The sequence below is a fragment of the Micromonospora lutea genome (genome assembly GCF_016863535.1).
Taxonomy (GTDB): Bacteria; Actinomycetota; Actinomycetes; order Mycobacteriales; family Micromonosporaceae; genus Micromonospora; species Micromonospora lutea.
The window spans coordinates 56,699-172,041 of the sequence record NZ_BOPB01000009.1; the positions used below are offsets into that span (position 1 = coordinate 56,699).

Consider the following 115,343-nt stretch of genomic DNA (forward strand, 5'->3'; position numbering starts at 1 on the left):
CGGTGATCCGAGCGGACTCCGTGGTGTCGAAGTCCAGCTGTCGGTACGACAGGTTGTCACACCCGACCAGGACGATGAGGGCGGCGGTCGCGGCGATCGCCATGCCGGTTCGGCGTGCGGTGCTCCCTCGCGGCGCGGCGTTGTGGCGCTTGGCGGTGGGCCGATCTGCGGCGGTCGGCCGGGGGACGGCGATGGTCCGGTGCGAAGCCATGCCGAGCACGCTACGGCCGGCGCCACCGGGTGCGCATCCGGGTTCGCCGGCACGGCGACCCCGAGCGGACCCTGAATTCCGACCCGGGGTCGGACCTGATTTCCGGGCGGAGGGGAGAATGGCGCGATGGCCGGGTACCGCCGACAGCTCTACCGCGATGACGCGGTGGTGCTGCGTGTGCAGAAACTCGGCGAGTCGGATCGCATCATCACCTTGCTCACCCGGCGGCACGGCCGGCTTCGCGCGGTCGCCCGGGGGATACGCCGGACCACGTCGAAGTTCGGCGCCCGTCTGGAGCCCTTCGGGCACGTCGACCTGCAACTGGCCGGCGACCCCAAGGGGGAGTTGGGCAGCTCGCTGCACACCGTGAGCCAGGTCGAGGGAATCGACCTCTACGGCAAGCGGTTTCTCGGTGACTATCCCCGGTACACCGCCGCCAGCGCGATCGCCGAGACCGCCGAGCGCCTCACCCCGGTCGAGCGGGAGCCGTCGCTGCGGTTGTTCCAGCTCACCCTGGGTGCGCTGCGCGCTCTCGCCGAGGGCGAGCACGCCACCACGCTGGTGCTCGACGCGTACCTGCTGCGCGGGATGGCGCTGGCGGGCTGGGCACCGGCGTTGACCGCCTGCGCGGTCTGCGGCACCCCCGGCCGACACCGAGCCTTCTCGGTGCCGGCCGGCGGCGCGGTCTGCCCGGACTGCCGGCCACCGGGGGCCGCGCACCCGGCCCCGGCCACCATCGATCTCATGTCGGCGCTGACCGTCGGTGACTGGCGGATCGCCGATGCCACCGAACATGGGGTACGCCGGGAATGCAGCGGCCTGGTCGCGGCGCACCTGCAATGGCACCTGGAACGCGCGTTACGCTCGCTGCCGCTGGTCGACCGGGGTGGTGTGCCGTCGGCATCCGGCGCGGGGCGACCGGCGGGTGACGTCGGCCTGGTGGCCCCGGCTGGTGCAGCGCTGCCGCCCGACCGGGCGTCACAGGACGTGGACAGGGAGAGTAACGAGTGATCCGATCGTCCAGGGCCGGCCGGCGTGAGCCGGTGCCGCCGACCCCACACCCGTCGGGAGCCCGACCGCCGGAGCTGCCGCCGGGGGCGGTACCCCGCCATGTCGCCGTGGTGATGGACGGCAACGGCCGATGGGCCAAGGAGCGCGGGCTGCCCCGCACCAAGGGCCACGAGGCGGGGGAGTTCTCGCTGTTCGACACCGTCGAGGGCGCCATCGAGCTGGGCATCCCCTACCTGTCGGCGTACGCCTTCTCGACGGAGAACTGGCGGCGTTCGCCGGAGGAGGTGCGGTTCCTGATGGGCTTCAACCGGGACGTCATCCGCCGCCGCCGGGACCAGCTGGTCGACCTCGGGGTGCGGGTGGTCTGGTCTGGTCGGGCCGGGCGGCTGTGGAAGAGCGTGATCAGCGAGTTGCAGACCGCCGAGGAGATGTCCCGCGGCAACTCGACGCTGACCCTGCAGTTCTGCGTCAACTACGGCGGGCAGGCGGAGATCGCCGACGCGGCCGCCGCGATCGCCCGGGACGTGGCTGCCGGTCGGCTCGACCCGGCCAAGGTCACCGAGAAGACGGTCGGGCGGTACCTCTACCACCCCGAGGTGCCCGAGGTGGATCTGTTCCTGCGGCCCTCCGGCGAGCAGCGGACGTCGAACTTCCTGCTCTGGCAGAGCGCCTACGCTGAGCTGATCTTCCTGGACACGCTCTGGCCCGACTTCGACCGCCGCCACCTGTGGTACGCCTGCGAGTTGTACGCCCAGCGCGACCGCCGGTTCGGCGGCGCGTTACCCAATCCGGTGGCACCGACCACCTGAACGCTTAGCGGACCGCAAGGGTGGGTATCACCGCTGGCAGCAGCCACTGACGGAGGTGAACTCATATGCTTCGCAAGCGCATCGGGCAGTGGGCGGTGATGGCCATCGCGGTGCCGGTCGCCGCCGCCGGGGCCCGGAAACTGAGCCACACGTTGGAGTCTCGGCGCGGCTCCAACCGGGCCACTCGTCTGCTCAACAAGGGCGCCGATCTGCTCCGCCCACAGCACGCCAAGCGCCGCCGCTTCTTCTGACGCGGCCGGTCGCCTGGGTCTACGGCATCTCGCGGTATCCGAGCTCGGATACCGCGAGATGCCGTAGACCACGATCCTTCGGCTGACTCAGGCCTCGACCTCGGCGCGGTCCGGCGTGGCCCACAGCGTGTGGAACGAGCCGTCCCGGTCGACCCGGCGGTAGGTGTGCGCGCCGAAGTTGTCGCGCAGTCCCTGGATCAGTGCGGCCGGTAGCCGCTCCGCACGCAGCGCGTCGAAGTACGCCAGTGACGAGGCGAACGCCGGGGCCGGCACACCCGCCCGGGCTGCCTCGGCCACCACCCGTCGCCAGCTCGGCACGCCGTCGCGCACGGTGTCGGCGAACCACGGTGCCACCAGCAGGGTGGGCAGCTCCGGCTGCTCGTCGTACGCCTGCTTGATGTGATCCAGGAACCGGGCCCGGATGATGCAGCCGCCACGCCAGATGGTCGCGGTGCCACCCAGGTCGATGTTCCAGTCGTACTCGGCGCTGCCGGCACGGATCTGGTCGAAGCCCTGCGCGTACGCGACGATCTTCGAGGCCAGCAGCGCCCGGCGGACATCCTCGATGAAGGCCTCGCGGTCACTGACCTGCCACTTCTCGCCGGCCTCGGGGAAGGCCCGCAGCGCGGCCTCGCGCTGACCGACGTGGCCCGACAGCGACCGGGCGAAGGTGGCCTCGGCGATGCCGGTGATCGGGATGCCCAGGTCGAGAGCGATCTGGACGGTCCACCGGCCGGTGCCCTTCTGCTCGGCCCGGTCCTGCACCACGTCCACGAACGCCCGCCCGGTGGCGGCGTCGGTGTGCGCCAGCACGTCGGCGGTGATCTCGATCAGGAAGGACTCCAGCTCGCCGGCGTTCCACTCCCGGAAGATCTGCGCGATCTCCGCCGGTTCCGCGCCGAGCCCCGCCCGCAGCAGGTCGTACGCCTCGGCGATGAGCTGCATGTCGGCGTACTCGATGCCATTGTGGACCATCTTCACGAAGTGCCCGGCGCCGTCCGGCCCGATGTGCCGGCAGCACGGCTCACCCTCGACCTGCGCGGCGATCTTCTCGAAGATCGGGCCGAGCTTCTGGTACGACTCGACCGAGCCGCCCGGCATGATGCTCGGCCCGAGCAGCGCGCCTTCCTCGCCGCCGGAGACACCCGTGCCGACGAAGTGCAGCCCGTGGCCGCGCAGCGTCTCCTCCCGACGGCGGGTGTCGGCGAAGTGCGCGTTGCCGCAGTCGATGATGATGTCGCCCTCTTCCAGCAGCGGCACCAACTCGTCGATCACCGCGTCGGTGGGACCGCCCGCCTTGACCATGATGATCACTGCGCGGGGGCGCTCCAGCGCGGCGACGAAGTCCGCCAGGGACTCCGTCGGGACGAAGGTCCCCTCGTCGCCGTGCTCCGCCACCAGCGACCGGGTCCGCTCCGGCGAGCGGTTGTGCAACGCCACGGTGAACCCGTTGCGGGCCAGGTTCCGGGCCAGGTTGCGGCCCATCACCGCCAGTCCTGTCACACCGATCTGCGCCGTAGCCCGATCCGCCATCCTCGTCGCCACCTTCCGCCGTCTACCTGTAGTGGTGCGACGGTATCGCGGCCCCGGGTCGTCGTGCGCCGTCCCCCCACCGCTGGTCATCAGGTGGTCGCGTAGCGCATGACGCGTAATTCGGATGCGTCCCCGTCTCCGGGCCGATAGCGTGCGGACATGCGCTACTGACGCCCCTTTTTCCGAGCCGGGTCCGCCGCCGTCGAGCCGCGACCCGTGTGCTTCCGGGCGTCCGCGTGTGTCCACCCGCCGTCGGCGGTGGTGTCTTCCGTGGTCGGTCCCGGGCAGCAGTCCCATCCGTTCCCGACCGCCCAGGTGGCGGTCCCCACGACCCGGTCGACCGTCCACCGTCTGCTGGTCGTCGGCCGAGCGAGGAGGCACAGATGCCCGCCAAGCGCAGTTCCCGAAAGTCCCGTCCCGACCGTCACTCCGCCGAACTCGCCGCCGTCACACCGGCGAACCTGGACGAGGTCGCGATCGCGCCGATGTCCGTCCTGCCGGCCGTGCCGCCGACGGCACCGAAGGCGGGTCCGCCGGCCACCGGAGCCTCCGGCGTGGGACGCGGCCAGCGGACCGGCCAGGTCCGCCGCTACGCCTTCCGGCGTAGCTGACGGTCCGCGCGCAGGGCCGGATGCGGCGTGGGTACGCCCCACCCCGCCCGGCCCTGCGCCGTGCTGGAGCGGGTGGCCCCGGCCCGAGGGCCGTCAGCCGATCAGGGGACGGAAGGTGCCGAGGGCCACGCTGACGGCCAGCGCCGCACCGGCGGTCGCCGTCGCGCCGACGATCAGCAGCCAGTCGGCCACGCCGAACCGCTGCCGGCGGGCGAAGGTGCGTGGCACGTCGCTGTCGAAGCCCCGGGCGTCCATCGCCACGGCGAGCCGGGTGCCCCGCCGGATCGCACCGACCAGCAGCGTGAACGCTGTCGAGACGAACAATCGCAGTCGGGCCACCGGGCTGCGTCCCGCCTCGACCCCGCGGGCCCGCCGGGCCATCGTGATCATCTGCCACTCCTGGCCGAGCAGAGGCACCAACCGGAACGCGGCCAGCGCGCCGATGGCGAACCGGGCGGGTGCCTTCGCGTTCTGTACCAGCGCGTCGGCCAGGTCGGTCGGGTCGGTGGTGGCGAAGACGATCACCCCGGGCAGGGCCACCGCGAACAACCGCAGCACCAGGCCGAGCGCGGTGACCAGCACACCGGAGGTCACCACCACCGGCCCCGCGTCGAGCAGCACCCGTCCGGACCGGTCGGCGGCGAAGAGCACCAGGGTGACCAGGATGCCGCCGGCCGCGGCCAGCAGCGGCCAGGCCCGGCGGACCAGCAGGCCGGGGTGCACCCCGAACAGCGGCAGCACCGCCAGCTCCACGGCGATCGCGATGGCCGGCGCCACCGGGTCCAACGTGGCCATCAGCGGGAACGCGAACAGCATCGCGGCGGCCAGTTTGGCTACCGGGTTGCGCCGGGCCAGCGGCGCGTCCGGCGCAGCGATCGGCTCCAGAGTGATCATCGCTGCTCCGGGCCGGCTTCGGGCGGGGCGAGGGTCAGCGTGCGGTCGGCCAGCGCGGCCACGAACTCGGCGTCGTGGGTGACCGTGACCAGGCCGTGGCCGGCGTCGCGCAGGTCGCCGAGGAGGTCCACCAGTTCCCGCCAGGTGCGCCGGTCCTGGCCGAAGGTGGGTTCGTCGCAGATCAGCAGGCGGGGCGCGGTGGCCAGGGCAGTCGCCACGCTCAGCCGCCGTGCCTCGCCGCCGGAGAGGGTGTACGGGTTGGCGGCGGCGAGCCGGTCCAGCCGCAATCGGCTCAACAGGTCCGTCACGCGGTCGTGGACCGCCGACTCGGACGCCCCGGTCCGCCTCGGGCCCAGGGCCAGTTCGTCGAAGACGGTGCCGGTGACGAACTGGTGCTCGGGATTCTGGAACACCGAGCCGATCCGGCGGGTCAACGCCGGTGCCCGCCACCGGTGCGGTGCGCTACGCGAGTCGGCCCCGGCCAGTTCCGCGCTCGCCGCCAGCCGCCCGGTGGCCGGCTTGAGCAGCCCACCGAGCAGCAGTGCCAGGGTGGACTTCCCGGCACCGTTCGGTCCGAGCACGGCGAGCGCCTCTCCGGCGCGTACGGTCAGGTCGGTGGGGGCCAGCCGGGGCGGCTGGCCGAGGCGTTCGGCGGTGAGCAGCACCTCGCCGGGCGGGCCGGCGGCGCGGCGTGACGGAATTTCCCGGCCGGGCACCCAGACCCCCTCGGCGGCGAGGGCGTCGCCGTGGGCGGCGAAGACCGCGTCCGGCGGGCCGTCGGCGCGGACGCCACCGCCGGGTTCGAGGACCACCACCCGGTCGACCAGGGGCAGCGCCTCGGCGACCCGGTGCTCGACCAGGATCAACGTGGTGTCGGCGTCGACCGCTCGGGCCAGCGCCGCGCGGATCAGGGCGGCGCCCGCCGGATCGAGGTTGGCGGTGGGTTCGTCCAGCAGCAGCAGGTCGGGACGCAGCGCCAGCACGCCGGCCAGGGCGAGGCGCTGCTGCTCGCCGCCGGAGAGTGCCGCCGTGGGCCGGTCCCGGTGGTACGGGAAGCCGACGCGGTGCAGCGCCTCGTCCACCCGGTGCCAGATCTGTTCGGCCGGCACGCCCCGGTTCTCCAGGCCGAACGCCACGTCGTCGCCGCTGCGGGCCATGACGAGCTGGGACTGCGGATCCTGGAAGACGATGCCGACCCGGTCCCGCGCCTCGGCGGCCGGTCGGCCGTCGATCTCGATCGTGCCCTCGGGTTCCCCGGAGTCCTCGGGCAGCAGCCCGGCCAGCGCGGCCAGCAGCGTGCTCTTGCCGGCGCCGGAGGGCCCGAGCAGCAGCACCCGCTCGCCGTGGTCCACCCGCAGGTCGACCCCGCGTACCGCCCACGCCCGCCGTCCCGCGTGCCGCCAGCCGAATCCCCGCAGCCGCACCCCGCCGCCCATCCCACCCTCCTCTCCGCGCTCACTGGCCCGTGACCCGCAGGTCGGCGGTCGGTGACCACCGACCTGCGGGTGGGGTCAGACGAGCGTGCGTTCGCGACCGGCGGGGAAGCGGTCGAGGACGCCGGTGCGGGCCAGGGCGCGGGTCAGGGCATACGCGCCGGCACCGGCGACCACCGTGGCGCTGACGATGGTGAGCAGGGCGTAGGGGAGCCGGTAGGTGGCGATGTCGCGTCCGGCGTTCCAGTAGACGAAGTCGAAGACGGCTGCGCTCAGACCGGTCAGCGCACCGGCCAGCAGGGCGGCCGGCAGCCGGTACGAGCGGTACCGGAGGGCGGCGAAGGCCAGTTCGGCGCCGACGCCCTGCATCAGACCCTGAAGCAGGACGATGCCGCCCCACTGGCTGCCGAGCAGGGCCGAGATGATCGCCGCCAGCAGTTCGCAGTACAGCGAGGCACCGGGCTTACGGATGACCAGGCCGCCGAGGACGGCCGGCACCAGCCAGACGCCGTAGATCAGGGTCTGTGCCGGCGGGAAGAAGCTGAAGGCGCTGTCGGTGGCGCTCCACACCAGGCCCCAGGCCCAGAAGATGACGCCGAAGGCTACGGCGATGACCGAGGCCACCACGATGTCGATGGTGCGCCAACGATTGCTGTCGGTGGTCTTCATGATGATCGCTCCCAGTCCAGATGCGAACCAGGCAAGACGCACGCCCCGGCCGGCGACGCCGATCGGTGGCGGGCTGGAGGTGGACCGAACTCCCTGCGCTGGCATTACCCAGATCAGGTACGGAGGGTCTGCGGGCGGACCCGCACTCTCAGCGCTGTGCGCTCCCCTGTCGGAGGTGTTGTCTGTCCTGCCGACGCTAACACCCCCGAAGATCCACTGGCAACGTGATCTCCGCAGGTCACGGCCGGATGCTCGCCTCCCACGATCGGTGAGATCCATCGACGTCGTACCGGTCGGACGGTAACCTCAGTCCGCCGATCCGACACGGCCGAAGGACGACGGGTGAGCACAGACACTGACCGGGCCGCGCCGGCTGACGAACCCGAGGGCCGGTCCGCTGGCGGCGGCGTCGACACCCGGGAACGCGCGTCGGAGCCTGCCGTTGGTGAACCGCCCCGGCGCTGGCTCGGCGACCGGATCGGCTCGGTGGAGGTCCTGGCGGCCCTGCTGATCATCCTGATCATCTTCCGGGATCCGATCGCCGCCGCCCTGGACGATCCCCGCCTGCAGACCTGGACCACCGTTTTTGTCTCGATCATGGTGCAGGCGGTGCCGTTCCTGGTCTTCGGAGTGCTGCTCTCCGCCGTGATCGCGGTCTTCGTACCCCGGTCGTTCTGGGCGAGGGCGTTGCCCCGGCACCCGGCGTTGGCGGTGCCGGCGGCCAGCGCCGCCGGGGTGGTGCTGCCCGGCTGCGAGTGCGGCTCGGTACCGATCGCCGGGTCGCTGATCCGGCGGGGCGTCACTCCCGCCGCCGCACTGGCGTTCCTGCTCGCCGCCCCGGCGGTCAACCCGATCGTGCTCACCGCCACCGCGGTCGCCTTTCCCGACAACCCGGAGATGGTGCTCGCCCGGGGCGTCGCGAGCCTCGCCGTCGCCATGATCATGGGTTGGCTCTGGCTGCGGCTCGGGCGTACCGAATGGATCAGGATGCCGCGCCGGCCGGAGCTGGACGACGCGTCCCGAGGCCGGGCCTTCTGGGCCGCGGTCCGCCACGACGTGACCCACGCCGGTGGTTTCCTGGTGCTCGGCGCGATGGCCGCCGCCAGCATCAACGTGCTGGTGCCGGAGCGGTGGTTGCAGACCCTCGCCGACAACGCGTGGCTGTCGATCCTGGCGTTGGCGCTACTCGCCGTACTGCTGTCGCTCTGCTCGGAGGCCGACGCCTTCGTCGCGGCCTCGCTGTCCCAGTTCTCCCTCACGTCCCGACTGGTCTTCCTGGTGGTGGGGCCGATGGTCGATCTCAAGCTCATCTCGATGCAGGCCGGTGTGTTCGGCCGCCGGTTCGCCTTCCGGTTCGCGCCGACCACCTTCGCGGTGGCCCTGCTGATCGCCGTCGGCGCCGGGGCGGTGCTGCTGTGAACCGGCAGGCGCAGGCGGTGGTCCTGTTGCTGCTCGGTGGTGCGGTGATCCGGGCCAGCGTCACCGACCTCTACCTGCGGTACGTCAAGGAGGGACTACGTCCCTTCCTGATCGCCGCAGGCCTGCTGCTGGTCGCCGCTGCGATCATGACGCTCTGGTACGAGCTACGCCCGGCGGCTCCCCGCGCGCTGGCCCCGGTCGGCGGCCCTGGCACCGGCCACGACGACCACGGGCAGGCCCACCACGAGCCTCGGGTCGGGTGGCTGCTCATCCTGCCGGTGCTCGGCCTGCTGCTGGTCGCCCCGCCGGCCCTCGGCTCGTACGCGGCGGGCCAGGCCGGCACCGCGCTGGGCAGCCAGCAGCAGTCGGACTACCCGCCGCTGCCCGAGGGTGACCCGGTGCAGGTGAGCGTCCTGGACTACGCCTCCCGGGCGCTGTTCGACCGGGGTGCGTCGATCGGCGATCGGCGGGTGCAGCTCACCGGTTTCATCGCCACCGGCGCAGACCGCGAGCCGATCCTGGCCCGGATGGTGCTGTCCTGCTGCGCCGCCGACGGCCGCCCGGTCAAGCTCGGATTGACCGGTGACGTGCCGGCCGGGCTGCCCGACGACACCTGGGTGGAGGTGACCGGCCGCTACAGCGACCGGCTCGGCCGGGACCCGGTCAACGACGCCGAGATCCCCTACCTGGAGGTCGAGTCCTGGCGGCAGGTGCCGGCCCCCAAACGCCCGTACGACTAGGCTGCCGGGATGCGTATCGATGCCCGGGGGCTGCGGTTCGACGTCGCCAGCGGCGGCCCGGAGCAGGGTGAACCGGTGCTGCTGCTGCACGGCTTCCCACAGCACTCGGGTGAGTGGGACAACGTTCTGCCGACTCTGCACGTCGCGGGGCTGCGCAGCTACGCGCTGAACCAGCGGGGCTACTCTCCACAGGCCCGGCCCACCGAGGTCGAGGCGTACCGGCTGGGTGAACTGGTCGCCGACGCGGCGGCGGTGCTGGACGCCCTCGGGGTGCCCGCCGCGCACGTGGTCGGGCACGACTGGGGCGCGGTGGTCGGGTGGGCGCTGGCCGCCACCCACCCGGACCGGGTACGCACCCTGACCGCGGTCTCCGTGCCGCACCCCGCCGCGATGGCCCACGCGCTGGCGCACGACCCGCAGCAGAAGGCGCGCTCGGCGTACATGCTGCTGTTCCGGCAGCCTGGGGTGGCGGAGAAAACTCTGCTGGCGTTGAATGCTGCCGGGTTGCGCCGCCTGCTGCGCGGAGTCGGCGACGCTGCCCGGGTGTCCGCGTACGCCGATCCGATGCGTGAGCCGGGCGCGCTGACCGCCGCGTTGAACTGGTACCGCGCGATGTCGAAGGCGGACCTGGCGGCGATCGGTCCGGTGACGGTGCCGACCACGTTCGTCTGGAGCGACGGTGACGTCGCCATCGGCCGGGTCGCCGCGCAGGCGTGTGCCGCACACGTGACCGGGGACTTCCGATTCGTCGAGCTGCCCGGGGTCACCCACTGGATTCCGGACCAGACACCGACGCCGCTGGCCGAGGCGATCCTGACCCGGGTCCGCCCGTCGACCTGACCGGCTGTCGGACGTCGACTCCGAGCGGGTTTCGGGCCGTACCCGGTGGGGCATCAGCGTTGCCGCCGGTGGCAACGGCCGGCGGAACCCCCGGAGGTCTGCGGTGTCCAAGGAAACCGAGAAGCAACGGTGGCAGCGCAACTTCGCCGACCTGCTACAGGAACTGCGCGTCGCGCAGACCGGCGTGCAGATCCTCTTCGCCTTCCTGTTGACCCTGCCGTTCAGCGCCGGCTTCGACGACACCACCCCGTTCCAGCGGGACGTCTACGTCGTCGCGCTGCTGGCCGCAGCCGGCGCCACCGCGATGATCATCTCTCCGGTGGCCTTCCACCGCGCGCTGTTCCGACAGGGACGTAAGCCGGAGCTGGTGCGCTTCGCCCACCGGATGGCCAGCGGCGGCCTCGCCTTCATGCTGATCGCGATGGTGAGTTCGGTGCTGCTGATCACCGACTTCGTGCTGCCCCGACTGATCGCCTTCCTGCTCAGCGCCGTCACCGGCCTGTGGTTCCTGACCTTCTGGATGTTCCTGCCGTTCGCCCGGCGCAACTGGGGTGAGGACGACATCGACGACGACGAGGATCCGAGCGCGCTGACTGAGAGCTGAGCCGAGCCCGGCTGCGGATATCCGTGGCTACCTTTGGGTAACGAACACGGGTAGCCTGCTGAACAGGCGGAACAGTCCGACTGTCCGGATCGAGCCCGGGGGTTTGCCGTGGCCATCGCCGAGAACCACAATCCGTCAGCCACCGACAGCCGTACCGCCGACACCTCCTCGGAGCCGGCGGGTCAACCGTCCGAGCCGGACGCCACCGGCCAGGTGTCCGAGAAGCAGGCGCGTCAGGTCGCCGAGGCGGCCCGGCAGACCACCTGGGACCGGCCCAGCTTCGGCAAGGAACTCTTCCTGGGCCGGCTGCGGCTCGACCTGATCGATCCGTGGCCGCGCCCGGATCCGGAGGAACACGCTCGCGCCGAGGAGTTCCTCGGCCGACTCCGCGACTACGTCTCCTCCGAGGTGGACGGTGCGGCGATCGAACGCGACGCGCGCATCCCCGACGAGGTGTTCCAGGGGTTGGCCCGGCTGGGCGCCTTCGGAATGAAGATCGGCCGGGAGTACGGCGGGCTGGGCCTGAGCAACCTGCACTACTGCCGGGCGTTGATGCTTGTCGGTTCGGTCAGCCCGGCGATCGGTGCGCTGTTGTCGGCACACCAGTCGATCGGCGTGCCACAGCCGTTGAAGATGTTCGGCAGTGAGGAACAGAAGCGTCGCTTCCTGCCCCGGCTGGCGGCTGGCGAGGTGTCGGCGTTCCTGCTCACCGAGCCGGACGTCGGCTCCGACCCGGCTCGCCTGGCCACCACCGCCGAGCCGACACCCGACGGCACCGGCTACCGGATCAACGGCGTCAAGCTGTGGGCCACCAACGGCACCGTGGCGAGCCAGCTCGTGGTGATGGCCCGGGTGCCGAAGGGTGAGGGGCGTCGTGGCGGCATCACCGCCTTCGTGGTCGACGGCGACGCCGAGGGCATCACGGTGGAGCGGCGTAACGCCTTCGTCGGCCTGCGTGGCCTGGAGAACAGCCTCACCCGCTTCCACGACGTCTTCGTTCCCAGGGAGAACGTCATCGGTGGCGAGGGCAAGGGGCTGCGGATCGCCCTGAGCACGCTGACCACGGGCCGGTTGTCGCTGCCGGCGATGTGCGTCGGCGCGGGCAAGTGGGCGTTGAACGTGGCCCGGGAGTGGTCGGCGGAGCGGGTCCAGTGGGGCCGGCGGGTGGGTGAGCACGAGGCGGTCGCCCAGAAGCTCTCCTTCATCGCCGCGACCACGTACGGCATGGAGACCATGCTCGACCTGTGTTGCCTGCTCGCCGACGACGACCGCAACGACATCCGGATCGAGGCGGCGCTGGTGAAGCTCTACGCCAGCGAGATGGCGTGGCGTGTCGCCGACGAGCTGGTCCAGATCCGCGGCGGCCGGGGGTACGAGACGGCCGACTCGCTCGCCACCCGGGGTGAACGCCCGGCCGCGGTCGAGCAGATGCTGCGTGACCTGCGGATCAACCGGATCTTCGAGGGCTCTACGGAGATCATGCATCTGCTCATCGCCCGCGAGGCGGTGGACGCGCACCTGTCGGTGGCGGGCGACATCATCGACCCGGACGCCGGGCTCGCCCGCAAGGCGAAGGCCGGCGCGCGGGCGGGCGCGTTCTACGCGCGGTGGCTGCCGACCCTCGCGGTCGGCAAGGGACAGCAGCCCACCGGGTACGGCGAGTTCGGTCCGCTCGCCGGGCACCTGCGTCAGGTCGAACGCGCCAGCCGGAAGCTGGCCCGGTCCACCTTCTACGCGATGTCCCGCTGGCAGGGTCGGATGGAACGCAAGCAGGCCTTCCTCGGCCGGGTGGTGGACATCGGCGCGGAGCTGTTCGCAATGAGCGCGGTCTGCGTACGCGCGCACGCCGAGCGCGACATCCACCCGGAGAACGTCGAGCTGGCCGACCTGTTCTGCCGGCAGGCCCGGGTCCGGGTCGACGCGTTGTTCACCGCCCTGTGGGAGAACACCGACTCGATCGACGTGACGGCCGCCAAACGGATCCTCGCCGGCCGCTACGCCGCCCTGGAGGACGGCGTCATCACCCCGCCCACCGATCTGCCGTGGGTGGCCCCCTGGACCCCTGGCCCCTCCACCGTCACCTCCGACGCCCGCCGTCGCCTTCCCCCACCCCCTACCCCACCCCGTTGATCATGAGGTTGTTGCGCTCGACACCGGCGGGGCGCGACAACAACCTCATGATCAACACGGTCGGGTGGGAGGGGGGAGGGGGGTGGGTCAGGGGGTTTGGGGGGTGCGGAGGCCGAGGCGGCGGAGTTCGAGGGCGGCGAGGGCGTCGACGGTGGCCTCGTCGCCCTGACGCCACGCCTCGGCGACGTCGGGAGCGATCCGGGTGAGTTCACGGAGCGGCTGGCTGGCCAGGGCACGCAGGGCCAGCAGGTCCCGGCCGGCGGGCGCGGTGGCCAGCGTCGCCGCCGATCCCGCCCGGCGCATCCAGCGAATCCGCAACGGGAGCCAGCCGAACACCACCAGCGAGAGCGGCACGATCAGTAGCCCGACAGCCAGTGCGAGTGCCAACTGATCGACCAGTTCCTGCTGGTCGCGGCCGGCCTCGGCCAACGAACGGGCAGCATCGGCCGCCCGCCCGAACGGGGCGGTCAGCTCGTCGCCGACCAGTGGCACCCGGCCGACCTTGCCGCCGGCCTCGGCCAGGTTGTCGGCCAGCCCACCACCCGCCCCCTCCAGCTTCTGCCCGGGTACGGCCAGCTTCTGCACCAGGTCGTGCACCCACAGCGCGCCCCGGATCGTCGCGTACACCCAGGCGATGACGAGCAGGTCGGTGAGCAGCTGTCGCAGCGCGGTCGGGAAACGATCAGCGTAGATCTTCACGCCGGACAGCCTGCCACGGGCACTGCCGCCCGGCACTCCGACGGCCGCCCCGCAGAACTCGCCGATCGTGCACTCGCCGTCACCGATGCGCTGGCTCTGGCGGCACCTGTCTCGACGGTAGAGGCAGGTCAATAGCGGTGAAGCGGGGTCAGCGGGCGCAGGTCGGGCAGGTGCCGAAGATCTCCAGGGTGTGGCTGACGTCGGTGAAGCCGTGCTGCGCGGCGACCCGGTCGGCCCAGGTTTCCACCGTCGGGCCGGCGACCTCGACGGTACGGCCGCAGGCACGGCAGACCAGATGATGGTGGTGTCCCTCGCTGCACCGGCGGTACAGGTGCTCGCCGCCCGGTGGGCGCATCACGTCGATCTCGCCCGCGTCGGCCAGGCCCTGCAACGTCCGGTAGACCGTGGTCAACCCGACCCGCTCGCCACGATCGCGCAGCATCGCGTGCAGTTCCTGGGCGCTGTGGAAACCTTCCAGTTCGGCGAGCAGCGCGCTCACCGCCGTCCGCTGACGGGTGTTGCGAACGACCGTACCGCCCTCGCTCATGACGACACTCCGCTACGCTCGCTCATGATCCCTCCCCGGCGTGGCTGACCGCGTCGGCCACGATGTGCGCGACGTGCTCGTCGACCAGGGTGTACGCGATCTCCCGCCCCCTCCGGGAGCCACGGACCACGCCCGCCCCACGGAGCACCCGCAGGTGCTGGGAGACCAGCGGCTGGGCCACGCCGAGCTTGTCCACCAGCTCGTGCACGCAGTGCTCCCCATCGGCCAGCTCACTGACGATGGCCAACCGGATCGGTGCCGAGAGGGCGCGCAGCAACTCGCTGGCGCCCTCGTACGCGTCATAGCTGGATCCGCTGGTCACCCTGCAACGGTAACCAATACCGTTGCGCAGCCCGGGTCAGGCCCCGTCCAGCACCACCTCGGGTGGTTCGGCAACCGGCGCGGGCTGAGGTCGGGTCCGGCGGATCCGACGCCAGCCGACGGCCAGCAGGGTGATCACCACGAACGAGGCGATCGCGACCACCACCACCGAGGCGCCGGGCGCGGTGTCGGCGAGCGCCGCCATCCAGATGCCCGCCCCACCGGCGAACAGGCCCAGTGCCATCGCCGCCGCCATCGTGCTGCGGAACCCTCGGGTGACCTGCTGCGCGGTGGCCACCGGGACGACCATCAACGCGCTGATCAGCAGTACGCCGACCGCGCGCATGGCGATCGTGACCGTGATCGCCGTGGTGATCGCGAGCAACACGTTGAGCGCGCGTACCGGCAGGCCGGAGACCCGGGCGTACTCCTCGTCGTGACTGATCGCGAAGAGCGCGGGCCGCAGTCCGATCATCGCGAGCAGCACGGCCGTGCCGAGTACCGCGATGGTGACCACATCCGTGCGGGACGCCGTGCTCAACGCGCCGAACAGGTACGCGTTGAGGTTGGCGCTGGTGCTGTCGGAGAGCCCCACCAGCACCACCCCGCCGGCGATGCCGCCGTAGAAGAGCAGCGCGAGAGCCAGGTCACCGGAGGTACGGCCGCGTTCGCGGATCAACTCGATGACGATCGCGCCGATGGTGGCCGCGATCACCGCCATGATCACGGGGGAGGTCTGGAAGAGCAGGCCGGCACCGACCCCGGTCAACGCGACGTGCCCGATGCCGTCCCCGATCAGCGCCAGCCGCCGTTGCACCAGGTAGATGCCGAGCGCGGGTGCGGTCAGGCCGATGATCAGAGCGCTGACCAGCGCCAGCTGCATGTACTCGTACTGAAAGAGGCTCATGGCGCGCTCCACAGCCCGGCGGGCTCCTCGGGGCCGTGCGGATGGACGTGGTCGTGGTCCGGCGCCGCGTGGTGCCCGGCCGGCTCCGGCACCGGACCGTCGTGCACCACGAACCCCTGGTGTACGACGATCGCCCGATTGATCAGCGGGCGCAGCGGACCCAGTTCGTGGGCGACGAGCAGGACGGTGCCCCCGCCGGCGGTGAAGTCACGCAGCGCACCGGCGAACGCCTCCTGGCTGACCGCGTCCACGCCGGCCGTCGGCTCGTCGAGGATCAGCACCTCGGGTCGCCCGGCCAGCGCCCGGGCGATCAGGGTGCGCTGCTGCTGCCCACCGGAGAGGGTGGTGACCGGGTCCTTGGCCCGGTCGGCCAGCCCGACGGCGCGCAACGCCTCGGCGACGGCCTCCCGGTCGGCGCGCCCGGGTGGGCGCAGGATTCCCCGGCGGGCCAGCCGCCCGGCGGCGACCACCTCGGCGACGGTCGCCGGCACCCCACTGCCGGCGCCGAGGCGCTGCGGGACGTATCCGACGCGGTGCCATTGTCGGAACCGGCGGATCGGTCGGTCGAAGAGGGCCACGGTGCCGGCGCTCAGCGGGACCAGTCCGAGAATGGCGCGGATCAGGGTGGACTTGCCGGAGCCGTTGGCGCCGAGGACCGCGACCACCTCACCGGCGGCCACGGTCAGCGAGACGTCACGGAGCACGGGACGGCCGTCGTAGCCGACCACCCCGTTCGTGACGGTGATGACGTCAGGTGTCACGAGCAGCTCAACGCCGTCCGCAGGGTCTGCAGATTGGTACGCATCACCGAAAAGTAGTCCCCGTCGCCCTCGGCTGACAGGCCCTCAAGGGGATCCAGCACCGCGGTCCGAGCACCGACCTCACGGGCGATGGTCTCGGCCACCTTCGGGCTGACCAGCGTCTCGAAGAAGATGGTGGTGGCCTGGTGTTCCCGGGCCTCCTCGGCCACCGCCGCCAGCCGCTGCGGGGACGGCTCGTCCTCCGGGGTCAGCCCGGTGATGCCGATCTGCTCCAGCTGGTACTTGCGCGTCAGGTAACCGAACGCGGTGTGGCTGACCACGATCTCCCGGCGTTGGCAGGTCTGCAGCCCTTCGGTGAACTCCGCGTCGAGCCGTTCCAGCTCGGTACGCAGGGTGGTGGCCCGCTGGGTGTACTCGCCGGCCCGGTCCGGGTCGATCGTGCCGAGCCGCTCGGCGAGCTTGTCGCCGATGGTGGCCAACCGGCTCGGGTCGAGCCAGACGTGCGGGTCCTTGACACCGCCGGACGCCTCCTCGGCGTGGCCGTGCCCGTCCTCCTCGCCGTCGTGGCTGTGACCACCGGCGGTCACGTCCTGCAGGGGTTCCACGGTCGCCACGTCGAAGGCGCGGTCACCAGCGTTCCGTTCGACCGCCTCGTCCACGGCGGGCTGGAAACCGTGCAGGAAGAGGACCAGCTCCGCCTCGTTGATCTGGCCGACCTGACGCGGATTCAGCTCCAGGTCGTGCGGCTCGGCGCCGGGGCGGGCCAGGTTCGTCACCGCCACCGCGTCGCCGCCGATCCGTTCGGCCAGAAACTGCAACGGGTAGAAGCCAGCCACCACGTCGACCCGCTGCGGGTCGGTGCCGGCGCTGCCGTCGCTCGAACAGGCGGTGACGCCGGTCAGAGCGAGCAGGGCAGCCGTGGCGGTGGCCAGGGCGCGCGGGGCGGGGCGGAAGGTCATAACCTCGACTCTCCGCGACAACGACAATGATTGTCAAAACCGCATGCTTGCATGTTCAGAGCAGCTTCACCAGGCCGACGGTGACCAGCAGGGTCAGCACGATCAGCCGGATCGCCCGGGTCTGCGGGGTCTGTACCGACCAGGTGGTCACCAGCAGGGCGGTCAACGCTCCGGCCAGCGACAGCGTCAACAGACCGCCGATCATGCCCGGGGCGAAGAACGCGACCAGCGCGAGAAGAAGGGTGACCAGGAACACCGTCGTCGGGTTGGTCCGGGCCAGTCGGCGGGCGAGGCCAGGCTGCGTACGCTGCATCCCACAGACTCTACGAGGAGGAGGACCCGGTGCTGGTGACCAACCGGTTCGTGGTCGACGAAGACGTCGCGGAGGCGTTCACCGCCCGGGCCCACGCGGCCCTCGCCGCGCTCGCTGCCCGGCCCGGCTACCAGCGCGGACAGTTGGTCCGGGCGCTCGACGATCCCCGTCACTGGTGCCTGGTCACCGAATGGGAGTCGGTGGGCACCTACCGCCGGGCCCTCGGCGGCTTCGACGTGAAGATCACTGCGGTGCCGCTGCTCGCCGAGAGCGTCGACGAGCCGTCCGCGTACGAGGCGTTGGCGACCGCCGCGCCGGGTGGGGACGTGGTCACGGTCGCCAGCGACCGGGCTGCGGGTCCTTACCGCTGAGTCGCCTGGCATTACGCTGGCTCCTATGACCGCTCCCGGACCGGCAGCCCCACCACCAGATCCCTCGCTGCCCGGTCAGCAGGGACCTCAGGTCCCCGGCGCAAGCGCCATGCCGCCGGCCGTATCCGGGCCGCCGCTCCACCCCGGCCCCGGCCCCGCGCCCGCAGGCCAGCTGCCGTCCGGTCCGACTCCGGGTGCGGAGCAGGGCGTACCGGTGCCGCCGACCGGGCCCGGAGCGGCGCCACCGTTCGCGGCGCCGCCGACCGAGGGTGGACGCTCACGGCTCTGGCTCGGTCTCGGCGCGGGCGCGCTGGCCCTGCTGCTCTGTTGCGGTGGCGGGGGCACTGCGGTGGTCGGTCTGCTGGTCAGTGGCGTGCAGGCGATCGAGGAGCAGGGCCGTACGGTCTCCGCCGACTACTACCGGGCGCTCTCCAACGGTGACTACGGCCAGGCCTACGACCAGCTCTGCGAGGACGCCCGGCGGCGCGAATCCCGACAGGAGTTCGAGCGCCGCTCTGCCGCCGAGCCGCAGATCTCCTCCTACCGGGTCGGCGACGTGGACACCACCACGCTCACCGTGCCGGTGGAGGTGACCTACAGCGGCGGCGGCCAGGAGCGCCAGCAGGTCGTGCTCGCACAGGATCCGCAGACCGGTGGCATGGAGGTCTGCGGAGTCAACTGACCGGCCGCAGGTAATGTGCTGGGTTCGAGACCGTACCGGTCATACCGTGGTCCCGAGCCGTACCCGCCGACCCGTCACGTCCCCGCCGACCGCCAGTCGGCGTAGGAGGAAAAATGCCAGCCGACCGTATCGACGCCGTCGTCAGCCTCGCCAAGCGCCGAGGCTTCGTCTTCCCCTCCAGTGAAATCTACGGGGGCACCCGGTCGGCGTGGGACTACGGCCCGCTCGGCGTGGAGCTCAAGGAGAACGTCCGCCGGCAGTGGTGGAAGACCATGGTCCAGCAGCGCGACGACGTGGTGGGCCTGGACTCCGCGGTGATCCTCGCCCGGGACGTGTGGACCGCCTCGGGGCACCTGGAGGCCTTCGTCGACCCGCTGACCGAGTGCCAGTCCTGCCACAAGCGGTTCCGCGCCGACCATCTCGAGGAGGCGTACGAGGCCAAGCACGGCCGCCCGCCGACCTCGCTGGCCGAGCTGAACTGCCCCAACTGCGGCAACAAGGGGACCTTCACCGAGCCACGGATGTTCAACGGCCTGATGAAGACCTACCTCGGCCCGGTGGAGAGCGACGAGGGTCTGCACTACCTGCGGCCGGAGACCGCCCAGGGCATCTTCGTCAACTACCGCAACGTGGAGACGGTCGCCCGCAAGAAGCCGCCGTTCGGTATCGCGCAGACCGGTAAGTCGTTCCGTAACGAGATCACCCCGGGCAACTTCATCTTCCGTACGCGTGAGTTCGAGCAGATGGAGATGGAGTTCTTCGTCGAGCCGGGCACCGATGAGCAGTGGCACGAGTACTGGCTCGCCGAGCGTTGGAACTGGTACCTCGACCTCGGCCTCTCCGAGAACAACCTGCGCTTCTACGAACACCCCAAGGAGAAGCTCTCCCACTACTCGAAGCGCACCGTCGACATTGAGTACCGGTTCCAGTTCGGCGGCACCGAGTTCGCCGAGTTGGAGGGCATCGCCAACCGCACCGACTTCGACCTGTCCACGCACAGCAAGCACTCCGGCGTCGACCTGTCGTACTTCGACCAGACCAAGCAGGAGCGGTGGATCCCGTACGTGATCGAGCCGGCCGCCGGCCTCACCCGGGCGGTGCTGGCCTTCCTGCTCGAGGCGTACGACGAGGACGAGGCGCCGAACACCAAGGGCGGTGTCGACAAGCGCACCGTGATGCGCTTCGACCCGCGACTGGCCCCGGTCAAGGTGGCGGTGCTGCCGTTGTCGCGTAACGAGGCGCTCTCACCGAAGGCGAAGCAGCTCGCCGCCGACCTGCGCAAGCGCTGGGTGGTCGAGTTCGACGACTCGCAGGCGATCGGTCGCCGTTACCGCCGGCAGGACGAGATCGGCACCCCGTTCTGCGTCACCGTCGACTTCGACACGCTGGACGACAACGCGGTGACGGTGCGGAACCGGGACACGATGACCCAGGAGAGGATCGGCCTGGACCAGGTCGAGCGCTACCTGATCGACCACCTCCCCGGCTGCTGAGCCGGCTGGAGAGAATCTCTCCACCGCCGGCAAGGGGATGTTCGCGTCCCCTTGCCGTGGCGCATCGGAGGTCTAAGCTGGTCCGGCAGTGGACGGTGGGCGGAAGGGCGCATAGGAATGGTCGAGCTCGGACGCTCCGGTGATCTTCCGCTGCTGCCGAGTCAGGCCTGGTTCATGCATCAGATGCTCCCGCACATGCTGAACCCGAACAACTGGAACCTGAGCCAGGTCGTGCAGCTGCCTGCAGCTGCCGACAGCGACCTGGCCCAGGCTGCCGTGGCTGCGGTCTGGCGCGAGCAGCAGGCGCTGCGACTTACGTTCCGGCAGGACGCTCAGGGCTGGCGCCAGCGCGTCGGGGACGTTGAGACGCCCGTACCATTCCATGTCGTCGACTTCTCCGGACTTGACCCGGGTCACTATCAGGAAGCCGGCGAGATCCTCTTCGACCAGGCGCAGTACAGCCTGAACATCGAGGCCGGTCCACTGGTTCGGTTCGTGTATGTGCGGCTGGCCAACGGGCTCCCACCGCGATTGCTGGTCGCGGTTCATCATCTCGTCTGTGACGGTCTGTCGCTGTGGATACTGACGTCCGAGATCGAGAGAGCTGTCGATCGGCTGCTGGCTTCGCGGCCACTGGGGTCCGGTAGGGCGGCCCCCTATGTGGACTGTGTGCGGGCGCTCGAGGAGTACGTCGCCTCGGAGGCGTTGCACGCCGAGATCGACCACTGGTCGACGCTGGGGCAGCAGGCCGTGGGCCGGCCGTTCGGCGAACCGCATCCGCACAACGGTCTTTTTAAGCAGTGGGCGACCATACTGGTACGCGCCGAGCACGCGCCGGCCAGGGTCATCGCGCGTGACTGGCCAGGACGGTCGTTGGTGCCGCTGGAGCTGGTCTCGCTGGCGCTGGTCGTGGACGTGATGACCGAGTTGGTCGACGGTCCGATCTGGGTCGAGGTGATCGGGCGTGGGCGAGACCTGACTCGTGGGCGGACCGGCGAACTGGTGTTTCCGCACCGTGTGCGGCGGACCGTCGGTTGGTTCTCCACCGCGGGTCTGGTGCTGTTGCCGCCGCGCGGGGAACTCGACCCGGAAGCGTTCGTCCGCCGGGTCGGCGACCAGCTCGACGCCGCACCCAACAAGGGGATGGGATTGAACCTGTTGCGGTGGTTGGCACCGCCTGGTGGACACTCCACCGTTGTCGATCGGATCGGCGCCTCGTCGGCGTTCGTGTTCAACTACCTCGGCTCCGTCGACAGCAGTCGGGCCGAGACGCTCAAGAAGGGTGTCTCGCTGCCGCTCCTGCCGAAAAACCGCGATCCTCTCCTGCCCCCCGCGCCGATACACGTGCGGGTCGTCGCGGCAGACGACGAGCTGCTCTTCTTCATCGACTACGACCCGGGACGCCAGGCACCGTCCGACATCGCGGGTGTCGTGACATTACTGGAGACGGCTTGTAAGCGTTATGCCCAGATTTGATGGGTAGTGCCCTTGGTTCAGGGATCTGGACTGGTCGTCTAGGCGGGGCCCGATAGACCTGCGACGGTGTACCCGTCGGCCTGGGCACGGTACAGCTCGGCGTAGACGCCGTCGCGTCGGACGAGCTCCGCATGGCTGCCGCACTCGACGACGCGTCCGGCGTCCAACACGATGATCTGGTCAGCCAAGCGCATGGTGGAGAATCGGTGCGACACCAGCAGGATGATCCGGCCATCGCGCCGGTCGGCCGCCAACCCCTCCTCGATGATCTGCGTGAACAGCTCGTGCTCCGCCACGGGGTCGAGTGTTGCGGTCGGCTCGTCCACGACGGTCAGCGACGCGTCGGGGCGCATCATCGCTCGGCCGAGGGCCAGCCGTTGCCACTGCCCGGTGGAGGGCTCGACGCCGCCGAACGCCGGCCCCAACTGAGTCGCCAGCCCATCCGGTAGGGCGGCCACCGTGGGCCCGGCACCGGCGCGGGCGATCGCCTGGCTGAGCCGCGTCGGGTCGTGGAGGTGGCGCACGTTTCCCACACCGATCGTCTCGCCGGCAAGCAGTTGGAATCTGGCGAAGTCCTGGAAGACGGCGGTGACGCGGGCGCGCCAGGCTGCCGGATCCAACTCGGCCAGCGGTGTCCCGTCGACGGTGACGGTGCCGGCCGGCACCTCGTACATGCCCGTGAGGATCTTGACCAGTGTCGTCTTGCCGGCACCGTTGACCCCGACCACGCCCACCACCGTGCCGGATCTCAGCTCCAGGCTGACGTCGCGCAGCACGTCGACCTCGGTGCCCGGATACCGGAACGACACGTTCTCCAGCTTGATGCCCCGCTCGATCCGGGCAGGCGGGGCTGCCCCGGTCCGTTGCTGGTCACGGGCGTAGTCACGCAGCCAGCAGTAATGGTCGACCACGTGACCGGCCGCCGCCAGGGAGCCGACCTCGCCGACCACCCGGTTGAGCTGCCGGTGAAGTTCGGCCGCGAGGACGAGCACCATCATCACCGCGCCGAGGCTGGCTTCGCCGTTGGTGACCTTGGCGGACAACACCCAGAGGATGCCTACGAAACCGGCACCGTAGAAGCACCATCCGAGGATCTCCCAGAGCGCCGCGCGTAGCGACGCCACGGACTCCCTACGGATCCCCTCCTGGCACAGCGCGGACGCACGCTGGTCGATGACATCACCCGCGCCGGTGATCGCCAACTCCTTGCCGGCCTCGGGCGTGGTGCACATGTCGTGCAGCAGCCACTCGCGTCGGCTCAACTCGGCGCAGTCGTCCCACATCCTCCGCAGGATCCGGTTGGAACGTTGGGTCATCAGCAACGGTGGAACGGCGAACAACGTGAGAGCGCCGAGCAGGGGATCCACGCTGGCGAGCAGCGTCACGCTCGCCGCGAGGCTGGCCAGCGCGAAGAAGGTGCCGGCGTACTGCCAGCACAACGCCGCGAGCGTCCAGGTGCCCCGGTGCAGGCGGTCCAGCGCGTCGAGGTAGCGAGGTTGCTCCAGGTGGGCCACGGTCGGTATCGACGCGTCCAGGTGGAGGATCTCCTGGCTGATCGCGATGTTCACCCTGTCCATCAGGTACAGCAGCATGTTTTCCCGCATGCGGTTGCCGGTGACCGACACAGCGAAGGCGACCGCGCCGAGCGCGACCGCGCCGAGTACGCCAGCGAGTCGTCCCGCCACTGCGGTGTCGACCAGCCACCGCTGACTGAGCGCCGTCGCGATGACGAGGCCGGCCTCGGCGGCCATCAGCAGCGCGATCGCCACCACCGTTCTCCGGTCCGCACGCAGCGAGAGCCGCAGCGTGTGCCCCAGCACCTGCCACTGGCGTCGCATCAGTGCCTGCCTACGGACTGTGGCTGCGCCGCCGGAGTGTCGGTGAAGCGGGAGCCCTGGAGCAGGAACATCCGTCGGTACTCCCCGTCGGTAGCCATCAGCTCGTCATGGCTGCCCTGCTCGGCGATGCGCCCGGCGCGTAGCAGGACGATGCGGTCGGCCGAGCGCACCGTGGAGAGCCGATGCGAGATCAGCACGACCGTCGCCGTGCTCACCGAGGAGACGACGTGCTGGTAGAAGGCCGTTTCGGCGCGGACATCCAGGTGTGCGGTCGGCTCGTCCAGGACGAGGATGCGCCGACCGTTCCGTACCGCGAAGAGGGCCCGCGCGATCGCGATGCGCTGCCACTCGCCACCGGACAGCTCCGTGCCCTCCGAACCGGCGCGCCACAGCGACGTGTCCAGCCCCTCCGGAAGCCGGCCGACGAAGTCCGCGCCTGCGGCTTGCAACGCCTGCTCGACACCGGCCCGATCGGCGACCGCCTCGGGGGCGGCGAGCGCGACGTTGTCAGCGATCGACGCAGGGTACCGGAGGAAATCCTGAAAGACCGTCGCGAGGCTGCGCCGCCAATCGGCCAGGTCGAGATCGCGGAGATCGTGGCCGTCCACGGTGATCCGCCCCGCAGTGGGCTGGTAGAGGCCGGCGAGGAGCTTGATCAGGGTGGTCTTGCCGACACCGTTCGGTCCCACCAGCGCCACCCGCTCGCCGGCGGAGAGAGTCAGGCACAGATCGTCGAGGACTGGGCGCCCGTCGCGGTAGGCGAAGTGCACATGCTCGAAACGGACCTCCGGCACGCCCTGCGGCGCGACCGGCGTCGCCGGGGGAGGCAGCCGGTCGCTCACCGTGGCGTGACCGTGGCGGAGCATGAGGCGGTCGAGCGCGGAAACCGCGCCGAGACCGTACTCGATGTCGAACGCCTCGAAACCGAGGAAGCCGATCGCCAGCACCGCCCACCCGGCCACGATCATTGTCACCATGCGGCCGGCGTCGATCCGGCCGTCGAGGACGGCGCTCGCCGGTATCCACAGGGCCAGCCCGGCGCTCCCCGCGAGCAGGAAGATGGTCAGCTTCTGGTGGCGCAGCACCCGCCACAGGGCGCGCCAGGTCGGAGCTGCCGCGTGGTAAGCGAGAGCCTGACGCCGCCGCGTTACCCAGTGGGCCAGTCCGAAGAGCTTGACCTCTTTGGCCTCCTGACCCACCGTGAGTCGGGTCAGATATCCGAGGCGGCGTTCGTTGTGCGCCTGCGCGTCCTTCACCGCGACCAGGGCGATCCACTGTCGGCGTACCCGTGCCCTCACGAAGACCGACACCGTGAGTAGCGCCACGGCCAGCGGTACCGAAAAGGTGGCCACCACAACTGCGGCCGCGACCGCACCGAGGAACTTGAACAGCAGCGTCACCTGACCGACCGCCGCGGTGCCCACCGACCGGGTGCGGCCCACGCCCTTTCCGGGATCGGCAGCCCGCCGGGCATCGTCCTGGAACGTCTCCGACTCGAGATGACCGATCTGTTCCGGCGTACGGGCCAACTGCCGCACCCGCTGCCGGGTCCAGCCATCGATACGGCGGATCACGACCCCGGTGATGACAGCGCGCAGAGCGGAGGTCACGTTTATCGCGAACATGCAGCTGCCGAGGAGCAGAATGGCCATCCGCAGGCGGCTACCGTCGGGGTCGTCGCCGATGACGGTGACCAGGTGGCCGGTGACCCACGCGTTGATGGCCGGCAGCAACGCCTCGACCGTGTACGCCGTCAGCATGCCGACGACGAGCCATCGGCGCGCGACGGTCAGTTGGCGGAGCAGGCGGATCCGGCCGCGCGTGACCTCAAGGAGTGACCGCGACATCGTGTTCCTTCGAACTGGCGTCGCTCACGACGTGCCTGACCTGCGCGGTGTAGCGCTTGTGGACGCCCGGAAGCGGAAGCCGCCGCCGGGCTTGGCGAAGGTCCGCAGCGTCGGCGCGGATCGCATCGATCAGTTCGGTGAGCTGGCGCGCGGCGTCGTCGGCACGCGGATCGTCCACCCGCGCAAGTGTCGCCGACCGCAGCACGGCGACGGTCAGACGGTCGAAGTGCGTGCCCAGGGAGCAGGACAGCGGCGCCACCCTCGACGTCGGCTGGGCCAACGCGGGCGCCAGTAGCTCGTCGATGGCGGAGACAAGCTGCGCCCGGCGGACGTTGTACGCGTCGATGTCGCGTTTGAGTCTGCCGAGGCGGTGATCGTCGGGCGTGCCACGGGCGGCGTCCTCAAGATCCCACAAGGTCTGGTTCACCTGCTGTAGCCGGGCTACGACCGGATCGACGTCGGCGGGAATCGCGAGCCCGTCGGCGCGCAGTCGGCTCAGCAGGGTTGTGGCCGGATCGTCGGTCGGGTTTCCCGCTGTGGTGGGTGGCCGGTCGGGTCGGGGCGAATGACCGGCCACCAGCCGGCTCGGCATCGTCACGTGGGTCGGCTGGCCCTCGTGGGTGCCCAGGTGAACGCCCTTCTCGGCGATGCGGGTCAGGATCGAGCCGATCGACCGGTTCGGGTGCCACTCGGGGCCGCTCAACACGCCCCAGGCGATCATCGCGCGGATCAGGACCGGGTCGACCGGGACCCACAGGTCGTCGACCCGGATCTCAGCCCAGGAGTGCTCGACCGCGAACGGTGGCGCGACGATGAGCCCGAACGAGCGGCGCGCCCCGAGGCCCGCCGCCCGTGCCCGTAGCGCGAGGAGCTTCGCCACGCCGGCGCAGTCGGCGAGCTTGCTCTCCTGGATGAAGCCGACGTCGTGGCGCAGGTCGGAGGGGAGCATGACGAAGTCGAAGTCCCGGGTCTCGTCGAGAACCTCGACAGCCGCGGCGGGCAACGCGGGCCAACTGCCGTTGACCGTGGTGCGGATCGACTCACGCAGACCGGGGCCGTCCGCGTGGACGACCCGCTCGACGAGCCGGCCGCCCGGGACGGCGAGCACGTATCGGCAGGTCGGACCGTGGGTCGGCGTGGGGCACCGGAGCTGGTACTCGATCTCGTAGCAGGCCGATCCGGCGGCGTCGACCTGGCGCAGTGCGGCGGGCCAGAAGCGGCGCGCGGCTACGGCCAGCGGGCCCCGGTTGAGGTGCAGGGCGATGTTGGCCAGGTCGTGGCTGTCGTACCAGTCCTGCCCGTCGCGCCGCTCGATCGGCAGTCCGGTCTCCGCCAACAGGTCGAGGAGCCCGGGCCGCAGCCGGAAGCGTTCGTACGCCGACTGGGTGTCCTCGACGAATCGGCGGGACGTGACCGGGATGCGGCGCAGCTTTCCGACGAGATCCCGGGCCTGTAGCGCCAACTCATCCCCGGGCTTGTTCTCCTGCGCCACTGATCGGCCTCCCCTAAGCATGGCTCAGATGTTCGCGAGGTACTCCTCGACCACCTCCAGCGTCGGCAACGGCGAGCCGTTGGCGAGGATCTTCGTCTGTGCGTACCTCGTCAGCTCCCGCACGGTGCTGATCGGCAGCGCGTCCTCGATGGACATCGGCTCGATGGCCAGTAGGTCCTCCAGTGCGAAGGCAAGCTCGATGAGCCGCAGCGAGTTGTAGCCGAGGTTGCCGACCAGCATGTCGTCGAGGCCCGCTCGATGAACCGGCTGTGGGGCGATCGCGCCTGCAACGCGGGTGATGATGTCGGTCAACCGCGCCAGGTCCACCCCGGTGTCGGCTGCCCCCGGGCGAACACCTTCGGTCATGCTCACCATCCCAGAGTGTCGCCGCGTACCGACTCGTGCATCGTCAACGGCCGAGCCCATGTTTCCGGGGTTGATCGACTTGTGTCAACCCAGGTCGCGGCTTGCCGACCCGGGGTAGCCGTTCCTAAGCTGTTCCGGATCGTCCATGATCTAGGGGGTTCCGGTGCCGCAGTTACTCTCCGCGATCCCGGTACTGGCGGCGCGCGATGTCGCGGCGAACACGGCCTTCTGGGTCAACGTCATGGGTTTCACCCTCACGTTCAGCGTCGACGGGTTTGCCGGCGTGGCGCGCGACGACATCAAGCTCTATATCGGGCAGGTCGACGACCAGCGCATTGCCGACAACACCCAGGCGTGGCTGATCGCGGCGGACATCGATGCCCTCTTCGAGGAGCTGTCGGTGGTGCTGTCCACCGACTACGAGGACGCGAGCCAGCCCGCGATGACCGCCATCACCGACCGGCCGTGGGGCCGCGAGTTCGCCGTACGCGACCAGGCGGGCAACTGCGTGCACATTGTGGCCGGACCGGGGGAGTAGGTGCGGCCCCACGTCGCATCGGACCGGGTATCCCCCCGGTGGAGCCCCGAGTTCGAGCAGACGTTGCGTGAACACCTGCCGGACCTGGACGAGGGCGTCGAACTGGCCGACGACGACGCGCTGTTCGATCTCGGCCTGGACTCCTTCGGTACGGTCGACCTGATGGTGACGCTTGAGGGACGGTTGGGCGTGAGCATCCCCGACGACAAGCTCACCGCCGAGACGTTCGCCACCGTCGGCTCGCTCTGGGGTGTGCTGGGGCCACTTCTCCACGGTGCGCCATCCGCCGTGCCACCGGACTAGCCCTCGACACGACCGGGAGCGATTTGATGCCGCGTCAGGGAGCGTACGACAACGGCCTGGACTGCTTTGCGGACACCTACACCGTCCTGCTGCGTGACCTCGGTGTCGACGCGCGGGTGCTGGGCGACGAATGGGGGTATCGCTACCTGCCCGCCGGGCCCGCCACCGACCTGCCGTTCACCCGCTTCCAGACACGGCAGTACACCTATCCGGACTCCGTCCGGCGCTGGTACGGCATCGAGGAGCGCTGCGTCACGCACACGGACCCGGTGGCTCAGTGGGACGCCGTGCGGGACGGGCTGAGTCGTGGGCGGGCCGTCGGCATCAACGTCGACACGTTCCACTACCGGCCGTCGCTGTTCTACCAACGTATCCATCATCTGCACCGGGTGGTGGTGCAGGACTGGAACGCCGATCGGGTGTACGTCTGTGACGACCTGCCGGGCAACCCGTTTCAGGGATGGATCCAGATCGACGAGCTCAACGCCGCGGTGGGCAGCGCCGAACTGGCCGAGGGCTTCGCGTGGGCCGGTGGCGCGTGCTGCACCATCGAACTGTGCGCCCCGACCGAGGTGCGTCCGCCGACGACCGGGTCGCTGCGCGCCGCGCTCGACGGAAACGTGCGCGAGTACCTGACGGGAAGCGACGGGTCGGAGCAACCCACCGGCGAACACGCGGTGCGCCGTTTCCTGGCCGACATCCGCGCATTCGCCGAGACCGAGCCGCAGCTCGGTGACGCGCTGGTGGTCCAGGGAGTCACGTTCTTCGGCACGATGGCCAAGCAACGCCGCCAGAACGCGCTCTTCGTCGAGATGGTCGGTGACCGCCTGGACGTCGACCTTGGTGAGATCGGGGAGGGGTTCCGAGAGACCTCATACCGGTTGGACAAGCTGCGGGCGGTCTTCTTCTACGGCGTCTCCGCCAAGCGGCCGACCAGGAAGTTCCTGACGAAACTCGCCGACTCGCTGGAGGAGACCTTCGCGGCGGAGCGTGCGGACGTCCTCCGCCTGGCCGCGCTCGTCAACTGACCAGAGCGTCGGCCAGGACGCGACGGTCGATCTTGCCGTTGCTGTTCAGCGGGAGCCGCTCCAGCCACTCGATACGTCGAGGGATCATGAATGGCGGTAGTTGCTCGCGCAGTGCCTGGCGCAGCTCCCGGGCGTTGCACCTGGTGCCGGTGTAGAACGCACACAGGGTGCGTTTGTCAGGACTGACCAGGGCGACCGCCTCCTCGACGGAGGCGTGCCGACGCAGCGCGAACTCGATCTCGCCGAGTTCGATCCGGCAGCCGTTGAGCTTGACCTGGCGATCCATCCGTCCCAGATGGACAAGGGTCCCTGACTCGTGCCGTACCCGGTCGCCGGTGCGGTACCAGTGTCGCGCCGTGAGGGGGGTGGCGCCGTCGTAGGGCACGGCCGATGTGCCGTCGTACGAGGTGAAGGCTCCCGCGTCGCGGCGCGGATCAAGGTAGCCAGGGAAGCGCTGCACACCTCGTACGCACAACTCACCGTCATCGGTCGGGGCACCGTCGTCGTCGAGCAGCACGTGGTCGAGGAAGGGGTACACCTGCCCGATCGGCACCGTGCCGTTGCTGGTGGCCGGCCAGTCGGCAGGATCCGCCGGCAGGCGGTACTCGGTGCAGGCCACTGTGAGTTCCGTCGGGCCGTACACGTTGTCGATGGTGCTGGCGGGTGCGGCCAGCCGCCACAGCCGCGCCTGGTCGTAGGTGAACTGTTCGCCGATGAACAGCGACCAACGCAACCCGGGCATTGCGTCCGCAGACAGGCCACGCATGCCGTGTGCCAGGCTGATGACGCTGGGCACGGAGAACCAGTGGGTGATGGCCCGGTCCCGCACATAGCGGGCGGGGGAGACCAACTCGTTGCCGGTCGGAACGACGAGCGTGGCACCCGCGCCCCAGGCCACGAAGAGGTCGAACACCGACGGGTCGAACGTCAGGTCGAAGGTCTGGGACAGGCGGTCGCCCGGCCCGACCTCATAGCGCGCGATGTTGTGCCTGATGTAGGCGTGTGCGCTGCGGTGACTGATCGGTACACCCTTGGGCACGCCGGTCGACCCCGAGGTGAACAAGATGTACGCCACAGCGTCGGGGGCGGCGAACCGGTCCGTGACCGGCTGTCCGACTGCCGACGACGGCCGGAGGGTCCTCGTCCCCTGCCCGCGCAGTCGATCTTCGACCGGGTCGAGCACCGTGTCGTCGAGCAGGACCGTGTCGCTGCCGGCGGCGGTCACCATCAGGGCGGTGCGATCGGCCGGATACGTGGGATGCAGCGGTACCACCGGCGCGCCGCACCGCAGCGCGGCGAGGTAGCCGGCGTAGGCCAGCGAGGTACGGCTGGCGCAGAGGCCGACCGGGGAGCCTGCGTGCCCGGCGGCCACCAGACCCACCGCGATGCGACCAGCGAGGTCCCACAGTTCCCGGTAGGTCAGCACGGTCCCGCCGAGGTCCAATGCCGGTTGATCCGGGTGGTCACGCACCGTACGCGCGACCATCTCCCCGAGCGTGGTCACGTGCCTCCTCCCGTGCCGGCCAAGGTCAGCGTCATCATAGGCACCACCTCAGTTGTCTGCGTCGATCGACTACGAGCGGGCGAGAGCTGAGCATCAGCGCAGCGCATAGGCCGACTGGAGAATCGTCACACTGGACAGCAGGTGCAGCATCCGGTCCTCCACCTCGGTTGGCGCGGTCGTACCCGACTCGATCCGGGCCAGGAACGCACGGACGGCCCGCAGGTCGAAGAACGGGTTGTCGGCCAGCGCGCCATCGTCGACCCGCTGGCGCAGCACCGCCGCCAACCGGGTCGCGCCTGCACCGGGAGGCGCGTAGAACGGTCGCTTCGGCGCCCGGAACACCTCGTCGGTGAGATACCCACGCATCGCCTCGCGCAGCACCCGCTTCGTGTCGCCACGCAGCAGTTCGGCTGGCGGGAGGGCGCGTGCCACCTCGAACAGGTGATGGTCGAGCAGGGGCAGGCGTACCTCCACGGCGCGTGCCATGTCCAGCCGTTCCGCCGCGAGTATGTAATTGCAGAACCAGGTCCGTAGGAACAGATACAGCGACTGGTGCGCCGGCGAGCGCCCGTCGAGTTGCCCGTGGGCGCCATCGATGAGCGCGCCGAGGCTGTCCCGGCCGGCGAAACGTGCGGCGAAGTCGGGGCGCAGCAGCGCGGCGACCGGGAGCGCGGTGTGCATGGCGCGGTTGATCAGCCAGCCGGGCACGAAGCCGAGCCGCGACAGCGTGCCGGTCAGTGTGGCGGAAACGGGCCCGGCGGCGAGGCTGCGATAGGCGCGCCGCGCCCTCACCAGCGCCTCCGGCGATGCGCTCAGTCGCAGGTCGGCCCGGAGGTGGTCGTACCCGGCGAAGAGCTCGTCGCCGCCTTCGCCGGAGAGCGCCACCCGCAACCCCGCCTCGTGGATCGCGGTGCTCTGCGCCAGCCGTGCCGTGCCGTGCCCGTTCTCCTGGAGCATCTCCCCGGCGGTGACGGCCGCCACGGTCGCTGCCGTGAAGACTTTGTCCGGCACCGCGATCTCGTGATGGTGGGTGCCCAGCGCTGCCGCGGTGCGTGCGGCCGTCGCGCCCTCGTCGCGGGGATCGAGTGGGAACCGGATCGTGAAGGTGCGCAGCGGGATCTGGGCGGCCGCCACGCCAACGACGCTTGACGAGTCGAGTCCGCCGCTGAGGTGAGCGCCGACGGGAACGTCGGCGACGAGGCGCAACCGCACGGCCTCCTCGACCGCGTCCCGGACCGCCTCGTGGGCGTCCTCCGTCGCGTGACCCGTCGACCATTCGGGAAAGTTCGGCTCCCAGTACTGGCTGACCCGTAAGGAGCCTCGCTCGACGCGGAGCATCGCACCCGGAGGAAGCTGGTGAATGCCGGCGAAAAGGCTGCGGTCGGGGCCGAAGCAGGCGTGCAGGTAGTCGTGAAAGGACTCCTCGTCCCAACGTCGGACGGCACCCGCCGCGAACAGCGCCTTGACCTCCGACGCGAGCACCAGGCGCCCGTCGATCCAGGTGTAGAAGAGCGGCTTTACGCCGAACCGGTCGCGGACCGCGGTCAGACGCTGTCGAATCTCATCCCAGAGCACCAGGGCGAACTCGCCGCGCAGGGCGGTGACGAAGCGGTCCGGATCCTCCTCGTAGAGGTGCGCGGCTATCTCGCTGTCGGACTCGGTGGCCAGGTGGTGGCCGCGCCTGGCCAGGTCGCGCCGCACCTGTCGATACCCGTAGAACTCGCCGTTGACGACGGCGCGGACGCTCCCGTCGGTGTTGCGTACGGGTTGGTCGCCGTTGGCGATGCCGACCACCGCGAGCCTGGACTGTGCCAGGCCGACCTCGCCCGTCGCGGACACCCAACGGGCGACGGAGTCCGGGCCGCGGTGGCGCAGGACCTCGATGGGTCCCAGGTCTGCCGGGGCCAGGCCGGCGTCCGGCGACCAGATCGCGACGATGCCGCACACGGTCCCGCCTAGCCGGTCGGCGGACGGGTGGCGGCCAGCAACCGCTCCACCTCGTCGTCGGTGAGCGACTCGACGGCACGCAGCGCGTCCAGCCGCGCGTCGTCCGGTGGGGCCTGGGCGAGGCGTTGGTAGTCCACCTTGCCGTTCGGCGTCAGCGGTAGCGCCGTCACGATGTACAGGCGGCTCGGCAGGCAGTGGTCGGGGAGTTGCCGCGCGAGGTGGTCTCGGAGCGCGCGCTGCTCAACGGTGGTGCCGGGTCGGACAACGGCGTACGCGACGAGCCGGACCCGCCCGGTGTGGTGCTGACCGCAGACGGCGGCGTCGTGCACGCCTGGCGCCGTACGCAGCACCGCCGCCACCTCGTCCGGCTCCACGCGATGACCTCTGATCTTCAGCTGTCGGTCGATTCGGCCGTGGTAGCGCAGCACACCGAGTCGATCGCGGCTCGCGAGGTCACCCGTCCGGTACCATCGACCGCCGTCCACGCCCGGGGCAGGACGGAACCGGTCGGCGGTGAGTCCCGGCCGCCCGAGATAGCCGCGGCCGACGCCGGTCCCGCCCACCGCCAACTCGCCGCGTACGCCGACCTCGGCCGGGACACCGTCGGCCTTGGTCAGGACATTGTCGACCAGCACCTCGGCCGTCGCGTACGGCACGGGGTGACCGATAGGCACCGCCTCGGGATCGCCTCCGCCTACCGGGTGGACACAGCAGCCCACTGTTGTTTCGGTCGGACCGTACTCGTTGACCGCCTCCGCGGCCCAGCCGTCGGCGAGCCAGCGCCGCACCTGCCGGAGGTGCAGCGCCTCGCCGCCGATCACCAGCATGTCGACGGCCGGCGGCCGGTCCCGTTCGACGCTCCACCACGACCCGAGCACGTCCAGGTGCGACGGGGTCAGCTTCAACATCGACCAGGAACGGGCCGCCAGGAGGGCGGCCAGCGCGGCGGTGCCATCGCCGGCGACGAGCCGCACGGTACCGCCGCGCAGCGACGGCGCGAACAGGCCCGTGACGGTGAGGTCGAAGGCGGGCGAGGTGGCCACCAGGGCAGCACCGCCGGCCCGGTAGCGCTCGGCCGCCCAGTCGAGGTAGGCGACGAGTGCGCGGTGCGGGATCGCCACGCCCTTGGGCGTGCCGGTGGAGCCGGAGGTGTAGATGACGTAGGCGAGGTTCTCTGGGTGAAGCGCGGGCAGTGCGAGCCGTGGCGTACCCGGTGCCGGGCGGGTGTGCACCGCCAGCCTGGGAACGGCGACGTCCGTCAGCGGGGGACCCTCGCCGGCGTCGAGCACCAGGCGTGCGCCGCTGTCCGCAACGATTGCCCGCTGCCGCGCCACCGGATCGGTCGGGTCGACCGGCACGAAAGCGGCCCCGGTGTAGAGCACCGCCCAGAGCGCGAGCAGCAGGTCGCAGCGGCGTCCGACGCGTACGGCGACCGTGCGTTCGGGCCCGGCACCGGCCGCGAGCAGGACCTGCGCGAGGGCGTCGGCGCGGCGATGTAGTTCTCGGTAGCTCAACGCGTCGGTGCCGTCGTCGACCGCTATCGCGTCGGGGTGGGCGCGGGCGCTCGCGATGAGCCGCGCGCGAAGAGCTGCATCGTGTGGTGCGCGCTCCACCGGATGGTCCCTGTCGGCATGGCGTGATGCGATGATCATCGACGTTAACACACCTATCGTGGGAGAGAGATATGTGGATCTTCGCGATCAGCCCGCGGAGTAGCGACCCACGCACCGCGTGGTCGCAGATCGACACCACGATCCGGTTAGCCGACCGGTACGGGTTCACGGGCGTTCTGGCGCACACGGGCAACGACGCCCTCTTCGATCCGTGGCTGGTCGGGCAGCACGCGTTGGACAGCACGCCCCGGCTGGAGCCACTGGTGGCGGTGAACCCCGTGTACCACCATCCGTTCGCGGTAGCCCAGTGGATCGCGGCGCTCACCCACCGGTATCAGCGACGGGTCTTCCTGAACTTCGTCACCGGCACCGCCACACCCGACCGGGTGGCGTTGGGCGACGATCTCGACCACGACCGGCGCTACGACCGGCTACGCGAGTACGCACAGATCGTGCTGGCGCTGGTCGACGGCGCGGCACCGCTGACCGTCACCGGCGACTTCTACCAGTTGCGCGGCGCGCGGTTGCGCCTGCCCACCCCGCCTGGGCTGCGTCCCGTGCCCTTCATCGCGGGGCAGTCGCCGGCTGCTGCCCAGTGCTCCAGGGCGATCGAGGCGGTCAGCGTCGGGATGTGGCGCCCGCAGCCGCCGGACCGGGGGGAGTCGAAGGGGGCGTACGCCGGGTTGATCGTGCGGGAGAGCGACGCGGACGCCTGGCGGGTGGCCCGGGAACGCTACCCCGCGGATCCGGATCTGGCGGCGGCCGGCGCGGCCGCGCTTCGCTACACCGACGCGACCTGGCGGCATCAGGCGTTCGCCGAGGCGGAGGAGCCGAACGAGCGGCCGACGTGGTTCTGGCGCGAGCCGATGCGTAGCATGCGCGCCGACTGCCCGTACCTGGTGGGCGGGGTGGAGACGCTCGCGCCAGTGCTGGCCGCCCACCAGAGCGCCGGCTTCGCGAGCCTCATCCTCGACCTGGCGCCACACGACGACGACTTCCGATGGGCCGAACGACTTCTCACCCGCGCCCGCGAGTTGGCCGGGCCGCCTGGGTAGTGGCCACGGCTCGGACGGTCAGCTCGGGGTCGGCGGCGATGGCAGCCTCGGTGAAGGCGCAGTCTCGTAGCTGGCCCCGGGTGAACAGGCGCGTCTGGTCGGTGAAATACGGCGACGCCGGATCGGCTGACTGGCCGAACGTGAGCAGCGCCCGCGCCGTGGGGCCCCGAGTGCCGAACGAGACCACCATCAGGTAACTCGTGCCGGTGTTCACCACGTACCCGTCGGCCGTCAGATCGGTGTCCGCCGACGGTGGGCCGGCGTCGACAACCGGCTCCAGCGAGCTTCCCGGCCGAGCGGTATGCCCGACGACGTTGGCGATGCCGACCTGCTCGTGGGAGCCCGGCACGGGGATCCTGGTCGTGCCCTTCAGCGTGTATTGGACGTCGCCGAGGCTCACGTCGAGCGCCAACGAGTTGGCGGACAGCCGGAGCATGGCGGCACCGAGGCCGGTGAGCAGCGGTGTGATATCGGCCGGCGCGCCACTCGGCGTGGTCGTCGGCCGCCGCGAGTCGAAATCCACGCTGAACAGCGCGCCGGCGCGGGTCAATGCGTCAGGGTGGGCCAGCAGCACGGACCGGATCGTCTCCCGCCACAGGACCGCGCCGCTGCTGCCGACGTCGAATTGACCGTCCCAGCGCCGCAGCACTGCGCAACCCGGGCGCAGGTCGACGCTGCTACCACCGACCCGGATCGGTTGGTCGCCGCGGGCGCGGCAGCCCCGGGTCACGGCGTCGCGTAGCAGGACGGCGGTCAGGGCGTCGTTGGACAGCACCGCCTCGCCCAGGCCGGACAGGTCGAGACCGCTGGCGGCTCGATCGTTCAGGAGCCGGAAGTTCTCCCTGGAACGTGCGCTCAGCGGCGTGCCTTCCGTGCCCTGCAACGGCGAGTAGCCGGTGAGCGGCTGATGCGCGTTGACCATCCAGTGGCTGTCGTTGGCGTTCAGCACGTAGTCCCGCCGCAGCAGTTGCGGCTGTCGGCTGAACGGGACCAGCCCGGGAACGCGGGCCCCGGGCTCGGCCACCCACGCGTTCGCACCCACGCTGCCATCGAGCACGCCGTATGGGCTGTGCCGCCACTGCCCGGCGGTGGCGGCGGAGAGGTTCGGGGTGGCCGAGGCGTCGGCGTACCAGGCGTTGCCCTTGTCGTCGGTGGCAAGCGTGTTGACCCAGGGAATCGACTGGTCGCGTGCGATGGCGTCGCGGACACCGGCCACGTCGGTGGCGAGCGCGATGCCGAGCCACTGCTGGGTGAGCCCCCCGGTGTCGATGTTCGCGTCCCGGTAGGTGATCGCCCGGAGCGTGCTCCAGCGCAGCGACGCGTCGCTGCTGGAGAGGTCGAGCACGGGACCGTACCGGGTGGACCAGAGCGTCCGGGTCACCGGTTCGGGCTGTCCCGACCCCCAGTCCACCGAGATGGTCACCTCTTTCGCGGTCATCTCCTCCGGTTGGCCGTCGACCAGGTACGTGGTGGGTCGACCGGGCACCAGGTCGACGGAGTACAACGTGTACCGCGATCCCGAAGCGACGGTGTGCGTCCAGGCCACGTGATCGTTGAAGCCGATCTGGACGCCGGGGATTCCGCCCAGCGCGGCGCCGTACACGTTGAGCACACCGGGAACCGTGAGGTGTACCTCCCAGAAGCGCAGTTCACCCTGCCAGGGGAAGTGCGGGTTGGCCAGCAGCATGCCGTGGCCGGAGCGGGTCCGCTCGGCACCGAGTGCCCAGCCGTTGCTCCCGACGCCGCCTGGTTCCTCGGGCAGCCTGGCGAGCCCGGCGGGCATGATCCGGGCCGGATTCCGGCGGGCGGACGTCAATGGGCCGGCCGATATCGCGCCTGGCGGCTGAGCCAGTGCGATGGGCGCGAGGAGTTGTTGCCCGCTCGCCGAGAGCGCGACGTCGCGTTGGTACGCGAGGAGGTCGACCACCGTGACGTGGGGCAGCCAGTCCTGGCCGGCACACCAGCCGGGCACCCCGGCGGCGCCGTGCTCGTCGAGATAGGCGTTGTAGCCGGCCGCGTATCCGCTGAGCAGGTCGTGGACCGGTGGCGACAGTTCGGTGACCTGGGCTTCGGCCCGTTCGCGCAGGCCGAGTCCGAGGTAAGCGAGGTCAGTGGCGAGGTGGACCCGGTCGGGCCCGGGGCCGAACCACCGGGACCGTTGACTGCGGATCTTGATGATCTGGTCGGCGAGGTCGCAGAACCGATCCTCGGCGTACGCCCAGCCCTGGCCGAACCCGGCGCCGCCGAGATCCGCGGCGAGCACATGGGGGACGCCGAAGCTGGTCCGGCGGATGACCGCCTGGTAGGTGTCGCCCTGCACCGTGACGGTCGTCGACGATCCCGGCGTCGCGACCAGGACCGCGGCGGAGATGGTCAGCACGGCCGCGATGGCGATGCGCCGGCTGGGACGCCGGGTCGCCACCGGGGTGCGCCGGTCAGACATCGGCGGAGTCCCATCGAAGGGTGATGCCGTGATCCTCACTGATCAGCCGTTGCCACATCGCCCTACGCTGGGGTTTTCCGCTTGTCGTCCGGGAGATCCAGCCGGTGTCCACGGTTACCACCCGCACCCGCGCCGCGTCCGCCTTGGCCCGCGCGGCCGTACCGATGGCCCCGGCCTCCGCTCCGAGGTCGCCTTCGATCACGATGACCGCCGTGACGTCGCCGTCCCACTCGCCGACCAGTGCGACCGTACGGCCCGGTGCCGGTGACAACGCCACGGCGGCCCGTTCGACGTCCTCCGCGAACAGCCAGCGGCCGAGGATCTTCGTGGCGTCGCCGAACCGACCGACCACGTAGAGCTCACCGTCGTGGAGGAAGCCGGCATCGCCCGTGCGGATCGGGTCGTGGAAGGAGGTCAGGACGCCATCCACGATGTAGCCATCGGCCAGTGCGTCGCCCCCGACGGTGATCTCGCCCAGCATGTCGACACCCAGCGGCCTGCCGTCGTCGTCGACGATGCCCAGCCGTACGCCGGACAGCGGCCCGCCGCAGGCCGTGAGTGTCATCGACCGGGGGGAGGACGGGTCCACCGGTTGAACGCGCTGGCCGGGGCGGAGCGAGTCCACGTCGACGGTGAGGCTGCGCGGGCCGCCGTGACGGGCGCCGGTCACGGCGAGGGTGGCTTCGGCGAGGCCGTACGCGGGCAGGAGCGCGTCCGGCCGGAAACCAGCCGGGGCGAGCAGTTCACCGAAGGCGCGCAGGGCGGCGTTGTCGACCCGTTCGGCACCGACGATGAGGGTCCGCCACCCGCTGAAGTCCAAACCACGGAGTTGGGCGGGCCGGACCCGGCGCAGCACGTGTGACAATCCGAACGGCGGGGTGGCCGCGGTCGTGCCGTGCGTGGAGAACGCCTGCAGCCACCGCAAGGGTGACCGGACGAACTGCTCCGGCCGCATCAGCAGCACGTCGGCCCGGTAGGCCATCGGGAACAGGAGGCAACCGACGAGACCCATGTCATGGTGCAGCGGCAACCACGAGGCATACGCATCGGCCTCGGTGAACGACATCCAGTCCCGCAACATGGTCACCTGGGCGTCGAGGGCCGACATCGAGATCCGTACGCCGCGCGGCGTGCCGGTGGAGCCCGAGCTGAACTGGACCATGGCGTTCCGGGGCGCCAGGATCGGGTCGGTGAGTGGGGTGTCCCCGTCGGTGACGTCGGCGAGCAGGGTGACGCCCGCGGCCGTTGCGGCCGGTTCGAACGTCGACGCGAGGTCGGCCGTCGTGACCAGGGTCTGTCCGCCGGTCGCCCGTACCAGCGTCACGAACCGGTCCAGGTAGCCGCCGTCACCGCTGGAGCGTCCCGGCGGTGCCAGCGCGGACGGCGACGCGCCGAGGAGCAGCGCGCCGAAGAAGGCGGCGATGAAGGTGGGCGAGGAGCCGCAGGCGATGGGCACGACGTCACCCTCACGCACGCCGGCGGCGCGTAACCGCGCGGCGGCCTGTGAGACGAGTGTGGACAACCGAGCGTACGAGTGGAAGGTCCATTCGTCGTCGGTGGCGAAGTGGACGCCACGGTCCGTTGGCGGGTCGACGAGCCAGGCGAGTGTCCGGCACGCGAGGGCGGGCTGATCGTTCTGTGACGATGCGTTTGACCGCGTGATCGCGATGCCGTCCACGTCACCTCCAAACTGAGCGATCACACAGGTTAGTCAGCGCATGTCGATCCATCAACCCTGCTCAGGTCAGGCTTGATCTTGTGATTCTCAGTGGTCGCTGAGGTGTTGCGACCGCTTGTTTGATCGACTAGCCTCGACTTTCAGCAGAGGTGAACGATCTTGCAAGTGGTAGACGGCGATCTCCAAGGTGATCGGGCACCCGCCTGGATCGTGACGTTTTGGATAACGGTGTCAGTGCAGGCGGTGTGATCGTGGATTTTGCTGTTTGGCGGGCGTGCGGCCGTCGGTGATGTCGTAGGAACTACTCTCCTCGCACCGTGCTCGTGCCGATGCGGCAAGTCGCGTGCACGGCTGCGCCAGACCAGGGTTTGGTGTTGATGAAGCCGAGCGGTGACCAGGAACTGACGCTCTTGCAGGCGGCCCCCATCCAGCAGCAGTGGTGGCACCGTCGGCAACTACGACCGGCGACACACTTCGTGCAGTGCGAGGTCCACATCGACCGCCCGGTGAAAGCGGACAGGCTGGCGGCGGCGCTGGCCGCCACGGTGGAGTCCCATGAGGCGCTGCGTACCGCGCTGGTCGCCGCACCCGGCGGCGACGTCGCTCAGGCGGTCGGCCGACGGTCGACGGAGCTGCGGGTGCTCACCGTGCCGTCGATCCCCACCGGCGCGCAACGTGACGACCTCCGGCGGGAGGAAATCGAGGCGCTTGATCCGGCCGACGGCCAGGTGCTGCGAATGGTCCTGCTCACCACCGCATCCGGCGGCGAGGGACGCGACCTTCTGCTGGTGACCGCGCACGCGGCGCTCGTCGACGCCGTCTCGCTGCGGATCATCGTCGCGCGACTGGCCAGCTACTACAGCGTCGGGGTGCCGCAGGACGCCGACGGCGTGGCCCCGTTGCAGTATCCAGACTTCGCGGCGTGGCACCAGGATCTGCTGGCCGCTGAGGAAACCACCGCCGCTCGCCGTGCCGCCCGGGAGTTGCTGGCCAAGGTCGCCCACGACGGTCCGGCGCGGCCCGAACCTGCGGTGGTGAGCAGCGCCGTGCATCGGCAGTGGCTGGACGCCGAGCTGACCGCCGAGGTCGACGCGTTCGCCGGGACGCGCTCACTGCCGGTCGGCGCGGTGCTCGCCGCCGCCTTCGCCGCGACGTGTCACCGGTGGTGGGGCGACCGCCCCGTCGCGGTCGAGTTCGCCGACGAAGCACGGGGTTTCCCCACGTTGCGGGATGCCGTTGGCGCCTTCGCGCGTGACCTGCCGGTACCCGGTCCGGTCGACGTCGACGAACCGTTCGCCGCCTGGGTCGCCCGGCTGGCAGGTGATATCGGGCGATTCGCCGAGATCGTCGACCACCTCGACCCCCGCCTACCGGAGCTGGCCGCGCCGGCGGCGAACCGGATCGGTTTCAGCTTCAGCGACGACTCGCGAATCGCCGACCTGGCCGAGTGCGGCTTTCACGTGGGTGCCGAGCACGCCAGCGCCAGAACGGAGACACACCTCGCCTGTCACCGCCGTGACCGTGGCCTGGAGTTGACGCTGACGACCAGCGACGCGATGGTGCCGGCCGCGTTGGCGGAGAGCATGCTGGCCCTGCTGCGTGACGCGCTGGCCAGGCCCCAGACGCCGCTGTCCGGGCTGGCGTGGCTGACCCGGAAACAGCGCGACGTGCTGGTGCAGCGGGCGGCCGAGGCCGGCCCGCGTACCGTCTCCGAGGACACCGTCGTCGCGGCGTTCGCGGCCCGCGCCAGTGCCACGCCGGATCGTCCTGCGGTGTCCGACGGCGCCGGCGAGCTGACCTATGCCGAGCTGGACGCCCGCTCCCGCACGCTCGCCGCCTGGCTGGTGGGGCGGGGACTGGGCCGTGGTGACAAGGTTGTTGTCAGCCTCGAGCGCGGTACGGAGTTGTTGGTGTGCGTCCTCGCCGTGCTCCGCGCCGGCGCGGCATTCGTGCCGGTCGACCCCGCCCATCCGGTCCGGCGCTTCGTCGACATCGCCGAGGACACCGACGCCGCGCTGGTCATGTGCACCTCGACGCGCCAGGCCGAACTGGGCCAGCAGGACCGCCCGGTAATGGTGCCGGAGCGGGAACTGCCGGCGATCCTCGCCACCGCCGAGGGCACCCTGCCGACGGTGGCTCCTGCGGATCTCGCGTACGTCCTCTACACCTCCGGCACCACCGGGCTTCCCAGCGGCGTGCTGGTGCCGCACGCGGCCCTGATGTCGTACCTGGCCTGGTCCGCGGAGGCGTACCGCATGCGCGAGGGCACGGGAGTGCTCACCCACTCGTCGATCAGCTTCGACTTCACGCTCACCACGATGCTCGCGCCGCTACTGGCCGGACAGCGGGTGGAGATGCTCCGCGACGGCGGCGCGGCTGGGATCGCCGCCGCACTCCGCACCGGCGGTGACCTGAGCGTGCTCAAGGTGACCCCGACCCATCTCGACCTGCTCGCGCAGCTGCTGACCCCGGAACAGGTCCGCGGCAGCGTACGCACGCTGGTCGTGGGCGGCGAGGCGCTCGACGCACGCTCCGTGCGGCTGTTCCGCGAAGCGGGCGTACGCGTGGTCAACGAGTACGGTCCGACGGAGACCGTCGTCGGCAGCACGGCGTACACCTGCACTGCGGACACACCGTCGGCCGGTCCCGTGCCGATCGGCCGTCCCATCCCGGGGACCCGCGTCTACCTGACCGACGCGGACGGGGAACTGGTGCCCGACGGTGCGGTGGGTGAGCTGTGCATCGGCGGTGCCGGTGTCAGCGACGGCTACCTGAACCGGGCCGAGCTGACCACCCGCCGCTTCGTCGCCGAGCCCGGCGACGACCCGGCCGCTCGGATGTACCGTACCGGTGACCTGGCCCGCTGGCTGCCCTCCGGCGATCTCGAGTACCTGGGTCGCATCGACGAGCAGTTGAAGATCAACGGGGTGCGCGTCGAACCCGGCGAGATCGAATCGGTGCTGGCGGACCACCCACTCGTCGCCCGCGCGGTCGTGCTGGCTCGACACAACGAGGACGTCCCCTCGCCGGTGTCCGCCGCTGCCCGGCTGATCGCCTACGTCGTGTGTGACGAGCCGGTCACCGTGGACGGGACGGAACTGGCCGAGTGGTGCCGGGCGCGGCTGCCGGAGACACTCGTGCCGCGTGCCTTCGTCATGCTCCGAGCGCTCCCGCTGACCGTCAACGGAAAGCTCGACCGCGCCGCGTTGCCTCGGCCCGACGTGCGAACCCGGGAGGACGCCACGCTTGTCGGCCCGCGTACCGAGGTGGAGGAGATCCTCGCCGGATCGATCGCCTCGGTGCTCGGTCTCGACGCCGTCGGCATCGACGAGAACTACTTCGTCCTCGGTGGGGACTCGATCCGCAGCGTCATGGTGACCAGCCGGGCCCGCGCGCGCGGCGTCGAGGTTTCCGTCGCTGACCTGCACGCCCACCCGACCGTACGGGCCTGTGCCGAGTACCTGCGTTCGCGGACGCACCGCGAGGCGCCCCCGGAACTGGCGCCGTTCGCGTTGGTGTCCGACGAAGACCGGGGCCTCATGCCGGACAACGTGGAGGATGCGTTCCCGCTCAACCTCCTCCAGGAAGGGATGATCTTTCACCGGGACTTCGCCGCGAAGTCCGCCGTCTACCATGCGATCGCGACCATCCGGATCAAGGTCCGGTTCGACGCCGACGTCATGCGTATGGCCGTGGACCAGTTGGTCGAGCGTCACCCGATGTTGCGGGTCTCCTTCGACATGGGCACCTTCAGCCAGCCGCTGCAACTGGTGCACCGTCGGTTCCCGTCCCCGCTCCAGATCGAAGACCTGCGTGATCTCTCCACCGAGGCGCAGGACGAACGCGTGCAGCAGTGGATCGAAGACGAAAAGGCGCGCGGGTTCGAGCTGGACGAGTATCCGCTGATCCGGTTCATGGTGCAACGGCTCTCCGACGAGGAGTGGCAGTTCACCTACGGGTTCCACCACGAGATCATTGACGGGTGGAGTGAGGCGTTGATGATTGCCGAGCTCTTCGGCCACTACTTCTCGGTGATCTTCGACGAGCCCATCACCATGCGCCCGCCGGTATCCAGCATGCGCGACGCGGTGGCGCTGGAACTGGAGGCGCTGCGCGACGAGAAGAATTTCGAGTTCTGGAACACGTACCTGGCCGACGCCACCGTCATGCGGCTGCCCCGGTCGGGCGTCGAACTGAAGGTGGACAAGGGCGCCCGGGACATCGTGCGGATCGCCGTGCCTGTCGATGTCGCTCTCTCCGACCAGCTCAAGCAGGTCGCACTCGGTCTGGCGGTACCGCTCAAGAGCGTGCTCATGGCCGCGCACGTCGCCGTGATGTCGACCTACGGCGGCCACGCCGACACCCTCACCTACACCGTCACCAACGGCCGCCCGGAGACCGCCGACGGCAGCTCCGCGATCGGTCTGTTCGTCAACAGCCTGGCCCTGCGGGTGGCCACGACCGGGGGCACCTGGCGGGATCTCGTTGCCGTGACACTTGGCTCCGAACGCGCATCGCTGCCCTACCGGCGGCTGCCGATGGCCGAACTCAAGCGGCACCAGGGCAGCGAGCCGCTGGCGGAGACGCTGTTCTTCTACACGAACTACCACGTGTTCGGTGTGCTTGACCAATGGCGCGAGCGCGGCGTTACGCACGTTGCGACCGAGCTGTACGGCGAATCGACGTTTCCCTTCTGCGGGATCTTCCGGCTCAACCGCGAGAACGGTCACCTCGAGGTCCGGCTGGAGTACGACAGCCTGCAGTTCTCCGCCGAGACCATGGCCGGAATCAAGGAGTGTTACGCGCAGGTCCTCGCCGCGATCGCGGCCGATCCCGACAGCCGCTACGACACCCGGTCCTTCGCCCCGCAGTGGGAACAGGACCGGCTGCGTGAGCTCGGCCGGTCGCCGGCAGCGGTGCTCGACGAACGCTGCCTGCACCAGCTCGTCGAGGAGCAGGCCACCCGTCGTCCCGACGCGGTAGCGGTGGAGCTGGACGGGCGCGCGGTCACCTACCGGGAACTGGACCGCCGGGCGAACCGTCTCGCCCACCTGCTGCGCTCCCGGGGCGTACGGCCCGACCAGGTTGTCGGCGTGCTCGCCGAGCGCTCGGTCGAACAGATCGTCAGCCTGCTCGCCGTACTCAAGGCGGGTGGGGCGTACCTGCCGCTGGACCCGGGCCAGCCAGACGAGCGGCTGATTGCGATTGTCGAGGACGCGGGCTGCGCGTTGGTCGTGACGCAGGAGCAGTACAGCGCCCGAGGACTCGCCGAGCTGCCGACCGTCGTGGTGGACGAGTCGCCGATGCCCGCCGGCGGGTACCCGGACACCGCCCCCATCAGCGGGGTCCACTGCGCAAACGCCGCCTACGTCATATACACCTCCGGCTCCACGGGGCAGCCCAAGGGCGTGGTCGTGGAGCACCGCAACGCGGTCTTCTCCACGCTCGCCCGGCACGCCTACTACGCCGAGAAGGCCGAGCGGTTCCTCCTGCTGTCGTCGTTCACCTTCGACAGCTCGGTCGCCGGCATCTTCTGGACCCTCAGCCAGGGGGGCACGCTGCTGTTGCCTCCGGAGGGATACCAGCGTGAGCCCGAATCACTGGTACGGCTCATCGCCACCGCACGCCCCACCCACACGTTGGGCATCCCGTCGCTGCTGAAGCTGCTGCTCGACCAAGGGGAGCCCGACGACCTGGCCAGCCTTCGGTCGGTCATCTCGGCCGGCGAAGCCTGTCCGGTCGAACTGGTCGAGAGCGCGGCGCGCAAGCTGCCGACGTGCTCCTTCCACAACGAGTACGGCCCGACCGAGGCGACGGTGTGGGCCACCGCCTGGACGGCGAACGCTGGCGACGATCTCGGTGAACGGCTGCAAGTGCCGATCGGCGCGCCGGTTCCGGGTGGTCAGGCGTTGGTGCTCAACCACCACGGCCAACTCGTGCCATTGGGCGTGACCGGTGAGCTGTCGATCGCCGGCCCGGGGGTCGCCCGTGGTTACCTGGGCCGGCCCGCCGAGACCGCGGTCAGCTTCCGTCCATCGCGATTCCCGGCCAGCCCCGGAGAGCGGTGCTATGCCACCGGGGACCTGGCCCGCGCCGTCGCCGACGGCTTCCTCGAGTTTCAGGGCCGCGCCGACCACCAGGTGAAGATCCACGGCTTCCGTGTCGAGTTGGGTGCCGTCGAGGCGCTGCTCGACGCCCACCCGCAGATTGCGCGTTCCATCGTGGTGGCGCAGGGCGACCCGATGGGCGACAAGACGCTCGTCGGGTACGTGGTGCCGGCCGTCGGCAGTCGACTCGTGCCCGAGGAGATCCAGCAGTACGTGCGCGAACGTCTGCCGAAGTACATGGTGCCGGCGGCGGTGCTGGTGATGGAGTCGGTGCCGCTCACGCCGACCGGCAAGGTGGACCGGGGCCTGCTCCCGCCGATCAGTCAGGCGCAACTCAAGGGCGGCGCGCCGTACCAGGCGCCGAGCACGGACATCGAGCGGGCACTGGCCGCCATCTGGTGTCGAGTGCTCCGGGTCGACCAGGTCGGCGTACACGACCGCTTCTTCGACATCGGTGGCGAGTCACTGCGGGCGATGCAGGTCATTGTCGCCACCAACAAGATGTTCCACGTCTCACTCTCCGTACGGCGGCTGTTCGAGGCTCCGACGATCAGTGAACTGGCTCTCGACGTGAGCGAGGCTGTGGCCGCTGCCGGCGGCCACGGTGCGGGGAACGAATAGGATGACCCGGGCCGGTGACACCATCACCCTCACTGCGGGGCAGCGAGGGCTGTGGTATCTGCACCTGCTCGCTCCGGGCGACACGGCATACAACACCTGTACCGCTATCGCGCTGACCGGCCCACTGTCGCCGGCTGCCCTGGGTGCGGCGATCGCCGCCGTCGGGCTGCGTCACGACACGTTGCGCGCGGTCATCCGCGACTGCGGCGAGCTGTCGCAGACATTCGCCGCCGTGCCAGCACCGCTGCGCCTGGTGGACCTGACCGGCCTGCCCGCAGCCGACCGCGAGCCTGCGGCGCGGCAAGCGGCGGAGCGGCTCGCCGCCGTGCCCTTCGACCTGGTACGCGGCCCGCTGGTGCGGTGGCTGCTGCTCCGCCTCGCCGCAGACCGGCACCTCCTGGTCTTCGACGCACACCACATCATCTTCGACCGCACTTCACTTGCGGTGGTGTGCGCCGAGCTGACGGAGCTGTACGCGGCGTACGTCGCCGGCGACGCCGTGACCGGAGCTCGTCAGCGGCGGGACGCGCAGGCGGTGTCACGTATGTGGCAGCCCGACGGTGCCGGGCTCGTCGACAGCGTCGAGTACTGGCGGGCGCAGCTTGCCGACGCGCCCCCCAGCAGTACCCCCTTCCCTGCGCCGGCCGGGTCGGTCATGTACGGAGCTGGCAGCCGCCCGGTCCGGTACGCGGTGACGGTGGGTGACACCGAACTGGCGGCGCTCGCGGGTCTCTGCGCCGAGGAGGGCGCGAGTGTCTTCATGGCGCTACTGGCCGCCAGCGCGTGCCTGATCGGCCGGTACAGCGGCCAGCGGGACATCGTGGTCGGCGCGCCGGTGTCGTTGCGCAGCGACGCCGACGAACTGGACGTGGTGGGGCTGCTGGTCAACGTGGTGCCGTTGCGGGTACGTCTGCCGCGCGGGGCTACGTTCCGTGACGTGCTCCGCCAGGCGCGCGACCGCGTGCTCGATGCGCTCGACCATCGACACGTTCCGCTTGACCGGATTCTCGACGCCCTGGGTAGTACCCGAGCGGCCGACGCGAGCCCGCTGTTCCAGGTCCTGGTCGCGCACCAGACCGAGGCGCCGACGCCGGCCCTGGCCGGAGTCGCTACCGAACTGGTTCCCGTGCCGGCCGCCACGGCGAAGTACGGGCTGACGCTGACGGCGACGGTGTCGACGGCCGGTGTCGCGGTTCTCCTTGAGGCCGACCACCGGGTAGTGACGCCGGAGGAACTGGCGGCCTTCGGTCGGCACCTGCGGACGCTGCTGCGCGGCTTCGTCGACCGGCCGGCAACCGCGGTGGACGCCATCGACCTGATGGACGCGACCGAGACCAGTGACACCCTGCGTCGTGGCCGAGGTCCGATCGTGCCGCGGCCGCCCGGCGCGAGCATGCACGGCCTGTTCGCCGAGGCGTACCGGCTGACGCCGGACGCGGTGGCATTGCTCGCCGGGGGTCCGGACGGTGATCGCCACGCCGTGAGTTACCGGGCCCTGTACCGGGCCGCGACGTCCCTCGCGGCGGTGCTGCGTGACCAGGGAGTCACGGTGGACCGACCGATCGCGGTGCTGTTGGAGCGGGGGATCGGGCTCGCGGTGGCGTACCTCGGGGTACTTTTCGCCGGTGGCGCGGTCATGCCGCTCGAGCCGGAGGATCCCGACGGGCGCCTGGCCGTCCGGCTGCGAGAGAGCGGGGCGCCGCTGGTGGTCACTGGCGGCGACCAGCTCGACCGGTGCCGGCGGTGGGGACTCGACGCGGTGGACGTCAACGACCATCTGCGGGCGCAGCCGGCGCGGCCCGTGGCCGGATGTCCGGCCGAGGTTCACCCCGCACAGGCCGCGTACGTGCTCTTCACCTCGGGTTCCAGTGGCGAACCGAAGGGTGTCGTCGTCCCGCACCGGGGCATCGTCAACCGCTTGTTGTGGATGCGTGAGAACTTCCCGCTCGCCACGGGTGAACGGTGCGTCGTCAAGACGCCGATCACCTTCGACGTCTCCATCGCCGAGCTGTTCCGGCCGCTGGTCGCCGGCGGCACTGCGGTGCTCGTCGAGGCGGGCGGCGAGCGCGATCCGCGATACCTCGTCGACCTCGTTGCGCAGGAACGGGTGGTCTTCTGTCACTTCGTACCGTCCATGTTGGGTCCGTTCCTGTCCGAGGTCGAGGCGACCGGCCGACGCCTGCCCGAGCTGCGGCTGGTGGTGTGCAGCGGGGAGGCCCTACCGGCCGCGTTGGTGGACCGTACGCACTCGACCCTCGACGTGGAGATCCACAACTTCTACGGGCCGACGGAGGCGTCGGTTGAGGTCCTGACCTCGCGGTGCGATCCGGGGAACCCGGTCTCGATCGGTCATCCCATCAGCAACACCGAGTGCCGGATCCTGGACAGCTCCTACCGGCCGGTGCCTCCCGCCGCAGTCGGTGAGGTGTTCCTCGGCGGAGACTGTCTCGCTCGCGGATACCTGCGGCAGCCGACACTGACCGCGATGAGCTTCGTGCCGGCGCCGCGCTCGACCGGGGGCGCGCGTCTGTACCGCACCGGCGACTTCGGGCACCGAGCCTCCGACGGCGCTGTCCACCTGCACGGGCGACGGGACCGCCAGCTTAAGATCCTGGGCCGGCGGGTCGAGCCCGGCGAGGTCAGCGAGCTGATCCGGCAGCAGCCAGGGGTGCTCGACGGCGCCGTCGTGCCACGTCACGACCACCTGGTCGCGTTCGTCGTCGCCGATCCGCACGCGGCGACGGCCGTCACCCCAGAGACGCTGCGTGCGGCGCTGAGCACACGGCTGCCCAGTTACCTGGTGCCGGCAGCCATCGAGATGCTCCCCGCCCTGCCGAGCACGACGAACGGTAAGGCGGACCTGCGCGAGCTGGACCGCCGGGCGGCCCTGATCGTCCTGCCGGCCATGGCCGGCACGCCACCCCGCACCGATCTGGAGCGGCGCCTCGTCGAGCTGTGGAGTGGCGTCCTGGGACGGGCCGCGGTCGGCGTCGATGTCGGATTCTTCGAGGCGGGCGGCAACTCGATGGCGCTCCTGCGCCTGCATCAGGCCCTCGTCGCCGAACTGGCCGTCGACCTGACCGTCCGCGAGTTGTTCAGCTATCCCACCATCGCGGCGTTGGCCCGCTACCTCGCGGAGCGTGACGCTGTCCTGGCCGAGAACGTCGGCACGGGGGCGGACGTGCTGGCTCGGGCGGGGCGTCGGCGCGGGGCGCTCGCCGCCGGCCGATCCGGGCGCGCACGAGGGGCGGCACGCGGATGACGGAGCTTGACGACGCGCCGGAGCCGATCGCGATCATCTCGATGGCGGGCCGCTTTCCTGGCGCCGACAGTGTGGACCAGTTCTGGGCAAACCTCTGCGCGGAGGTCGACTCGATCGACCGCTTCAGCCCGGCCGATCTGCTGCTGCGCGACCACGACCCGGAGCACGCGCTGCATCCGCGCTTCGTCGGCGCCGAGGGCCGCCTCGACGACCCCGAGCTGTTCGCCGCCGAGTTCTTCGGTTACCCGCCTCACCAGGCGGAGATCATGGACCCACAGCACCGCATCTGCCTTGAACTGGCTTGGGAGGCCATCGACGCGGTTGGCTACGACCCGGCCACCCTCGACGCTCCGACCGGCGTCTTCGTCGCCACGGCGTTCAGCACCTATCTGGTCCGTAACCTGCTGGGCCAGGACCCGGGGCGGCACCGCGAGGCGCAGCGGCGCGACGGACTCAACCTGCTGCTGCACAACGACAAGGACTTCGTTCCGTCCACCATCTCGTACCGGCTCGGACTGACCGGGCCCAGTTACGCGATCGGCTCGGCCTGCTCGTCGTCGCTGGTCGCCGTGCACGTGGCCGCCCGTAGCCTGTGGGCACAGGAATGCGACCTCGCGCTGGCCGGCGGTGTCTGCGTGCACGTGCCCCAGCAGTACGGCTATCTCAACGACGAGAACGGCATCTACTCCCCGGACGGGCGCTGCGCCGCGTTCGACGTCGCCGCGAACGGGACCGTGGGCGGCAGCGGTGCCGGCATGGTGCTGCTCAAGCGTCTCGCCGACGCACAACGCGACGGCGATCACGTGGTGGCCCTGCTGCTCGGTTCGGCGGTCAACAATGACGGCGGCGACAAGGTCGGGTACACCGCGCCAGGGGTTCGCGGCCAACGCGACGCGATCATCGAGGCGCACGCGGTCGCGGGGGTGTCGGCCGACAGCATCGGCCTGGTCGAGGCGCACGGCACCGGTACCCGGCTCGGCGACCCGGTTGAGGTCGAGGCGCTCACCCAGGCGTTCCAGGTGGGTACCGCGCGGCAGGGGTACTGCGCGTTGGGCTCGGTCAAGAGCAACATCGGTCACCTTGACGCGGCCGCGGGCATCGCTGGCCTGGTCAAGGCGGCAATGTCGGTCCGCACCGGAGTGATACCAGCCAGTCTGCACGTCGAGGAGCCGAACGCGGCACTCGGCCTGCCGCGAACCCCGTTCTTCGTGCCACCGACGACGGTCGGATGGCCGGTCTCCGACCAACCGCGCAGGGCCGGGGTCAGCTCGTTCGGCATGGGCGGGACGAACGCGCACGTCGTGCTTGAGGAACCACCCGTGCCCGTGCCCCGGGACCGGCGGCTGCGCGCCGGGCAGGTGCTCACCCTCTCGGCCACGGACACCGACACGCTCACCGCCACCGCCCGGGACCTGGCCGACCACCTGCGTGAGCACCCCGACAGCGACCTCGCGGACGTCGCCGGGACACTCGCCGGACGGCGGGCGTTGCCGTACCGCCGGGCGGTGCTGGCCGCAGACCTGGCCGGGGCGGTCGCCGCGCTCAGCGCGCCCTCGGACACGGTGGCGCCAGCCACTGCGCGTCAGGTGATCCTCCTGCTCGGCGATCTGTCCATGACGCCGGACCTCGAGTCCGTAGCCGCCGTCGAGGTGACGCCGCACGAGTACTGGCAGGAGTGCGTGGCGGCATTCGCGGCCGCCGGCTTCGACCTGCCCGGCGCAGCCGAGGGGCATGCCGCGCGGCGCTACGCCCACGGCTACGCGTACGGGCGGACGTTGCGGGCCTGGGGCGTACGTCCCACGGCGACCGTGGCGGCGGGCCCGGAGCTGCTTGCGGCTCAGACCTTGACAGGTGCGCTGACGACAGCTGAGGCAGTACGCCTGGTGCTGCGCGACGACGGGACGGTCGCCACGGACCCCGGACGGCTGGCCCGCGAGGTCGGCGGTCACCTGAACGGTCAGCCATCCGTCGTGGTGGTGCTGGGTGACTCGGAACTCGTCGATGCGTTACGTCGCGAGTGCTCCGATGAGCAGTCGATAGTGGACATGATCGGCGCCGGACCCGCAGACGACCGGCCGACGATGCCGCTCACCGGTGCACTTGCCCGGCTCTGGGTCACCGGGGTGGACGTGGACTGGGCAGAGCTGCATCGGGCTCAGCGCACCCGCCGCGTTCCCGTTCCGAGCCGCCGACTGCAGCGGCGTCGGTACTGGGTCGACCCGCCGGCCCGGCCGGTGCCCTTCGCCGACCTGGTGGAGCTGGGCGGGCCGCTGCGGCGCGAGGTGGCGCGACAGCGCGGCGAGCCGCCAGGCATCGATGACTACCCGGGCCTGCGCGAGGATCTCGACAGGTTCTGCGCGCAGTTGGCGCTCTGGAGCCTGCGTCGCGTCGGGCTGGACGTGCGGGCGGGTACCACCCACGATGCCGCCGAGTTGCCGCGACGCCTCGGCGTGCTCCCGGCCCTGCGCCGGCTCCTCGACGCGATGCTGACGATGTTGCTCGCCGACGGCTACGTGGTCCGCGACGGCGACCGGCTGCGGTTCACGTCCCTGCTGGACGGGACCGCGACCGGCGACGAGGAGGTGGTTGCCGCCGGCCGAAAGCTCACGCTCGACCATCCGGAGTTCGCCGGGCTGGTCCACCTGCTGCTGCACTGTGCCCGGGGCTACCCTCGCGCCCTGCGTGAACCGGGCGAGGCGCGGCGCCTGCTGTGCCCGGAGGGGGACAGCGATCTACCGGAACGCGGCCTCTCGCGGTACACCGTGGCACACCGCGCCGCGCCAGGGCTGGCCGCAACGCTGGGCACACTCCTGGACGATCTGGTGTCCCGGTTGGACCGGCCGGTGCGTGTCCTCGAGGTGGGCGCCGGCCTCGGCGGCCTCACCAGCGTGCTCGCCGCCGGGCACGGCGCGGGCAAGCTGATCTACCACGCCACGGACATCTCCCGGGCGTCCGTGTCCCGGCTCGCCACCCTTGCCCGGGAGCGCGGGTGGGACTGGGTGCGGGCCGACGTCCTCGACATCACGGCGGATCCTGCGGCCCAAGGGTTCGGCGGCCACCGGTACGACCTGATCTGCGGTTTGGACGTGCTGCATGCCGTACCCGACCTGCGGGAGTGCATCGCCGGCCTGCGGTCGGTTCTCGCCCCCGGCGGACTCCTCGCGCTGATCGAAACCACCGCCACCGACCGTTGGACGACCCTGGTGTGGGGGCTGTCCCCGGGACGGTCGGAATACGGTGACGCGTGCCACCACAACCCCTTGCTGAGCGCCGACAACTGGCGTGCTCTGTTGGGGGAGAGCGGCTTCGACGGGTACGAGGTGCTCGTCCCGACGCACGGGCCGCGCGATGCCGCGCTGCTGCTGGCGCAGGAGCCGGGGCGGCTCGCCGGCACGCCACGTGCGCCGAGCGCTCCCGCCTGGCCGGCCAAGCGGGCCGACCTTGCCACGTGGTCCTACGTTCCCGGGTGGCGGCACGGGCCATCGGTGGCCCCGGCAGCGAGCGGAACCGACGGGATCTGCCTGCTCTTCTCGGGGGTGCCGGGCAACGCCGACGTCGAGTTGGGCGCGCTGGTGCGCGAGCGGCTCGCCGCCCGTGGGCTACGGGTGGTCACCGTCGCAGCCGGGCCGACACCGGAGGCGAGCCACACCACGCTCATGCGGCGTCTCGCCGAGGCGGATGGGCCGGTACGCCTGGTGGTGCACCTCTGGGCCGCGGAAGACTCCTGGTCCCGCCGGGGCCCGGTCACTGCTGAGGCACTGCCCGACAGCCAGCGGTTCGGGCTGCACAGCCTGCTCGACCTCGCTCGGGCACTCGACACCGTCGCAACGGGTGACCCGGTGCGCTTGATCGCCGTCACCGTCGGCACCCAGGCGGTCCTCGGCGACGAGGTGCGGCACCCGGAGCACGCCACCGTCGCGGCCGCCGCCAAGGTGATACCTCGGGAGTACCCCTGGCTGTCCTGCACGGCGATGGACATCGACGACGTCTCCGTGCTGCCGTATCTGGCGGACCGGGTCGTCGACGAGTTGATGGCCGCCGACGAATCCACGATCGTCGGATACCGCGGTCGCCGCCGCTTCGTACCGCAGTACCTGGCCGAGCCGCTGGGGCCGGCGACCACGCCCGTGGTCGCGCCGCGGACCGGCGGGGTCTACCTCGTCTGCGGCGGCCTCGGCGGTCTGGGTCTGAGCATCGCCGAGTGGCTCGGCACGGCGTCTTCGAGCGTGGTGCTGACCAGCCGACGCGACTTCCCCGCCGCCCACACCTGGGACACCTACGACTCCGGTGACAACGCTACGGCGCGTGCGGTACGCCGGTTGCGCGTCTTGCGGGCAGCCGGGGCGCGGGTCGAGGTGGTCCGGGCGGACGTGACCGACGCGGCGCGCATGCGCGCGGTCATCACCGCCGCGGAGGACCGTTACGGGCCGCTCACCGGGGTCGTGCACGCCGCCGGAGTGACGGACACGGCCGGCATGATCCAGCGCCGTAGCGCCGCCGACACCGACGCCGTGATCCGGGCGAAGACCATCGGCCCGCTGGTGCTCGATGAGGCCCTTGGCGAACGCCGACTCGACTTCTTCGTGCTCTGCTCGTCGATCGGTACGGTGTTGTACAAGATCAAGTTCGGTGAGATCGGCTACCTCGCGGGCAACGAGTTCGTGGACGCCTTCGCGGAGTACCGCCGCTCCCGTGGCCGTACGGAGACGGTGGCCGTCAACTGGAGCGACTGGCTTGACGACGGCATGGGAGCCGATGCGCAACGTCGGCTGGGTGAGCGCTACCACACCAACGGTCCGAGTCCCACCGATGACCTGCTGGGCGGGCTCAGCCACGCGGAGGGGGTGGAGATGCTCGCACGCATAGTGGGCCACGGGGTCGGCCCACGGGTGGTGGTGTCCACCCAGGATCTCGACGAGATGCTGGCCCGGCACGCCTCGTTCAGCACCGCCGACCACCTGGCCGCGGTGAGCGGTCTGCGGGCGGTCGCGCCCACCCCGCCGGCCCGGCCCGCGTCCGCCGACACGTTGACCGATCCGGCCGAGCGCACCCTTGCCGGCTTCTTCACCGACCTGCTCGGTGTGCCGCAGATCGCCCCCACCGACGACTTCTTCGAACTGGGCGGCGACTCGCTCATCGCGTTGCGGCTGTTGGCGATGCTCCGCGACGAGTACGGCGTGGAACTGTCGATGGGGGTGGTGTTCGACACTCCGACCGTCAGAGGGCTCGCCAGAGCGGTCGACCGTGCCCGCACCACGGCCGACGGCGAGAAGGAGGCGTCTTGACGAGCGTTGTGCCCGCTGCGGCGGGGGAGGTCCTCTCGTCCGCCCAGGAACGGATGTGGCTGCACGCGGCGCTCTCGCCCGACGACACCGCGTACCACCTTCCGCTGCGTGTCGACATCGCGGGCGCGCTGGACCCGGTGGCGCTGCGTGCGGCTCTCACCGAGGTGTTCCGCCGGCACGACGTGCTACGTACCCGCTACATCGTGCGGCGCGGTAGGCCTCACCCGGTGACCGATTCCCCCGGCCCGGTCGAGCTGCCGTTGGTGGACCTGGCCGGCTTGCCGGCCGAGGTCCGCCACGACGCGGTCCACCGGCTCTCCGAGGTCGCGGCGCTGCGGCGGTTCGACCTCACCCGTGGGCCGGTCCTGCGGGTGCTGCTGGTGCGGGAATCGCCGGTCCGACACAGTCTGCTGGTCACCCGGCACCACATCGCCAGCGACGGCTGGTCGCTCGGGATCCTCCTCAGAGAACTGGGCGAGTGCTATGCCGCGTACCGCGCGGGGCGGATGCACGGGCTGGCGCCGCTGCCCGTCCAGTTCGCCGACTTTGCCGCCTGGCAACGGGCCAGCGCGGCCTCCGCGTCGCGTGAGGCGTCGCTCGGGCGCTGGACCGCCCGGCTGTCCGGTGCGACGTCGGACGTCGACATCGTGCGCGCCCTGGATCCCGACGCCCCACCGACATCGACGCGGAGCGTGCACCTGCGGATCGAACCTGAGCTGGCGGCCCGGGTGCGGGCCGGTGCGCGGGCGGCGCGTACCACCACCTTCACCCTTCTCGTGACCGCGTTCGGTTGGGCCGTCGCCGGCGGGTCCGACCGGCCGGACCTCGTTGTCGGTACGCCGGCCGCAGGACGACCCCGCCGGGAGTTGGAGCAGCTCATCGGCTGCTTCGCCACGATGCTGCCGCTCCGCTTGGAGTACGCGCGCCGCCGGTCGTTCGAGGACAACGTCCGCGCCGCCCACGTCGTTCTGATGGAGGCACTCGACAACCAGGACGTGCCGCTCGAGCGCATCATCGAGCGGCTGCGGCCAGCACGCACCCCGCACGACAACCCGATGTTCGTCATCAGCTTCACCATGCAGAACACGCCCAGCCCGGACATCGAACTCTCCGGCCTGGTGGCCCGCGCCGCCCCGATGATCCCGGTCGGGCCGAAGTTCGCGCTCGCCGCCACGGTCAACGAGCGGGACGGCGGGTTCGACGTCGAGCTGGAGTACGACCCCCGCCGGGTCTCCCACGCCACCGCGGGGCACGTCCTCACGGTGATGCGTGAGACGCTCGCCGCCGGTACGGCCACGCCGCAGACACCGCTGCGGGACATCGGCCGGGCGTCGAACCCGGTACACGCCGATCACTCACCCGTCGCGTCGCCGACGGCCTGCCTGCACACGCTCGTCGAGACCGTGGCTGCCCGGCAGCCCGACGCGATCGCGGCCAGCCACGACGGGAGCCAGCTCAGCTACCGGGCGCTCGACCAGCGGGCGCGACGCCTCGCCGCAGTGCTGTCGGCGCACGGTGTCGGGCCGGAGAGCCTGGTGGCGCTCTGCGTCGAACCGTCGCTGGACCTGCTGGTGGGTGCCCTGGGGATTCTGCGGGCGGGTGCCGGCTACCTGCCGCTGGATCCGGCCGATCCGCCGGCCCGCCGCGACCGGATCTGCGTCGACGCCGGGGTGCGACTCGCGGTGACCCGCCCCGGGCTGCTCGGTGCCGATATCGGTCAGGTGCACCTCGACGCGGGGGCACCGGTCGACGCGGATCCGCCCCCGCCAGTGCTCCGTGCACCCCGCGCCTGTCCCGACAACGTCGCCTACACGATCTACACGTCGGGTAGCACCGGGGCGCCGAAGGGCGTGGTGGTGACCCACGCGAACCTGGCTGGCGTCGTCGCTGGGGTGCGGACGGTCCTGCCGGAGCTGGGTCCGGAGGATGCCTGGTCGCTGACGCATTCGCCCGGCTTCGACGTCTCGGTGTTCGAGATGTGGGGCGCGCTGCTCACCGGCGGCCGCCTGCTGATCGCGCCGACCGGCCTCGCGCGTACCCCCGACGAACTCTGGCGGCTGCTCGTGCAGGAGCGGGTGAGCATATTGAGCCAGACCCCGAACGCGTTCCACCAGCTTTCCTCGATAGCCCGGCGGGCCGGTTCGACCGGCGCACTGCGGATGGTGCTGCTCGCAGGCGAGGCGTGTGACGTAGCGCGCCTCAAGGACTGGCTGGCCAGGGACGCCGACGCGCCGACGATGGTGAACCTGTACGGCATCACCGAAACCACCGTCCACGCGACGGTACGTCCGCTCGACGCCGCCGACGTGGACGTTCCGGTGAGCCCGCTGGGACGGGCCATCCCGGGGCAGTCCGTCGAGGTGCTCGACCCCGACGGACGGCCCGTGCCGCCCGGTGGTCAAGGGGAGTTGTACGTCGGCGGCGTCGGCGTCGCGCGCGGGTACCTCGACCGGCCCGGACTCACCGCCCTACGGTTCCTCCCGGACGACCGGTCGGGCGTTCCCGGCGTGCGGCGGTACCGCTCCGGTGACGTGGCCCGGCTCCTTCCCAACGGTGAGCCGGCGTACCTCGGCCGCCGCGACAGCCAGGTCAAGCTGCGCGGGTACCGGATCGAGCCGGCCGAGATCGAGTCGGTGCTCGGTACGCATCCCGATGTGGCGGCGGTCGCGGTGGTCCTGCGCACCGCGGCGCACCGCAGTTTTCTCATCGGCTACGTGGTGGCGTCGGACACGACCGTCACCGAGGATCAGCTGCGCGCTTTCCTGGCACAACGGCTGCCCCGGCACATGGTCCCGTCCCGGCTGATCCTGATCAAGGCATTGCCCCTGACCCGTAACGGCAAGGTGGACCGTGTGGCGCTCGCCGCCGCGCCGGTGACCCCGGACAGGACCGCCGACGCCACCGCACGGACCGCCACCGAAAAGGTCCTCGCGGACATTCTGGCCGAGTTGCTCGGCTACCTGTCCCCGGACGCGATCGGCGTGCGGGACAACCTCTTCGCCATCGGCGGGGACTCGCTCGTGGTGACCCAGCTGCATGCGCGCATCGTGGAGACGTTTCAGGTCGATCCGCCGGTACGCCGCATCTACCAGGCGATCGACCTCGCCTCGCTGGCAGCCACTGTCGACGAGCTGTGCGCCGACCAACACAGCGCCGCCGTCCGGGCCGCCCTCGCCGAACTGGCGCGGGAAGAGACATGAGCGACCGGCCGAGGAACATCGTCGACATGGCGCGCGAGCACGCGCACCGACACCCGGACCGGCCGGCGTACGTGTACCTCGAGGACGGCGAGACCGAGTCGACGCGTTGCGACTTCGGCACCGTCGACACCCGGAGCCGGGCCATTGCGGCGGTGCTGCGGGAGCGAGGGCTCACCGGCGAGCGGGTGCTCATCGCCTATCCGTCGGGCATCGAGTACGTGCAGGCGTTCCTCGGCTGCCTCTATGCGGGTGCCGTGGCGGTGCCCGCGGATCTGCCGCAGGCCGTGGGCAGCCGGCACCGGATCGAGACCATCCGCGGTGACTGCGCCCCGGCGGCGGTGCTCGCACCTTCGGCGGGACAGACGCCGGTGGCGTTGGCGGGGCTGCTTCGCATCGACGTCGCCGAGGTGCCGGACGCCGCTGCCGACGACTGGCGGGACCCGGCGCTCGCCCGAGCGGATCTGGCCTTCCTGCAGTACACCTCCGGCTCCACGGGCGACCCACGCGGCGTCATGGTCAGCCACGGCAACATCCTGGCGAACGAGGCACTCATCGCCGCGGCGTGCCGGCACGACGAGAACTCGACGTTCGTCGGCTGGCAGCCGCTGTTCCACGACATGGGGCTGGTCGCCAACATCATGCAGCCGCTCTATCTCGGCGCGCTCTCCGTGCTGATGCCGCCGACGGGGTTCCTGCAGCGACCGCTGCGATGGCTGACCGCGATCTCCCGGTACCGTGCCCACACCAGTGGCGGACCCAACTTCGCCTACGAGATGTGCCTGCCCTTCGCGGCGGAGGCGGTACGTGACGGGCTGGACCTGAGCGGCTGGCGGGTGGCGTTCAACGCTGCGGAGCCGGTACGCGAGTCGACCGTGCGGGCGTTCGCCGAGGCCTTCGCGCCGTGCGGGTTCGCGGCGGAGGCAAGCTTCCCGTGCTTCGGCCTGGCGGAGGCGACCTTGCTGGTCACCGGGGCGCGACGGGACGCAGCGCCGCGCGTCGTTCGTGCCGACCGCCACGCTCTTGGCGAGGGTCGCGTCGCGCCGCCGACGGCCGCCGACCGCGAGGTGGCGCTCGTGAGTTGCGGCCCGGCCGGTCTCGACACCGAGGTGCGGGTGGTCGACACGGAGTCTGGCCGCGCCTGCCCGGATGGGGCGACCGGGGAGATCTGGGTGTCCGGGGGCGGCGTCGCAGCAGGATACTGGCGTCGGCCGACGGAGTCGGCGGACGTGTTCGGCCGCCACCTGGCCGAGAGCCCGGGCCGGACATTCCTGCGTACGGGAGACCTCGGCTGCCTCGTCGACGGCGAGCTGTACGTCACCGGCCGGGTCAAGGACATGATCGTCGTACGTGGTCAGAACTTCTACCCCCAGGACCTGGAGCAGATTGCCGAGGGCGCACATGCGGCGCTGCGTCCCGGCGCCGTCGCGGCGTTCGGTGTGCGGGTCGGCGGCGAGGAGCGGGTGGTGCTCTGCTGCGAGCTGCGTTCCTACGGCCGGGACGCTCGCGCCGCCGAGGTGGGGTACGCGGTACGTGCCCGGCTGCTGAGCCGGCATGGCATCGCGCCGCACACCCTGGTGGTCCTGCGCCGCGGTGGAGTGCCGAAGACGACGAGTGGGAAGCTGCGCCGGCGTACCTGCCGTGATGCGTACCTGGACGGACGCCTTCCCGTGTACGCCGAGCTGACCCTGGACCGGCCGACCGGCTCGGCGGTGCTCCCCGCAGCTACCGAGCTGACCAGCCTCGGCCGGGAGCGAGGTGCCGCGCGCCTCGCCGACGCGATGCTGGCGGCCCTGCCCGACGCGAGGCCGGGTTCGGACGCCGCCGCGGTTTCGCTGGCCGAGCTGGGTGCCAATTCCGTGCAGACCCTGGAACTGCAGCATGCCCTTGCCGTCGACTACGGCGTCGACCTCGGGCTGAGCCGGCTGCTCGGCGGTGCCAGCGTCGCCGAACTCGCTGACCAGGTGCTGCTCGCGATGCTCTCCGGCACGCCCCGTCCGGCAACACCCCAGCCGGCATCCGCACCCGACCGGGATGCAGCGGAGCCGGCCGGGCTGACGTGCGCCGACGGCTGGCAGCCACTGACCGAGCGGCAGCGAGCACTCTGGTTCGAGCAGCAACTGGCCCCCGGGGCCGCCTACCACCTCGCCCGGGCGTTCGGGCTGCGCGGCGACGTGGATTCGAGGCGGCTCGCCGACGCTCTCGCTCTTCTGGCCGGGCGGCACGAAGCGTTGCGCATGCGATTCGTGGAGCGCGACGGCGAGCCGTACTGCCGGGCGGCCGAAGAGGTGCCGGTGCTCGCGCACCTGGATGTGTCGGGACTGTCCGCCGATGGCGTTGACCGGCTGCTCGCCGACCTCGCCGACCAGCCGTTCGACCTCGCTACCGAGCCGCCGGTGCGAATGATCCTGCTGGAGCGGGGGGCGGGTGGCCGGGTCCTGCTGCTCGTGGCCCACCATCTCGTCGCCGACTTCTGGTCCGTCGTGGTGCTGCTGCGGGAACTGGGCACGCTGCTCGACGGTGCCGGTACGTCGGTCGGGTGCGGACCCCTGGCCCGCCACGCGGATCTCGTCGCGGCCGAACGCCGGCTGGTCAGCGGTGCCGAGGGCGAGACCCGCCGGCAGTACTGGCGTGAAGCGCTCGACGGCGTTCCCGACCTCCTGGAGCTGCCCGTCGATCGGCCACGCCCCGCCCGGCGCGGGTTCGCCGGCGCGGTGCACACCTTCCGGATTCCGGCACCGCTGGTCGAGGCGCTGCGGGTCCTGGCCCGGACGGAGGGTTGCACGCTGTTCACGACGCTGCTCAGCGCGTACCAGCTTTTGCTGCACCGGTTGACCGGCCAGCCGGATCTGGTCGTCGGCACCCTTGCCGCCGGGCGCGCCGATCCGGCGACCGCCGGGACGATCGGGTACCTGGTCGACGTCCTGCCGATCCGCTCCCGCTACCTGCCCGGCGAGACCCAGGTCGACCGGCTCCATCGCACCCGCCAGGCGGTGCTCGCCGCGATCGGACACAGCGGGTACCCGTACGCCCGGATCGTCGCTGACCGCGGTACCCGGCGCGACCCCGGGCGCGCGGCGCTCGTGCAGAGCATGTTCGTGATGCACCGCGAGTACCGCGCCGGTACGGTCGACGACGGGCTCACGGCGCTGGCGCTCGGCGTGCCCGCACCGGTCCAGGTGGGCGGGCTGGCCGGCGATGCGCTGCCCGTGGCCCGCCGCTGGGCGCAGCTCGACCTCTTGCTGGGCGTCGCGGAGGTGGGTGACGAACTCGTCGGCAGCTGGGAATATCGGGCTGACCTGTTCCATGAGGCGACCATCGCCGCCTTCGGCGACGCGTTCGTCCAGCTGCTGGCGGAGATGACGCACGCTCCGCACGCACCGGTCGGCCGGGCCAGCCCGCTCGACCCTGCTGCGCGAGGCCGCCAGCTCACCGCGGGCCGAGGAGTCCGGCGTACCGAGGGACGCGACGCCGCCCTGCACGAACTCGTGGCGGCCATGGCCCGCCGCGACCCGGACGCGGTCGCGGTGGTCGCCCCGGGCGGTGAGCACCTGACCTACGCCGGCCTGCACCGCGCCTCGGCGACTCTTGCCCGCCGGCTGCGCGGGCGTGGCGTACGGGCCGAGCAGGTGGTCGCGGTACGGCTGGACCGCAGCCTTGCGATGGTCGTCGCGTACCTGGGCGTGCTCTACGCCGGTGGCGTGGTGCTGCCGCTGGATCCGGCGGAGCCCAACCCACGCCAGGAGAGCATGCTGCGTGACTCCGGGGCCCGGCTGATGCTGGCCGCCGACGCCGACGCCGCCGCGGACCACGACGGTGTCGTCACGCTGGCCCTCGCCGACTCCGCCGATCTCGATACGCCGGGCGTGGTGATGCCGGCACACCCGGCGCAGGCGGCCTACCTGCTCTACACCTCCGGGTCCACCGGGAAACCCAAGGGGGTGCTCGTCGCCCACCAGGCAATCGTCAACCGCATCGTCTGGATGCAGGAGCATTACCGGCTGACGCCCGGGGAACGGGTGCTGCAGAAGACCGCGCTCACCTTCGACGTGTCGCTGTGGGAGCTGTTCTGGCCGTTGACCACGGGCGGATGCCTCGTCCTGGCGGAGCCGGGCGGGCACCGGGACGCCGGATACCTGCTCGATGTCCTTGCCCGTGAGCGGATCGCGGCGGTGCATTTCGTTCCGACCATGCTGGCGTCCGTACTGGCCGAGACCGGGCCTGCCCTGGCGCGGGACCTACCCTGGCTGCGTCAGGTCGTGTGCAGTGGCGAGGAGCTGCCGGTGCCGCTGGCCGACGCGGCGATGGCGACGCTGCCCGCCCTGCTGGACAACCTGTACGGTCCCACCGAGGCGGCCGTCGACGTGACCGCTTGGCGGTGCACTCCTGAACCCCGACCCAGGACCCCGATCGGCCGACCGATCGCGAACGTCGAGTGCCGCGTCCTGGACGACCAGCGGGCCCTCGTCGTGCCGCGTGCGCCGGGCCGCCTCCACCTGGGCGGCGTCTGCCTCGCCCGCGGGTACCACCGCAGGCCGGGCCTGACCGCGCAGCGGTTCGTACCGGTGCCCGACGCCGATGTCGGCGCGCGCTTCTACGACACCGGTGACCTGGCCCGGATGGACGTCGAGGGCAACCTGGTCTACCTGGGCCGCGACGACCAGCAGGTGAAGATCGGCGGGGTCCGGATCGAGCTGGGCGAGGTCACCGAGACGCTGCGGACCCAGCCGGGCGTCGCCGCTGCGACCGCGGTGGTGACCGACGAGAGGGCGGGACAGCCGGTGCTCCTCGGGTTCGTTGTCCCCGTGGCCGGCGACCCGGCCTCGGTGGACACCGCAGCTCTGCGCGAGCGGCTGCGCGGGCTGCTGCCCGCGGCGATGGTGCCCACCACCATTCACTCCATGGCGGCGCTTCCGGTCACCGCCAGCGGCAAGCTCGACGTGGCCACCTTGACCCGCCAGCGTCCCACGCCACCCGTGGCGTCCGCCGACCCGCCGCGTTCCCCCATCGAACGCCGCATCGCCGGTCTCTGTGGCACCCACCTGGGGCTCGACGAGGTCGACATGGACCGCGACTTCTTCGCGCTGGGTGGTGACTCGATCCGCGCGCTGCGGCTGGTGAGTGCCGCCCGTGCCGCCGGTCTCGCGCTGACCGTCGGCGATGTGCTGAGCGCCCCGAGCATTCGGGCGCTCGCCGCGCGCGTCGGCACCGACAGCCCCCCCGCCGTGGAACGGCTCGCCCCGTTCGCGTTGTGCCCGGCTGCCGCGGGCCGCCCGGGCCTGGTCGACGCGTACCCGATCTCCATGGCCCAGCGTTCGCTGCTGTTCCATCAGGGCCACAATCCGTCCTACCAGGTGTACGTCAGCAGCGTCGAGGTGGCCGTGCGGCTGGACGCCACAGCCCTGACGGCCGCCGTGGACGCCATCGTCGACCGGCACCCGTACCTTCGGTCCAGCTTCGATCTCACGTCGTACGACCAGCCGGCACAACTGGTCCATGCCCGGTTGCCGGCCGCCCTGGAGATCGTCGACCTGCGAGGTTTCGGCGAGTCGCTGCGACGGGCCGCAGAGGGCGACTGGCTGCGCGCGGAGGCGCTCCGTCCGTTCGACACCGCCTCGGGGCCGCTCGTGCGTTTCGCCGGCCACGTGGGCGACGAGAGCTTCCGGCTCACGGTGAGCAGCTTCGCGCTCGACGGATGGTGCGCCGCGACGGTACTGACCGAGCTTCTCACCGACTACGGGGCGCGGGTGAGCGGCCGGCCGCCGGCCATCGCGCCACCCGAGGCCAGCTACGCGGACTTCGTCGGTGCCGAGCGGGCCGCTGTCGCCGATGCCGATCAGCTTCGCTTCTGGCGCGACGAACTGGCGGGCGCGCCGACCACACGACTGCCGATGCGGCGTGCCACCGGCCGCACCGGAGTCACCCGCCGCGTGGTACGGGTCGACGACGCGATCGCCACCGGGATGCGTTCCGCGACAGAGCGTTTTGCCGTGGGGCTCAAGCACGTGCTGCTGGCCGCGCACCTGCGGGCGGTGGGGGAACTCTGCGAGCAGCCTGAGATCGTGACCGGGCTGGAGGTCAACGGACGCCTTCCCGTGGCCGGTGGCGACCGGGTCATCGGTGTCTTCAACAACATCGTGCCGCTGCGGACGCGTACGGACGGCTCCTGGGCCGAGTTGGTCGCGCGGGCGCGGGCCGTCGAGTCGCGCCTCGCGCCGTACCGACGTTTCCCGCTGGTCGAGGCCCAGCGACGATTCGGTGCGGCGGCGCTGTTCGACACCTTGTTCGTGTTCACCCACTTCCACCTGTACGAGCAGGTGCAGACGCGGACCGGCCTGCCCGTGCGGGACCTGTACGCGCCCGACCAGACCTATCTGCCGCTGACCGCCCACTTTCACGTGGACGCCTGGTCCGGGGACCTTCACCTGCTGATCGACGCCGATGCCGGTCAACTCGGTTCGGAAGAGACCAACCTGATTGAGAGCTGCTACCTGCGGGCAATGTCGCTGCTCGCGGCCGACCCAGGCGATCCGGTGCCGGCCGTCACCGCGCCCGGTCCAGCAAGGAGGGACGATGGGTGAGTTCGACGACCGGGTCGCGGGACTGTCCCCGGCGCGTCAGGAGTTGCTGGCGCGGATGCTCGCCGAGAGCGGTCAGGACCGCGCCGTCGGTGCCGCCTACGCGGCTCCCGGCACCCCGGTCGAGCAGGAGATGGTCGAGATCTGGCGGGACGTCCTGGACGTCGATCCGATCGGCGTCGACGACGACTATTTCGAGCTGGGCGGCGACTCGGTGCACGCCATCGTGATAGTGGCGCGCGCCCAACAGGCCGGGTGGCAACTGTCTACCCAGGACATCTTCGACGCCCGGACGGTACGGCTGCTTGCCGCGAGGGTGGGCAGGACCGTCCCCGGCCCGTCCACCGAACCGGGTGCGCCGCCGGACCCCGGCCCTGCGGAGCACCCTCTCACCCCGCTGCAGCAGGGCATCCTCTATCACTCCGCTGGCGGCTCCACGCCGGGCGCCTACCTGGTCCAGTTGAGCACGCGGCTGTCGGGTGAGCTGGACGAGACCGCCTTCGTCGACGCCTGGACCGGCGTCTTCGCCGCGACGCCGGCACTGCGGACGGTGCTGCGCTGGGCCGACCGTGCGGCAGCCAGCCAGCTGTTCGTGCCGGGCATGGCGCTGCCCATCACGACGAAGGACCACACCGCGCTCACGGCGGCGGAGCGTACGGATGCCTTCGACCGGCTGCTGGAGGTGGACCGCGATCGCGGGTTCGACTTGGAGACCGGCCCGCTGATGCGGCTGACCATGGTTCGCGAGGCGGCCGACGAGTGGCGTTGCCTGTGGACCTTCCACCACATCATTCTCGACGGCTGGGCTCAGCAACTCGTTCTGCGTGACGTCTTCGACCGGTACACCCGGCTGCGCGCGGGTCAGCCCGCCCCTGCGCGCGCCCGGCCGGCCTTCGTGGAGTACCTCGCGTGGCTGGCGGAGCAACCGCCGGTGGATGAAAGCTTCTGGCGGCGGTGGCTCGGTGCGGCCGGCGTCACCCGCGTCGCCGGGCCGGGGTGCGTGGACGGTCAGGTGCAGACCGCTGTCCGCCCACACGTGGAGCGGATGCTGCCGAAGCCGGTGTCGGCCGGCGTTGAGGAACTGTCGCGACGTCACGCCGTCACTGCGAGTACGCAGATCCATGCCGCATGGGCGATGCTGCTGGCCGCGCGGTCCGGTGGCGACCACGCGCTGTTCGGCTCGTCGCTGTCCGGTCGGCCGCCGCAGGTACCCGGCGTGACCGAGTGCGTGGGCATGTTCGTCAACACGCTGCCGCTGCGCGTTTCCTGCGGCGGCACCGCCCCCGTGCTCGACTGGCTGCGCGTCGTCCAACACGATCTGGCCGAGCTGCGTGTTCGCCAGCACACCTCGCTGAGCGCGGTCGAGCGCGCGGTCGGCTTGACCTACGGCAGCGGCCTTTTCGACAGCATCGTCGTGGTCGAGAACTTTCCGACCTGGCTGCGTGACGGCGGCGACATCGCCGGGCTGCGGGTCGACGACGTGTCGGTGACCGTCGAGGAAGGCTATCCGTTGGTCCTGGAGTTCACACCCGGTACCGCGACGCTGCGCGGCCGGTACGACCCCACCCGGCTGGATCGGGCAGCGGTCGCCGCGATCCTCGACGCGTTGTGCGACCTCCTCGGCGGGTTTGCACGCGAACCGGAACTGCCGCTGAACCTGCTGCGGTCCCGCGTCGACGCGACCATCCGGCGTCACGAGGAGGCGACGCGCGCGGCGGTGGCGGCGCGGACCTCGGCGACGCTGGGTGCCGCCCGACGGCGCATCGTCGGAGAATCGGGGCAGGCGTGATGGGACGCGACGGACACGTGCGGGACCTCGCCCGGCTGCTGCTGGGCCACGCGACCCGGTTCCGGCACCGAGGGCTCCAGGATGTGGCCACCCGCGCGTTGCGGGAGCCGGGCGCTGGCAGGGTGTGGGTGGTTCGCACCCTCAACGCCTCGCTGCGGGTACGCCGGGCGGCGCATGGCGCGCTGGTGCTGCAGCCCCGGTACCTGCGGTCCCGGCTGGCCTACCGGACCGGCGCGACGGCCGGGACCCGCCGCCTGTCGCTGCTGTGCCCGACCCGCGGCCGGGCCGCACAGTTGGCGCGATTCGTGCGGTTCCTGTCGCGGTCTGCCGTCGACCCGACGCGGGTGGAGCTGCTGTGCTACGTGGACTCCGACGACGCGCAACTGCCCGCCTATCGGCTTGCATTCGAGCGCTTCGAGCGCGCCGCGGGCACGGTTCGCTGCCGGTTGGTGGTCGGCGATCCCGTCGGGGTGCCCGCCGCCTGGAACGCGCTGGCCGCCGAGGCGGGCGGGGACCTCCTCCTCATGGCGAACGACGACCAGTTGTACATCGACTACGGCTGGGACGCCATGCTCGACGCCCGGGTGGACGCCCTGCAACGCGATCATCCTGACGGCGTGTTCTGCCTGTATTTCGACGCCGGGCAGTATCCCGAGGGCAGTCAGGACTTTCCGATCGTGACGCGGGACTGGTACGACACCCTCGGCTACTTCGTGCCGACCATGTTCTCTCAGTGGGAGGTGGAAACCTGGGTGTTCGACATCGCCAAACGGCTGGACCGGCTGTTTCCGGTTCCCGGCGTGTTCGTCGAGCATCTGCACTACCAGGACTACAAGGCGCCGTTCGACGCCACGTACCAGCGGCATCGGATGACCCGCGAGACATCGTTCGCCGACCATGCCGCATTCCTGCGTACGGCGCCGACGCGGGCAGCGGAGGCGGCGAAGCTCTCCAGCGTCATCGCGCGGACCGGGGCGGGGTCACCCTGGTCGCCCGGAGGCTTCGATGCCTGACCCGTCGCTGGGTGCGCTCGACACCGATCTGGTGGCCGCGGTCGAGGCGCTCTCCGCCGAACAGCAGGCGCGGTTCGAGGAGATCCTCCAGCGCAAGCTGCGTCAGGACCACGCCATCCGGCGTCGCCCCGCGACCGGGCCCGGCCCGGCGTCGTTCGGGCAGGAGCGGATGTGGGTCACGGCCGGTGCGGCGGTGGCGGCGAACAACTACGCGAGCGCGATCCGGCTGCGGGGCGCGCTGTCGCTGGCGGCGCTGCGGGACAGCCTCGCGCGCCTCGTCGCGCGGCACGAGGCGTTGCGGACGGTGTTCCGGCTGGAGGACGGGCAGCTGGTCACTGAGGTGGTCGCGGCTTCCCGGGTGCCGCTGTTGCTCGTCGACCTCTCCACGCTGGACCTGCCGGCCGGTCCCGACCTGCCGCCTCTGCTGCGTACGCTGGTCCGGACCGAGTCCGCCCGTCCGTTCGACCTCGGGCGTGGGCCGGCGCTGCGGGTCCACGTGTTCCGGTTGGGCCCTCACGACCACTGGGTGCTGCTCACCGTCCACCACGCGGCCACCGACGGCTGGTCCAACGGTGTACTCATCCGGGAGCTGTCCGAGTGCTACCGCGCGCTCACGGCCGGCCGCCCCTGGGCCCCGCCGGCGTTGCCGATCCGGTACGTCGACTATGCCGCCTGGCAACGCGACCGGCTGGCCGGGCCCGAGGGGATGAGCCTGACGGCGTTCTGGCAGCGGTACCTGCACGACCTGCCCCAGCTCGACCTGCCGTTCGATGCGCCCGTCCGCGGCCCGAACTCCGCGCCCGGCCTTGGATCGAACCACAGCCTGCTGCTGGATCGGGGGTTGACCGCGCGCCTCACCGAGCTGCACAGCGCTGCCGGCGACTCCCGGTTCACGCTGGTCCTTGCCGCCGTGGTGGCGGTGGTCAGCGCCGTCACCGTCGGCGACGACGTGGTCGTCGGCACTCTGACCGCAGGTCGTACCCGGCCGGAGCTGCGTGACCTGGTCGGTTACTTCGTCAACGTCGTACCCATCCGGTTCCGGCCCCGCGTGGCGGCGAGCTTCCGGCAGCTCATGGCGCACGTGCGGGAGCACGCCGGGCAGGCACTGGCACACCAGGAGATGCCGTACGAGCGGCTGCTGGATCTGCTGCGCGCCGACTCGCTGGCGGCTGGCGGGTCACCCATCCAGGTGCTCTGCGTGGCGCATCCGACGATTCCCCACATCACGATGCCGGGGATCGACGTGGAGCTGCACGACGTCGACCTGACCCACGCCCCGTTTCCCCTGGTGATCGAGGCTCGTGATCGGTCGGATGGGCTGGAGATCGCGCTCCAGTACGACAGCGCCCGCCTGACCGGGGAGAGCGTCGTCCTGCTCGGCCACTACCTCCGTACCGTCCTGACCCGCGTCGCGGAGGATCCCGACGCGACCTGCGCCGACCTGCTCGCGGAACAGGCGGCACCGGTGGCCCGTCCACAGACCGGGCCGGACAACGCCGGGGTGCACCGTCTCGTCGAGGAGGTGGCGGCCACCCGCCCGGACGCCGTCGCCATCCGTGACGGGGAGCGCCAGCTGTCGTACGGTGCCCTCAACCGCCGGGCCAACCAGGTCGCGCGCGGGCTGCGTGCCCTCGGTGTGCGCCCGGACGACAGGGTGGTCGTGTGCCTACCCCGGTCCGCCGACGCGGTCGTCGCACAGCTCGCCGTCGTGAAGTCGGGGGCCGCGTACGTTCCGCTCGACCCGGCCCATCCGCGGGAGCGACTCGCCGCGATCCTCGCCGACGCGCGCCCGCGCGTGCTGGTCACGACAACCGGCCATGATCCGCAACTGTCGGACGCGCCGCAGTCGCTGCTGCTCGACCGCGACGCGGCGGTCATCTCCGCCCAGCCCGTCGTTGACCTGCGCCTCGCGGCCCACCCTGATCAAGGGCTGTACCTGATCTACACGTCCGGCTCCACCGGGGAGCCCAAGGGCGTGGTGGGCACCCATCGCGGCCTGGTGAACCGGATCCGCTGGATGGCGCAGGCGTACCCGGTCGCGGCCGGCGAGGTGTGCGCCGTGCGGACGAGTCCCACCTTCGTTGACGCGGTCTGGGAGACCTTTGGCCCGTTGTGTGCCGGCGGCGTGCTCGCGATCGTCGGTGACGACGAGGTACTCGACCCGTGGGCGCTGATGGCCTTCCTGCGCCGCCAGCAGGTGGCGCGTGTCGTCGTCGTCCCGGCGCTGCTGGGGATGCTGCTCGACGCCGAGTCGGAGTGGGACAAGGGAGCGTCGCTGCCGCACACCTGGATCACCAGCGGTGAGCAGCTACCGACGGCGGTGGCCCTGCGCTTCCTCCGACAGGCACCCGCGGCCCGGCTGGTCAACCTGTACGGCTCGGCGGAGGCAGCCGCCGACGCCGTCGCCGCCGAGGTCACCGCGCCGGTGCCGGTACGCGTCCCGATCGGCGTTGCCATCGGCGGCGTCACCGCGTGGATCGGCGACGCGACGACCCGCCCCTGCGCACCCCTCGTGCCGGGCGAGATCTTCGTCGGGGGATCGGGGCTCGCCCGGGGCTATCACGGGCGTCCCGGACCGACGGCGCTCGCCTTCCTGCCTGATCCAACCGGCGGGGGCCGGGTCTACCGCACCGGCGATCTGGGCCGGCTACGCGCCGACGGGCGGTTGGAGTACCTCGGTCGCCGCGATGGGCAACTACAGATCCGTGGCCACCGGGTCGAGCCGGGCGAGGTCGAGGCGGTGCTGCTGAGTCATACCGGGGTACGGCACGCCGGGGTGACCGGAGTCGAGAGCGCCGACGGATCGATGCACCTGGCCGGTCACGTCGTGCCCCGCGCCGGCGTCGACCCCCGCGTGCTGATGGCGGAGCTGCGTGGACTGCTGCGCGTGCGCCTGCCGCGATACCTGGTGCCGTCGACGTTGGCGGTGCGTGACTCCCTGCCACGGACCAGCTCCGGCAAGCTCGACCGCCGGGCGCTGGCGATGGCCGGTCCGGTCGAGCCGGCCGCGCCGGTCGAGACCCCGGCCGTCCAGGTGGACCCGGTGGACGAGAGGGAGCGGCTCGTCGCCGAGGCGTTCGCGGAGGTGCTCGGTGTCGCCCGGGTGGACCGGGACGACGACTTCTTCTTCACCGGTGGCCATTCGATCCTCGGTGCCGAGCTGGTGCGGGTGCTCGGCGAGCGCCTCGGCGTCCGGGTCGCCCTCGCCGATCTTTTCGAGGCCCCCACCGTGGCGAGCCTGGCCGCGCGGCTCACCAGGGCGTCCCGGCAGACCGACGACCCCGACGCGCTACGACCCGACCCGACGCGCTGGTACGAGCCATTCCCGCTCACCGACGTCCAGGCGGCCTACTACGTTGGACGCGACCCGCAGGTGACCCTCGGCGGTGTCGCCACCCACGCCTACCTGGAACTGGCCCTCGACCAGCTCGACGTCGACCGGTTCGCTCGGGCGTTGCGAGCTGTGGTGCGCCGTCATCCGATGCTGCGCGCGGTAATGGAGCCCGACGGCACCCAGCGGGTACTGGCCGACGTGCCTGAGTACGAGATCGTCTGCCACGACCTGCGCGGGCACGATGTCGACCGGGCGGCGGCACGGCTGGCGAAGATTCGTGCCGAGATGTCCCACCAGGTGCTCCCGGCCGATCGTTGGCCGCTGTTCGAGGTGCGGGCTTCGCTGCTGGCGGATTCCTCGGTCGTACACGTCAGTCTGGACGCGCTGATCTGCGACGCGTACAGCTTCGGTCTGATCATGGACGAGCTGGCCGCGCGGTACCGCGACCCGGGCCTGGTGCTGCCCGAGTTGGGGCTCACCTTCCGCGACTACGTGGTGCACCAGATCGCCCGCCGGGACGGCCGCCGACACGGCGAAGCCCTGGCGTACTGGCGTCGCCGGCTGCCGGACCTGCCGGCCGGGCCGGAGCTGCCGCTGGCCTCAGCGACCGCCGCGTCGGGACCGCCGCGCTTCACACGTCTGGACGGCAAGCTGACCGCCGCCGACTGGGCGCGACTCAAGCAGCGGGCGACGGTGGCGGGGCTGACCCCGTCCGGCCTCCTCCTCGCGGCCTTCGCCGAGATCGTCAGCGCGTGGAGCGCGCGTCCGCACTACACGCTCATGCTCACCGTCTTCAACCGTGAGCCGCTGCACCCCGAGGTGGGCCGGATCGTCGGCGACTTCACGGCCCTGTCGGTCCTTGAAATCGACCACACGGGGCATTCGTCCTTCGCGGACCGGGCCCGAGTGGTGCAGCGTCGACTCTGGGACGACCTGGACCACGCGCAGGTCAGCGCCGTGTCGGTGATGCGGGAGTGGGCCGAGCGGCGAGGTCTGCCGCCCACCCCCATCACCCCGATCGTCTTCACCTCCAACCTGTCGGTGGGCGGTCCGGACGATGGCGTGGCCGACGGGCGCGGGAACCTCGGCGAACTCACCTATGGCATCACCCAGACGCCGCAGGTCCACCTTGACCATCAGGTCAGTGAGCGCCACGGCGAGCTGCTGTTCAACTGGGACATCGTCGACGGCATCTTCTCCGACGGCGTACCCGAGGCGATGTTCGACGCCTATCGCGACCTGCTGGCCCGCCTCGCTGACGACGCAACCGACTGGTCCGAGCCCGTGCGGCCGCCCGTACCGCCCGCCCAGGCCTGTCGCCGGGCCGCGACTGCCGACACCTCGGTGCCGGTGCCTGACCATTGTCTGCACGAGGCTGTCGGGGCGGCCGCACGGGCCAATCCCGACCGGATCGCCGTGATCGACGGCGCGGTGCGGCTGACCTACGCCGTGCTGATGGAGCGGTCGGGGCGGGTCGCCCGAGCGCTGCGTGGGCACGGCGCGGGGCGGGGCCGATTGGTCGGAATCACCGCGCGTCGCGGCTGGCAGCAGGTGGTGGCGGCGCTCGGCGTCCTGCGTGCCGGCGCCGCGTTCCTGCCGCTCGACCCGCAGTTGCCGCCGCAGCGCCTGGCGCTGCTCGCCGAGCGCGGGGAACTGGAACTGCTGCTGACCCAGGCGGATCTGGTCGACGCACTGCCGGCGCTGCCCGGCGTACGGACGCTGGCGGTGGAGGATCTGCCTGCCGTCCCGGTCGGCGGTGAGCAGGACGTGACCTCGCATCCGGACGACCTCGCTTATGTGATCTTCACGTCGGGCTCGACGGGTGAGCCCAAGGGCGTCGCGATCTCGCATCGTGGGGCGGCGAACACCATCGCCTGCGTCAACCGACGCTTCGACGTCGGCGTCGACGACCGGGTTCTCGCGGTCTCGTCACTCAGCTTCGACCTCGCCATCTACGACATCTTCGGGATGCTCGCCGCGGGTGCCGCGACGGTGCTCGTCGATGCCGCCCGTCAGCGCGACCCCGGCCACTGGGCGCGCCTGATCAGCGAGCACGGCATCACGCTGTGGAACTCGGTGCCGGCGCTGGCCGAGTTGCTGGTCGAGTACAGCCAGGCCCGTGACCCGGACGCGTTGGGCTCGCTGCGGGTGGTGATGCTGAGCGGCGACTGGATCCCGGTGAGCCTGCCGGACCGGGTGCGGGCGCTGACCGGGGCCGAGGTGATGAGCCTGGGTGGCGCGACCGAGGCGTCGATCTGGTCGGTGTGGTATCCGATCGGCTCAGTGGGCCCCGACTGGCGCAGCGTTCCCTACGGCACGCCGCTGGCGAACCAGACCCTGTGCGTGCTGGACGCAGACCTCTACGACCGGCCCGACTGGGTCAGCGGCGACCTGTACATCGGTGGCGCCGGCCTCGCCCTGGGGTACTGGCGGGCCGAGGAACTCACTCGGGCCTCGTTCCCGACCCACCCGCGCACCGGTGAGCGCCTTTATCGCACCGGCGACCTGGCGCGGTACCTGCCGGACGGCAACCTGGAGTTCCTCGGACGGCGCGACTCGCAGGTGAAGATCAACGGTTTTCGGGTGGAGATCGGTGAGATCGAGGCCACGGCCGCCCGTCTTCCCTCGGTACGGCTCGTCGCGGTCGTCGCCGTCGGCGCGGCCGCCGGCGGACGTCGGTTGGCCGGCTTCGTGGTGCCTACCGACCCCGCGACCTTCGATCTTGACGGGTTCTGCGCGGCGCTGGCCCGCACGTTGCCGGACTACATGCTGCCGAGTACCTGGAGTGTGCGCGACGGCCTTCCGCTGACCGGCAACGGCAAGGTCGACCACGCGGCGCTGCGCGACCTTCCGGTGACCGCCGAACCGGTGACGGCACCGTCGGACGTTTCGTCGTCGCCGGCGACCGTCGAACTGGTGACGGCCCTGGCCGAGGTCTGGCGCGACGCGCTCGCCGTCGACGAGGTCGACCCCCACACCAGCTTCTTCGCGCTCGGCGGGAATTCGCTCGTCGCCATCCGGATGCTCGGCCGCATCCAGGAGACGTTCGGGGTCCAGTTGTCCCTGCCTGACCTCTTCGCGTCGCCAACCGTGGCGACGCTGGCCGCCATGGTGGCCGACGCGCGGGTCGAGGTGGCCAGCGCCGCCGACGCCCGGGTCGTCGTACGTCCCGACCCGGTCGCGCGCTACGAGCCGTTCCCGTTGACCGACATCCAGCAGGCGTACTGGGTCGGCCGACGCGCGTCGCAGACGCTCGGCGGAATCGCGACGCACAGCTACGTCGAACTCGACGTGCGTGACCTCGAGGTCGACCGGTTGGAGGCGGCGTTGCGGGCGCTGATCGACCGGCACGACGCGCTGCGCACCGTGGTCCGCCCGGACGGCTCGGCGCAGGTGCTGCGCGATGTTCCCCCCTACCGGATCGAACGTGACGACGTTACCGGGATGCCGCCGGCCCAGGCACGGGCGCTGCTCGACGGGCTGCGCGAGGAGCTGTCGCACGAGGTACGCGACACGGCCGCCTGGCCCATGTTCGCGGTGCGGGCGGTGCGGGTCGGCGACCGCACCACCCGGCTGTACCTGAGTTTCGACCTGCTGCACGTCGATGCGCGCAGTATGCGCATCGTGACCGACGAGCTGATGACTCTGTACCGTGATCCGGAGGCCGCGCTCACGCCGATCGGATTGACCTTCCGCGACTATGTCCTCGCCGTCGGGCGGCTACGGGAGTCGACGGAGTACGTCCGAGCCCGCGAGTACTGGCGTGAGCGGTTGACGAGGCTTCCGGCACCGCCGGCGCTACCCCTGGTGAGCCGCTTGGAGGAGATCTCCACGACCAGCTTCACCCGCCTGCGGACCACCTTGGACGTGTCGGCCTGGCGGGCCGTACGTGAGTGGGCTGCGGCGGCGCAGGTGACGCCGTCCAGCCTGCTCTGTGCCGCGTTCTGCGACACACTCGCGCGGTGGTCCGCCCAGCCACGGTTCACGCTCAACGTCACCACCTTCGGTCGGCGGCCCCTGCATCCCGACGTCGACGCCCTGGTGGGTGACTTCACGGTGACCACCCTGCTCGACGTCGACTGCGCTACCGGATCGCTGGCCCGGACCGCCCGCGGCGTGCAGGAGCAGATCTGGCGCGACCTGCAGCACGACCTCGTCGGCGGCGTCGAGGTCGCCCGGATGTTGCGCCGCCATCCGACAGCGCCCGCGGCGCAGCCGGTACCCGTGGTCTTCACCAGCACGCTTGGCGGTGAGGACGCGCAAGGAGATGGGGCCACCGTCGGCGCTGCGGAGCCCTGGCAGGCAGCTCCGGTCTTCTCGGTCAGCCAGACGCCGCAGGTGCTGCTCGACCATCAGGTGGGGATGTCGGGCGATGAACTCGTCTGCACCTGGGACTACGTTGCCGAGGCTTTTCCCCCGGGCCTCGTCGAGTCGATGTTCGCCGCGTACCGGGCCGTGGTCGACGCGCTCGCGACGCATGCCTTTGACGAACCTGGAGGTGCTCGCCGATGACTGCCGCCCACCTGAGGCCGGTCGCGCTGCCCGACGACCAGCGGGAGCTGATCGCGAAGCTCAACGAGACCACCGTCCCGGTGCCCGAGACCACGCTCGTGGAGCTGGTCGCACGTGTCGCTGCCGACCATCCGGACCGGCTGGCTCTGGCCTCGCCACGACAAGCCCTCACCTACGGGCAGCTGTGGAGAGCCGTGACGCTCGTGGCTGACCAACTGGTCGCGGCCGGCGTGTCGCCCGGTGCGCGGGTGCTCCTCTGCGCCGAGTACGGCTGGGAGCACATCGCCGGTGCCCTGGCGGTCCTGCGCGCCGGCGCCGTGTACGTGCCGGTCTCCGCGGCCGTGCCACAGACGGTGCGGTGGGCGGCGGCGGCGCGGCACGAGGCGACCGCGGTGGTGACCCAGCCATGGCTGACCAACCGGCTCGCGTGGCCGGAGTCGCTCGCGGTGTGCACGATGTCCATGTCGGAGAACGCAGTGGACGTGCTCGCCCCGAGCCGGCACATCCGGCCGGAACAGCCAGCGGTCCTGTTGGAGATGCCGGGCCAGCCGACGGAACGAGTCGCGTTGACGCACGCTGAGGTCATCAACTCGGCCCTGGACGCTGCCCGGCGGTTGGAGCTCGGTGCGAACGACCGGGTGCTGTCACTCTCCCCGGCAACGTCCACGCTCGGCCTGTGCGAGATGGCCACGACACTGGCCGCCGGGGCGACATTGGTGTTGTGCCAGGACATCGACCTGCGCCGGCCGGCCGCCTGGCTGGACCGGATGCGCGGGGATCAGGTCACGGTGTGGGTCGCCACGCCGTCGCTGGTGGACCTGATGCTGGAGGAGTCGACGCCGGGCGGGGGACTGCCGGAATCTCTGCGCGCGGTGGTGGTGTCGGGTGAGCGGTTCAGCCCTGACCGGGCTACCGACCTACGCGGCACCGGCGTGCGGGTGGCGTACGCGACGTCGCCGGTACCGCCGAGGCCGTGGGGGTGCTGGCACGAGGTCACCGACGATCCGAGCCGGGCGAAGTCCGTGCCGCTCGGGCAGCCGATGGCCAACCAGCGCCTCTACGTGCTGTCCGGTACGGGCGAACAGTCTCCGCTGTGGGTGACCGGTCAGCTGTACGCGGGCGGCATGTCGGCGGGAGCGGGCGCGGAGACGAAGCACCCGGACACGGGCGAAGCGCTCACCCGGACCCCGTACACCGCGCGGTTGTCGCCCGAAGCGGTGCTGGAGGCGGTGGGCGACCGGTCAGCCGAGGTCGTTGTCCAGGGGCGGCCGGTGAGCCTGTGGGAGGTCGAGGCCGCGCTGCGGGCCCACGAGGAGGTGCGGCAGGTGGCGGTTCTGCCGGCCGGCCCGGTCGCCTACGTGCGGCTGCGCTCCGGCACCGGTGTGGGTGCCGCCGACCTGTCCGAGTACCTGCGGCGAAAGGTCTCCCCGTACCTGCTGCCCGCGACGATCGAGGTCAGAAGCTCGCTGCCACTGACCGCCGATGGTCTCGTCGACCGGGCGGTCCTGGCCAGCACGGTGCCGAGCGCACCCGTCGCCGCCGCCGATCCACCGGCCGTGCCCGGGGTTGTCGGGACCGACAGCCAGGAACAGGAGTTGATCGCGCGGGTCTCCGCGATCGCCTGCCGGCTCTTCGACGTCAGCGAGATCGGGGCCGATGTCAACCTGCTGGACATCGGCGTGACCTCGTTCCAACTCGTGCGCCTGGCGACGGCGGTCGGGGATGAGCTGGGCATCACCGTCGACGTCGAGGAACTACTGCGGTTCCCGTCGATCGGCGTCATCGTGAGCAGTCACCTGGGCACCGTCGAGGCTGCCGCGCCGAACCCGGCGCTTGCCCCGGCAGTGGGCCCGGCCCCGGTCTCCGACCGCGTTGTCGCCGTCGACGCGCCGCAGCTGACCACGCTCGTGGAGCGGCAGGCGTTCAAGGACGCGCGCCACGGCATCCGGCACGACCTGGACGAGCGAGCAGGAGTGCCACTGCCCGCGGTCGCCGACACGGCCGGCCCGACCAGGCGCAGCGTGCGCGCCTTCGCTCCGCAGCGGGTCAGTCTCGCCGCGCTCGCTACGCTGCTTGCCGCCGTTCGGATGTCCGTCCACGACGGCGAACCCAAGTTCCGGTACCCCTCCGCCGGTGGCGCCTATCCGGTGCAGGTGTACCTGCTCGCCGCCCCCGGGCGGGTGGCGGGGGTGGAGGGCGGTGCCTACTACGTCCACCCGGCGCGCGACGAGATCATCCCGTTGGGACCTCGTGCGGTCTTCCCGGCCTCGGCGCACGCCGACATCAACCGTGACGCGTTCCGGCAGAGTGCCTTCTCCCTCTTCCTGATCGGTCGGATGCCAGCGATCGTGCCCCTCTACGGCGACCTGGCCCTGGACTTCACGCTGATCGAGGCCGGTGCGCTGAGCCAGCTGTTGGCCGACGTCGCCGCCCGGTGCGGCTTGGGGCTGTGCCCCATCGGGACGTTGGACACCGCTCCGCTGGCCCCGCTGTTCGGGCTTGACGAGCAGGACCGCTTCCTGCACGCCCTGCTGGGCGGCGTGCCGGCGCAGGGGGCGCGATCATGATGGGCCCGTCTGCGGGGCGGCGCAGGCCCGTCGCAGCCCGCCCCGACGAGTCAGCGCTGCGCGTGGTCGGCGCCCCCACCGGGCGCGGACTTCCGCTTGAGGTCCGGCCCGACGCCGTGGGTGTGTCGCTCCTCGCCTATGCCGAGGCGTACCCGCAGACGCTGCGGGGTTGGTTGCACCAGGCCGGCGCGGTGCTCTTCCGCGGCTTCGACGTGACGCTGGAGATGTTCGCCGCGGTGGCCCGCGCGTTGGCCGGGGACCCGGTGCCGTACCTGGAACGCTCGTCGCCGCGTACCGAGATCGTCAACGGCGTCTACACCTCCACCGAGTACCCGGCGGACCAGACGATCCCGCTGCACAACGAGAATTCGTACCAGCGGGTCTTCCCCGGATTATTGATCTTCGGTTGTCAGGTGGCGGCCGAGCGGGGCGGACAGACCCCGGTCGCGGACGTACGGCGGGTCCTCGCGGCCATCCCGCCCGACGTCGTCGCGCCGTTCGCCGAGCACGGCGTCATGTACGTCCGCAACTTCGGCGGCGGGCTGGGCCTGTCGTGGCAGGAAGTCTTCCAGACCACCAGCCGCGACCAGGTGAGCCGGTACTGCGTGGAGCACGGCATTGAGGCAGAGTGGCGCGACGACGGTGGCCTGCGCACGCGGCAGGTACGTCCGGCGCTGGCGACCCACCCGATCACCGGTGAGCGTGTGTGGTTCAACCATGCGCTCTTCTTCAACGGCTACTGCCTACCCGAACCGGTACGCGCGGCTCTGCTCGCCGACGCCGCGCACGAGGACCTGCCCAGCCACACCTACTACGGCGACGGGCGGCCCATCCCCGACGAGGCCCTGGCCGCTATCGCTGAGGCGTACGCGGCGGAGGAGGTGGCGGTCGACTGGCGTCCGGGTGACGTACTGCTCGTCGACAACCTGCTGGCGTCGCATGGACGCCGCCCGTTCACCGGCGCGCGTCGGGTCATGGTGAGCATGGCCGACCCGGTCGACTGGGACGCCGTGGGTACACCGGCGCAGGGCCGCGCATGACGTGCCCACGGCCGGACACCTCGCGTGAGGCGAGCTACCTTCAGGACGCGAAGTGGCCACACCGACACGGTGCCACGGGCATCCTGCGCGCGTTGCGCATCTGTGGCGAGCTTCCGGTCGCTCGTCTGCGGGCGGCGGTCACCGAGGTCAGCACAGCTCTACCGGTGCTGACCTGGAACGCGGTCGTCGACGGTGCCCGGTTGCGGTTCCGGCCCGGCACCGGCCCGACCTTCGTCGAGCTGGCGACGCAGGATGGCGAATCCGCAGCGGTGGCGCTGCTGCGCGCGGAGCGGGACCGCCCGGTCGCGGCCGAGCGCGACGCGATGGTGCGGTTCCTGTTCATCCGGTGCGGCCCCGCAGAGTCGGTGCTCGGCCTGGTCGCCGACGAACTGCTGCTCGACGAGCGCGCCGTCTACCACGTGCTCGCCGCCGTGATGGAGTGCTACGCCGGCAGATTCCGTCCGGAGCACCACCGCGACATCACCACCATGGCGACGTTCGAACCGCTCACCGACGCGGCGCGGGCGAACCGCCGGACGTGGTGGAGCCGCTGGTTGGCCGCCGGGCCGGCCAACGGTGGGTGGGTGGACGCCGCTGACGGGTGGTCGGCCGAGACTGTCACGCGGCGACTGGACGTCCCGGGACCCCGGTGGCGGGCGCTGGCCGCGGTGGGCGGGACGTTGCGCGACAACGGCTCCATGGCGGTCCTCGCGCTGGTCGCGTGGGCGTTGCGGGACAGCGGCCCCGACCACGGCGCGGCCGACCAGCGTGCCGTCGAGCTGGCCACCGTCCTCGACCTGCGCGACATCCTGGGCCTGGGCGACATCGTCGGTCCGTTGACCGACCGGGTCGTGCTCCGGGTCGACCTGCCCTCCGACGCCGGGGCCGGGCCCTCGTTCCGGGAGCTGCTACGCCGGGCGCAGGCAGGACTGCTGCGCTCGGTGACGCACTACCTGCCGTACCCGGAGCTGATCGGCCTCGGTCTGGAGCTGGAGCTGATCGACCCGGTTCGCCCAGCGGCCCGGTGGGGCGCACAGGTCCACCTCTGCCGCAACCCGCCCCGTAGCGGACCCGCGCGCGATGCCGGCACCGCGGAGGTCCTCGGCGCGGAGGTCGAGCTGTTCCGCGAATCGGATCTACTCGCCGGGAGCGTCGCGCCGTCCCTACCGCACTGGGACGGCAGTTGGCTGAACATCCACATCGGTGAGAGTGACGGCGGCACCGCCGTGTTGGCCGAGGCGATGGGGCCCGACGCGGAACATCACGCCGATCGTCTCGTGCGCGACCTCGGGTGGCTGATAGAGCAGGCCGAGGCGGACCCCGACGCACCTCTGACCACGAACGCACCCTGACAGAAGTCACGACCCGAGAGACAGGAGTGGATGATGACCGAATCGGTCGACGAGGTCGAGCAGACCTTTCACGTGGTGGTCAACCACGAGGAGCAGTACTCGCTCTGGCCGGTCGGCCAGGCGCTGCCGGCCGGCTGGCGGGAGGCGGGTCGGACCGGGACTCAGGCCGAGTGCGTCAGCTACATCGACGAGGTGTGGACCGACATGCGCCCGCTGAGCCTGCGCCGCTTCATGGCGGAGCACGCGGACGACGAGGACGTCATCGAGCCCGTGGCGGACGAGGAGCCGTCGTTGGTGGACCGGCTCAGCGTCGGCTCGCACCCGGTGCGGGCCAGCCTCGCCCCAGGACAGGGCGCGGTGCAGCTCAAAGAGGCCATTGACCACGGGTACGTCTTCGTGCGGTTCACCGAAACGCAGGGCGGCACCGAACTGGGGGTGCGGATCGACGCCGAGGCCAGCCGACTGCAGGGCGCCGACTTCGCCGCCGGTACCGGCGAGGTGCACCTGGCGGGAACGCTGAACCTGGACTTCGAGCCCGTCCGGTGCCTGGCCCGGATCGACCTGGCGACCCTGACCGGAGAAGGCAGTCTTGCGCGTATCGACGGATCTTGACCCGCCGCCGCAGGCACGGCGGGTCTGTCTCTTCGCGCAGCTCGACCGGCCAGGGCTGGGTGACATGGTGCAGCGCAACATCCTGCTGGGACTGCTGCGTCGTGCCTATCCGGACGCGGTCATCACGTTGGTGGTCGGCACGGGTCTTGCCGCGCGCTTCGCCGGGCTGCTGCCCGCACACACCTACGCCACGGACGTCCTGTGCTGCCCCGACCCCGGCGACACCGACGAGGGGCGCTGGCGCGTGTTCCGGGAGGAGCTGGCGGAGCGCGGCTTCGACCTGTGTCTGGTCGACCCGAGCACGAAGGAACTGGACGCGAGCCACGCCCGGGCAGCGGGTATTCCGGTGCGGGTGGCGTTGCCGCGCGGCGGGCGGTCGGCCGGCGACGTGACGCACCCGGTACGGGTCGCGGTCTCCGGCGACCTGTACGACTACGCGTGCGCCTTCGCGCGGTCACTCGGTGTCGACGCCCCACCGGCAGGGCAGGCCATGCCGGCATTGCCGCGCTGGCCCGAAGGGGCGACCGAGCTGACCACGGCCCGGCCGAGGGTCGCCATCCATCCGGGCGGCCAAACACACTGGAACCGCCGCTGGCCGCTGGAGCGCTACCTGACCCTCGCCGTCCGGCTGGTGGCCGAGAAAGGTGCCAGCATCTACCTTCTGGGCGCCGGTGGCGAGGCCGTGGAGCTGGAACTCCTGCGCCGAGGGCTCGCCGACCGGTCGCCCGGGGCGACGGTCGTCGTCGACATCGACGGTTCGGTCAACCGCGTGGCGAACCTGCTTGGCGAGATCGACCTCTTCGTCGGCAACGACTCCGGTCTCGGGCACGTGGCGGCGGCGGTGGGCACCCCTAGCGTGATCGTCTACGGGCCGAGCGGGACCGAACGGCTGTGGGCGCGGGTGTACCCGCACCATCGCGGGGTTTCACTCGGGTACCGCTGCCAGACAATCACCGACGATCAGGACGGCTCGCTCTGGGCGCTCGACGGGGCGACGCTGACGAGGGGCTGCGAGTACGCCTGCGTGCTGGCGTACCGGGGGCCGGACGGTCCCTATCCACGCTGTCTCACGGCTCTCGACGTCGAGGCTGTCTGGTCGGCGGTGGCCACACAACTGGCATCGGTCTCGGCGGTGCGAATGGGGCGGCTCGATGGGAACTGACCAGGCGCGCCGGGAAGGACGCGTCATCCTGGCCATCAACTTCAACCACGACGGCTCGGGGGTGATCCTGGTCGACGGCCGCATCGGAGCGTACGTCAACACGGAACGCTTCTCGCGGCTGAAGAAGCACCCGGGCCTGCGCGAGGAGGAACTCGACGAGTTGCTCGCCCAGGCCGACGTCGCCCTCACCGACGTCGATCACGTGCTGTTGTGCAACCTGCACAACATGGACTCCCCGGACGTGCCCAGCCTGCACGGCTCCGACCTGAAGGACACCTGGTTCGAGTTCTGGGTCAACCAGAACAACACCCTCGTCGAGATCCGCGGACACCGCATACCCTGCACGGTCAACCCCGACCATCATCTGACGCACGCCGCGAGCGCGTACTACACCTCGCCCGCGGAGACCGGTGTGGCGCTGGCCATCGACCCCATCGGTTGCCGCGCCTTCCTCGGTCAGGGCAACCGCCTGCTGCCTCTGCTGCGCAACTACGACGCGTGGTTCAACGCCAACATCGGGTACACCAGCGTCGCGGCGTACATGTTCGGCTCGGGCATCGTCGGCGCGGGCAAGGTGATGGGGCTGGCCCCGTACGGAGTTCCGGAGCGCGCAGACGACGTCGAGTTCGGCGACGTGGACACCTTCGAGCAGCTGCTGGCACTGGCGGAGAAGAATCCCAAACGAATCGTCGTCGGTGACCGGGAGCTCAACGCGACGCTTGCCTACTACATCCAGCTCGGGCTGGAACGCCAGGTCCGGGCCGTGTTCCGGGACCTGTCCGAGGTGTGCGCCCGCAACGGACTGGACCGCACGATCAGCTACGCGGGCGGCACGTCGCTCAACGCGATCGCCAATCACAAGGCACTTCTCGCCTCGGACTTCGAGCGCCTGCACCAGCATCCCGCGTGCGGCGACGATGGCACGTCGATCGGCGCCGCGTTGTGGTACTGGCACCACGTCCTGGGCCACGAGCGGACCACGTACGCTCCGGCCGACCTGATGTACTCCATCCGCCAGTACGGGCCGTTTGACGTCCGTGCCGCTCTCGACCAGCACGCCGGTCAGATCCAGGTGACCGAGGTACCCGATGTGGCGAACGCCGCGGCGGAGCTGATCTGCGACGGTGCGATCGTCGGCTGGTTCGACGGTGCGTCCGAGGTGGGACCACGCGCCCTGGGGCATCGCAGCATGCTCGCCGACCCGCGTGATCGGGGCATGGTCGACCGACTCAACAGCAGGGTCAAGTTCCGGGAGGCGTTCCGGCCGTTTGCCCCGTCCGTGCTCCGGGAGCATGCCGCCGAGTGGTTCGACATCGATCACAGCCCGTTCATGCTCAGTGCCGGCAGGGTCCGCCGGTCGGGCGCACCGGCGATCACCCACGTGGACGGCACGGCGCGGATCCAGACCGTGGACCGCGCCGACAACCCCGCGTACCACCGTCTCATCGAAGCCGTGCATGAACGCACCGGAATCCCGCTCGTGCTCAACACGAGCCTGAACACCAAGGGCGAACCAATCGTGGAAACACCGACTGACGCGCTCCGCACACTGTTGTCGTCCGAGATGGACTGCCTGGCACTGCCGGGCATGATCGTGCGGAAGAGGGGTGCCGCGTGACGACCGCCGGTCCGATGTCCCCGGCGAAGCTGCTCTCGGTGGTGGCCGACGGGCTCTCGGGGCTGCGCGACCAGCCACTGGCGCTGTACGTGCACATCCCGTTCTGCGCGAGCAAGTGCCACTTCTGTGACTGGGTGGCAGACGTGCCCGTCCAGCGGCTGCGTACCGACGCGGCTGGGCGCTGGCCGTACGTCACCGCGCTGTGTGACCAGATCCGCTTCTACGGGCCCCAGTTGACCGGCCTCGGCTATCGACCGACCGTCATGTACTGGGGCGGCGGCACCCCGACCCGCCTGGAGCCGGAGGAGATGCGGGCCGTCCACGAGGCGTTGGACGAGTCGTTCGACCTCTCCGGGCTGCGTCAGTGGTCGATGGAGACCACGCCGAACGACCTCACTGCGGCAAAGCTCGAGACCATGCTGGCGATGGGTGTCAACCGCGTCAGCGTGGGCGTCCAGTCGCTCAGTGCGGAGCAGTTGCGTCGGGCGGGCCGGGCACACACGCACGATCAGGCGCTCGCCGCGATCGGCACGCTGCGTGCCGGCGGCATGGACAACTTCAACGTCGACCTGATCAGCAGCTTTCCGACCGAGACTGACTCGACCGAGCTGGCCGCCACGCTGCGGGAGATCCTCGCGTTGGACCCGCCGCACGTGTCGGTCTACCCGTACCGGGCGACCCGCAACACCGTCATGGCCATGCAGCTCGACCGGCAGGTCCTGCAGGCGTGGACGGCGTCCTCGATGATCGCGTCGTACGAGCTGGCGATGCGGATGCTCACCGAGGCCGGTTATGGCGAGTACTGCCATGGCTACTGGGTGCGCCGCCCCGAGGACGAGGACTTCGACGGCAACTTCAAGTACGACCTCGCCGGGGACAAGATCGGGTTCGGCAGCGGAACCGAGTCGATCCTCGGTCACCATCGGCTGCTCAGCTCCGGCGACGGGTACGCCGGCTACCTACGCGACCCCCGCGTGTTCCCGATGGTCGAGCGGTTCTCACTGGAGCGCCCCGAGGCCATGACCGCTCTGATCGGCGGGGCACTGATGACCCGGGAGGGCGTCAACTTCGCCCGGTTCGCACGCCTGACCGGGTTGGACTTCTCCGACGTCCGGCGTACCCCGTTCATGGCCGGCTGGCTGGATCTGCTGACCCGGTGCGGCGGCGAGTTCATCGAGGACGAGCAGGGCTTTCGCATGGTGCCTGAGGTCATCCACAAGGCGTACATCACCCACCTGGCCTACATGACGAGCACGGCCTGACGCTGGGCCACGGTTAGCCAAAGGAGAGACGGTGCGCACTACCGCCACACGCAGATCCCAGAAGACCCGGGCCGCGTACAACGATCTCATCGCGGCGTTGATCGCGGAGGGCGCGGACGAAGACGCCCAACGCTGTGCCGAACTCGCGGTGGCACAGGGGGTGTGGCGCGATCCGCAGCAACGGCCGGTGCACTACCTGCCGTCGTTGGAACCCCGACCGGTGTACGACGCCGACGCGATGTGGTTCTGCGCCTACCTGGAGGAGCACTACCCGATGATCCGGGCCGAACTGGACCGGGTCACGGAGCCCGGCGAGTCGGGCTTCCTCCCGGTCGAGGAACCGTTGCTGCGCGCCGGTCGCTGGGAGCAGGTGACCCTGTACGAGGGGGGCCAGCGTTTCGACGACGCCTGCGCCCGCTTCCCGGTCACCGCCTCGATCATCGAGGGCATCCCCGAGGCCACGTCGGCGGGCACCGGTGTGGTGACGTTGTCCTGGTTGTACCCCGGCACGCACATCATGCCGCACTGCGGCGGCTCCAACGCCAGGCTGCGGGTGCACCTGGGCCTGCGGGTCGGTGGCGGCGAGCGGATGCGCGTCGGCACCGAGACGCTGACCTGGGAGGAGGGCCGCTGCTTCGTCTTCGACGACTCCTTCGAGCACGAGGTGTGGCACGACGGCGATCAGCCCAGAGTGGTGCTCCTGATGGACGTGGCGCATCCGCAGCTCGACGCCGGGCTACGGGACTTGATCGTGTCGAGCCAGGTTCCGTTCGAGGACCGAGTCCTCGGGTTCTGCACTGAACGGGGCATTCGGCGGGTGGCGGTGGCCGGGGAGGCGGTGACGGCGACGCTCGCTGAGGGCCCCGCCAGCCAGGTCATTCGCTACCTGCGGGAGCGCGGGGCGGTCGCCGCCGAGCTGACCGAGGACGGCATCTCGTTCCAGACGGACGAGGCGCAGTGAGCGAGGAGAGGGACATGGGAGACAACGGGTCGTCCGGCCGTGACGCGGCGGGCTGGGCGGCGCTGGACCGCGCGGCAGCCGCCGGCGACATCGATCAGGTCACCGCGCTTCTCGGCCGTGGTGAGGACCCATTGGCCACCGGGCCGGACGGGCGCAGCCCTTACCAGATCGCGCTGGCGGCGGGACACCTGGAGGTGGCGACGGTGCTTCGCGCGGCGGAGGACGCCGCCAGCGGTGATCCGGTGGATCGCGGCTGGCGGCCGTACTGCCGGGGGTATCTGCTCGGCGCGCTGCGGAGGTTCCCGGCGTGGCGGGAGGAGACGGACGGCGACCCGCTCGGCGACGACGCCGTGGTGTACCTGCACGACGACCTGAGTGTCACGGTCACCCCGTGGCCCGGTGATGGCGTGCTGTTCGATGGTACGGCCGACGGTTGGGCCGCCTTCTGCACCGGACAGCTGGGCTTCGCCGTGCCGGATGATCTCGCACTGGCCGCTGCGGCCAAGGCCGCCGAGGGTCCGGCCGACGGATGACCGTGCCATCTCGGGCCGACCCCGCCGCCGTACCCTCGCTGGCGGGCGCGGTGCGGAGCCACGCGAGCGCCCGTCCCCACGCACCCGCCGTACGTCAGGGGAAGACCACCCTTGGCTACGCCGAGCTGTGCCACCGGGCAGCCGGACTACAGGCGGCGCTCTGCGAAGCCGGCGTCGGCCAGGGCGATGCGGTGGTGGTGGCGGCACGGGGCCTGGTCGACCTGGCGGTCGGCGCCGTGGCCGTGTCCGGCCTCGGGGCGGTGTTCTGTCCGCTGGACCCGGACGACCCGCGCACCGATGGGTACCTGGCGCTGGTACGTCCCCGCGCGATGGTCCTTTCGCGTGCCGCGGACGCCCGGGGCGGTGCCCATCAGGTGGTCTTCCTCGACGGGACATTCGACTCACCGTCCGACGGCCCGAACCTGGTTGACGCCAGGTGGGACGAGGGCCTGCTGGTCGAGTCGGAGCGCCACGACGCACTGGCCCGGCTGCGCTGGAGCGGCCTGCTCGCCGGGGCGGCGGCGCTCGCGGATCGGATCGGCGTGGGTGTGGGGGGCCGGATCGCCGTCGTCGCCGCGCCACACACCGATCTCGCCCTGTTCGGGCTCGCGAGCACGCTGCTGCGCGGTGCCACGGCGATCTGCCCGGGGCACCCGCCCGCCGAGGGGGACCGACTGCGCCGGATCGTCGAGCAGGCCGACGTCACTGTCCTGGTGAGCGCCCCTCGGGCGCTCGCGGTCCTGGTGGACGTCGCCGCAGCCGACGGCGTCCGGCTGCCGGAACTGCACACCGTGGTTCTGGTCCGAGACCAGATTCCGCGCCGCCTGCTGGGCTCGCTGCGCAACGTCGTCCGAGCCGACGTGCGGTTGTTCGACGCTTGGGGTGCGGCCGAGACGGGCACCATCGCCGCAGTGCGGGAGCTGGATCCCACCGACCGGGGCACCTGTCCGATCCGCTTCGAGCGCCCGCTCGGCGGTTTGTCGATCACCGTCGGCCCCGACGGTGAACTGCTCTGCGCCGGTGCCCCGGTCGTCACCGGCCACCTCGGTCGGCCTGACCTCGACCGCGCCGACGGGTACGCGTACCCAACCGGCGACCAGGGCCGGGTGCTCGCCGACGGTGCCCTGGAACTGGCGGTGCCATCCGGCGTGACGCCGGTCCGCTTGAACCAGGTGGAGAGCCTTGTCGACGGCTGGCGTGACGTCCGGATAGCTCGGGTGGTCGAGACCCCCGGCGGGGACGTGGCGGTCTTCGCGGAGACCGCCTCCGGGACCCGTATCGACCCTGCGGACCTGCGTGCGCATCTGGGGCTCACGCTTCCGGAGCACCTGCTGCCGACCCTCGTGATCACCGTTGGGGCCATGCCGGTGACGCCGAGCGGCCGCTCGGACCGGGCTACCCTGGCCACGCGCGCGGCGGTGCTGACCCGACGCTACCGTGCCGCTGATCTGCCCAGCCCGGGCGCGGAGCGCATCCTGAACGCCGTCGCCGGCGCACTGGGCGTGCCCGGTCTCGATCCCGAGATGAACCTGTACGACGTGGGGGCGACATCCCTGGAACTGATCCGGTCTGTCAGCGCCCTCGAAGAGGAACTGGGTTTCGAGGTGGATCTGGACGAACTGCTGGAGGTCCCAAGGGTGCGTACCCTGATCGATCAGTACGAAGCGGCCCGGCCGGTGGCCGACGCGGCGAGACCTGGCCGGGGAGAAACATGACAGTGCAACTGACGACCGAACATCTGCGGCTGACGCCCGTCGATCTCGATCGCGACACGCCGTACCTGCACCTCGCCTACCGCGATCCGGCCGTGATGGGTCCCTGGCTGGACCAGGATCCGACCGGCAGCCCGGAGGAGACGCGGCGGCGAATCGCGGATCGGGGCAGCCTGCCCGGTGCGTGCCAGTGGTCGATCCGCCGCCGCGACGAGCAGGAGGTGCTCGGCCTCATCGAGCTGATCGGGGCCACTGCCGTGCCAGGGTTGTCATGGATGCTACGGCAGGAGTACTGGGGGCGCGGCATCCTGGGCGAGGCTGCCCCGGCGGTGGCGGACCACCTGCTCGGGCCGGCCGGTCTGGCCCACGTCGAGGCCTGGGTGGACAGCGACAACCCGGCGTCCGCAGGCGTCGCTCGCCGCGCCGGCCTGACCGAACGTGGCCGGTTCGCCCAGGCCGGACGCGACGGTCGGCCACGCGAGACCGTCATCTTCGGCCGGTCGGCTGAACCGGCCTCGGCCGTGGTGTACGCGGTCGAGGTCGTGCTGCCGGTCCGCGACGTCGATGCGACCGTCGCACTGCTCGTCGCGGCGCTGGGCGGCCACGAGACCTACCGTCACGGCGAGCCCACCCGGCGGGCCGGGCTCCGCCTGGGCCCGTGGTCCACGAGCCCGGGCGTACAGGTCGCCCACGTCGTGGAGAACGCGGTCGCGCCGTGCACCCTCTACGTGCACTGCGCGGCGCCCGTGGCCGACCGGTACGCCCGCGCCCGCGACGCGGGTGTGAACGTCGTCGATGAGGTGCAGGCACGGCCGTGGGGGCGAACGGAGTTCACCTTCCGCCTGCCCGAGGGCCACCTCGTCGTGGTGGGCGGGCCGGGTTGATCGACGACGGATACCCGGTGGCCGACCGGTCCTTGGCCGGTGCCGTGAAAACGCCCTGGTTGCGTGGCTGGGGCACCCAGGACGCCGAGGTGAGCCTGGTGTGCCTGCCCCACGCGGGCGCCGGTGGCTCGATCTATCACCGCTGGCGGCCGCAGTTGCCCGCCAGGATCGGTCTGTACGCAGTGACGCTGCCGGGTCGGGAGGACCGGTTTGGTGAGCCGCTGCTACCGACCATGAAGAGCGTCGTCGATCAGCTCGTGCCACAGCTGCTGGCGTCTGTCCCGCGACCGGTGGTCCTCTTCGGACACAGCTTGGGCGGGATGATGGCGCACGCGGTCGCGCGTCGCCTCGAGGATGTGGGAGTGGCCGTCGCCCATCTAATGGTCTCCGGCTGCCGCCCGGTGAGCGCACGGCGGATGGCACATCTGCGCGACCCGGAGTTCATCGCCGCCCTGGACGACCTGGGCGGCATTCCGCAGGAACTGATCCAGGCACCGGAACTGCTGCGGATCTTCCTGCCGGCGCTGCGCGCCGACGTTCGCCTCGCCGAGGAGGCCCGGCTCGATCCCGACCGCCCGGTGCGTTGCCCGGTGACCGCGCTGGGTGGCACCGCGGACCCTCAGGTGCCCTGGGACGACCTCCTGCGCTGGCGCGGATACACGACCGGCGAGTTTCGCGCCGTCTCTTTCGACGGCGACCATTTCTTCGTCGGCACAGCCGAGGAAGACGTTCTCGCACTGGTGCGAGCGATCACGGACGGGGTGACCGGATGAGTACGGGCTCGGGCTTCTACGCCGGACGGCGGGTGACGGTGACGGGCGGGGCATCCTTCATCGGTTCGCATCTCGCCACGGCCCTGCTGAGGGCTGGCGCGAAGGTGACCATCGCGGACAACTACTCCAGCGGAACCACGGAGAACCTGCGAGAGATCGCCGCCGACGTCGAGGTGCTGGAACTCGATCTGCGTTCTCCGGACGACGCCCTGCGCGCCTGCGCCGGCGCGGAGCTGGTGTTCCACCTTGCGGCGGCACACGGCGGGCGCGGGTACATCGACTCGCACGCCGACGCCTGCGCAGAGAACTTCCTCATCGACCAGCACGTCTTCCGCTCCGCCGTGCGCTCTGGCGTCGACCGCGTCGCCTTCGCCTCCTCGGCGTGCGTCTATCCGGCCGCGCTGCAACAGCCACAGACGCACCGGGCGCTGCGGGAGGACCTGGTGGGCCCGCCATACGACCCCGACGGCATGTACGGCATGGCGAAGCTCTGTGGGGAACTGGTGCTACGGGGCATCGCGGAGCAGCACGGTGTCGGGGCGGTGTCCTGCCGTTACTTCACCGCCTACGGGCCACGCTGCGGGGAGTCGCACGCCATCATGGCGATGATCGCTCGGGCGTTCCTCGGTGCTGATCCCTTCCAGGTATGGGGCGATGGCACCCAGGTCCGTACCTGGATCTACGTGGAGGACGTGGTACGCCTGACGATGCTCGCGGCCGAGCACGTCAGCGATGGCAGCGCCGTCAACATCGCCACCGACGAGATGTACACCGTGCGGGACGCCGCTGAGCTGGTCCTGCGGGTGACCGGACACGAGGCGACGATCGAGACCCTGCCGCACATGCCGACCGGTCCGCTGTTCCGCACGGCTGACCTGGAACGTTCGACCACGTTGTTGGGTGCGGTGCCCCAGGTGAATCTCGCCGAAGGTGTCCGTCGCACCGCCGAGTGGTACTTCCGTAGCAAGGAGCGCGGCACGATCGCCCGCGATCTGCCCGCCCTGCTGGTCGAGCGCGGCTGAGTGTCCAGTGCGCGGTGTCCAGGGCGTTGGCGAGGCTAGGCCGGGCGCAGCAGGGTGAGCTGACGCAGGTGGCTGCGGATGGTGTCGGTCATCAGGCCGAGCTGATTGAGGCAGGTGACGATCTTCGAGAACATCAGTCGGCGGAAGTCAGCCATCGCCGGGTCTTCTGCGGCGTACGCGATGCCGGCGTCGACGTCGAGGTCCAGCCGTTGCCAGACCTCTTCGAGCCGGAATCTGCGGGCCATGAGCAGGGCGGACTCCATGACGAACTCTTCCCGTTCTCGCAGCTCACGGCTGCTGAGCTCGGCGTACATGCCCTTGAGCGCGAGCACCCCGAAAGCCACGTGACGCGCCTCGTCCCGGGCGACCAGTTCGGTGATGCGGCGGATGACGGGATTGAACGAGCGAGCATGTTCGATCCGGAAGACCGCCAGGGCCAGCCCTTCGACGATGATCTGCATACCCAGGTAGATGACGTCCCAGCGGCTCTCGGAAATGACGTCGCCGAGCATCTCCTGTAGCGCCGGGTTCACCGGGTACGAGTTGCCGAGCAGCGCCAGATACTTCGCGTACACCTCCACGTGGCGCGCCTCGTCCGCGACCTGAGCGCCGGCGTAGAGCTTCGAGTCGATGTCGGGCACCACCTCGACCAGCCGGCTGGTGGCCAGCAACGCGCCCTGCTCTCCGTGGAGGAACTGACTCGTCAGCCAGGAGTGGTACTCCCAGTTGAAGGTGTCCCAGAGCTCCGGTGGCACGGGGGACTTCCGACCGCCTACCTGCAGCGGAGCCGCGCTGAACCCGGGCCGGCGCGTCACCAGCGCATCGAAGGAGAGGTCGACGGACCAGTCGATGTCCGTCGTGGCGTTCCACTGCGCGGCCTTGCCCTGCTCGTACAGGCGCCGCATGTTGCTGTTCGTCGACTCGTAGTCCCACGTGAACTGGGCCGCGAAGCTGCTGTCGATCGAGGTCGTCCGGTCGGACAACAGAACCTCCCGGGGTGGGCTCGTTGATCGAATGTAAACCCGCTGATGCGTCAGCTCAACCGCCCGGAGAAGTTGGCTGCCAACGGTGTGTCATTGTCGGAGGCGTGGCTGTGCAACTGGGAAGACACGTGGTCGATCCGCCGGTGGTGCTCGCGCCGATAGCCGGGATCACGAACGCCGCGTTTCGCGGGTTGTGCCGTGAGCAGGGCGGCGGGATCTACGTCTGCGAGATGATCACGACGGTGGCGCTGGTCGAGCGGAACCCGAAGACGCTGCGGATGATCGCGTTCGGGGCGGACGAGCGCCCACGCAGCCTCCAGCTCTACGGCACCGACCCGGAGACCACCGCCGCCGCCGTCCGGATCGTGGTGGAGCGGGACCTCGCCGATCACATCGACCTCAACTTCGGCTGCCCGGTGCCGAAGGTGACCCGTCGTGGTGGCGGTGCGGCGCTGCCCTGGCGGCGTCGGCTCTTCGCCCGCCTGGTGCGGGCCGCGGTGGACGCCGCGTCACCCGCCGGGGTGCCGGTCACGGTCAAGATGCGCAAGGGCATCGACGACGACCACCTGACGTACGTCGAGGCGGGGCTCGCCGCTCAGGAGGCCGGTGTCGCCGCGGTCGCCCTGCACGGGCGTACGGCGGCGCAGCGGTACTCGGGCACGGCGGACTGGGACGCCATCGCCACCCTCAAGCAGGCGCTCGATGTGCCGGTGCTCGGCAACGGCGACATCTGGGAGGCCGACGACGCGCTGCGGATGGTGGCGCACACCGGAGTCGACGGCGTCGTGATCGGCCGTGGCTGCCTGGGCCGGCCCTGGCTCTTCGCCGATCTGGAGGCGGCGTTCAACGGCTCACCGCAGCGTCGGCTGCCGAGCCTCGGCGAGGTGGCGGTGACCATGCGCCGGCACGCCGAGCTGCTGGTCGAGCAGTTCACCGTTGGCGCCCGCAACCCGGCCCGTGGTGAACGGGACGGCTGCACCGACTTCCGCAAGCACGTCGCCTGGTATCTCAAGGGCTTTCCGATCGGCAGCGAGCTGCGCCGCTCCCTGGCGATGATCGACAGCCTGGCCCAGCTGGACGACCTGCTCGGCAAGCTCGACCCGACGGTGCCGTTCCCGGTGGAGACGCTGGGCCAGCCGCGCGGCCGTACCAACTCACCCGGCAAGGTCTTCCTGCCCGACGGCTGGCTGGCCAGCCGCGACGACGACACCGTTCCGGAGGGCGCCGAGCTGGACGACTCCGGCGGCTGACACTCCGCACCCGAGACGCCGAAGGGCCGACCCAATCGGGTCGGCCCTTCGTGGTGTTCGGTTGTCAGGAGGTGGCGCTGTAGCCGCGGGTGGCGATCCAGTCGGCGAGCGTGTCGATGCTCATCCGGTAGGAGGCCTGGGCGGGGTTGGCGGAGTCGGCGATGGTGACCGTCTCGCCGCCGTCCCGGTAGCCGACGACGCTGATGTAGTGGCCGCCCTCGAAGCTGTGCACGACACCGTCGGTGTCCGTGGCGGTGCCGGCGATGTTGGCGACCACGGCACGGCCCTCATCGATGGTACGGACCACATCGTCGCGCAGCTTGTCGGTCTGCTTGTCGTCAGCCCTGGTGCCGGGGACCTCGACCGACTTGTAGACGTCCTTGCCGGTCTGCTTGTTCAGCACCGGGGTGATGTCGTTGATGGAGTCGGTGCCGGCCTCGGTGGTACGCATCTCCTTGGCCATGGCGTCCACGTCGATGTTCTTGCCCTGCACGCTCAGCGCGTTACGGGCGGCGGCGGGGCCACAGTAGTAGAAGTTCGGCTGCGCCTCGTAGCGCACGTTGAGCTCACGCTCGCCGGACTTGCGGTCGGCCTGCACCACAGCGCTGGCCTGGACACCCGGGGTGGCCTGGGCGGCGATGGCGGGGCCGGCGATCCCACCGGCGGTGGCGGCGGCAGCGGCGATGGTCAGAGCGGTCTTACGCAGGATGGTGGTAGCCATGATGATTCACCTTTCGATCGGGGGTGCGCGGCTCCGCCCGCGATGGGGGATGCGGGTCGGGCCTGCGTGAAAGGGGAAAGTGCTACGACGTTCGTCCGGCGCTCGGTGCTCGGGACGTGTTGTCCGGGAGGATGTAACGCCGGATGCGCTGGGGTCATTCCGGGGGGCTCGCGGGGGGAGCGGATGTCCCGGGGGATGTAACGCCCGGCGGTGGGGGGTCATTCCGACCGGGGGTCGGCGCTCGGAGGCGCTCGCGGTTACGCCATGTACAACCGTCGGGCGGCCCCGGGGATTCCGCAGATGGGGTGGCTCCGGTCACCGCCGAACCGGACAATCAATCCGATTTCGCCGTCGACCTGCGTGTATGAGCGGGCTGATCCCGACATACGACGCAACAAGCCAACCGATGCCCGCCCTGTCCCCTCGATGACCGGCCTCAGTCTCAAGCTGTTCCGGCACGAGCTGGCGGACCCTCGGCACCGCTGACTGGCGAGCGTTCGACCGGGTGTCCGCTGGTCGACGGCTGCCGCGAATGGGGAACCGGCGTCGCCGGCTGCGGCCAGGGCACCTCGGGGCTGCGGTGGTACGCGATGCCCGCGGTGGCCCAGCGCGGCCCGTGCCCGGCCAGCCGGGCGCGGAACGACTCCCAGTCGTGCGTCGAGCGGGGTGACCAGCCCAGTTCGGCGATGGCGGGCAACCGGGGGAACAGCATGAACTCGATCTCGGTGAGGCTGGTCACCGACTCGGTCCACAACGGCGCCTCCACGCCGAGCACCGCCTCGGCCGGTACGCCGACCAGATGGCTGGCGGGATCCCAGTCGTACGCCTGGCGTACGTCGATCAGGCCGGCCCAGTCGTGCCCGATCGGGGTGTCCGGGGCGTACCTCATGTCGAGGTATGCGTGGTTGGCGGGGGAGAGGATCAGCCGGGCCCCCCGGCGGACCGCCTCGGCGGTCACCGGGTCATCGCCGGTCGTACCCCACCACTGGAGCAGCCGCCGGTCGGCGTGGGCGGCGGGGGCGATCTGGTGCCAGCCGATCACGTCGCGGCCCAGCGCGGCGACGATGCGCTGCACCCGTTCGACGAAAGCGGCGTACACCTCGGCGGGCACCTTGAACGCCTCGTCGCCCCCGATGTGCAGCCACCGCCCGGGGGTGAGCGCGGCGATCTCCCCGAGCACATCGGTGACGAAGTCGTACGTCCGCTCGTTGGCCGGGTCGACGTAGCTGAAGCCGACGTCGGTGCCCGTGTACGGCGGTGGCGCGACCCCGTCGGGGGCCAGTTCGCCGTACGCGGTCAGCGCGGCGTGGGTGTGACCGGGCAGGTCGATCTCGGGGATCACGGTGATGTGCCGGTCGGCGGCGTACGCCACGATCCGTTGGTAGTCGGCCTGGGTGTAGTACCCGCCGGGGGCGTCACCGACCGCGCCGGCCCCGCCGGTGGTGGCCAGCCGGGGCCAGGAGTCGATCGCGATGCGCCAGCCCTGGTCGTCGGTGAGGTGCAGGTGCAGCCGGTTGAGTTTGTAGCGGGCCAGGTGGTCGATCACCCGCAGTACGTCGGTGACGCCGAAGAAGTGCCGGGCCACGTCGAGCATCGCCCCCCGGTGCGGGTAGCGGGGGCGGTCGAGGATCGACCCGCCGGGCAGCATCCAGCGTTCGGTGACCGGGGTGGCGTTCTCGACGGCGGGCGGCAGCAGTTGCCGCAGCGTCTGCACCCCGTACCAGAGACCGGCGGCGGTGCCGGCGGCGATGCGTACGCCGTCGGTGGTGATGTCGAGCCGGTAGCCCTCCGCGCCGAGGGTGGCCTCGCCGCTCAGTTCGAGGGCGATGCCGCCGGCCGGGACGGGCGTGGCGGTGTCGGTCACCGGAAGCGGATATCCGGTGGCCGGGCGCAGCAGCGCGGCGAGGTGTCCGGCGACTGCCACGGCGGCCGGATCGGCGCTGACCCGGATCACCGCGTCGTCGGCGAGCAGATAGCCGGCCGTGGCGTCGGGCTCGATGCGTTCCGGAGCGGGCACCACGTCGCCCAGCCGGATTGCCGTCGCCGGTGCGAGCAGCGCCGCCGCCGTCCGCTCCGCCGCCCGGGCCAGCTCCCCGGCGGTACGCCCGACCGCCTGGGCCGCGGCGTCCGCCGGCGCGCCGCTGTCGCCGGTGCGGGACGGGTCGAGTGGTTCCGGTGCGGCGGTGGGGGCGGACACGAGGACTCCCGGGGGTGTATTCGCGGTGGTTGTGGCAATGGATGGGGAGGTGGTCACGGAACGTGCCGTCCAGCGTACGGGGAGGCCGGCAATTGCGTGAATGTGCGCGTGGAATCGTTCCCAACAACTGTCCTGAACGCGGACGGTCGTGATTGCTGTGCCCATTGTCACCGAAAGCTCCCGGGCTGCGCGTTGGTCGCTTAGCCTTCGCCCACCGATCGGCACGGCCTCCGGATTACCAGGTGGTGGATCCGGGGTATCTGAAAACTTAACCTTCGTTAAGTGTCAATCCGGGCGCGTGGGAGGCTCTGGTGGCAGCGCAAGAGACGGTTGAGCACAAGTACGTCTACGACTTCGCCGAGGGCAACAAGGATCTCAAGGACCTGCTCGGCGGCAAGGGGGCGAACCTGGCCGAGATGACGAATCTCGGCCTGCCGGTGCCGCCCGGCTTCACCATCACCACCGAGGCGTGCAAGGCGTACCTCGCCACCGGTTCGGTACCGGCCGGGCTGGCCGACCAGATCGCCACTCACCTGGCGGCGCTGGAGCGCGAGATGGGCCGACGCCTCGGCGACCCGGACGACCCGTTGCTGGTCTCCGTACGCTCCGGGGCGAAGTTCTCGATGCCCGGAATGATGGAGACCGTGCTCAACGTCGGTCTCAACGACCGTTCGGTGGTGGGACTGGCGGCCCAGGCGGGGGGCAACGAACGATTCGCCTGGGACTCCTACCGGCGGCTGATCCAGATGTTCGGCAAGACGGTCTGCGACGTGCCGGGCGAGGAGTTCGAACACGCGCTCGACGAGGCCAAGCGCGCCCGGGGCACCACCGACGACCTCGATCTGGACGCGGCTGACCTGCGTGAGCTGGTCGGCACGTACAAGAAGATCTTCAGCAAGCACACCGGGCGGGAGTTCCCGCAGGAGCCGCGCGAGCAACTGGACCTGGCGGTACGCGCGGTGTTCGACTCGTGGAACGCCGAGCGGGCGGTGGTCTACCGTCGGCAGGAACGCATCCCGGCCGATCTCGGCACCGCGGTGAACGTGGTGGCGATGGTCTTCGGCAACCTCGGCGCCGACTCCGGTACCGGCGTGGCCTTCACCCGCGACCCGGCCAGCGGCGTCCAGGGCATCTACGGCGACTATCTGGCCAACGCGCAGGGCGAGGACGTCGTCGCCGGCATCCGCAACACCGTGCCGTTGCAGGAGCTGGAGCGGATCGACAAGGAGTCCTACGACGAACTGCTGGACTACATGGCCCGGCTGGAACGGCACTACCGGGACCTGTGCGACATCGAGTTCACCATCGAGCGCGGCAAGCTGTGGATGCTCCAGACCCGGGTCGGCAAGCGCACCGCCGCCGCCGCGTTCGTCATCGCCGGTCAGCTGGTCGACGAGGGTTTGGTCGATCTCGACGAGGCACTGCACCGGGTCAACGGCGCCCAACTGGCCCAGCTGATGTTCCCGCGTTTCCAGCTCGACCACGAGTTCCAGCCGGTCGCCACCGGCATCGGCGCCTCACCGGGCGCTGCGGTCGGCAAGGTGGTGTTCACCTCGGCCCGCGCGGTCGAACTGGCCGCCGAGGGCGAGCCTGTCATCCTGGTCCGCCGGGAAACCAACCCCGACGACCTGAACGGCATGATCGCCGCCAAGGGCATCCTCACCTCGCGTGGCGGCAAGACCAGCCACGCCGCAGTGGTGGCCCGGGGGATGGGCAAGACCTGCGTCTCCGGCGCCGACGAACTGGACATCGACGTACCGAAGCGGCGGTTCGTCGTGGCCGGACACACGGTCACCGAGGGTGATGTGATCTCCATCGACGGCACCACCGGCAAGGTGTACCTGGGTGAGGTGCCGGTGATGCCCTCCGAGGTGGTGCGCTACTTCGAGGGCGAGGTCGACCCGGCGACCACGAACGACGCCCTGGTCCGGGCCGTACACCGGATCATGTCGCACGCCGACGCCAACCGGCGGCTGGCGGTGCGGACCAACGCCGACACCGCCGCTGACGCGGCCCGGGCCCGACGCTTCGGCGCCGAAGGCATCGGACTGTGCCGCACCGAGCACATGTTCCTCGGTGACCGTCGGGAGCTGGTGGAACGGCTGATTTTGGCCCGCGACCCGGCCGAGCGGGACGACGCACTTGCCGCGCTGCTGCCGTTGCAGCGGGCGGACTTCGTGGAGATCTTCCGGGAGATGGACGGGTTGCCGGTCACCGTCCGGCTGATCGACCCGCCGCTGCACGAGTTCCTGCCGCCGCTGGAGCAGCTCGCGGTCAACGTGGCGGTCGCCCAGGAACGCGGCGAGGACGTCGCCAAGGAGGAGGCGCTGCTCGCGGCGGTACGCCGGATGCACGAGGAGAACCCGATGCTCGGGCTGCGCGGCGTACGCCTGGGTCTGGTCATCCCCGGCCTCTTCGCGATGCAGGTCCGGGCGATCACCGAGGCCGCCGTGGAGTGCGCCCGCCAGGGCGTCCGGTCCTGCCCGGAGATCATGGTTCCGCTGGTCGGCGCGGTCCAGGAGCTGGAGACGGTACGCACCGAGGCCGAGCGGATCATCGCCGAGGTGGTCGGCGGCAGCGATGTCGACGTGCTGATCGGCACGATGATCGAGGTGCCCCGGGCGGCGCTGACCGCCGGGCAGATCGCCGAGGCCGCCGAGTTCTTCTCCTTCGGCACGAACGACCTGACCCAGATGGGCTGGGGCTTCTCCCGCGACGACGTGGAGGGAGCGTTCTTCTGGCGCTACCTGGAGCTGGGCATCTTCGGCATCTCACCGTTCGAGTCCATCGACGCCGACGGGATCGGCCGGCTGGTACGCATCGCCGCCGAGGAGGGCCGGGCGGCCCGACCCGGGCTCAAGATCGGAGTCTGCGGCGAGCACGGCGGTGACCCGGACTCGGTGCACTTCTTCCACTCCGTCGGCCTGGACTACGTCTCCTGCTCACCGTTCCGCGTGCCGGTGGCACGGTTGGAGGCCGGCCGCGCCGCAGTGGTCACCACCGGCTCGGACAGCCGCTGACCGCACCGCCCTGCGACCGCGCCGCAAGCGCGACCGCCCGCAAGGCAGCAAGTTCGGGGATGTTGCTGTGTTCCGCAGCCCGCGAGGCAGCAACATCCCCGAAGTTGTCGCACGTCCGCTCGTCCGCATGCACGTCCGCTCGTCCGCTCGTCTGTCCCCGCACGTCTGTTTGCTCGGGCACGTGTGGGCGTGTGTGCGGCAGGGGGCGCGGGTCAGATCGGGGGGCGACGCCAGGTTGATGACGGGTCACGGCGGGGGCGCTGGTTCGGCATCGTGGCCATCGGGGTGCGTACCGCCAGCGGAGCGTGCGGATCCGCCTGGCGGGGCAGCAGGGTCGGGCGGCGGCAGGCGGCCAGGGCCGGGCCGGTGCGGCGGACCACCCCACGGGCCTCCTCCCGCAACGCCGCCAGATCCGCTCCCGACTCGGCGACCAGGGTCAGCAGAGCGTCTCGACCGGCCGGATAGGTGACCACGCAACCGGCCGCCGTGTGCACCACGGATTCGTGGAACTCTCCCTGCCGCACGGTGGCCGCCATCCGATGCCCGAGGCCGAAGCTGGCCGCAGCGAGCGCCGCCAGGTGGGTGGCGTCGGTCGTGGGCAGATCGCTGGAGATGAGCAGGCCGTCCGTGCCGGCGAGGACCGTGCCGGCGACCTCGGGACGGCGTCGACGCAGCCCCCGCAGTTCGGTACCCATCATCGTCTCTGCGTTCACGAGCGTGTCTCTCCCACCGGTCGTGTTTGCGCTGCAACGGGTGACGTTCCGCGATGGCGACGCTACCCGTGGATGACGAAGAGTGCGATCCCGTCACCGTCGGCAATCGGGCGACAACTCTCGTCTGATCGGAGGATGTGGACCCGCCGGGCGCAGGTCGCCGACGCGCCGAACCGAGCCCACGGGCGTAACCTGACTTCGCCCATGGACCGTCTTCGCGAAGGGGTGGCCGGATGGAATCGCGTGCCGAGTTGTCAGAGGCTGTCGGAGTCGCGGTGGCGGTGTCCGGATGACCAGCGTATGGGAGAGCCTGACCATCGACGCTCGGGACCCGGGGCGGCTGGCCCGCTGGTGGGCTGAGGCGCTCGGGTACCAGGTGGTCGAGGAACGGCCGGACGAGGTGGAGATTCGGCAGAGCATCGACCGGTTGCCCGGCATCGTCTTCGTTCCGGTGACCGGCGTCAAGGAGGGTAAGAACCGGCTGCACCTCGACCTGCGCCCGGCCGACCGGGAGGCCGAGGTGGAACGGCTGGTCGACATGGGTGCCCGGCACGTCGACATCGGCCAGGACGGCGACGACTGGACGGTGTTGGCCGACCCGGAGGGCAACGAGTTCTGCGTACTGCGGCAGCGTGGAAATTGAGTGCTGCGTCCGGTGAGCCGGACGCGGCGCGTCGGGTGGCGGAGCCGGTCAAGGACCCGGAGCACGGCCGGTCGCCGTACGAGCGGGACCGGGCGCGGGTGCTGCACTCGGCGGCGTTCCGTCGGCTGGCCGCGAAGACCCAGGTGCACACCGCCGGCACCGACGACTTCCTGCGTACCCGGCTGACCCACTCGCTGGAGGTGGCCCAGATCGCCCGGGAGATGGGTGCCCGGCTGGGCTGCGATCCGGACGTGGTGGACACCGCCGGGCTGGCGCACGACCTCGGTCACCCGCCGTTCGGTCACAACGGCGAGAGCGCGCTCGACGAGTTGGCCGCCGACTGCGGCGGCTTCGAGGGCAACGCCCAGACGCTGCGCGTGCTGACCCGGCTGGAAGCCAAGGTGTACGGCCCGGACGGGACGTCCGCCGGGCTGAACCTGACTCGCGCCTCGCTCGACGCGGTCGGCAAGTACCCGTGGACCCGCCGACCTGGCCGGCGCAAGTTCGGGGCGTACGACGACGACCTGCCCGCCTTCGCCTGGCTTCGGCAGGGCTCCCCGGCCGGGGAGCGGCGCTGCCTGGAGGCGCAGGTGATGGACTGGGCGGACGACGTGGCGTACTCGGTGCACGACGTCGAGGACGGCATCCATGGTGGGTACCTCACGCTGGAGCCGCTGCGCGCCGACTCCGACGAGCGGCTGGCGCTCTGCGCCGACGTCGCCGCCGTCTACTCGACCGAGTCGCCCGACTACCTTGACCAGGCACTGGCCGAGTTGCTCGCCGACCCGGTGCTCGACCCGCTGATCGGCTACGACGGCAGTCATCGAGCCCAGGCCGCGCTCAAGGCCACCACCAGCGTGCTGACCGGTCGGTTCGTGGCGACCGCCGTCGCCGCCACCACCGAACGGTTCGGCCCGGGACCACACCGGCGGTACGCGGCCGACCTGATCGTGCCCCGGCCGTTGCGCGCCCGGTGTGCGCTGCTCAAGGGCATCGCCCTGCGCTACGTGATGCGTCGACCCGGTGCGCAGGGCCGCTACCAGCGGCAGCGGGAGATCGTCGCGGAGCTGGTGGCGACCCTGGCCGCGCGGGCACCGGAAGCGCTCGACCCGGTTTTCGCCCCGCTCTGGCGGGACGCACCCGGCGACGACGCCCGATTGCGGGTGGTGATCGACCAGGTAGCCTCGTTGACCGATCCCGCCGCCGTGGCCTGGCACGATCGTCTGATCAGAAGTTGACTCCGGCACCCGGGGTAGGCCGGCCCGCCGCGAGTGAGGTTAGCCTAACCGAATGACGGATCGCTCGAAGAAGGTCACCTCCGCCCGCGTACTGCGCACCTGGCGGCCCACGCCGAGCGTGGTCAGGCTGGTGCTCGGCGGAGAGGAACTGGCCGGCCTGCCGGTCGGCGAGTTCACCGACCACTACATCAAGATTGTTTTTCCGGTCGCCGGGATCGACCACCCGCGCCCGATCGATCTTGCCGCCATCCGCCGTGACCTGCCTCGCGAGCAGTGGCCCCGGCAGCGCGCGTACACGGTGCGTGCGTGGGATGCGATGGCAGGTGAGTTGACCGTCGACGTGGTGCATCACGGCGACGAGGGGTTGGCCGGCCCATGGGCGGCGGCGCTGCGTCCCGGCGACGAGGTGCTGTTCGTCGGCCCGGGTGGGGCGTACGCGCCGAGCCCGGACGCCGACTGGCACCTGCTGGTCGGCGACGAGAGCGCCCTGCCGGCGATCGCCGCGTCCCTGGCCCGGCTGCCGGCCGACGCGCCCGCGTACGTTTTCGTCGAGGTCGACGGCCCGGCCGACGAGCAGCCGCTACCCAGCCCCGGCGCGGTGCGACTGACCTGGTTGCACCGGGGCGTACGCCCGGTGGGTGAGGCGTTGGTGACTGCGGTGCAAGGGCTGGATTTCCCGGCCGGCACGGTGCATGCCTTCGTGCACGGTGAAGCGTCCTTCGTCCGCCAGTTGCGCCGGTTGCTGCGGGTGGAGCGGTCGATTCCCCGCGAGTGGCTGTCCATCTCCGGTTACTGGCGTAAGGGCCTGGACGACGAGGGCTGGCGGGCCACCAAGCCCGACTGGAACCGCGCGGTCGAGGCGGACGAACAGTCGCGCGTTCCCGTGTCGCTCGCTTGACGACCACCTCATCGCCCCGCCTCAGATGTTAGGAAGGGCCCCTTCCTATACCGGAGGCGTTAACAAGGGGCCCTTCCTTACGCCCAGGGTGGGCAGGGCAGGATGTAGGTCGAGGAGGTGGCGGCATGGCGGGGCGGATCCGGGACGAGGACATCGCGTTGGTCCGCGAGCGTACGTCCATCGCCGAGATCATCTCCGATACGGTGACGCTCAAGTCGGCGGGCGGCGGCAACCTCAAGGGGCTCTGCCCCTTCCACGACGAGAAGAGTCCGTCGTTCAACGTCTCGCCCGCCCGTAACGTCTGGTACTGCTTCGGCTGCGGTGCCGGTGGTGACGCCATCAAGTTCCTGATGGACGCCGAGCACCTCAGCTTCGTCGAGGCGGTGGAGCGGCTCGCCGCCCGCGCCGGTCTGCAACTGCGGTACGTGGAGGACGACCGGCCCGCGCCTCGGCCGAACCGAGCGCAGCAGGGGCAGAAGCAGCGGCTGGTCGCCGCGCACGCCGCCGCCGTCGAGTTCTACACGGCGCAGTTGGCCACGGCCGGTGCGCGTCCCGCCCGGGAGTTCCTGGCCGAGCGTGGCTTCGACCGGGCGGCCGCCGAGCGGTACGGCTGCGGCTTCGCCCCCGACGGGTGGGATCTGCTCACCAAGCATCTGCGTCAGCGTGGCTTCAGCCACGACGAACTGGTCACCGCGGGGCTGTCCCGTCCGGCCCGCTCGGGCAGCCTGATCGACAGGTTCCGCCGTCGGCTGCTCTGGCCGATCCGGGACCTGACCGGTGACGTGATCGGCTTCGGCGCGCGCAAGCTCTTCGCCGACGACGACGGCCCGAAGTACCTGAACACCCCCGAGACGCCGATCTACAAGAAATCCCACCTGCTGTACGGCATCGACCAGGCCAAACGGGAGATCGCCAAGCAGGGCCGGGTGGTGGTGGTCGAAGGCTACACGGACGTGATGGCGTGCCACCTGGCCGGCGTACCGACCGCGGTGGCGACCTGTGGCACCGCCTTCGGCACCGATCACATCAGCGTGCTACGCCGGCTGCTGCTGGACACCGACGCGGTCGCTGGCGAGATCATCTTTACGTTCGACGGGGACGCGGCGGGGCAGAAGGCCGCGCTGCGCGCCTTCGACGACGACCAGCGCTTCGTCGGGCGTACCTTCATCGCGGTCAGCCCCGACAACATGGACCCGTGCGAGCTGCGCCTGGCAAAGGGCGACCTGGCTGTGCGTGACCTGGTCGCCCGCCGCGAGCCGCTCGTCGATTTCGCGCTGCGTCACGTGATCAGCCGGTACGACCTGGACACCGTCGACGGTCGGGTCGAGGCGATGCGGCGGGCCGCGCCTCTGGTGGCGAAGCTCAAGGACCGGGAGAAGCGCCCGGAGTACGTCCGTAAGCTCGCCGGTGACCTCGGCATGGAGATCGAGCCGGTGCAGCGGGCGGTGCTGGCCGCCGCCTCGGGACGCCCCGCCGACGGTCCGGCCGCACGGCCGGCGCGGACCGAGCCGAGCGTGGACAGCCCACAGTCGATGGTCGAGCGGGAGGCGTTGAAGCTGGCCCTCCAGGAGCCGGTGCTGGCCGGCCCGATGTTCGACGCCGTCGAGGCCGGCGACTACCGGCACCCGGTGCACGTGGCCGTCCGGGCGGCGGTCGCGGCAGCCGGCGGGGTCGCCTCGGCGGCCGGCGGCGCGGTGTGGATCGAAGCGGTACGCGACGCCTGCGAGGACCTCGCCGCCCAGGCTCTCGTCGGTGAACTGGCCGTGGAACCGCTTCGGATCGACGGTGAGCCGGATCCGCGCTACGTCTCGATCACCATGGCCCGACTGCAGTGGGGGTCGGTGACCGCACGCATCCGGGAACTGAAGTCACGCATTCAGCGGATCAATCCGGTCAACAACAAGGACGAGTACTTCGCCGCCTTCGGTGAGCTGCTCTCGCTGGAGCAGCACGCCCGCGCCCTGCGCGAGCAGGCGGCGGGAGGGTTGTAGGGATGCCACTGTTCCGCCGCAGGCCGAAGCTGCCACCGGCCGATCGGCCGCCGTTGGAGCGCGACGAACGGGTGCTGGCCTGGGCTGCCGCCGGCAACGGCGAGGGCGAGAGCGACGGGGTGGTGGTCGCCACCAACCTCGGGCTCTGGCTGCCGGGCCGGGACCACCGGATCGGTTGGCACGATGTCGTCAAGGCCGTCTGGTCGGGCCGGGAGTTGACCGTGACACCGGGCGAGCAGGTCGCCGAGCGGGACGGTTACCTGGTGATCGCCGACCGTCCGGCCGAGCGGCACCTGCTGCTCGATCCGGATGACCTGCCGGACCAGGTGCGCACCCGGGTCACGCGGTCGGTGGCGTACACCCAGCACCACGCCCTGCCCGGCGGATCGGGCCGGGTCGTCGGTCGCCGGATCTCCGGCCGCGACGGTCTGACCTGGATGGTCCACTACGACCCCGGCACCCCCACCGACGACCCCGACGTCCTCGCCGAGACCGACCGCCTCGTCGCGGCCGCCCGCGCCGCCACCACCCCCCAGAATCTCTAACCCCTGTTTCCCGACGGGTTAATCCGCTGGGAAGTGTCGGATGCGGTGTCTAGGGTCCGGGGGTGACCATGGCACCACCACTCATCCAGGCCCGGGGGCTGGTGAAGCGGTTCGGCGACTTCACGGCCGTCGACGGCATCGACGTGGAGGTCGGCGCCGGTGAGGCGTTCGGCTTCCTGGGGCCCAACGGCGCCGGCAAGTCCTCCACCATGCGGATGGTCGGCTGCACGTCGCCGCCCACCGGCGGGGAGCTGCGCATCCTGGGCATGGACCCGGTGCGCGACGGCCCGGCCATCCGGGCTCGTCTCGGCGTATGCCCACAACTCGACAACCTCGACCCGGAGCTGACCGTCCGGGAAAACCTGACAACGTACGCGCGCTACTTCGGCATTTCACGCCGGGTGGCCCGGGCACGGGCCGTCGAGTTGCTCGACTTCGTGCAGCTCAGCGACCGCGCGGACAGCAAGGTCGAGCCGCTCTCCGGCGGCATGAAGCGTCGGCTCACCATCGCCCGCGCGTTGGTCAACGAGCCGGAGATCGTGCTGCTCGACGAGCCGACCACCGGCCTCGACCCGCAGGCCCGGCATCTGGTCTGGGAACGCCTGTTCCGGCTCAAGCAGCAGGGCGTGACACTGGTGCTCACCACGCACTACATGGACGAGGCCGAACAGCTCTGTGACCGGTTGGTGGTGATGGACGGCGGCCGGATCGTCGCCGAGGGATCACCGCGGGCGCTCATCGAGCAGCACGCCACCCGCGAAGTGGTGGAGCTGCGGTTCGCCGCCGAATCGCAGGAGGCGTTCGCCGGCAAGCTGAACGCGCTGGGGGAGCGCGTCGAGGTACTGCCCGACCGGGTCCTGGTCTACGTGCCCGATGGTGACGCGGCGGTGGCCGAGGTGGCCGCGCTCGGCCTGAACCCGACCAACGTGCTGGTCCGGCGCAGCAGCCTGGAAGACGTCTTCCTGCACCTCACCGGCCGCACCCTCGTCGACTGAGTCAGGACAGGAAGGGCTGCCATGACACAACTGACCCGGGACCGACCCGCCCTGCCTCGGGTGCCCGCCCTCGCGGTGCTCGAATACCACCTGGTGGGTTACCGGCGCACCTGGCGGGCCGGCGCCTTCTCGTCCTTCCTGCTGCCCACGCTGACCGTGCTTGGGTTCGGGGTGGGCGTCGGGGCGTACATCGACGGTGGCGTCGGTGGCGTCTCGTACCTTGAGTGGATCGTCGGTGGGCTGCTCGCGTCGACGGCGATGCAGGTGGCGATCGCCGAGTCGACCTGGCCGGTCTTCGGCAACCTGCAATGGCAGAAGATCTACTTCGGACAACGCTCGGCTCCGCTGCGGGTCGACGACATCCTCGCCGGCCACCTGGCGTTCGTGCTGTTCCGGGTACTCACCTCCGTCATCGCGTTTCTCCTGGTGACCGGCGCGCTGGGGGCGCTGCGGTCACCGTGGGCGGTGTTGGCGATCCCGGTGGCGGCGCTGCTCGCGCTGGCCGTCGCCGCACCCACCTTCGCGTACGCGGCATCGGTCGACTCGGACAGTTGGCTAGCCATGCTGTTCCGCTTCGCGGTGATCCCGATGACCCTGTTCGCCGGGGTGTTCTTCCCGGTCGAGTCGCTGCCGCTGGTGCTGCGTTGGCTCGCGTACGTCACGCCGCTCTGGCACGCCGTGGACCTGTGCCGGGCAGCGGTGCTCGGCGTGGCCCCGTACTGGTCGGTGGTCGGCCACCTGTGCTATCTGGCGGCCTGGTCGGCCGGGGGATGGCTGCTCGCCCGCCGCGTCTTCGCCCGCCGGCTCGTCGTCTAGGAGAGGGTCATGGTCAGTCTGATGCTGCCCCGGCTGGTCGACGTCTCGGCCGCCTCCCGGCGGTCCGCGTCGGTCACCGAGCGGAACGTCGCGGCCCTGAGGTCCGTCTACTGGCTGCTGCTCGTCTCCGGTTTCGTCGAGCCGCTGCTCTACCTGCTGTCCATCGGCGTCGGGGTGGGCGCGCTGATCGGCGACCTGACGCTGCCCGGCGGTACGGTCGTCAGCTACGCGGCCTTCGTCGCCCCGGCCATGCTCGCCTCGTCGGCGATGACCGGCGCACTGGCGGAGACCACCTTCAACTTCTTCGGGAAGATGAAGTACATGAAGCTGTACGACGGGGTCATCGCGACCCCGGTGCAGCCGTTCGAGATCGCCCTCGGCGAACTGGCCTGGGCGATGCTGCGGGGCAGCGCGTACTCGGCCGCGTTCCTCGTGGTGATGGTGGCGATGGACCTGACCGCGCCGGCCCGCGCGCTCGCCGCGTTCCCCGCCGCGGTGCTGGTCGGCTTCGCGTTCGGCGCGCTCGGCATGGCGATCTCCACGTTCATGCGCAGCTGGCAGGACTTCGACCTGATGAGCTCCGCGCAGTTCGTCCTGTTCCTGTTCTCCGGCACCTTCGTGCCCGCCGAGGCGTATCCGGCGGTGCTGCGGTGGCTGGTCGAGGTGACCCCGCTCTACCGGGCGGTGCACCTGATCCGCACGCTGACCGTCGACACTGGTGGCTGGAGTTGGCTGCTCGACGTGCTCTACCTGCTCGTGGTGCTGACGATCGGTCTGCTGATCGCCTCTCGCCGGATGAGCCAACTGCTCTACAAGTAGGTCCCGCCCGTCCGACCATCGCGCCGCGAGCAGCGAGCGCCGAGCAGCGGGCCGGGAGCCGGGAGTGGGGGCGGCGGGTCAGCCGCCCTGGTAGTAGCGGGCGGCGCCGGGATGCAGGGGGATGGGGTCGGTGGTGGCGGCGGACTCACGGTCGAAGTTGCGCGCCTCGGGGTGCGCCAGGGCCAGGTCGGCCTGGTAGGTGAAGAGCAGGCGAGTCAGGTCGTACGCCAGGTCGTCAGGCATCTCCGCGCTGACCAGGATCACGTTGGCGACCGTCACGGTCGGGGTGTCCGATGGCGTGTCGTAGGCGTCGCGGGGCAGCTCGCCGGTGGTGTAGACCGAGCCGTGCGTGGCGTTCAACGGCTCGATCAGGTCGGCGATCGGCAGCAGCCGGAACCGGTCGGGTGCGTTGGTGAGCAGGTCGGCGATGCCCGGAGTGGGCAGCCCGCCGGAGAAGAACATCGCGTCGAGGGTGCCGCTGCGCATCCGGGCCACCGTCTCCGGCAACGAGAGCCGGGCCCGACGTACGTCCCGCTCGGGATCGAGCCCGGCGGCGGCGAGCATCCGGGCGGCGATGACGTCGGTGCCGGATTTCGGCGATCCGGTGGAGACCCGCTTGCCGCGCAGTCCGGAGAGGGCGGCGATCTGCGCGTCGGCCCGGACGATGACGTGGGTGTAGTTGCTGTAGACCCGGGCCAGCGCGCGAACCGGTTGCGGACGGCCGTTGAAGGCACCGCGTCCGGCGATGGCGTCCGCCGCGGTGTCGGCCAAACTGAAGGCGATCTCCATGTCCCCGTCGGCCAGCCGGGTGATGTTCTCACCGGAGGCGCCGGTCGGCTCGGCGCGAGCCTCGTAGCCGGGCAGGTGGCGGCTGATCACGTCGGCGTAGCCACCACCGAGTTGGTAGTAGACCCCGGTGGTGTTGCCGGTGGCGAGGAAGATCCGCCCGTCGTGCCACGGACGCGGCTCCGAGGTGTCCTCGGCGCCGCAGGCGGTGAGGAGCGCGACCGCCAGCAGTGTCGCCACCAACCGTCGGCCCCGACTCATGCCGGCACTCCGCCGGGCTGGTGATCAGCCCAGGACCGGACGGCCGGTTCGAGGGCCTCGGCGACCCGCTGGACCAGCGTCGCCGTCTCGTAACCGATCTGACCCAGATCGCATCCGGCGGCGGCCAGCACGCCGAGCAGGGCACGGTCACCGACCGCCATCACCAGCAGTACCCCGCCGTCCATGTCGACGATCTGCTGTCGGACCCGGCCAGCGGACATCAGTCGGGCCGCGCCGATGGTCAGGCTGGCCAGGCCGCTGATCACGGCGGCGAGCTGGTCGGCCTGATCGGTCGAGAGGTGCGGTGAGGCCGCCAGCCGCAGCCCGTCCCCGGAAACGGCGAGGGCGTGCGACACGTCCGGCACCTGCTCAGCGAAGTTCGCCAGAAGCCAGTCGAGGCCAGGGCTGCCGTTGGGCGTCATCTAGGGTCTCCCGTTCGTCTGCTGGTTGCGTCGCATCGCGTGGGCCACCCCGGCGGAGAGCGCGGAGAGCCGGGCTCGTACCACCTCGGGGTCGAGCAGGTCCGGCGCGGCCTGCGGCGGCGGCACGTCGTGCAGTTCGGACTGAAGGCCGCCGCCGCGTACCCGCCGGGGCAGGCCAACCGCGGTGGCGTCCTCGGTGCGGGTGGTGCCGGGTCGCCAGGCCGACGCACCGTTGGTCGGCGGGGGCGGTCCGCTCGGCGCGACACCGACGGGCTGCCCGGGTGCCCAGGTCGCGCCGTTGCCCACCACCGGCAACGTCATCGTCGGAGCCCGGTGCACGTCGAAGCGATCCGTCGCGGCAGCGACCGCCGTCGGAGCGGTCTCCGCGCCCTGGTGCCGGAACCAGGCGTGGACGCCCGGAGAAGCCGGGCGGCCGACGGCGCTCGGGCGGCCGGCGAACTGTTCCACCCGGGTCAGCACCGCCTCCGGCACGTCCACCTGGGCCACCGTCCCGGCACCGGCACTGTGTAGCCGCACCTGGATCCCGTGCCGGGCAGCCAGGTGTGCCACCACGTGCAGGCCCATGCTGCCGGCCGCGGCGCTGGACAACACGGCCGGGGCGCGCAGCCTCTCGTTGATTTCGGCCAGTCGACTCTCGCCAATGCCGATGCCCTGGTCGTGTACGCGCAGGGTCAGCCCGTCGACGGTACGTCGACCGTCCACGTGCACGGTGGTGTGCGGCGGCGAGTACGAGGTGGCGTTCTCCAGCAACTCGGCCAGCAGATGCACCAGGTTGCCCACCGCCGAGCCCTGCACGCCGGCGGTGGGCACGTCGATCTCGACCCGGGCGTACTCCTCGATCTCGGAGGCGGCACCGCGGACCACATCGGCCACCAGATGCGGCCCGTCGTGCGCCCGTCCGGGCTCGCCGCCGGCGAGGACCAGCAGGTTCTCCCCGTTGCGCCGCATCCGGGCGGCGAGGTGGTCGAGTGCGAAGAGCCGAGCCAGCGCGTCCGGATCCGTCTCCTCCTGCTCGAACTCGTCGAGCAGCCGCAGCTGCCGGGTGATCAGCGTACGGATGCGGCGGGCCAGCGCCTCGACCATCCGGGTCACGTCCATGCGCAGCTCGGCCTGCTCACCGGCGAGTCGAAGCGCCGCCCGGTTGACGGTGTCGAAGGCCTCGGCCACCTGGGCGATCTCATCGCGTCCACTGCTGATTCCCGCGGTGAGCTGCGAGGCCGAGCCCTCGCTCCGAGTGCTGTCACCGGCCGCGATGGCGGTGATCCGCTCGGGCAGTTCCCGATGTGCCATGGCCAGCGCCGCGACCCGCAGCCGGCGTAGCCGGCGGCTGGTGCGTACCGCCAGCAGCGCGGCGGCGGTCAGCGAGACCAGCGCCAGCGTGGCGGTGGAACCACCGGTGACCAGCGCCCGTTGACGGGCGTCGGCGGCCAGTTTCGCGGCGCGCCGGTCGAGTTCGTCGGAGAGTTCCCGGCCGAGCAGGTTGAACCGGCGGATGGCGCCGCTCTGGGCGACGTACCAGGCGTCGCCGTCGGCGGCGAGCGCGGACGGTTCGGTGTCGGCGTTCAACGCGCTGTCGCGCATTCGCCGCGCGGTGGAGACGTCGCCTCCGGCGATCAGCCGGGTGTACGCGTCGGTGGCGCGTTCCCCGGCGATCCGGGAGAACTCGGCCTGCCGCTGTTCCTGTGCTCCGCGTAGCCGACCCAACCGGGTGAGTTCGCCGCCGGCCAGCTCACCCCGGATGAAGATGGCCCGTAGCAGGTCACGTTCCAGCGACGCCAGGTGTTCCTGGGATGCGACCGCCGCCACCTCACGGGCGCGGTTGGCCAGCTCGGGGTCACGTAGCTGGGCGGGGAGCGCGTCGGCGACCGCGAGCAACGACTCCACCAGTGCCACGTAGAGCCCGTCCGCGTTGTCGGTGGTGAGCGCGGTGGCCCGGGCCTCGCCGAGCTGGTCGAGGTGCTCGGTCACGCCATCGAGGGCGCGACCGAGGTCCGGTGCGGTGCGGCGGGCCTCGGAGCTGGCGGTCTGATAGCGCTCGCTGGCCTCGTCGACCCGACGCCGCTGGGCGTCGACCAACTGTCGGCCGGAGGTCCCGCCGCGCTGGCGTAGCGCGGCCGTCTCGCCGAGTTCCCGTTCCAGCTCGTGCACCAGCGAAACGGTGGTGGTGGCGGTGCCGGCGAGTACCCGGGCCCGTTCGGCGTCGGTGGAGGCGGCCAGAGCGTCACCGGTCTGGATGGCGCCCAGCACGAGCAGGCCGGCGGTGGCGATCAGGATCGGTGCGAGCAGTTGGGTACGTACGGACCACAGTCGACCGGTGTGACCGGACGGATGGTTGTGTCGGCGCACGCGGGCCAGCGAGGACAGCGGCACGGGGGTCTCCCGAGGTCTGGGCGGCCGGGTCAGGGCACACGCCCTGGCCCGGCCGCCGTCGGTCAGCTCGCGCCGAGGTCCTGCAACGCCTTGGCCGCGCCTCGGTGCAGACCGACCGGGTCGGTCTTGCGGGCGGTGTCCAGAGCGATGCCCTTGGCAGCGGGATTGGCCTGCGCCAGCGCGTCCCGCTTCTCGAACACGGTCCGAGTGATGGCGCAGGCCACGTTGGCGTCGAGGTCCTTGCGGACGAGCAGCACGTTGGGAACCACGATGGTCGGGGTGTCCGCCACAGTGGAGTAGACGTCCTTGCCGATCGTGCCGGCCTGGTACGCGGGGTTCAGCTCGCTCATCTTAGGCAGCAGCGGCGTGATGTCGATGAACTTCACCTTGTCACCGGCGGTGGTGAACAAGTCGGTGACACCGCCGGTCGGCAGGCCACCGGACCAGAAGAAGCCGTCCACGACGCCGTCCTTGACGCCCTCCACGGTTTTAACCAGGTCGAGCCGCTGGGCCTGGATGTCGGTGGCCGGGTTCAGGCCGGCGGCCTCCAACAGCCGGTTCGCGATGACCTCGGTGCCGGACTTGGGGGAGCCGGTCGAGATCTTCTTGCCGCGCATGTCGGCCACCGAGTTGATGCCCGAGTCGGCCCGGACGATCACCTGGGTGTAGTTGTCGTAGATCCGGGCCAGCGCCTCCACCGGCTGCGGGGCGCTGAAGCTGTCCTTGCCCTGCACCGCGTTGACGGCGGTGTCGAAGAGCGAGAAGGCCACGTCGTACTGGCCGCCGACGAGCTGTTCGATGTTCTGGACCGACGCTCCGGTCTCGGCCGCCGTGCCGGACAGCCGACCGCCGGTGCTGTCTGAGAGCTGGCTGGCCAGGGCGTTGCCGACCACGTAGTAGACGCCCGTGGCGTTACCGGTGGCGATGCCCACCCGGGTGTTCTCGGCCACCTCACAGGTGACGGCACTCGCGGTGTCGTCCGTGGCCGCGGTGCCCTGGCGACCTCCGCAACCGGCGGTGCCGACGGCGACGAGGGCGAGGACTCCCACCCCGGCCACGAGCCGCACGTTGATCCGTCCCACGCTGTCTCCTTCCTGAGTCATGCCGGTGATCCGGCTCGCGTCCCGCCGGAGGGGCCGGCGAATCCGCGTCGTACGTACACGCCCACCGTCATGACGCCGGCCAGCACGGCGCCGATCGCGACGGGCACGGGTTGCAGCCAGAGCAGCGCCAGCCCGGCGGCCGCGCCGATCACGCGTTCCGGCACGCCGGCCGGACCGACGCCGGGCAGCCAGCCGCCCGCCGCGACGGCCAGCACCGCGACACCGAGGGCGGTGACCGCGGTGGCGGTGAGGATGCGCTGGGGACCACCGATGCCGAGCAGACCGAGGCCGGTCGGGGTGATCACGAACGCCAGCGGGATCAGGTACGCCGGCAGCGCGTACCGCAGGGTGTGCCACATGGTCGGCACCAACCGTCCGCCGGTGACCGCGGCGGCGGCGACGGCGGCGAGCGCGGTTGGTGGCGACACCTCGGACAGCACCGCGAAGTAGAAGACGAACATGGCGGCGGCGGGAGCGCTGACGCCGAGGTCGAGCAGGGCCGGCCCGATGATCACCCAGCCGATCACGAACGAGGCGGTCACCGGGATCGCCAGGCCGAGCAGGCTGAGCGCGACGGCGGCGAGCAGCGCGGTCAGTGCGAGCACCACGGCCGGCTCGGAGCTGACCGCGCTCGCGGCGCCGACCAGGAGCGCCGCGGCCTGCGGACCGAGACCGGTCTTGGTGGTGGTGGCGGTGATGATGCCGGCCGCCGCGCAGACGACGGTGACCGCGAGGACTCCGCGTACACCGCTGGAGAGCGCGGCGACCAGTCGGGGCGGAGTGAGCCGGTGCGTCCGGTCCAGGAAGGACAGCGCGATCGCGAGGAGGGTGGCCAGCACGACGGCACGGGTCGCCGACAGCCCGATGGCGAGCAGCCCGACGATGGCGAACAGGGAGGCGAAGTGGTAGCCGGAACGCAGCAGCAGCTGCCAGGCGGAACTGGCCTCGAGGGCCGCCGGGCGCACCCCGGAGCGTCGCGCGTCGATCTCCACCGAGAGCACGATGCCGAGGTAGTAGAGGATCGTCGGCACCACCGCCCAGCCGAGGACCTGGAGGTAGGACACGCCGAGGTACTCGGCGATGATGAAGGCCGCCGCGCCGAGCGTCGGCGGGGACAGGATGGCACCCACGCCGGCTGCGGCGAGCATCCCGCCGGCCCGTTCCGCCGGGTACCCGGCGCGACGCAGGATCGGCCAGGTGACCGCGCCGATGCTGACGGTCGTCGCCGCCCCGGAACCGGAGACGGTGCCGAGCAGGAAGCCGGACGCCACCGCCGTACGACCGGCGGCGGTACGCGAGCGCCGGAATGCCGCGGCGGAGAGGTTCACGAAGAACCGGCCGGCGCCGGAGAGGTCGAGCACCGCCCCGTAGATGGTGAACAGCACGATGTACGTGGCGGCCACGTCCAGCGGGGTGCCGTAGAAGCCGCTGTCGGAGTTGTAGAAGGCGTCGACCAGTTGCCCGAAGTCCAGCCCGGCATGGGCCACTGCCCAGGTCTGCGGCAGTAGCCCGCCGTAGTAGCCGTAGCCGAGGAAGACCAGACAGACGGCGGGCAGGATCCATCCGGTGGTGCGCCGGCAGCCCTCCAGCAGCAGGAGCAGCAGCAAGCTGCCCATCGCCACGTCCATCCCGACGAGCAGTCCCTGCCGGTCGAGGAAGGCGTCGTAGCCGCCACCACCGCCGGCCAGGGCGATCGGCAACACCGGGTACAGACAACCGGCCAGCGCCGCGACGGCCAGCAGCCAGTCGACGCGGCTGGGACCGTGCTGATTGACCACGGTCGGGTCGAGGTCGGGCGTTGACGCCCGCCCCGCGACCATCGCCCGCAGGCGGCGCGGTAGCCGCAGGTCGGCCGGGTAGGCGAGGAAGACCAACGGGAGCACGCCGGCCAGGAAGAAGATCAGGTAGTACTTGCTGCCCTGTGCCAGCGGCCGGAACACCTGCCAGAGCGCGAGCAGGCCGATCACCAGCGTGGCCGCGGTCAGGATGACGGCGACCGGTCCGGTCAGCACTCGGCCGGGCTTCTCGTCCTCGAAGCGACTGGCGAGTTCGCTGGGATCGATGGGGGTTGGAGCGGGCCGGGCGACGGGTGGGTCCGCCTCCGCCACTCGGCCGTGTCCGCCGTGGCGCTCAGGTCCGGAATCATCGGTGAATCGGATAGCCGACACGAGGGGGGACGATACGCGAATCGACTCCGCGTTGGGGGGCATTGTCAAACATCGCTTCGCTGAGTGACTTTACATTCTTTCATGTTTCGCGCGCCGCGATAATTGAGAATAGCGTTCATGATCAGCTCAAACGTGCCGATGGGGGCGGTGTGGGCGAGCCGGAGAACCGGACGAAGTGTGTCCGCTTTAGTGAGATAGCGGGGGTATCACCCCGATCTGGGGTGAGGCCAAAAAACCATCAACGCGACTACGCTCCGTGCATGACGCTACGCTGGGTGGCTCCGCAAATCGTGAGGGTTGCAGTGGTGGTGGTGTCGATCGCACGGCCGCCGGGCCGGTTCCGGAGTCGTACGGCCGGCCGTTCCGCAGCTTCGGTGGTAGCACCCGGACCATTCCCGCCGTGGGCGTATTCGGCTCACAGTCGCCCGTCGGACGGAAACGCCGCAGGTGCATTTCCCGCAAGCAGGGAATAGGGCCCGGACCGGCTGCCCGGGTCCGACCGTGCTGCTGCGAGAACGGACCCCGAGGCGATCGGCCCGTGCGGGCGCCGCGTCCGGGGCGGCCGGGCGAGGGGTGGGGCTGCCGCGAGCGCCGCGGTCCGAGCAGCCTGCTGACGGGTTACTGGACGTTGGCGGCTGGGCATGTCTGCTGCGATCACCGCGAGCGAAACCGAGGGGAGGGGGCGATGGCCTCCGAGGAGTCTTCCCGGCCGGGCAGGCGTGACTCAGAGCTTGACACCGCCGCCGATGGGCGGCGAGACGAGGCGGGTGCCGTGGATGGGGCGCCGGGGGAGCCGGATGCCGACCGCGAGACGCCGGCGCATCCGGGCCGGCTCTCACGCGGCGAGTGGT

Annotated in this window: 78 protein-coding genes, 1 pseudogene and 1 riboswitch (2 of these 80 running past the window's edge); of the genes and pseudogenes, 49 read left to right on the forward strand and 30 right to left on the reverse strand. The window is 71.0% G+C overall.

The annotated features are described in order from the left end of the window. Positions 1–211, reverse strand: the start of a protein-coding gene (locus tag Vlu01_RS08165; RefSeq protein ID WP_239095780.1) for a DUF4097 family beta strand repeat-containing protein. Its footprint begins 653 nt before the window's first position; only the first 211 of its 864 coding nucleotides appear in the window; the start codon lies at positions 209–211; the stop codon falls past the left edge of the window. 126 nt (positions 212–337) lie between these two features. Between Vlu01_RS08165 and recO the strand changes: the two genes are divergently transcribed. The 3 genes from recO to Vlu01_RS08180 all read left to right on the forward strand — a co-directional run bounded on the left by recO (position 338) and on the right by Vlu01_RS08180 (position 2,282). Then, positions 338–1,222, forward strand: a complete 885-nt coding sequence (recO, locus tag Vlu01_RS08170) for a DNA repair protein RecO (protein ID WP_239095781.1) — start codon at positions 338–340, stop codon at positions 1,220–1,222. Positions 1,223–1,254: 32 nt separating this feature from the next. Next, positions 1,255–2,031 (forward strand): isoprenyl transferase, encoded by a 777-nt coding sequence (locus Vlu01_RS08175; RefSeq protein WP_203997050.1) that lies wholly within the window; start codon positions 1,255–1,257, stop codon positions 2,029–2,031. Between the two features lie 65 nt (positions 2,032–2,096). Next, positions 2,097–2,282: a hypothetical protein gene (locus Vlu01_RS08180; protein WP_203996167.1), complete on the forward strand. Its 186-nt coding sequence runs from the start codon at positions 2,097–2,099 to the stop codon at positions 2,280–2,282. A gap of 87 nt (positions 2,283–2,369) precedes the next feature. Here the strand turns inward: Vlu01_RS08180 and gnd are convergent, their stop codons facing one another. Then, positions 2,370–3,815 (reverse strand): NADP-dependent phosphogluconate dehydrogenase, encoded by a 1,446-nt coding sequence (gene gnd, locus Vlu01_RS08185; protein WP_203996170.1) that lies wholly within the window; start codon positions 3,813–3,815, stop codon positions 2,370–2,372. Positions 3,816–4,198: 383 nt separating this feature from the next. Here gnd and Vlu01_RS08190 point away from each other — a divergent pair, with 383 nt between their 5' ends. Further along, entirely contained in the window at positions 4,199–4,426 is a 228-nt protein-coding gene (locus Vlu01_RS08190; protein ID WP_203996172.1) for a hypothetical protein, read from the forward strand. A gap of 93 nt (positions 4,427–4,519) precedes the next feature. Here the strand turns inward: Vlu01_RS08190 and Vlu01_RS08195 are convergent, their stop codons facing one another. The 3 genes from Vlu01_RS08195 to Vlu01_RS08205 form a co-directional block, all read right to left on the reverse strand. After that, a complete protein-coding gene (locus Vlu01_RS08195; protein ID WP_203996173.1) occupies positions 4,520–5,320 on the reverse strand; it encodes an energy-coupling factor transporter transmembrane component T family protein in 801 nt (266 codons plus the stop codon). Then, positions 5,317–6,756: an ABC transporter ATP-binding protein gene (locus tag Vlu01_RS08200; protein ID WP_203996174.1), complete on the reverse strand. Its 1,440-nt coding sequence runs from the start codon at positions 6,754–6,756 to the stop codon at positions 5,317–5,319. The genes Vlu01_RS08195 and Vlu01_RS08200 overlap by 4 nt, the downstream gene beginning before the upstream one ends. 75 nt (positions 6,757–6,831) lie before the next feature. Continuing rightward, positions 6,832–7,422, reverse strand: a complete 591-nt coding sequence (locus Vlu01_RS08205) for an ECF transporter S component (protein WP_203996175.1) — start codon at positions 7,420–7,422, stop codon at positions 6,832–6,834. Positions 7,423–7,494: 72 nt separating this feature from the next. Continuing rightward, a riboswitch (TPP riboswitch) is annotated at positions 7,495–7,600 on the reverse strand. A 164-nt stretch (positions 7,601–7,764) separates the two neighbouring features. Here Vlu01_RS08205 and Vlu01_RS08210 point away from each other — a divergent pair. The 5 genes from Vlu01_RS08210 (at position 7,765) to Vlu01_RS08230 (ending at position 13,155) form a co-directional block, all read left to right on the forward strand. Then, positions 7,765–8,841, forward strand: coding sequence for a permease (locus Vlu01_RS08210; RefSeq protein ID WP_203996176.1), 1,077 nt, complete (start codon positions 7,765–7,767; stop codon positions 8,839–8,841). Then, positions 8,838–9,581, forward strand: a complete 744-nt coding sequence (locus Vlu01_RS08215) for a TIGR03943 family putative permease subunit (RefSeq protein ID WP_203996177.1) — start codon at positions 8,838–8,840, stop codon at positions 9,579–9,581. The genes Vlu01_RS08210 and Vlu01_RS08215 overlap by 4 nt, the downstream gene beginning before the upstream one ends. A gap of 9 nt (positions 9,582–9,590) precedes the next feature. Beyond that, positions 9,591–10,421 carry an alpha/beta fold hydrolase gene (locus Vlu01_RS08220; RefSeq protein WP_203996185.1) on the forward strand — a complete coding sequence of 277 codons (831 nt, stop codon included), beginning with the start codon at positions 9,591–9,593 and terminating at the stop codon, positions 10,419–10,421. 103 nt (positions 10,422–10,524) lie between these two features. Continuing rightward, a complete protein-coding gene (locus Vlu01_RS08225) occupies positions 10,525–11,025 on the forward strand; it encodes a DUF6328 family protein (protein ID WP_203996187.1) in 501 nt (166 codons plus the stop codon). A gap of 108 nt (positions 11,026–11,133) precedes the next feature. Beyond that, positions 11,134–13,155: an acyl-CoA dehydrogenase family protein gene (locus tag Vlu01_RS08230; RefSeq protein ID WP_373307314.1), complete on the forward strand. Its 2,022-nt coding sequence runs from the start codon at positions 11,134–11,136 to the stop codon at positions 13,153–13,155. Between the two features lie 87 nt (positions 13,156–13,242). On the opposite strand, the gene Vlu01_RS08235 is transcribed toward Vlu01_RS08230, so the two are convergent. The 7 genes from Vlu01_RS08235 to Vlu01_RS08265 form a co-directional block, all read right to left on the reverse strand. Further along, complete coding sequence (locus tag Vlu01_RS08235; protein WP_203996189.1) at positions 13,243–13,854, reverse strand: hypothetical protein; 612 nt, start codon at positions 13,852–13,854, stop codon at positions 13,243–13,245. A gap of 148 nt (positions 13,855–14,002) precedes the next feature. Then, complete coding sequence (locus Vlu01_RS08240; RefSeq protein WP_203996191.1) at positions 14,003–14,401, reverse strand: Fur family transcriptional regulator; 399 nt, start codon at positions 14,399–14,401, stop codon at positions 14,003–14,005. Positions 14,402–14,423: 22 nt separating this feature from the next. Continuing rightward, positions 14,424–14,723: an ArsR/SmtB family transcription factor gene (locus tag Vlu01_RS08245; protein WP_203996192.1), complete on the reverse strand. Its 300-nt coding sequence runs from the start codon at positions 14,721–14,723 to the stop codon at positions 14,424–14,426. 36 nt (positions 14,724–14,759) lie between these two features. Next, complete coding sequence (locus tag Vlu01_RS08250) at positions 14,760–15,629, reverse strand: metal ABC transporter permease (protein ID WP_203996193.1); 870 nt, start codon at positions 15,627–15,629, stop codon at positions 14,760–14,762. Continuing rightward, positions 15,626–16,390 carry a metal ABC transporter ATP-binding protein gene (locus Vlu01_RS08255; RefSeq protein ID WP_203996194.1) on the reverse strand — a complete coding sequence of 255 codons (765 nt, stop codon included), beginning with the start codon at positions 16,388–16,390 and terminating at the stop codon, positions 15,626–15,628. Before Vlu01_RS08255 ends, Vlu01_RS08250 begins: the two co-directional genes overlap by 4 nt. Beyond that, positions 16,387–17,349, reverse strand: coding sequence for a metal ABC transporter substrate-binding protein (locus tag Vlu01_RS08260; protein ID WP_203996195.1), 963 nt, complete (start codon positions 17,347–17,349; stop codon positions 16,387–16,389). Before Vlu01_RS08260 ends, Vlu01_RS08255 begins: the two co-directional genes overlap by 4 nt. Positions 17,350–17,404: 55 nt before the next feature. Further along, positions 17,405–17,662, reverse strand: coding sequence for a hypothetical protein (locus Vlu01_RS08265; RefSeq protein WP_203996196.1), 258 nt, complete (start codon positions 17,660–17,662; stop codon positions 17,405–17,407). A 29-nt stretch (positions 17,663–17,691) separates the two neighbouring features. On the opposite strand from Vlu01_RS08265, the gene Vlu01_RS08270 reads away from it, so the two are divergent. From Vlu01_RS08270 to Vlu01_RS08285, 4 genes are all read left to right on the forward strand, one after another. Next, positions 17,692–18,033: an antibiotic biosynthesis monooxygenase family protein gene (locus tag Vlu01_RS08270; RefSeq protein WP_203996203.1), complete on the forward strand. Its 342-nt coding sequence runs from the start codon at positions 17,692–17,694 to the stop codon at positions 18,031–18,033. A 172-nt stretch (positions 18,034–18,205) separates the two neighbouring features. Further along, entirely contained in the window at positions 18,206–18,715 is a 510-nt protein-coding gene (locus tag Vlu01_RS08275) for an Rv0361 family membrane protein (RefSeq protein WP_239095814.1), read from the forward strand. 113 nt (positions 18,716–18,828) lie between these two features. Continuing rightward, on the forward strand, positions 18,829–20,208 hold the full coding sequence (locus Vlu01_RS08280; protein WP_203996205.1) for a glycine--tRNA ligase: 1,380 nt from the start codon (positions 18,829–18,831) through the stop codon (positions 20,206–20,208). A 117-nt stretch (positions 20,209–20,325) separates the two neighbouring features. Then, the gene (locus Vlu01_RS08285) at positions 20,326–21,684 is read left to right on the forward strand and encodes a condensation domain-containing protein (RefSeq protein ID WP_203996206.1); all 1,359 of its coding nucleotides are present in this window, start codon (positions 20,326–20,328) and stop codon (positions 21,682–21,684) included. A gap of 38 nt (positions 21,685–21,722) precedes the next feature. On the opposite strand, the gene Vlu01_RS08290 is transcribed toward Vlu01_RS08285, so the two are convergent. The 4 genes from Vlu01_RS08290 to Vlu01_RS08305 are packed head-to-tail and all read right to left on the reverse strand — an operon-like array spanning position 21,723 to position 27,227. Then, positions 21,723–23,522 carry an ATP-binding cassette domain-containing protein gene (locus tag Vlu01_RS08290; RefSeq protein ID WP_203996208.1) on the reverse strand — a complete coding sequence of 600 codons (1,800 nt, stop codon included), beginning with the start codon at positions 23,520–23,522 and terminating at the stop codon, positions 21,723–21,725. Next, positions 23,522–25,369: an ABC transporter ATP-binding protein gene (locus tag Vlu01_RS08295; RefSeq protein WP_203996210.1), complete on the reverse strand. Its 1,848-nt coding sequence runs from the start codon at positions 25,367–25,369 to the stop codon at positions 23,522–23,524. The genes Vlu01_RS08290 and Vlu01_RS08295 overlap by 1 nt, the downstream gene beginning before the upstream one ends. Beyond that, positions 25,350–26,861 (reverse strand): DUF4254 domain-containing protein, encoded by a 1,512-nt coding sequence (locus Vlu01_RS08300; protein WP_203996216.1) that lies wholly within the window; start codon positions 26,859–26,861, stop codon positions 25,350–25,352. Before Vlu01_RS08300 ends, Vlu01_RS08295 begins: the two co-directional genes overlap by 20 nt. A 24-nt stretch (positions 26,862–26,885) precedes the next feature. Then, entirely contained in the window at positions 26,886–27,227 is a 342-nt protein-coding gene (locus Vlu01_RS08305) for an acyl carrier protein (protein WP_203996217.1), read from the reverse strand. A 163-nt stretch (positions 27,228–27,390) separates the two neighbouring features. Between Vlu01_RS08305 and Vlu01_RS08310 the strand changes: the two genes are divergently transcribed. Genes Vlu01_RS08310 through Vlu01_RS08320 form a run of 3 tightly spaced genes read left to right on the forward strand, consistent with a single transcriptional unit; the run spans position 27,391 to position 29,096 of the window. Then, a complete protein-coding gene (locus Vlu01_RS08310; protein WP_203996218.1) occupies positions 27,391–27,765 on the forward strand; it encodes a bleomycin resistance protein in 375 nt (124 codons plus the stop codon). After that, entirely contained in the window at positions 27,766–28,068 is a 303-nt protein-coding gene (locus Vlu01_RS08315; RefSeq protein ID WP_203996219.1) for a phosphopantetheine-binding protein, read from the forward strand. It abuts the gene before it with no gap. 26 nt (positions 28,069–28,094) lie between these two features. After that, a complete protein-coding gene (locus tag Vlu01_RS08320; RefSeq protein WP_203996221.1) occupies positions 28,095–29,096 on the forward strand; it encodes a BtrH N-terminal domain-containing protein in 1,002 nt (333 codons plus the stop codon). On the opposite strand, the gene Vlu01_RS08325 is transcribed toward Vlu01_RS08320, so the two are convergent. From Vlu01_RS08325 to Vlu01_RS08335, 3 genes are all read right to left on the reverse strand, one after another. Further along, the gene (locus tag Vlu01_RS08325; protein ID WP_239095782.1) at positions 29,089–30,600 is read right to left on the reverse strand and encodes an AMP-binding protein; all 1,512 of its coding nucleotides are present in this window, start codon (positions 30,598–30,600) and stop codon (positions 29,089–29,091) included. The two genes, Vlu01_RS08320 and Vlu01_RS08325, sit on opposite strands and share 8 nt — an antisense overlap. 93 nt (positions 30,601–30,693) lie before the next feature. After that, entirely contained in the window at positions 30,694–32,547 is a 1,854-nt protein-coding gene (gene asnB, locus Vlu01_RS08330) for an asparagine synthase (glutamine-hydrolyzing) (protein ID WP_203996223.1), read from the reverse strand. An 8-nt stretch (positions 32,548–32,555) separates the two neighbouring features. Then, the gene (locus tag Vlu01_RS08335; protein WP_203996224.1) at positions 32,556–34,160 is read right to left on the reverse strand and encodes an amino acid adenylation domain-containing protein; all 1,605 of its coding nucleotides are present in this window, start codon (positions 34,158–34,160) and stop codon (positions 32,556–32,558) included. A gap of 71 nt (positions 34,161–34,231) precedes the next feature. On the opposite strand from Vlu01_RS08335, the gene Vlu01_RS08340 reads away from it, so the two are divergent. Continuing rightward, positions 34,232–35,215, forward strand: coding sequence for an LLM class flavin-dependent oxidoreductase (locus Vlu01_RS08340; protein WP_203996225.1), 984 nt, complete (start codon positions 34,232–34,234; stop codon positions 35,213–35,215). Here the strand turns inward: Vlu01_RS08340 and Vlu01_RS08345 are convergent. Then, positions 35,178–37,658, reverse strand: a complete 2,481-nt coding sequence (locus Vlu01_RS08345; RefSeq protein ID WP_203996228.1) for a penicillin acylase family protein — start codon at positions 37,656–37,658, stop codon at positions 35,178–35,180. The two genes, Vlu01_RS08340 and Vlu01_RS08345, sit on opposite strands and share 38 nt — an antisense overlap. Beyond that, positions 37,651–39,336: an AMP-binding protein gene (locus tag Vlu01_RS08350; RefSeq protein WP_203996230.1), complete on the reverse strand. Its 1,686-nt coding sequence runs from the start codon at positions 39,334–39,336 to the stop codon at positions 37,651–37,653. The genes Vlu01_RS08345 and Vlu01_RS08350 overlap by 8 nt, the downstream gene beginning before the upstream one ends. Before the next feature lie 377 nt (positions 39,337–39,713). On the opposite strand from Vlu01_RS08350, the gene Vlu01_RS08355 reads away from it, so the two are divergent. The 21 genes and pseudogenes from Vlu01_RS08355 (at position 39,714) to Vlu01_RS08455 (ending at position 90,532) form a co-directional block, all read left to right on the forward strand. Next, a complete protein-coding gene (locus Vlu01_RS08355; protein WP_203996233.1) occupies positions 39,714–46,064 on the forward strand; it encodes a non-ribosomal peptide synthetase in 6,351 nt (2,116 codons plus the stop codon). Position 46,065: 1 nt separating this feature from the next. After that, positions 46,066–49,326 (forward strand): non-ribosomal peptide synthetase, encoded by a 3,261-nt coding sequence (locus tag Vlu01_RS08360; protein ID WP_203996235.1) that lies wholly within the window; start codon positions 46,066–46,068, stop codon positions 49,324–49,326. Then, positions 49,323–54,611: an SDR family NAD(P)-dependent oxidoreductase gene (locus Vlu01_RS08365; RefSeq protein WP_203996241.1), complete on the forward strand. Its 5,289-nt coding sequence runs from the start codon at positions 49,323–49,325 to the stop codon at positions 54,609–54,611. The genes Vlu01_RS08360 and Vlu01_RS08365 overlap by 4 nt, the downstream gene beginning before the upstream one ends. Then, positions 54,608–57,811, forward strand: coding sequence for a non-ribosomal peptide synthetase (locus Vlu01_RS08370; protein ID WP_203996242.1), 3,204 nt, complete (start codon positions 54,608–54,610; stop codon positions 57,809–57,811). Before Vlu01_RS08365 ends, Vlu01_RS08370 begins: the two co-directional genes overlap by 4 nt. Then, positions 57,808–64,389, forward strand: coding sequence for a non-ribosomal peptide synthetase (locus Vlu01_RS08375; protein WP_203996250.1), 6,582 nt, complete (start codon positions 57,808–57,810; stop codon positions 64,387–64,389). Before Vlu01_RS08370 ends, Vlu01_RS08375 begins: the two co-directional genes overlap by 4 nt. After that, entirely contained in the window at positions 64,382–66,175 is a 1,794-nt protein-coding gene (locus tag Vlu01_RS08380; protein WP_203996253.1) for a condensation domain-containing protein, read from the forward strand. The genes Vlu01_RS08375 and Vlu01_RS08380 overlap by 8 nt, the downstream gene beginning before the upstream one ends. Further along, entirely contained in the window at positions 66,175–67,188 is a 1,014-nt protein-coding gene (locus Vlu01_RS08385) for a hypothetical protein (RefSeq protein ID WP_203996255.1), read from the forward strand. The genes Vlu01_RS08380 and Vlu01_RS08385 overlap by 1 nt, the downstream gene beginning before the upstream one ends. Then, entirely contained in the window at positions 67,181–75,034 is a 7,854-nt protein-coding gene (locus tag Vlu01_RS08390; RefSeq protein ID WP_203996264.1) for a non-ribosomal peptide synthetase, read from the forward strand. Before Vlu01_RS08385 ends, Vlu01_RS08390 begins: the two co-directional genes overlap by 8 nt. After that, a complete protein-coding gene (locus Vlu01_RS08395; RefSeq protein WP_203996266.1) occupies positions 75,031–77,601 on the forward strand; it encodes an AMP-binding protein in 2,571 nt (856 codons plus the stop codon). The genes Vlu01_RS08390 and Vlu01_RS08395 overlap by 4 nt, the downstream gene beginning before the upstream one ends. Further along, the gene (locus tag Vlu01_RS08400; RefSeq protein WP_203996270.1) at positions 77,598–78,641 is read left to right on the forward strand and encodes a TauD/TfdA family dioxygenase; all 1,044 of its coding nucleotides are present in this window, start codon (positions 77,598–77,600) and stop codon (positions 78,639–78,641) included. The genes Vlu01_RS08395 and Vlu01_RS08400 overlap by 4 nt, the downstream gene beginning before the upstream one ends. Then, positions 78,638–79,993, forward strand: coding sequence for an amino acid adenylation domain-containing protein (locus Vlu01_RS08405; RefSeq protein WP_203996271.1), 1,356 nt, complete (start codon positions 78,638–78,640; stop codon positions 79,991–79,993). Before Vlu01_RS08400 ends, Vlu01_RS08405 begins: the two co-directional genes overlap by 4 nt. A gap of 33 nt (positions 79,994–80,026) precedes the next feature. Continuing rightward, positions 80,027–80,230: pseudogene (locus Vlu01_RS27505) on the forward strand (MbtH family protein); the annotation flags it as partial. Positions 80,231–80,582: 352 nt separating this feature from the next. After that, positions 80,583–81,767 (forward strand): glycosyltransferase family 9 protein, encoded by a 1,185-nt coding sequence (locus tag Vlu01_RS08415; protein WP_203996275.1) that lies wholly within the window; start codon positions 80,583–80,585, stop codon positions 81,765–81,767. After that, complete coding sequence (locus tag Vlu01_RS08420; RefSeq protein ID WP_203996278.1) at positions 81,757–83,385, forward strand: carbamoyltransferase C-terminal domain-containing protein; 1,629 nt, start codon at positions 81,757–81,759, stop codon at positions 83,383–83,385. Before Vlu01_RS08415 ends, Vlu01_RS08420 begins: the two co-directional genes overlap by 11 nt. After that, positions 83,382–84,647 carry a coproporphyrinogen-III oxidase family protein gene (locus Vlu01_RS08425; protein WP_203996287.1) on the forward strand — a complete coding sequence of 422 codons (1,266 nt, stop codon included), beginning with the start codon at positions 83,382–83,384 and terminating at the stop codon, positions 84,645–84,647. The genes Vlu01_RS08420 and Vlu01_RS08425 overlap by 4 nt, the downstream gene beginning before the upstream one ends. A 31-nt stretch (positions 84,648–84,678) precedes the next feature. Further along, positions 84,679–85,608, forward strand: coding sequence for an aspartyl/asparaginyl beta-hydroxylase domain-containing protein (locus tag Vlu01_RS08430; protein ID WP_203996289.1), 930 nt, complete (start codon positions 84,679–84,681; stop codon positions 85,606–85,608). Positions 85,609–85,622: 14 nt separating this feature from the next. Beyond that, complete coding sequence (locus tag Vlu01_RS08435) at positions 85,623–86,141, forward strand: ankyrin repeat domain-containing protein (RefSeq protein WP_203996291.1); 519 nt, start codon at positions 85,623–85,625, stop codon at positions 86,139–86,141. Then, positions 86,138–87,856 carry a non-ribosomal peptide synthetase gene (locus Vlu01_RS08440; protein ID WP_203996294.1) on the forward strand — a complete coding sequence of 573 codons (1,719 nt, stop codon included), beginning with the start codon at positions 86,138–86,140 and terminating at the stop codon, positions 87,854–87,856. Before Vlu01_RS08435 ends, Vlu01_RS08440 begins: the two co-directional genes overlap by 4 nt. Next, positions 87,853–88,737 (forward strand): GNAT family N-acetyltransferase, encoded by an 885-nt coding sequence (locus Vlu01_RS08445; protein ID WP_203996296.1) that lies wholly within the window; start codon positions 87,853–87,855, stop codon positions 88,735–88,737. Before Vlu01_RS08440 ends, Vlu01_RS08445 begins: the two co-directional genes overlap by 4 nt. Before the next feature lie 17 nt (positions 88,738–88,754). Continuing rightward, complete coding sequence (locus Vlu01_RS08450) at positions 88,755–89,510, forward strand: thioesterase II family protein (protein ID WP_203996298.1); 756 nt, start codon at positions 88,755–88,757, stop codon at positions 89,508–89,510. Then, entirely contained in the window at positions 89,507–90,532 is a 1,026-nt protein-coding gene (locus Vlu01_RS08455; RefSeq protein WP_203996300.1) for an NAD-dependent epimerase/dehydratase family protein, read from the forward strand. Before Vlu01_RS08450 ends, Vlu01_RS08455 begins: the two co-directional genes overlap by 4 nt. 35 nt (positions 90,533–90,567) lie before the next feature. Here Vlu01_RS08455 and Vlu01_RS08460 read toward each other — a convergent pair whose 3' ends face one another. Beyond that, positions 90,568–91,515 (reverse strand): ferritin-like domain-containing protein, encoded by a 948-nt coding sequence (locus tag Vlu01_RS08460; RefSeq protein WP_239095783.1) that lies wholly within the window; start codon positions 91,513–91,515, stop codon positions 90,568–90,570. Between the two features lie 104 nt (positions 91,516–91,619). On the opposite strand from Vlu01_RS08460, the gene dusB reads away from it, so the two are divergent. Further along, entirely contained in the window at positions 91,620–92,765 is a 1,146-nt protein-coding gene (gene dusB, locus Vlu01_RS08465; protein WP_239095784.1) for a tRNA dihydrouridine synthase DusB, read from the forward strand. 64 nt (positions 92,766–92,829) lie between these two features. Here dusB and Vlu01_RS08470 read toward each other — a convergent pair whose 3' ends face one another. Both Vlu01_RS08470 and Vlu01_RS08475 read right to left on the reverse strand, forming a co-directional pair. Then, complete coding sequence (locus Vlu01_RS08470; protein WP_203996302.1) at positions 92,830–93,486, reverse strand: C39 family peptidase; 657 nt, start codon at positions 93,484–93,486, stop codon at positions 92,830–92,832. Between the two features lie 442 nt (positions 93,487–93,928). Further along, positions 93,929–95,740, reverse strand: coding sequence for a beta-N-acetylhexosaminidase (locus tag Vlu01_RS08475; RefSeq protein ID WP_373307318.1), 1,812 nt, complete (start codon positions 95,738–95,740; stop codon positions 93,929–93,931). 254 nt (positions 95,741–95,994) lie between these two features. Here Vlu01_RS08475 and ppdK point away from each other — a divergent pair, with 254 nt between their 5' ends. After that, positions 95,995–98,703, forward strand: coding sequence for a pyruvate, phosphate dikinase (gene ppdK, locus Vlu01_RS08480; protein ID WP_203996304.1), 2,709 nt, complete (start codon positions 95,995–95,997; stop codon positions 98,701–98,703). A 212-nt stretch (positions 98,704–98,915) separates the two neighbouring features. On the opposite strand, the gene Vlu01_RS08485 is transcribed toward ppdK, so the two are convergent. Further along, on the reverse strand, positions 98,916–99,416 hold the full coding sequence (locus tag Vlu01_RS08485) for a roadblock/LC7 domain-containing protein (RefSeq protein WP_203996319.1): 501 nt from the start codon (positions 99,414–99,416) through the stop codon (positions 98,916–98,918). Between the two features lie 289 nt (positions 99,417–99,705). Here Vlu01_RS08485 and Vlu01_RS08490 point away from each other — a divergent pair, with 289 nt between their 5' ends. From Vlu01_RS08490 to Vlu01_RS08525, 8 genes are all read left to right on the forward strand, one after another. After that, the gene (locus Vlu01_RS08490) at positions 99,706–100,059 is read left to right on the forward strand and encodes a VOC family protein (protein WP_203996321.1); all 354 of its coding nucleotides are present in this window, start codon (positions 99,706–99,708) and stop codon (positions 100,057–100,059) included. Beyond that, positions 100,056–101,297: a deoxyguanosinetriphosphate triphosphohydrolase gene (locus tag Vlu01_RS08495; protein WP_203996322.1), complete on the forward strand. Its 1,242-nt coding sequence runs from the start codon at positions 100,056–100,058 to the stop codon at positions 101,295–101,297. Before Vlu01_RS08490 ends, Vlu01_RS08495 begins: the two co-directional genes overlap by 4 nt. A gap of 52 nt (positions 101,298–101,349) precedes the next feature. After that, a complete protein-coding gene (locus Vlu01_RS08500) occupies positions 101,350–102,195 on the forward strand; it encodes a siderophore-interacting protein (protein WP_203996323.1) in 846 nt (281 codons plus the stop codon). A gap of 125 nt (positions 102,196–102,320) precedes the next feature. Next, positions 102,321–104,186 (forward strand): DNA primase, encoded by a 1,866-nt coding sequence (gene dnaG, locus Vlu01_RS08505; RefSeq protein ID WP_203996324.1) that lies wholly within the window; start codon positions 102,321–102,323, stop codon positions 104,184–104,186. A gap of 2 nt (positions 104,187–104,188) precedes the next feature. Then, positions 104,189–104,731 carry a hypothetical protein gene (locus Vlu01_RS08510; RefSeq protein ID WP_203996325.1) on the forward strand — a complete coding sequence of 181 codons (543 nt, stop codon included), beginning with the start codon at positions 104,189–104,191 and terminating at the stop codon, positions 104,729–104,731. Between the two features lie 62 nt (positions 104,732–104,793). Then, positions 104,794–105,726: an ABC transporter ATP-binding protein gene (locus Vlu01_RS08515; RefSeq protein WP_203996326.1), complete on the forward strand. Its 933-nt coding sequence runs from the start codon at positions 104,794–104,796 to the stop codon at positions 105,724–105,726. Between the two features lie 21 nt (positions 105,727–105,747). Continuing rightward, a complete protein-coding gene (locus Vlu01_RS08520; RefSeq protein WP_203996328.1) occupies positions 105,748–106,542 on the forward strand; it encodes an ABC transporter permease in 795 nt (264 codons plus the stop codon). A gap of 9 nt (positions 106,543–106,551) precedes the next feature. Continuing rightward, on the forward strand, positions 106,552–107,361 hold the full coding sequence (locus Vlu01_RS08525) for an ABC transporter permease (protein ID WP_203996330.1): 810 nt from the start codon (positions 106,552–106,554) through the stop codon (positions 107,359–107,361). A 78-nt stretch (positions 107,362–107,439) separates the two neighbouring features. Here the strand turns inward: Vlu01_RS08525 and Vlu01_RS08530 are convergent, their stop codons facing one another. The 5 genes from Vlu01_RS08530 to Vlu01_RS08550 form a co-directional block, all read right to left on the reverse strand. Continuing rightward, positions 107,440–108,408 (reverse strand): TAXI family TRAP transporter solute-binding subunit, encoded by a 969-nt coding sequence (locus Vlu01_RS08530; RefSeq protein WP_203996332.1) that lies wholly within the window; start codon positions 108,406–108,408, stop codon positions 107,440–107,442. Beyond that, positions 108,405–108,830: a roadblock/LC7 domain-containing protein gene (locus Vlu01_RS08535; protein ID WP_203996346.1), complete on the reverse strand. Its 426-nt coding sequence runs from the start codon at positions 108,828–108,830 to the stop codon at positions 108,405–108,407. The genes Vlu01_RS08530 and Vlu01_RS08535 overlap by 4 nt, the downstream gene beginning before the upstream one ends. Beyond that, positions 108,831–111,221, reverse strand: a complete 2,391-nt coding sequence (locus Vlu01_RS08540; protein ID WP_203996347.1) for a sensor histidine kinase — start codon at positions 111,219–111,221, stop codon at positions 108,831–108,833. 62 nt (positions 111,222–111,283) lie between these two features. Continuing rightward, entirely contained in the window at positions 111,284–112,303 is a 1,020-nt protein-coding gene (locus Vlu01_RS08545; protein WP_203996348.1) for a TAXI family TRAP transporter solute-binding subunit, read from the reverse strand. Positions 112,304–112,320: 17 nt separating this feature from the next. Further along, entirely contained in the window at positions 112,321–114,432 is a 2,112-nt protein-coding gene (locus Vlu01_RS08550; protein ID WP_239095786.1) for a TRAP transporter permease, read from the reverse strand. A gap of 745 nt (positions 114,433–115,177) precedes the next feature. Here Vlu01_RS08550 and Vlu01_RS08555 point away from each other — a divergent pair. Then, on the forward strand, positions 115,178–115,343 hold the 5' end (the start) of the coding sequence (locus Vlu01_RS08555) for a YihY/virulence factor BrkB family protein (RefSeq protein ID WP_203996350.1). It continues 914 nt past the right edge of the window; only the first 166 of its 1,080 coding nucleotides appear in the window; it begins with the start codon at positions 115,178–115,180; the stop codon falls past the right edge of the window.

Bases quoted from the DNA above. Each gene is read 5' to 3' on its own strand.
- recO (WP_239095781.1), top strand. From the start codon at position 338: ATGGCCGGGTACCGCCGACAGCTCTACCGCGATGACGCGGTGGTGCTG.
- Vlu01_RS08180 (WP_203996167.1), top strand. From the start codon at position 2,097: ATGCTTCGCAAGCGCATCGGGCAGTGGGCGGTGATGGCCATCGCGGTG.
- gnd (WP_203996170.1), bottom strand. From the start codon at position 3,815: ATGGCGGATCGGGCTACGGCGCAGATCGGTGTGACAGGACTGGCGGTG.
- Vlu01_RS08190 (WP_203996172.1), top strand. From the start codon at position 4,199: ATGCCCGCCAAGCGCAGTTCCCGAAAGTCCCGTCCCGACCGTCACTCC.
- Vlu01_RS08195 (WP_203996173.1), bottom strand. From the start codon at position 5,320: ATGATCACTCTGGAGCCGATCGCTGCGCCGGACGCGCCGCTGGCCCGG.
- Vlu01_RS08200 (WP_203996174.1), bottom strand. From the start codon at position 6,756: ATGGGCGGCGGGGTGCGGCTGCGGGGATTCGGCTGGCGGCACGCGGGA.
- Vlu01_RS08205 (WP_203996175.1), bottom strand. From the start codon at position 7,422: ATGAAGACCACCGACAGCAATCGTTGGCGCACCATCGACATCGTGGTG.
- Vlu01_RS08220 (WP_203996185.1), top strand. From the start codon at position 9,591: ATGCGTATCGATGCCCGGGGGCTGCGGTTCGACGTCGCCAGCGGCGGC.
- Vlu01_RS08240 (WP_203996191.1), bottom strand. From the start codon at position 14,401: ATGAGCGAGGGCGGTACGGTCGTTCGCAACACCCGTCAGCGGACGGCG.
- Vlu01_RS08250 (WP_203996193.1), bottom strand. From the start codon at position 15,629: ATGAGCCTCTTTCAGTACGAGTACATGCAGCTGGCGCTGGTCAGCGCT.
- Vlu01_RS08260 (WP_203996195.1), bottom strand. From the start codon at position 17,349: ATGACCTTCCGCCCCGCCCCGCGCGCCCTGGCCACCGCCACGGCTGCC.
- Vlu01_RS08265 (WP_203996196.1), bottom strand. From the start codon at position 17,662: ATGCAGCGTACGCAGCCTGGCCTCGCCCGCCGACTGGCCCGGACCAAC.
- Vlu01_RS08280 (WP_203996205.1), top strand. From the start codon at position 18,829: ATGCCAGCCGACCGTATCGACGCCGTCGTCAGCCTCGCCAAGCGCCGA.
- Vlu01_RS08285 (WP_203996206.1), top strand. From the start codon at position 20,326: ATGGTCGAGCTCGGACGCTCCGGTGATCTTCCGCTGCTGCCGAGTCAG.
- Vlu01_RS08290 (WP_203996208.1), bottom strand. From the start codon at position 23,522: ATGCGACGCCAGTGGCAGGTGCTGGGGCACACGCTGCGGCTCTCGCTG.
- Vlu01_RS08295 (WP_203996210.1), bottom strand. From the start codon at position 25,369: ATGTCGCGGTCACTCCTTGAGGTCACGCGCGGCCGGATCCGCCTGCTC.
- Vlu01_RS08305 (WP_203996217.1), bottom strand. From the start codon at position 27,227: ATGACCGAAGGTGTTCGCCCGGGGGCAGCCGACACCGGGGTGGACCTG.
- Vlu01_RS08320 (WP_203996221.1), top strand. From the start codon at position 28,095: ATGCCGCGTCAGGGAGCGTACGACAACGGCCTGGACTGCTTTGCGGAC.
- Vlu01_RS08340 (WP_203996225.1), top strand. From the start codon at position 34,232: ATGTGGATCTTCGCGATCAGCCCGCGGAGTAGCGACCCACGCACCGCG.
- Vlu01_RS08345 (WP_203996228.1), bottom strand. From the start codon at position 37,658: ATGTCTGACCGGCGCACCCCGGTGGCGACCCGGCGTCCCAGCCGGCGC.
- Vlu01_RS08355 (WP_203996233.1), top strand. From the start codon at position 39,714: ATGAAGCCGAGCGGTGACCAGGAACTGACGCTCTTGCAGGCGGCCCCC.
- Vlu01_RS08360 (WP_203996235.1), top strand. From the start codon at position 46,066: ATGACCCGGGCCGGTGACACCATCACCCTCACTGCGGGGCAGCGAGGG.
- Vlu01_RS08365 (WP_203996241.1), top strand. From the start codon at position 49,323: ATGACGGAGCTTGACGACGCGCCGGAGCCGATCGCGATCATCTCGATG.
- Vlu01_RS08375 (WP_203996250.1), top strand. From the start codon at position 57,808: ATGAGCGACCGGCCGAGGAACATCGTCGACATGGCGCGCGAGCACGCG.
- Vlu01_RS08380 (WP_203996253.1), top strand. From the start codon at position 64,382: ATGGGTGAGTTCGACGACCGGGTCGCGGGACTGTCCCCGGCGCGTCAG.
- Vlu01_RS08385 (WP_203996255.1), top strand. From the start codon at position 66,175: ATGGGACGCGACGGACACGTGCGGGACCTCGCCCGGCTGCTGCTGGGC.
- Vlu01_RS08390 (WP_203996264.1), top strand. From the start codon at position 67,181: ATGCCTGACCCGTCGCTGGGTGCGCTCGACACCGATCTGGTGGCCGCG.
- Vlu01_RS08395 (WP_203996266.1), top strand. From the start codon at position 75,031: ATGACTGCCGCCCACCTGAGGCCGGTCGCGCTGCCCGACGACCAGCGG.
- Vlu01_RS08400 (WP_203996270.1), top strand. From the start codon at position 77,598: ATGATGGGCCCGTCTGCGGGGCGGCGCAGGCCCGTCGCAGCCCGCCCC.
- Vlu01_RS08405 (WP_203996271.1), top strand. From the start codon at position 78,638: ATGACGTGCCCACGGCCGGACACCTCGCGTGAGGCGAGCTACCTTCAG.
- Vlu01_RS08420 (WP_203996278.1), top strand. From the start codon at position 81,757: ATGGGAACTGACCAGGCGCGCCGGGAAGGACGCGTCATCCTGGCCATC.
- Vlu01_RS08435 (WP_203996291.1), top strand. From the start codon at position 85,623: ATGGGAGACAACGGGTCGTCCGGCCGTGACGCGGCGGGCTGGGCGGCG.
- Vlu01_RS08440 (WP_203996294.1), top strand. From the start codon at position 86,138: ATGACCGTGCCATCTCGGGCCGACCCCGCCGCCGTACCCTCGCTGGCG.
- Vlu01_RS08445 (WP_203996296.1), top strand. From the start codon at position 87,853: ATGACAGTGCAACTGACGACCGAACATCTGCGGCTGACGCCCGTCGAT.
- Vlu01_RS08455 (WP_203996300.1), top strand. From the start codon at position 89,507: ATGAGTACGGGCTCGGGCTTCTACGCCGGACGGCGGGTGACGGTGACG.
- Vlu01_RS08470 (WP_203996302.1), bottom strand. From the start codon at position 93,486: ATGGCTACCACCATCCTGCGTAAGACCGCTCTGACCATCGCCGCTGCC.
- Vlu01_RS08490 (WP_203996321.1), top strand. From the start codon at position 99,706: ATGACCAGCGTATGGGAGAGCCTGACCATCGACGCTCGGGACCCGGGG.
- Vlu01_RS08500 (WP_203996323.1), top strand. From the start codon at position 101,350: ATGACGGATCGCTCGAAGAAGGTCACCTCCGCCCGCGTACTGCGCACC.
- dnaG (WP_203996324.1), top strand. From the start codon at position 102,321: ATGGCGGGGCGGATCCGGGACGAGGACATCGCGTTGGTCCGCGAGCGT.
- Vlu01_RS08510 (WP_203996325.1), top strand. From the start codon at position 104,189: ATGCCACTGTTCCGCCGCAGGCCGAAGCTGCCACCGGCCGATCGGCCG.
- Vlu01_RS08520 (WP_203996328.1), top strand. From the start codon at position 105,748: ATGACACAACTGACCCGGGACCGACCCGCCCTGCCTCGGGTGCCCGCC.
- Vlu01_RS08525 (WP_203996330.1), top strand. From the start codon at position 106,552: ATGGTCAGTCTGATGCTGCCCCGGCTGGTCGACGTCTCGGCCGCCTCC.
- Vlu01_RS08530 (WP_203996332.1), bottom strand. From the start codon at position 108,408: ATGAGTCGGGGCCGACGGTTGGTGGCGACACTGCTGGCGGTCGCGCTC.
- Vlu01_RS08535 (WP_203996346.1), bottom strand. From the start codon at position 108,830: ATGACGCCCAACGGCAGCCCTGGCCTCGACTGGCTTCTGGCGAACTTC.